This is a genomic window from Gimesia sp. (genome assembly GCF_048262075.1).
GTDB lineage: Bacteria > Planctomycetota > Planctomycetia > Planctomycetales > Planctomycetaceae > Gimesia.
Genome location: NZ_JBLXFK010000002.1, coordinates 230,686 through 346,028, shown reverse-complemented (window position 1 = coordinate 346,028; position 115,343 = coordinate 230,686). Strand labels below are relative to the sequence as shown.

Annotated in this window: 89 protein-coding genes and 2 tRNA genes (1 of these 91 running past the window's edge); 52 read left to right on the top strand and 39 right to left on the bottom strand. The window is 49.8% G+C overall.

Translation table 11 applies throughout. The annotated features are described in order from the left end of the window. The 15 genes from ACN0YH_RS05065 to ACN0YH_RS04995 all read left to right on the top strand — a co-directional run. Positions 1 to 1,235: the 3' portion of a putative sugar nucleotidyl transferase gene (locus ACN0YH_RS05065; protein ID WP_417378473.1), read on the top strand. Its footprint begins 88 nt before the window's first position; the window shows 1,235 of its 1,323 coding nt (coding positions 89–1,323); its start codon lies off the left edge, out of view; its stop codon occupies positions 1,233 to 1,235. 444 nt (positions 1,236 to 1,679) lie between these two features. Further along, positions 1,680 to 1,907, top strand: coding sequence for a hypothetical protein (locus ACN0YH_RS05060; RefSeq protein ID WP_417378472.1), 228 nt, complete (start codon positions 1,680 to 1,682; stop codon positions 1,905 to 1,907). 192 nt (positions 1,908 to 2,099) lie between these two features. Continuing rightward, on the top strand, positions 2,100 to 2,378 hold the full coding sequence (locus ACN0YH_RS05055) for a ribosomal protein L7/L12 (protein WP_417378471.1): 279 nt from the start codon (positions 2,100 to 2,102) through the stop codon (positions 2,376 to 2,378). Between the two features lie 444 nt (positions 2,379 to 2,822). Next, a complete protein-coding gene (locus ACN0YH_RS05050) occupies positions 2,823 to 4,070 on the top strand; it encodes a hypothetical protein (RefSeq protein WP_417378470.1) in 1,248 nt (415 codons plus the stop codon). Positions 4,071 to 4,124: 54 nt separating this feature from the next. Next, a complete protein-coding gene (locus ACN0YH_RS05045) occupies positions 4,125 to 5,405 on the top strand; it encodes an ABC transporter permease (protein WP_417378469.1) in 1,281 nt (426 codons plus the stop codon). A 10-nt stretch (positions 5,406 to 5,415) separates the two neighbouring features. Continuing rightward, the gene (locus tag ACN0YH_RS05040) at positions 5,416 to 6,105 is read left to right on the top strand and encodes an ABC transporter ATP-binding protein (protein ID WP_417378468.1); all 690 of its coding nucleotides are present in this window, start codon (positions 5,416 to 5,418) and stop codon (positions 6,103 to 6,105) included. A gap of 34 nt (positions 6,106 to 6,139) precedes the next feature. Then, the gene (modA, locus tag ACN0YH_RS05035) at positions 6,140 to 7,771 is read left to right on the top strand and encodes a molybdate ABC transporter substrate-binding protein (RefSeq protein WP_417378467.1); all 1,632 of its coding nucleotides are present in this window, start codon (positions 6,140 to 6,142) and stop codon (positions 7,769 to 7,771) included. Further along, positions 7,768 to 8,715: an ABC transporter permease gene (locus ACN0YH_RS05030; protein WP_417378466.1), complete on the top strand. Its 948-nt coding sequence runs from the start codon at positions 7,768 to 7,770 to the stop codon at positions 8,713 to 8,715. The genes modA and ACN0YH_RS05030 overlap by 4 nt, the downstream gene beginning before the upstream one ends. 56 nt (positions 8,716 to 8,771) lie before the next feature. Further along, complete coding sequence (locus tag ACN0YH_RS05025; protein WP_417378465.1) at positions 8,772 to 9,503, top strand: ATP-binding cassette domain-containing protein; 732 nt, start codon at positions 8,772 to 8,774, stop codon at positions 9,501 to 9,503. Between the two features lies 1 nt (position 9,504). Beyond that, entirely contained in the window at positions 9,505 to 9,783 is a 279-nt protein-coding gene (locus ACN0YH_RS05020) for a MoaD/ThiS family protein (protein ID WP_417378464.1), read from the top strand. A 55-nt stretch (positions 9,784 to 9,838) separates the two neighbouring features. Further along, positions 9,839 to 10,591, top strand: a complete 753-nt coding sequence (locus ACN0YH_RS05015; protein ID WP_417378463.1) for a HesA/MoeB/ThiF family protein — start codon at positions 9,839 to 9,841, stop codon at positions 10,589 to 10,591. A gap of 39 nt (positions 10,592 to 10,630) precedes the next feature. Continuing rightward, complete coding sequence (locus ACN0YH_RS05010; protein ID WP_417378462.1) at positions 10,631 to 12,064, top strand: neutral/alkaline non-lysosomal ceramidase N-terminal domain-containing protein; 1,434 nt, start codon at positions 10,631 to 10,633, stop codon at positions 12,062 to 12,064. A gap of 161 nt (positions 12,065 to 12,225) precedes the next feature. After that, on the top strand, positions 12,226 to 14,436 hold the full coding sequence (locus ACN0YH_RS05005; protein WP_417378461.1) for a prenyltransferase/squalene oxidase repeat-containing protein: 2,211 nt from the start codon (positions 12,226 to 12,228) through the stop codon (positions 14,434 to 14,436). A 138-nt stretch (positions 14,437 to 14,574) separates the two neighbouring features. Continuing rightward, the gene (locus tag ACN0YH_RS05000) at positions 14,575 to 15,678 is read left to right on the top strand and encodes an HD domain-containing protein (protein ID WP_417378460.1); all 1,104 of its coding nucleotides are present in this window, start codon (positions 14,575 to 14,577) and stop codon (positions 15,676 to 15,678) included. 57 nt (positions 15,679 to 15,735) lie between these two features. Then, positions 15,736 to 16,107: a response regulator gene (locus ACN0YH_RS04995; RefSeq protein WP_417378459.1), complete on the top strand. Its 372-nt coding sequence runs from the start codon at positions 15,736 to 15,738 to the stop codon at positions 16,105 to 16,107. Here ACN0YH_RS04995 and ACN0YH_RS04990 read toward each other — a convergent pair. Next, positions 16,095 to 17,699 (bottom strand): N-acyl-D-amino-acid deacylase family protein, encoded by a 1,605-nt coding sequence (locus ACN0YH_RS04990; RefSeq protein ID WP_417378458.1) that lies wholly within the window; start codon positions 17,697 to 17,699, stop codon positions 16,095 to 16,097. The two genes, ACN0YH_RS04995 and ACN0YH_RS04990, sit on opposite strands and share 13 nt — an antisense overlap. 321 nt (positions 17,700 to 18,020) lie before the next feature. Between ACN0YH_RS04990 and ACN0YH_RS04985 the strand changes: the two genes are divergently transcribed. Continuing rightward, positions 18,021 to 19,346 carry a Gfo/Idh/MocA family protein gene (locus tag ACN0YH_RS04985; protein WP_417378457.1) on the top strand — a complete coding sequence of 442 codons (1,326 nt, stop codon included), beginning with the start codon at positions 18,021 to 18,023 and terminating at the stop codon, positions 19,344 to 19,346. A gap of 76 nt (positions 19,347 to 19,422) precedes the next feature. Here ACN0YH_RS04985 and ACN0YH_RS04980 read toward each other — a convergent pair whose 3' ends face one another. Continuing rightward, the gene (locus ACN0YH_RS04980) at positions 19,423 to 19,701 is read right to left on the bottom strand and encodes a hypothetical protein (protein ID WP_417378456.1); all 279 of its coding nucleotides are present in this window, start codon (positions 19,699 to 19,701) and stop codon (positions 19,423 to 19,425) included. Between the two features lie 347 nt (positions 19,702 to 20,048). On the opposite strand from ACN0YH_RS04980, the gene ACN0YH_RS04975 reads away from it, so the two are divergent. Further along, on the top strand, positions 20,049 to 21,221 hold the full coding sequence (locus ACN0YH_RS04975) for a hypothetical protein (RefSeq protein ID WP_417378455.1): 1,173 nt from the start codon (positions 20,049 to 20,051) through the stop codon (positions 21,219 to 21,221). A gap of 15 nt (positions 21,222 to 21,236) precedes the next feature. On the opposite strand, the gene ACN0YH_RS04970 is transcribed toward ACN0YH_RS04975, so the two are convergent. Beyond that, a complete protein-coding gene (locus tag ACN0YH_RS04970; protein ID WP_417378454.1) occupies positions 21,237 to 22,364 on the bottom strand; it encodes a M20 family metallopeptidase in 1,128 nt (375 codons plus the stop codon). A gap of 24 nt (positions 22,365 to 22,388) precedes the next feature. Then, the gene (locus ACN0YH_RS04965) at positions 22,389 to 23,324 is read right to left on the bottom strand and encodes a dienelactone hydrolase family protein (RefSeq protein WP_417378453.1); all 936 of its coding nucleotides are present in this window, start codon (positions 23,322 to 23,324) and stop codon (positions 22,389 to 22,391) included. 242 nt (positions 23,325 to 23,566) lie between these two features. Between ACN0YH_RS04965 and ACN0YH_RS04960 the strand changes: the two genes are divergently transcribed. Continuing rightward, entirely contained in the window at positions 23,567 to 24,634 is a 1,068-nt protein-coding gene (locus ACN0YH_RS04960; RefSeq protein ID WP_417378452.1) for a WD40 repeat domain-containing protein, read from the top strand. Positions 24,635 to 24,642: 8 nt separating this feature from the next. Here the strand turns inward: ACN0YH_RS04960 and ACN0YH_RS04955 are convergent, their stop codons facing one another. Continuing rightward, complete coding sequence (locus tag ACN0YH_RS04955; RefSeq protein WP_417378451.1) at positions 24,643 to 24,933, bottom strand: hypothetical protein; 291 nt, start codon at positions 24,931 to 24,933, stop codon at positions 24,643 to 24,645. A gap of 99 nt (positions 24,934 to 25,032) precedes the next feature. Beyond that, complete coding sequence (locus ACN0YH_RS04950) at positions 25,033 to 25,920, bottom strand: DUF1559 domain-containing protein (RefSeq protein WP_232103620.1); 888 nt, start codon at positions 25,918 to 25,920, stop codon at positions 25,033 to 25,035. Positions 25,921 to 26,365: 445 nt separating this feature from the next. Between ACN0YH_RS04950 and ACN0YH_RS04945 the strand changes: the two genes are divergently transcribed. Continuing rightward, positions 26,366 to 27,385: a hypothetical protein gene (locus ACN0YH_RS04945; RefSeq protein WP_417378450.1), complete on the top strand. Its 1,020-nt coding sequence runs from the start codon at positions 26,366 to 26,368 to the stop codon at positions 27,383 to 27,385. A gap of 17 nt (positions 27,386 to 27,402) precedes the next feature. Here ACN0YH_RS04945 and ACN0YH_RS04940 read toward each other — a convergent pair whose 3' ends face one another. Then, complete coding sequence (locus ACN0YH_RS04940) at positions 27,403 to 28,347, bottom strand: hypothetical protein (protein WP_417378449.1); 945 nt, start codon at positions 28,345 to 28,347, stop codon at positions 27,403 to 27,405. Positions 28,348 to 28,780: 433 nt separating this feature from the next. On the opposite strand from ACN0YH_RS04940, the gene ACN0YH_RS04935 reads away from it, so the two are divergent. The 4 genes from ACN0YH_RS04935 (at position 28,781) to ACN0YH_RS04920 (ending at position 37,739) form a co-directional block, all read left to right on the top strand. Next, complete coding sequence (locus ACN0YH_RS04935) at positions 28,781 to 30,175, top strand: neutral/alkaline non-lysosomal ceramidase N-terminal domain-containing protein (protein ID WP_417378448.1); 1,395 nt, start codon at positions 28,781 to 28,783, stop codon at positions 30,173 to 30,175. A 236-nt stretch (positions 30,176 to 30,411) separates the two neighbouring features. After that, positions 30,412 to 30,485: transfer RNA gene (locus ACN0YH_RS04930), tRNA-Arg, on the top strand. 585 nt (positions 30,486 to 31,070) lie between these two features. Next, positions 31,071 to 32,393 (top strand): DUF1501 domain-containing protein, encoded by a 1,323-nt coding sequence (locus ACN0YH_RS04925; RefSeq protein WP_417378447.1) that lies wholly within the window; start codon positions 31,071 to 31,073, stop codon positions 32,391 to 32,393. 213 nt (positions 32,394 to 32,606) lie between these two features. Continuing rightward, positions 32,607 to 37,739: a PVC-type heme-binding CxxCH protein gene (locus tag ACN0YH_RS04920; RefSeq protein ID WP_417378446.1), complete on the top strand. Its 5,133-nt coding sequence runs from the start codon at positions 32,607 to 32,609 to the stop codon at positions 37,737 to 37,739. 93 nt (positions 37,740 to 37,832) lie between these two features. Here the strand turns inward: ACN0YH_RS04920 and ACN0YH_RS04915 are convergent, their stop codons facing one another. The 5 genes from ACN0YH_RS04915 to ACN0YH_RS04895 all read right to left on the bottom strand — a co-directional run bounded on the left by ACN0YH_RS04915 (position 37,833) and on the right by ACN0YH_RS04895 (position 44,010). Then, positions 37,833 to 40,223 (bottom strand): ATP-binding protein, encoded by a 2,391-nt coding sequence (locus ACN0YH_RS04915; protein ID WP_417378445.1) that lies wholly within the window; start codon positions 40,221 to 40,223, stop codon positions 37,833 to 37,835. 251 nt (positions 40,224 to 40,474) lie between these two features. After that, a complete protein-coding gene (locus tag ACN0YH_RS04910; protein ID WP_417378444.1) occupies positions 40,475 to 41,710 on the bottom strand; it encodes a carbohydrate porin in 1,236 nt (411 codons plus the stop codon). A gap of 211 nt (positions 41,711 to 41,921) precedes the next feature. After that, positions 41,922 to 42,803 (bottom strand): alpha/beta hydrolase fold domain-containing protein, encoded by an 882-nt coding sequence (locus tag ACN0YH_RS04905; protein WP_417378443.1) that lies wholly within the window; start codon positions 42,801 to 42,803, stop codon positions 41,922 to 41,924. Positions 42,804 to 42,909: 106 nt separating this feature from the next. Then, positions 42,910 to 43,350, bottom strand: a complete 441-nt coding sequence (locus ACN0YH_RS04900) for a hypothetical protein (protein WP_417378442.1) — start codon at positions 43,348 to 43,350, stop codon at positions 42,910 to 42,912. A gap of 51 nt (positions 43,351 to 43,401) precedes the next feature. Next, positions 43,402 to 44,010, bottom strand: a complete 609-nt coding sequence (locus tag ACN0YH_RS04895; RefSeq protein ID WP_417378441.1) for an SOUL family heme-binding protein — start codon at positions 44,008 to 44,010, stop codon at positions 43,402 to 43,404. A 182-nt stretch (positions 44,011 to 44,192) separates the two neighbouring features. Here ACN0YH_RS04895 and ACN0YH_RS04890 point away from each other — a divergent pair, with 182 nt between their 5' ends. The 3 genes from ACN0YH_RS04890 (at position 44,193) to ACN0YH_RS04880 (ending at position 48,029) form a co-directional block, all read left to right on the top strand. Next, positions 44,193 to 44,591: a DUF1353 domain-containing protein gene (locus ACN0YH_RS04890; RefSeq protein WP_417378440.1), complete on the top strand. Its 399-nt coding sequence runs from the start codon at positions 44,193 to 44,195 to the stop codon at positions 44,589 to 44,591. A 440-nt stretch (positions 44,592 to 45,031) separates the two neighbouring features. Beyond that, positions 45,032 to 46,462, top strand: a complete 1,431-nt coding sequence (locus ACN0YH_RS04885; RefSeq protein WP_417378439.1) for an MFS transporter — start codon at positions 45,032 to 45,034, stop codon at positions 46,460 to 46,462. Between the two features lie 190 nt (positions 46,463 to 46,652). Continuing rightward, positions 46,653 to 48,029: an alkaline phosphatase family protein gene (locus ACN0YH_RS04880; protein ID WP_417378438.1), complete on the top strand. Its 1,377-nt coding sequence runs from the start codon at positions 46,653 to 46,655 to the stop codon at positions 48,027 to 48,029. A 13-nt stretch (positions 48,030 to 48,042) separates the two neighbouring features. Here the strand turns inward: ACN0YH_RS04880 and treZ are convergent, their stop codons facing one another. Genes treZ through ACN0YH_RS04865 form a run of 3 tightly spaced genes read right to left on the bottom strand, consistent with a single transcriptional unit; the run spans position 48,043 to position 54,883 of the window. Then, positions 48,043 to 50,673, bottom strand: a complete 2,631-nt coding sequence (treZ, locus tag ACN0YH_RS04875) for a malto-oligosyltrehalose trehalohydrolase (protein ID WP_417378437.1) — start codon at positions 50,671 to 50,673, stop codon at positions 48,043 to 48,045. 17 nt (positions 50,674 to 50,690) lie between these two features. Continuing rightward, positions 50,691 to 52,658: an alpha-amylase family glycosyl hydrolase gene (locus ACN0YH_RS04870; protein WP_417378436.1), complete on the bottom strand. Its 1,968-nt coding sequence runs from the start codon at positions 52,656 to 52,658 to the stop codon at positions 50,691 to 50,693. After that, positions 52,655 to 54,883, bottom strand: a complete 2,229-nt coding sequence (locus ACN0YH_RS04865; RefSeq protein ID WP_417378435.1) for an HAD-IIB family hydrolase — start codon at positions 54,881 to 54,883, stop codon at positions 52,655 to 52,657. The genes ACN0YH_RS04870 and ACN0YH_RS04865 overlap by 4 nt, the downstream gene beginning before the upstream one ends. A gap of 538 nt (positions 54,884 to 55,421) precedes the next feature. On the opposite strand from ACN0YH_RS04865, the gene ACN0YH_RS04860 reads away from it, so the two are divergent. Beyond that, positions 55,422 to 56,834, top strand: coding sequence for a sigma-54 interaction domain-containing protein (locus ACN0YH_RS04860; RefSeq protein ID WP_417378434.1), 1,413 nt, complete (start codon positions 55,422 to 55,424; stop codon positions 56,832 to 56,834). 27 nt (positions 56,835 to 56,861) lie between these two features. Here ACN0YH_RS04860 and ACN0YH_RS04855 read toward each other — a convergent pair whose 3' ends face one another. Beyond that, positions 56,862 to 57,587 (bottom strand): SGNH/GDSL hydrolase family protein, encoded by a 726-nt coding sequence (locus ACN0YH_RS04855; RefSeq protein WP_417378433.1) that lies wholly within the window; start codon positions 57,585 to 57,587, stop codon positions 56,862 to 56,864. A 167-nt stretch (positions 57,588 to 57,754) separates the two neighbouring features. Between ACN0YH_RS04855 and ACN0YH_RS04850 the strand changes: the two genes are divergently transcribed. The 3 genes from ACN0YH_RS04850 to ACN0YH_RS04840 all read left to right on the top strand — a co-directional run bounded on the left by ACN0YH_RS04850 (position 57,755) and on the right by ACN0YH_RS04840 (position 60,711). Continuing rightward, positions 57,755 to 58,201, top strand: coding sequence for an SRPBCC family protein (locus ACN0YH_RS04850; protein WP_417378432.1), 447 nt, complete (start codon positions 57,755 to 57,757; stop codon positions 58,199 to 58,201). Positions 58,202 to 58,485: 284 nt separating this feature from the next. Next, positions 58,486 to 59,235, top strand: a complete 750-nt coding sequence (locus ACN0YH_RS04845) for a 3-keto-disaccharide hydrolase (RefSeq protein WP_417378431.1) — start codon at positions 58,486 to 58,488, stop codon at positions 59,233 to 59,235. A gap of 78 nt (positions 59,236 to 59,313) precedes the next feature. Further along, positions 59,314 to 60,711 (top strand): PQQ-binding-like beta-propeller repeat protein, encoded by a 1,398-nt coding sequence (locus ACN0YH_RS04840; protein WP_417378430.1) that lies wholly within the window; start codon positions 59,314 to 59,316, stop codon positions 60,709 to 60,711. Positions 60,712 to 61,250: 539 nt separating this feature from the next. Here the strand turns inward: ACN0YH_RS04840 and ACN0YH_RS04835 are convergent. From ACN0YH_RS04835 to ACN0YH_RS04825, 3 genes are all read right to left on the bottom strand, one after another. After that, on the bottom strand, positions 61,251 to 61,490 hold the full coding sequence (locus ACN0YH_RS04835; RefSeq protein WP_417378429.1) for a hypothetical protein: 240 nt from the start codon (positions 61,488 to 61,490) through the stop codon (positions 61,251 to 61,253). 94 nt (positions 61,491 to 61,584) lie between these two features. Next, complete coding sequence (rimK, locus tag ACN0YH_RS04830) at positions 61,585 to 62,988, bottom strand: 30S ribosomal protein S6--L-glutamate ligase (protein ID WP_417378428.1); 1,404 nt, start codon at positions 62,986 to 62,988, stop codon at positions 61,585 to 61,587. 99 nt (positions 62,989 to 63,087) lie between these two features. After that, positions 63,088 to 63,537: a GNAT family N-acetyltransferase gene (locus tag ACN0YH_RS04825; RefSeq protein WP_417378427.1), complete on the bottom strand. Its 450-nt coding sequence runs from the start codon at positions 63,535 to 63,537 to the stop codon at positions 63,088 to 63,090. Positions 63,538 to 63,901: 364 nt separating this feature from the next. Here ACN0YH_RS04825 and ACN0YH_RS04820 point away from each other — a divergent pair, with 364 nt between their 5' ends. From ACN0YH_RS04820 to ACN0YH_RS04810, 3 genes are all read left to right on the top strand, one after another. Next, a complete protein-coding gene (locus ACN0YH_RS04820) occupies positions 63,902 to 64,870 on the top strand; it encodes a DUF1559 domain-containing protein (protein ID WP_417378426.1) in 969 nt (322 codons plus the stop codon). Positions 64,871 to 65,025: 155 nt separating this feature from the next. Next, complete coding sequence (locus tag ACN0YH_RS04815) at positions 65,026 to 65,430, top strand: hypothetical protein (protein WP_417378425.1); 405 nt, start codon at positions 65,026 to 65,028, stop codon at positions 65,428 to 65,430. A gap of 58 nt (positions 65,431 to 65,488) precedes the next feature. Next, positions 65,489 to 66,934 (top strand): hypothetical protein, encoded by a 1,446-nt coding sequence (locus tag ACN0YH_RS04810; protein ID WP_417378424.1) that lies wholly within the window; start codon positions 65,489 to 65,491, stop codon positions 66,932 to 66,934. 548 nt (positions 66,935 to 67,482) lie between these two features. Here ACN0YH_RS04810 and ACN0YH_RS04805 read toward each other — a convergent pair. From ACN0YH_RS04805 to ACN0YH_RS04765, 9 genes are all read right to left on the bottom strand, one after another. Continuing rightward, on the bottom strand, positions 67,483 to 68,829 hold the full coding sequence (locus ACN0YH_RS04805; RefSeq protein ID WP_417378423.1) for a PQQ-binding-like beta-propeller repeat protein: 1,347 nt from the start codon (positions 68,827 to 68,829) through the stop codon (positions 67,483 to 67,485). Further along, positions 68,822 to 69,247: an RrF2 family transcriptional regulator gene (locus ACN0YH_RS04800; RefSeq protein WP_417378422.1), complete on the bottom strand. Its 426-nt coding sequence runs from the start codon at positions 69,245 to 69,247 to the stop codon at positions 68,822 to 68,824. The genes ACN0YH_RS04805 and ACN0YH_RS04800 overlap by 8 nt, the downstream gene beginning before the upstream one ends. Before the next feature lie 71 nt (positions 69,248 to 69,318). Beyond that, entirely contained in the window at positions 69,319 to 70,119 is an 801-nt protein-coding gene (locus ACN0YH_RS04795; RefSeq protein WP_417378421.1) for a hypothetical protein, read from the bottom strand. Positions 70,120 to 70,232: 113 nt separating this feature from the next. Beyond that, on the bottom strand, positions 70,233 to 71,891 hold the full coding sequence (locus ACN0YH_RS04790) for a DUF4198 domain-containing protein (RefSeq protein WP_417378420.1): 1,659 nt from the start codon (positions 71,889 to 71,891) through the stop codon (positions 70,233 to 70,235). 42 nt (positions 71,892 to 71,933) lie between these two features. Further along, the gene (locus ACN0YH_RS04785) at positions 71,934 to 72,716 is read right to left on the bottom strand and encodes a DUF3386 family protein (protein WP_417378419.1); all 783 of its coding nucleotides are present in this window, start codon (positions 72,714 to 72,716) and stop codon (positions 71,934 to 71,936) included. A gap of 120 nt (positions 72,717 to 72,836) precedes the next feature. Then, the gene (locus ACN0YH_RS04780) at positions 72,837 to 73,298 is read right to left on the bottom strand and encodes a hypothetical protein (protein ID WP_417378418.1); all 462 of its coding nucleotides are present in this window, start codon (positions 73,296 to 73,298) and stop codon (positions 72,837 to 72,839) included. Beyond that, positions 73,288 to 74,217, bottom strand: coding sequence for a DUF1559 domain-containing protein (locus ACN0YH_RS04775; RefSeq protein ID WP_417378417.1), 930 nt, complete (start codon positions 74,215 to 74,217; stop codon positions 73,288 to 73,290). Before ACN0YH_RS04775 ends, ACN0YH_RS04780 begins: the two co-directional genes overlap by 11 nt. Positions 74,218 to 74,578: 361 nt before the next feature. Continuing rightward, positions 74,579 to 76,408 carry a DNA helicase RecQ gene (recQ, locus tag ACN0YH_RS04770; RefSeq protein WP_417378416.1) on the bottom strand — a complete coding sequence of 610 codons (1,830 nt, stop codon included), beginning with the start codon at positions 76,406 to 76,408 and terminating at the stop codon, positions 74,579 to 74,581. A 113-nt stretch (positions 76,409 to 76,521) separates the two neighbouring features. Next, positions 76,522 to 77,862, bottom strand: a complete 1,341-nt coding sequence (locus ACN0YH_RS04765) for a DUF1501 domain-containing protein (protein ID WP_417378415.1) — start codon at positions 77,860 to 77,862, stop codon at positions 76,522 to 76,524. 507 nt (positions 77,863 to 78,369) lie between these two features. Here ACN0YH_RS04765 and ACN0YH_RS04760 point away from each other — a divergent pair. After that, positions 78,370 to 79,725, top strand: coding sequence for a class I SAM-dependent methyltransferase (locus ACN0YH_RS04760; RefSeq protein WP_417378414.1), 1,356 nt, complete (start codon positions 78,370 to 78,372; stop codon positions 79,723 to 79,725). 9 nt (positions 79,726 to 79,734) lie between these two features. Next, the gene (locus ACN0YH_RS04755) at positions 79,735 to 80,862 is read left to right on the top strand and encodes an NAD(P)/FAD-dependent oxidoreductase (protein WP_417378413.1); all 1,128 of its coding nucleotides are present in this window, start codon (positions 79,735 to 79,737) and stop codon (positions 80,860 to 80,862) included. Positions 80,863 to 80,903: 41 nt separating this feature from the next. Here ACN0YH_RS04755 and ACN0YH_RS04750 read toward each other — a convergent pair whose 3' ends face one another. After that, positions 80,904 to 82,628: an FAD-dependent oxidoreductase gene (locus ACN0YH_RS04750; RefSeq protein WP_417378412.1), complete on the bottom strand. Its 1,725-nt coding sequence runs from the start codon at positions 82,626 to 82,628 to the stop codon at positions 80,904 to 80,906. 193 nt (positions 82,629 to 82,821) lie between these two features. Between ACN0YH_RS04750 and ACN0YH_RS04745 the strand changes: the two genes are divergently transcribed. After that, positions 82,822 to 84,342, top strand: a complete 1,521-nt coding sequence (locus ACN0YH_RS04745; RefSeq protein WP_417378411.1) for a hypothetical protein — start codon at positions 82,822 to 82,824, stop codon at positions 84,340 to 84,342. Positions 84,343 to 84,423: 81 nt separating this feature from the next. Here ACN0YH_RS04745 and ACN0YH_RS04740 read toward each other — a convergent pair whose 3' ends face one another. Further along, complete coding sequence (locus tag ACN0YH_RS04740; protein ID WP_417378410.1) at positions 84,424 to 85,338, bottom strand: alpha/beta hydrolase; 915 nt, start codon at positions 85,336 to 85,338, stop codon at positions 84,424 to 84,426. Between the two features lie 185 nt (positions 85,339 to 85,523). On the opposite strand from ACN0YH_RS04740, the gene ACN0YH_RS04735 reads away from it, so the two are divergent. The 5 genes from ACN0YH_RS04735 (at position 85,524) to ACN0YH_RS04715 (ending at position 89,655) form a co-directional block, all read left to right on the top strand. Next, entirely contained in the window at positions 85,524 to 85,898 is a 375-nt protein-coding gene (locus ACN0YH_RS04735) for a hypothetical protein (protein WP_417378409.1), read from the top strand. Between the two features lie 30 nt (positions 85,899 to 85,928). Next, positions 85,929 to 86,342, top strand: a complete 414-nt coding sequence (locus ACN0YH_RS04730) for a hypothetical protein (protein ID WP_417378408.1) — start codon at positions 85,929 to 85,931, stop codon at positions 86,340 to 86,342. A 154-nt stretch (positions 86,343 to 86,496) separates the two neighbouring features. Continuing rightward, positions 86,497 to 87,627, top strand: a complete 1,131-nt coding sequence (locus tag ACN0YH_RS04725) for a prolyl oligopeptidase family serine peptidase (RefSeq protein ID WP_417378407.1) — start codon at positions 86,497 to 86,499, stop codon at positions 87,625 to 87,627. 616 nt (positions 87,628 to 88,243) lie between these two features. Next, positions 88,244 to 89,200 carry a DUF1559 domain-containing protein gene (locus ACN0YH_RS04720; RefSeq protein WP_417378406.1) on the top strand — a complete coding sequence of 319 codons (957 nt, stop codon included), beginning with the start codon at positions 88,244 to 88,246 and terminating at the stop codon, positions 89,198 to 89,200. 2 nt (positions 89,201 to 89,202) lie between these two features. After that, the gene (locus ACN0YH_RS04715) at positions 89,203 to 89,655 is read left to right on the top strand and encodes a carboxypeptidase regulatory-like domain-containing protein (RefSeq protein ID WP_417378405.1); all 453 of its coding nucleotides are present in this window, start codon (positions 89,203 to 89,205) and stop codon (positions 89,653 to 89,655) included. Between the two features lie 101 nt (positions 89,656 to 89,756). On the opposite strand, the gene ACN0YH_RS04710 is transcribed toward ACN0YH_RS04715, so the two are convergent. Next, positions 89,757 to 90,197 carry a carboxypeptidase-like regulatory domain-containing protein gene (locus ACN0YH_RS04710; RefSeq protein WP_417378404.1) on the bottom strand — a complete coding sequence of 147 codons (441 nt, stop codon included), beginning with the start codon at positions 90,195 to 90,197 and terminating at the stop codon, positions 89,757 to 89,759. A 98-nt stretch (positions 90,198 to 90,295) separates the two neighbouring features. Beyond that, a complete protein-coding gene (locus ACN0YH_RS04705) occupies positions 90,296 to 91,267 on the bottom strand; it encodes a DUF1559 domain-containing protein (protein WP_417378403.1) in 972 nt (323 codons plus the stop codon). A 406-nt stretch (positions 91,268 to 91,673) separates the two neighbouring features. Here ACN0YH_RS04705 and ACN0YH_RS04700 point away from each other — a divergent pair, with 406 nt between their 5' ends. After that, complete coding sequence (locus tag ACN0YH_RS04700; RefSeq protein WP_417378402.1) at positions 91,674 to 92,231, top strand: HdeD family acid-resistance protein; 558 nt, start codon at positions 91,674 to 91,676, stop codon at positions 92,229 to 92,231. Between the two features lie 52 nt (positions 92,232 to 92,283). On the opposite strand, the gene ACN0YH_RS04695 is transcribed toward ACN0YH_RS04700, so the two are convergent. Continuing rightward, a complete protein-coding gene (locus tag ACN0YH_RS04695) occupies positions 92,284 to 93,474 on the bottom strand; it encodes a hypothetical protein (RefSeq protein ID WP_417378401.1) in 1,191 nt (396 codons plus the stop codon). Positions 93,475 to 93,924: 450 nt separating this feature from the next. Then, a tRNA-Met gene (locus tag ACN0YH_RS04690) sits at positions 93,925 to 93,998 on the bottom strand. Between the two features lie 291 nt (positions 93,999 to 94,289). Between ACN0YH_RS04690 and ACN0YH_RS04685 the strand changes: the two genes are divergently transcribed. The 5 genes from ACN0YH_RS04685 (at position 94,290) to ACN0YH_RS04665 (ending at position 104,305) form a co-directional block, all read left to right on the top strand. Then, positions 94,290 to 95,444, top strand: a complete 1,155-nt coding sequence (locus tag ACN0YH_RS04685) for a sialidase family protein (protein ID WP_417378400.1) — start codon at positions 94,290 to 94,292, stop codon at positions 95,442 to 95,444. A gap of 41 nt (positions 95,445 to 95,485) precedes the next feature. Next, on the top strand, positions 95,486 to 96,718 hold the full coding sequence (gene pepT / locus ACN0YH_RS04680; protein WP_417378399.1) for a peptidase T: 1,233 nt from the start codon (positions 95,486 to 95,488) through the stop codon (positions 96,716 to 96,718). 436 nt (positions 96,719 to 97,154) lie between these two features. After that, positions 97,155 to 98,825, top strand: coding sequence for a S41 family peptidase (locus ACN0YH_RS04675; protein WP_417378398.1), 1,671 nt, complete (start codon positions 97,155 to 97,157; stop codon positions 98,823 to 98,825). Further along, positions 98,822 to 99,721 (top strand): hypothetical protein, encoded by a 900-nt coding sequence (locus ACN0YH_RS04670; protein ID WP_417378397.1) that lies wholly within the window; start codon positions 98,822 to 98,824, stop codon positions 99,719 to 99,721. The genes ACN0YH_RS04675 and ACN0YH_RS04670 overlap by 4 nt, the downstream gene beginning before the upstream one ends. Before the next feature lie 204 nt (positions 99,722 to 99,925). Next, positions 99,926 to 104,305, top strand: coding sequence for a serine/threonine protein kinase (locus ACN0YH_RS04665; protein ID WP_417378396.1), 4,380 nt, complete (start codon positions 99,926 to 99,928; stop codon positions 104,303 to 104,305). 22 nt (positions 104,306 to 104,327) lie between these two features. Here ACN0YH_RS04665 and ACN0YH_RS04660 read toward each other — a convergent pair whose 3' ends face one another. From ACN0YH_RS04660 to ACN0YH_RS04645, 4 genes are all read right to left on the bottom strand, one after another. Next, a complete protein-coding gene (locus tag ACN0YH_RS04660; protein ID WP_417378395.1) occupies positions 104,328 to 106,043 on the bottom strand; it encodes an ATP-binding protein in 1,716 nt (571 codons plus the stop codon). A gap of 384 nt (positions 106,044 to 106,427) precedes the next feature. Further along, positions 106,428 to 106,787, bottom strand: a complete 360-nt coding sequence (locus ACN0YH_RS04655) for a hypothetical protein (protein ID WP_417378394.1) — start codon at positions 106,785 to 106,787, stop codon at positions 106,428 to 106,430. A gap of 191 nt (positions 106,788 to 106,978) precedes the next feature. After that, a complete protein-coding gene (locus tag ACN0YH_RS04650) occupies positions 106,979 to 107,365 on the bottom strand; it encodes a hypothetical protein (RefSeq protein WP_417378393.1) in 387 nt (128 codons plus the stop codon). A gap of 116 nt (positions 107,366 to 107,481) precedes the next feature. Then, positions 107,482 to 108,093: a superoxide dismutase gene (locus ACN0YH_RS04645; protein ID WP_417378392.1), complete on the bottom strand. Its 612-nt coding sequence runs from the start codon at positions 108,091 to 108,093 to the stop codon at positions 107,482 to 107,484. Between the two features lie 300 nt (positions 108,094 to 108,393). On the opposite strand from ACN0YH_RS04645, the gene ACN0YH_RS04640 reads away from it, so the two are divergent. Both ACN0YH_RS04640 and ACN0YH_RS04635 read left to right on the top strand, forming a co-directional pair. Continuing rightward, complete coding sequence (locus tag ACN0YH_RS04640) at positions 108,394 to 109,170, top strand: glycosyltransferase family 2 protein (RefSeq protein ID WP_417378391.1); 777 nt, start codon at positions 108,394 to 108,396, stop codon at positions 109,168 to 109,170. A gap of 382 nt (positions 109,171 to 109,552) precedes the next feature. Next, positions 109,553 to 111,175 (top strand): hypothetical protein, encoded by a 1,623-nt coding sequence (locus ACN0YH_RS04635; protein WP_417378390.1) that lies wholly within the window; start codon positions 109,553 to 109,555, stop codon positions 111,173 to 111,175. Between the two features lie 32 nt (positions 111,176 to 111,207). On the opposite strand, the gene ACN0YH_RS04630 is transcribed toward ACN0YH_RS04635, so the two are convergent. Then, on the bottom strand, positions 111,208 to 112,005 hold the full coding sequence (locus ACN0YH_RS04630) for an ABC transporter permease (RefSeq protein WP_417378389.1): 798 nt from the start codon (positions 112,003 to 112,005) through the stop codon (positions 111,208 to 111,210). A gap of 307 nt (positions 112,006 to 112,312) precedes the next feature. Between ACN0YH_RS04630 and ACN0YH_RS04625 the strand changes: the two genes are divergently transcribed. From ACN0YH_RS04625 to ACN0YH_RS04615, 3 genes are read left to right on the top strand one after another with little or no spacing between them, the layout of a single operon-like run. After that, positions 112,313 to 113,215: a UDP-2,3-diacylglucosamine diphosphatase gene (locus ACN0YH_RS04625; protein ID WP_417378388.1), complete on the top strand. Its 903-nt coding sequence runs from the start codon at positions 112,313 to 112,315 to the stop codon at positions 113,213 to 113,215. A gap of 33 nt (positions 113,216 to 113,248) precedes the next feature. Then, entirely contained in the window at positions 113,249 to 114,445 is a 1,197-nt protein-coding gene (locus tag ACN0YH_RS04620; RefSeq protein ID WP_417378387.1) for a DUF3419 family protein, read from the top strand. Positions 114,446 to 114,496: 51 nt separating this feature from the next. Beyond that, a complete protein-coding gene (locus ACN0YH_RS04615) occupies positions 114,497 to 115,240 on the top strand; it encodes a class I SAM-dependent methyltransferase (protein ID WP_417378386.1) in 744 nt (247 codons plus the stop codon). Positions 115,241 to 115,343 lie beyond the last annotated feature (103 nt).

The window sequence follows — 115,343 nt, the reverse complement described above, 5'->3', positions numbered from 1 at the left end:
GGCAGTTTACTGCGCGAGAACGGATGTTGAAATCATTGTCTGTGGAAGAATGGGGCGTTTTGATTCGCCCTGCTCTGACAGAAGTTTATGCAGAGGAGTTTCCTCAATCAAGAATCAATGATGCCATCTGGCTCAGCGAAGCACCCACACTGTTAATCAATGGTCGCTGGCTACCTGCAGCCCATGAAATTCCTCGCCTTGCGGATGTCACCGCAGAGACTGTCGGGATGATCGGTGAGACCGTTGCTTACCTGCTGCTGGAACCGGAAGAAGCGACGCTGTTGACCACTGATGCCTGGGATGATGCGATTATGAAAATTGCATCGACCAGAAAACCGGTTGCAGTCGCAGGAACAGAACTGAATTATCCATGGGATCTGGTCAATCATAACCGACAACAGCTTCTAGACGACTTCGCATTATCTACTTCCACAAGCCCGTTAACAGTCGATTCCCGAGATCTTACTATTGTGGGGCCCGCGGAGTTAATCAGAGTCGATGAAAGCGCCGAGATTGATCCCTTCGTGGTGCTAGACACCCGGCAGGGACCGATTGTGATTGACCGGGATGTCAAGGTTCAGGCGTTTACACGCATCGAAGGGCCTGCCTATATTGGACCGGGCACACAGCTGTTTCGGGCAAATGTGAAAGCGGGTACGACCGCAGGCCCACACTGTCGGCTGGGCGGAGAAATTGAGGAATCAATACTTCACGGCTATGCGAACAAATATCACGACGGGTTTCTGGGGCACTCATATATCTGTCCCTGGGTCAATCTTGGGGCACAGACCAGTAACAGCGATTTGAAAAACGATTATTCTCATGTCAAAGTGCCTCTGGCGGGAATGCCCATTGATACGCATGCCGTCAAGATCGGGTGTTTTATCGGCGATCATACCAAGACTGCTCTCAACAGCCTGTTCAATACTGGTTCGTCAGTCGGTGTGATGTCGATGGTTCTCCCGGTAGGTGAGTTGCTGCCAAAGCATATTCCTTCTTTTTCGCGTTTCTGGCTGGGGCGGATTGACAGTCAGGTCGACATTGCTGATCTGTTTGATCTGGCTGATACTTCCATGCGTCGTCGAGGCCTTTCATTGACTGCCGCCCAGCGTCTGTTACTGGTTTCACTGCTGGAAGAAACCGTCGAGGAACGTGAATCTGCGATTCACTGGTGGGATCAGAAACGAGGAACCTCACCTGCCGCCAGCCCTCAACTATCAATCGAGAGTCGTTGAGTCTCAAGGCTGTAAATTCGAATGATGAAGCTGGAACAGGCGAACTCACAGCTGATTTGTGTTGTCATAATGGCGGGGAATACTCGTGCGAAAGCTTCGCGGGAAACTTGAGGAAAATCCTGGCCGGGAAGGCGATTTCGTAAGAATTATCATCTTGATGTAAGATTGTCGCAAATTGATGACAGTTTTTTACCGGTCAAAACAGTGATTGTGAATTTTACCATCGCTGGTGATGTGCAAGCTTCAATCACAGCAGGCATTTAAGCAGGTTTGTCTGGTCAGACGGATTTTTCGGGCAGTTTGGTACAGTCCTTGCGATTCTCTTAACTCGTCAGGCTTTTCCAGGGGTGAAAAGCTCCAGCTTCTTGAGCCGCCGGGTTTGAGACTGAGAATTCGAGTTTTTTAAGACAAAGTGTTGTAATGATAAATCAGGAGAACAGGGTCATGTCAGAACAGGTCATGGAAGAGTTGTGGAATGGGTTATCACCTGTAGCAGATCGTACTGATCTTGCGAATGCAGTGATTGATCGTCTACTCGAATTGAATGTTGATCTGCAGGAAGTCTCACTTACAGAGATGAAAATTCTGCTGACGCGTGCTTACAGCCACCAGGCGCGAGTGGATTCACAGAAACGCAGCCGCCGGATTTCTGATTGCGTCGTTGCATCTTAACATTTCCCGTTCCCTGAATTATTCTGAGTAATTCAGGGAACGGAATGGAATTTGTACTTGAACCACGAATCATCGAGGTGGTAGAACAGTGCTGCATTCTGCTGATTTTTAAATCAGGTTTGCGAAAAAGCAGGTGGAGATCTGTTGTTAGTCTCCCTGTTGACTGTAATCCTACTCAGAGGACATACCGCCGTGAATGATGAGAACCAGCCCAGTTCATCAGACCAGGATGATGCAGCAGACGGTCAGTCGGAGGTCGCTCAACACATTCTGGAGTCACTCCGGCAAGGCAATAAAATTCAAGCAATCAAAGCTTACCGTGAATCAACCGGTGAGGGGCTGAAAGAATCAAAAGAGGCCATTGACGCACTGATTGAGAAGTATGACATTCAGATGAAGTCCGGGTGCGCTTCTATGCTGCTGTTTGCTACTTCCTTCTTACTGTTGCTGATATTCGTCTGGATTCAGTAATTCTCCGGATGGTTTGCTCTCTGAGATCTATTTGGCGCGCTTGACTTCTTTGGAATGACGTCAAGCCTCGCATTCAGTCAGACTGAGCTTCGAGCAATATGTGCTTAATTCTAGTAGACTGGAATGTTGTTCCGGCTACCTTCCTTTTCGAAAATGTATGACATATCTGATTGAGGCGACGAGCACGACCCGATCGCAGGAAACTGAAAATACTGAAAAAGTGTGAATCGCCTGACAAACCCACCGATTTCCCTGCAAAACAGCCTCACCAAAACAGTTCTGATAAAAGTTTCGTGTTGAAATCATCTTTTCTTCACATTTACCTCATACTTTGTCATCATAGTATGCATTGAATTCGGTTTATGAGATCTGAAGTAAGAGAGACTGCCGATTTCAATACCCACAGCGACCCGCCCGACCTGACCCTCCGCGAAAGGTGAATACATGAGACGGTGTTTAACATCTCTGGCTGTTCTTGGAATCCTGTTAACAACTACGGTGATCTGGGCCTGTTCGGTTCCAGTGTTTCGATATGCATTGGAACGCTGGCCCGCCGACAAGTACAGCGCGGTCGTGTTCCACCGCGGAGACTTAACGCCGGACCAGCAGAAGCTGATTTCCCACTTTGATCAGGAAGGGGCAATCATTCAAAAGTCGGCCAATGTCGAACTGAAGCTGGTTGATCTGGACGCTGAGCCTGCTCCGGTAGATCTGGAACTCTGGAAGGCGCAAAAATCAGAAACGCTGCCTTTACTGGTGATGCGGACTCCCCTGCCCGCCCCGGTTCCCGCTGGTTTCTGGTCAGGTGAACTGACCGAAGAAAACATTACCCGTCTGATGGATTCTCCCCTGCGTCAGAATATTGCCAAACAGCTGGTAAATGGTCAAACTGCCGTCTGGGTCTTTCTGGAAAGTGGCGATGCTGAAAAAGACAAGGCTGCTCGTGAACTGCTGGAGAAAGAGCTCAAGCGGATGGAAAAGGTTCTCAAACTGCCTGAGATCGAACAGGCTGATATTGAACAGGGGCTGGTTAGTGTCTCGCCGGACAGTTTAAAGTTGAAATTCAGTGTTGTGACCTGCTCACGCGATGATTCTGCCGAACAGTATCTGACACAGATGCTGTTGGCGACGGAGAGTGATCTGAAAGACTTTGATTCAGAACCGATGGCGTTACCCGTCTTTGGACGGGGGCGGGCTCTATATGCTCTGATTGGAAAAGGGATTAACCCTGGTACGATCGAGCAGGCCTGTCGCGATCTGACCGGCCCGTGCACCTGTCAGGTGAAAGATCAGAATCCGGGAACCGATCTGTTAATGTCTGTTCCCTGGGAAAAACTGGTTTCGCCTGCCACACAGGATGAAAAGGAACTACCACCACTCACAGGATTGACCAGTTTTTCGAATAGTGAATCCGGGAAAAATGATCCTGCTTCCATGGCACAGTTATTAAACGAACAGGCTAACCCTGGCAACTCGGATTCAGAGAATTCAACTGCAAAAGATGCAAGTGAGAATGATACTGTTACAGAGACTGTTTCCACCGAACCGAGTGAGGGAACCTCGTTGACAGAAGAAAAGTCCGGATCTCCTCCTCTGCAATTCAAAACAGATTTTGCATTTATTACTTTTGCAGCATTCGTAATATTGATCGTTATGGCAGCAAGTTTTTTCCTGTTGATCCTAAAACGGTAATTTGAATTTAAAATAGAGTCCTATCAGCGGCTTGTTCAGAAGGACGTAAAATCAATGTCGTTATTTCATTTGATTATTCAGGAAATGCAACATCGCAAGATGAATTTTCTGCTGGGCCTGTTGTCGGTTGTGGTGGCAGTGGCCTGCCTGGTGGCGGCTTTGACCTTATTGCAGGCTGATGAAATCCAGACAGCACTGATTCTGGAGAAAAAATCAGAGGAAGTGAAACAGGCGGGCGCGCAACTGGAAGACGCGATGCGGAAAATCACGAAAGGCCTGGGCTTCAATATTTTGATTTTACCGGCGGATGAGGATCTGAGCGAATTTCATTTGACGGGAATCGTTGCGAAAACCATGCCTGAAGAAAATGTGAGAAAACTGGCTGAATCAAAAATCGTGACAGTTAATCACCTGTTACCCATGGTGGCTAAAAGAGTTACCTGGCCGGAAAAAGAATGCGAAGTCATTCTGACCGGAACACGGGGAGAAGTTCCGCAGTTACATCGTGCTCTGAAAAAACCGCTCCAGCAGCAGGTACCGGAAGGCACGATGGTGCTTGGGTATCAGATTCAGAAAAAACTGGGATTAAAAGCCGGGGATGAGGTCGAACTGATGGGCAAACCATTTAAGGTGACTTTGACCTATCCCGAACGGGGGAATGCAGATGACAGCACGGTCTGGATTAATTTGAAACAGGCTCAGGAATTGTTGGGGATGCAGAATCTGGTTAATGCGATTCTGGCGCTCGAATGTAATTGTGCAACTGAAGACCGTGTGGCTGAGATCCGCAATGATGTCGGTGAAATTCTGCCCGGTACTCAGATCATAGAACGTGGCCCCCCTGCTCTGGCACGAGCAGAGGCCCGCAATAAAGCGCATGCAACTGCTGTCGCTTCACTGGAACAGGAGAAGGCCAACCGGATTCAACTGATCGAGCGACACGCTGATTTTGCGGCCGTTCTGGTTCCTCTCGTCGTACTGGGATGTGGTGCCTGGATTGGTTTTCTCTCGCTCGAAAATGTACGACGCCGCGCAACTGAAATCGGGATCCTCAGGGCGATTGGATTGAGATCCTCACAGGTTTTTGGAATCTTTATCATCAAGGCAGTGCTGATTGGATTGATCGGTGCCCTGCTCGGTTATTTTCTGGGATACGGAATTGGTGTGAGCTGGGGTAAGTTACCTGAATCGATTCATCCCCAGGAAGTGCTTTTCTCAGGTCGCTGGTTACTGTTAAGTCTGGTGTTTGCCCCACTTCTGGCCAGTTTAGCCAGCTGGGTTCCCGCTTTGATGGCAGCACGCCAGGATCCTGCCACGATACTTCAGGAAGGATGATTAACCGGATATGTTACTGGAACTGAAAGCGCTGTCTAAATCATTTAAATCAGGTTCCCGCCGTGTTCAGGCTGTGGATGGGGTCAGTCTGTCGGTCGATGCCTGCGAGTTTGTCGCGATCCAGGGGCCCAGTGGTTGTGGGAAATCAACACTGCTGTTAATGGTAGGAGGGCTGTTGAGTCCGGATAGCGGTCAGGTATTAATCGAAAATACCGATCCTTACGCATTATCGAATGACCAGCGAGCCCGCTTCCGTTCCACGCATCTGGGATTTGTGTTTCAGCAGTTCCACCTCGTGCCCTACCTGAATGTGCTGGATAATATACTCGCTCCTGCTCTGGCAACCCGTTTACCCGAGGCGCGTCAGCGGGCCGAAGAACTGATTCAGAAATTTGGACTGGAACAGCGTCTGCATCACACACCGGCGGAGCTCAGTACCGGCGAAAAACAACGCGTGGCCTTAGCTCGCGCCTTATTTCATCAACCAAAAGTTTTGCTGGCAGATGAGCCCACCGGTAATCTGGATGCGGAAAACTCGGAAATTGTTTTGAATGTTCTGAATGAGTTTGCACAAAACGGGGGTTGTGTATTAATGGTCTCGCATGATGATCAGGCAGTGCAGTCGGCTCAACGTGTATTGGGTATCAATGCGGGGCGCCTGCTGCCACATAGTGAAAAAGAAGCGTTAATCAACTCTTGAAATGACAAGTAAAATCTCAAAATCAGGTAAACTAATGAAATATCTCCATGGTCAGAATGGGAAGCAGTCGGTTCAAACTCCCTGTCGGACAGGAAGAATTAACAGTGGATTGGCTATCGGCGGAGGTTCACTTCTGTTTCTGGTCCTGATGCTGATCTTGCTGGTTTACTCTCCCCCGAAGGATAGCGAGAAAACTGAAACGACGGCTACAGGTGAAAAATCTTCAGAGTCGGTGTCAGAAGGAAATGAGGATGATGCCCTGGTGATGTACTGTGCAGCAGGAATCAAGCCTCCCGTCGCCGCCGCTGCTGCGCAATTTGCTGAAGAAGAATTTGGTGTGCCCGTGCATTTGCAGTATGGCGGTTCGGGGACTCTGCTCAGTAACCTGCAGGTGGCGAAGAAAGGTGATCTGTATCTGGCAGCCGATACCAGCTATATCGAAATTGCTCGTGAGAAAGGTCTGGTTGATGAGGCGATCTCCGTCGCCCGGATGCATCCGGTGATCATGGTTAAAGAAGGGAATCCGAAGCAGATTCAATCAATCGATGATTTGTTGAAAGCAGATGTAACCTTTGCTCTGGCCAATCCCGATGCGGCTTCGATTGGAAAGTTGACAAAAAAGAAATTGACGGAAGCCGGCAAGTGGGATGCGGTTTCCAGGTCGGCGCGCGTCTTTAAACCGACAGTATCCGAGATTGCTTCTGATGTCCTGCTGGGAGCCGTCGATGCTGCGATTGTCTGGGATGCCACCGTGAATCAACATCCAGATAAAGCAGATGTAGTTGATGTGCCGGAGTTTTCAGAGACAATCAAAAATGTGACCGTTAGCGTTTTGAATTCATCTGATAAACCTCAGCAGGCGCTGATGTTTGCCCGTTATCTGCAGGCACCTGAAAAGGGGCAGAAACAGTTTGCCGAGATGGGGTATGAAGCAGTCGAAGGTGACGCGTGGGATCCCCATCCGACGATTCTACTCTTCAGTGGCGGAGTGAATCGACTGGCGATTCAGGATACATTGAAAGATTTCGAACAACGCGAAGGAGTCACGGTTAACACGGTGTATAACGGGTGTGGGATTCTGGTCGGCCAGATCAACAGTGGACAGCGACCTGATGCCTACTTCGCCTGTGATACTTCCTATATGGTGCAAGTCCAGCCAAAGTTTACCTTACCTCTGACAGTGGCCGAGACAGATATGGTCATCATTGTAGAGAAAGGCAATCCAAAACAGATCAAAACGGTGTTTGATCTTGCCGGGAAAGACATCAAGGTTGGGCTGGCGCATCATGAACAGAGTGCCCTGGGAGCGTTGACTAAAAGATTACTGGGGCCGCTCGTGCAAAACGATCAAAGTCTGTACGACGCCGTGCAGCCGAATATCAAAACCAATACGCCAACAGCAGATCTGCTGGTCAATCAGTTGAGGACCGGTTCACTCGATGCGGCAATTGTATATCGTGCCAATATTTCAAAGGTGGCGGACAAGCTGGATGTGGTTGAAATCAAAGAAGGGCGCCCCCTGGCGGAACAGCCCATCGCGATCCTGAAATCGACAAAGTACCCCCATCTGATGCAGCGACTGGTTGATAAGCTCACAGCGGCTCCTTCGCGGGCGATCTTTGAGTCCAGTGGATTTCGCTGGCGTATTGCTTCGGGGTCGCTATGACTGAGCCAGCTGCGAACGAGCAGAAAACCCGGGACTTCAAGCCACGCTCTGATCTGCCATTCTACACAATCTTTATTTCCATCAGTGCGATTTATGTGTTCCTGATTGTGGCGATGTTGTCCGCCGAGACAACTTATACCACGCCCGACCACATCTGGAATGCATTTACTAAACCGGAAATTCGATATGCGATCTGGCTGAGTCTGATTTCCTGCGCAATCACAACCGTACTGTCTCTCTGGGTTTCCGTGCCGATTGGCTACCTGATGTCGCGTCATGAATTTCCAGGGAAGACGCTGATTGACGCCATTCTCGACATTCCCATCGTTTTGCCTCCTTTGGTAATAGGCCTGTGTCTGTTGATCCTGTTTCAGGTCGAAATTCCACAGATTGAATGGCTCAACAGGATGGTTGCCGAAAAGTCAGGGATGGAATATGTGCCAGACGCATCGGCGGCGCAGACCGAATCAGTAGATGACGTCATTCGCAAAGTAACAAAAGTGATTTTCGGGAAATCGATTGGCGTGACTTATGAAATACCGAGCGTAATTCTGGCTCAATTCATGGTGGCTTGTGCTTTCGCGGTGCGGACGATGCGTGTTACTTTTGACCAGATCGGCCCACGGTATGAGCAGGTGGCGTTAACGCTGGGCTGCAGTCGGGGGCAGGCTTTCTGGCGTGTGGTCTTTCCCCAGGCTTATCGTGGATTGCTGGCTGCGGGTACGCTTGCCTGGGCGCGCTCGCTGGGTGAGTTTGGTCCGATTCTGGTGTTTTCGGGGGCCACTCGAATGAAAACGGAAGTGTTGCCGACAACGGTGTTTCTGGAGCTGACGGTAGGGAATATTGAAGGTGCAGTTGCTGCCTCATTGATTATGGTTGTATCTGCCTTGATTGTACTGGTCGTTGCCCGTATGTTCGGGTTGACGCGTGGCACAGCAATATAAGCAGACCTCATTACATTCAGCTACACCAGATATCTCATATTTCTGATTTGACAGTTATGATTTCAGTAAAAAAACTTTGTGTCCAGGTTGGCGAATTCAAATTGAATGACGTTAACTTTGAAGTACCTGGGGGACACTATGCCGTCCTGATGGGTAAGACCGGCAGCGGGAAAACGACCATTCTGGAAACCATCTGTGGCCTGAAGAAAGTCCAGTCGGGTACCGTTTCGCTGAACGGCAAGACAATGACGAATGCCAGCCCGGCTGAGCGTGAAATCGGTTATGTTCCCCAGGATGGTGTGCTGTTCCATACGATGACGGTGCGAGATAATCTGTCGTTTGCTTTAGAACTGAGAAAATGGAGTCAGCAGGAAATCAACGTACGTGTCGAAGAACTGGCGGAACTGCTGGGGATCAGTTACCTGCTGAATCGAACTCCCTTTGGTTTGAGTGGGGGGGAAACACAACGGGTTGCACTGGGGCGCGCCCTGGCTGCAAAACCATCAATTCTCTGCCTGGATGAACCTTTAAGTGCCTTAGACGAAGATACGCGCGGCGATATGTGCACCTTGTTAAGTGAAGTACAGCGCGTGACCGGCGTGACAACTTTGCATATTACACACAATGCTTCCGAGTCAGAGCGGCTGGGGGATATTAAATTAGCAATTGTAGATGGAGTGGTATGCAGTCTGTCATCAAAGGCAGCAGAGTTCGCGGAAGATACTTCTGCCACTAGTCAGGAATCCGAATCGAAGACCGGTCCTTCAGCAAGAATGAAAGCGCAATAGTATGAAAATTAAGGTGGAATATACGGCCCAGGTTAAAAAGGCGGCCGGTACAGGTTCTGAAGAATACGATGTTTCACCAGGAAGCACTTTGCAGGATCTGGTGAAGCAGATTGCGGAAACGCATGCGACAGCTCTGAAGCCTCTGCTGTTTCCGGATTCGGAGACACTGCACCCTTCCATCCTGTTGTTTGTTTCGAACGAACAGGTATTATGGGAAGAACCACTGACGCTGGAACCTCACCAGATCGTGACAATTCTCTCTCCCATTTCCGGGGGATGAGGAGCACACCTTAAGCCATTAAAAAACAGAAATCCCGCCTCAACATACAGGAGTTATGATGTCCGGTTTTGCGCCCCTGACGGATGAAGAACGAGCAGTTTACGAGTGGCAGATCTGGGTACCCGAATTTGGGGAAGCTGGTCAGGAGCAACTGAAAAACGCATCTGTTCTGATCTCGCGTTGTGGCGGTCTGGGGAGTGTGGTGGCATACGAACTGGCGGCAGCAGGTGTCGGGAAAATGGTGATTGCACATGCCGGGAATGTCAAACCGAGTGACCTGAACCGTCAATTACTAATGACACATGACTGGCTGGGGAAACCGCGTGTCGAATCTGCGGAGCGACGTTTGAAAGAGTTGAATCCCCGATTGGAAATTGTGGCTGTTCCTGAAAATATCAGTGAGAAGAATGCAGAGCAGCTTGTGAATCAGGTCGATCTGATTGTCGACTGTGCCCCGCTCTTCCCGGAACGCTATGCGATGAATCGTCAGTCCGTTTTGCAGAATAAGCCACTCGTGGAATGTGCCATGTATGATCTGGAAGCCCAACTGACTACGTTCATTCCCGGACAGACCGGCTGCCTGGCTTGTCTCTATCCCCATGATCCACCCGCGTGGAAGCGGGAGTTCCCCGTATTTGGTGCAGTTTCCGGTACGGTTGGCTGTATGGCGGCAATGGAAGCGATCAAGGTGCTCAGTGGATTGGGAGAGACGCTGGCTAATCAACTGCTGATGTTTGATTTGCGGGATATGACATTTCAAAGAAACCGGATTCTGCGTCGAAAAGACTGCGCTGTTTGTGGAGCCTGATCGTTGATATTATTTTAAATAAGCCTTTGAGGTGCTTCAATGAAGTTTTATTTCCGTCAATTCTTGATTCTGACCGTTCTGATCATCGGGATGGTGTCTGTCACAGAAACACACGTCTCGGCAGCGGAAAATGATTCAAAGCCAGAATGGCGCGGTGCTGCTACCTCTGTCGTGATCACGCCCGACGAACCCATGTGGATGTCCGGCTATGCCGCCCGCACGAAACCCTCTGAGGGAAAGGTGCATGATCTTTATGCCAAACTGTTGATTCTGGAAGATACGCGCGGTCAAAAAGTCGTGATCATCACGACCGACCTGATTGGAATTACGCGTGCTTTGCGCGATCCGATTGCCGCACGTCTGGAATCCGAGTTTAATATTCCCTCAGCCGCCTTATTGATGAATGCATCGCATACGCATTGTGGACCCGAGTTACGCGAAGACAAAGCGACCCGCCGCGGACTGGGGGGAGATCGAGGCGCAGAAGCCCGGCAGTACACGAAAATGCTGGTTGAGAAACTTCTCAAAGCGATCGAAGCAACACTGCCTCGACTGGAACCGGTTGAGTTGAAGTATGCTTCCGCGCGGGCTGGCTTTGCGATGAACCGTCGTCTGCCCACTCCCAAGGGAGTGATTAATAGTCCCTACCCGGAAGGCCCTGTAGATCAGCGGGTACCGGTTTTGATTGTAGAGCGGCCTGATCGTTCTCTGGTGGCAGCTTTGTTTGGCTATGCCTGTCACAATACGACGCTCAGCTTTTACCAGTTTTGTGGTGACTATGCCGGGTATGCCCAGGAATATCTGGAAGACGCTCATCCGGGGATGGTGGCGCTGTTTATGATGGGCTGTGGTGGAGATCAGAATCCCTATCCGCGCCGGTCTCTGGATCTGGCGAAACAGCATGGTCGTGCACTCTCCAACGCCGTTGAAGTAGCTTTGTCGGTCAAGCAGCCACGTGAAATTCATGGTCCCCTGGGAGTCGCCATGGAAGAGGTCGAACTGGAATTTGCTACTCCCCCTTCGCGCGAAGAACTGCTCGAACGCAGGGAAACAGGCAATAAATATGAACAGAGCCACGCGGTCCGTCTGCTGGATCAGCTTGAAGAACGCGGGGGCATTCAGACCAGCTATGCTTTTCCCCTGCAGGTCATCCAATTTGGGAATGACCTGACTTTAGCCGCCATTTGTGGTGAAACGGTGGTCGATTACTCTCTCCGACTGCAGCAGGAACTGAAAACAAGTACCGGAAATTCCAGTGATCAGAAACCTGTCGTCTGGGTCGCTGGCTATTCGAATCATGTATTCGGCTATCTTCCCAGTTTGCGTGTCCTGAAAGAGGGAGGCTACGAAGGCAACAGGGCCATGATATATACCTCGTACCCTGGACCATTTGCCGATTCGGTCGAACAACGGGTAGTTTCCAAAATTCATGAACTGACGAATCAGGCCAGAAAAACGACTCAACAGAAGTAGGCATGAATCTGGTCGCTGCTTTGTGTTACTTTTGCCTGAAGTGCCTGGTTTTTCAATTTTCCGGTTCGCTTTTCCAGTCGTCTGATTTAGAATAGATGAAAGTTTGTTAAAGATATTATTATCTTTAAGGTGCTATTCTTTCCCGCCTGGAGTAGACAGTGATGCGCCGTCAGCTGTTCAAGAATGTGTGTTTTGTAATTAGCTTCATTTTATTCTCACCTGTCGTGTCTTCGACTTTGCAGGCACAGACCGAGCAGGAAGTAACCGCTTCCCGGCTCAAGGGGGTTGAGTTTCTCAAGTCCCAGCAGCAGGACGATGGCAGCTGGGAATTCGAAGGTCACCCAGTGGGGATCACAGCGCTCTGTACAATGGCGCTCTTGGAAAATGGAATCCCCGTTAATGATCCTCTGATCCAGAAAGGCAGACAGTTTGTCCTGAAAGAATCAGAGAAACTGAAATCGACTTACGATCTGTCTTTGGCCATACTGCTGTTATCCCGTATTGGTGATCGTGAAGACAAAGCCGATATCCGCCGGTTTGCCGCACGTTTAATCGCCGGTCAGACCACGACGGGTGGCTGGAGTTACACTTGCCCGCTGGCGTCTGCAAGTAGCTTAAATAACCCACGTTCCCGTCCCAAACTGGGAACCTCTCCCGGCGATAACAGTTGTACTCAGTTTGCGGTACTCGGGTTGTGGACAGCCTCCCGGTCGAACATCAATATTGATGAATCGATGAGTGGCGTGGCGCGTCGGTTTGTCGAAACGCAGAACGAAGACGGGGGCTGGAGTTACAAGCTGCCAACAGAAGAGATGAAAGAACCTTCACGGAATTCAATGACGCTGGCAGGCCTGTTCTGTCTGACGGTGGCCCGCGCGACAAAGATCCGTTCTCTAAATCAGGACGTTCTTAAAGAAGCAGGCACCCGGACTGAATCGCAGAAGGAGGGCGATACTCTGGTTTCTGATCCGATTTTTGCCAAGGGGCTGGAGATGGCGGGAACCTATGCTGCAGGAATCAGCGCATCTTCTGCCCGTTATTTTCTCTGGTCGACTGAGCGGGTGGGCGTCTTGCTGGGGCTGGAAACCCTCGGGAAAACGGACTGGTTTTCCAAAGGAGCTTCTGCTTTGATTCAGACTCAGAAAGAGGATGGCAGCTGGGAAGACTCTCGCGGGAAACTGGCAGAGACTGCCTTTGCGATCCTGTTCCTGCGTAAAGCGAATTTGGGGAGTGACATCTCGCGCATGCTGAACGGGGAACCTGAAAAGAAGTTTCAGATCTATTCTCAACAGAAAAAACCGGAATTCGAAACCCTGCAGGCCGCAGTCTCTGCTGCCAAATCGGGAGATTTGATCCGCGTTAATGGCGATGGACCATTTGGAGTACCGCATCTGGAAATTGATAAAGACCTGAGAATCGAAGCCGGTTTTGGCTATGTCCCGATCTTTCAGTACAAACGGGGGAAGAACAGTCTGGGCTTACGTTCCAGGCCAGAGCGTGACCCGAATGTACGCCATATACTGCGGGTCTCAAAAGGAACCCTGGCGCTGGAAGGGATTGGGTTTGAGTTCGATCCCCCTGAAGTCGGTAAAGATGTGCCCTGGGCAGCGATTGTGGTGAATGGCGGAAATTTAGAGATGCTGAACTGTTCAATTTCAGAGCAGAACGATAAAGGCATGGCTGCAATTCAATTTTTAAAGCCGACCGATTCTAAAATTACCAACTGCTTTTTCGTGGGAGGACGTGCCACCTTTGAAATCGAAGGGACCGGTCAGCAGACCATTTCTGTAGATGATTCGATTGTCTTCTCTCGAAAAATATTCTCTGTTCTGAAAAGTTCCGGTACGTCCGCGGGAGGTGATATCAATCTGAATCTGTCCCATTGCACGGTTCAGGGGTCAGAGGGCTTTGTGTTTGAACGTTTCGTGAAAAATATCCATGTGAAGAGTGACCATTGTGCTTTCAAAGTAGAAAACCTGGGTCTTTCGATGTTGTCTGCAAAAGGTTCAAATGCGAATCGATCATTTGCAGGAGATGCAAATGTCTATGACGTGGATGACTGGCTGGGATTGAGTGGCAAAGCTGAATCCAGCGTGACCGATGTCAAAAGCTGGAGCCAGTTCTGGGGGAAGACCGATGAAACATCTGTGGGGGATACACTTGCCTTTGCGTTTCGTCGGCCTAATAATTCGTTCAATCATCGCTACAAACCGGAAGACTGGGAAGTCTCAGACAGTTCACCGTTGCTGGCGCGCGGACTTGAGTTTGGAGCCCAGCCAGCCAGTGTCGGAGCCGGCCCGGGATTCAGCCGCTTTCGCAGCAGTATTCTGTACAATGAATGGAAGCAGAAGCAACTGGCAGAAGCGAAGTAAACGAAATACGAGCCGGAAGCGATTTGCTTTTTCTTGATGAAACGTTAGAATTCCCTGCTGACTGATATTGATGGCTGTTCATGAATGTCATTCCACCCTGGCAACGATTCGACGGTGAGAACGTTCACCGATTTATGAATGAACCCGAGTAAACTGCGCCGCCAGATTATTTTTGAAGCGGCACGACTGATGTATTCGCGACAAGAGACAGAGTATTATCGGGCCAAAATGAAAGCTGCTCGTAAAGTCTGTCAGGGCTGGGTTAAACCCGCCGATCTCCCCAGTAACCGCGAAATTCGAGACGAAATCCAGCGTTTTGCCTGCACTTTCGAAGGCGAGTCCCGTACAGAAAATCTGCTGGGGATGCGACTGCAGGCGTTACGATTTCTACGAATGTTCAAGCCGTTTCATCCAAAACTGATCGGCAGTACCCTGACCGGGCATATTCGACAGGGGTCGGACATCGATATTCATGTCTTTTCACACAGTTGTGAAGCGGTAACCGCACAACTGGATGAGGAAGGGATTTCCTATCGTGTCGAACACAAAACCGTAAAAAAACATGGTGAAGAACGAATTTTCACGCACATACATATTCAGGATGAATTTCCGGTAGAACTTACTTTATATCCCACCGAACGCTCAAGCTATGGATTCAAGTGTTCGATTACCGGCAAACGGATCGAGCGGGCGACACTGCCTGAATTTGAACAACTGCTGGAAAAAGAATATCCGGGCATCGATCTGGATCAGCGACTGGCGGAGGTCGAAGAAAACATCGATCGGTTTCAGATGTACCGGCTGTTGCTGCTGCCTCTGGCAGGAGTCAAGCAGTCTAAAAAATATCATCCCGAAGGAGATGCGTTGTACCACAGTCTGCAGGTATATGATCTGGTGTGCGACGAACTTCCCTATGACGAAGAGTTTCAACTGGCAGCTTTGTTACATGATGTAGGAAAAGCCATCGCCCCACACGATCATGTTGAAGCAGGCTTGCAGGCGCTGGAAGGATTGATTACAGAAAGGACTGCCTGGCTGATTCAGCATCATATGGATGCGCATGCGATCCGGGCAGGTACTTTGGGAGCCCGCGCACGGAGGCGGTTGATGGCGAACGAAAGCTATGAAGATCTGCTGTTATTGGAAGAGTGCGATCATAATGGTCGCGAACCAGGTGTTGAGGTGCCTGATGTAGAAGATGCTTTAGAGGCGATTCAGGAACTGTCTCGCTTGTGCGGTTAAACTCAGCCAACGTAAAAATATTAATACTAAAAAATAGATTTGAGAGGATTTACATCAATGACAAAACGTGTCTTAAGTGTCGGACAATGTGTGCCAGATACCAGTTCATTAACACGCTTTCTAACCAGCCACTTCGATGTGGAGATTGATCAGTCGGACGTGGAGCGTGATACACTGGAGAAGTTAAAATCGGGCGAGTATGATCTGGTGCTGATCAACCGTAAACTGGATGCCGACTATAGTGATGGCATCGAACTCATCGAGAAGATCAAACGTTCTTCTGATGTCAAACCCAGCCCGCTGATGCTGGTCTCTAATTACCCGGAGTACCAGGAACAGGCAGTAGAGGTGGGAGCCGTGTATGGCATAGGCAAAGATCAATATCGGGACCCCCAGACCGCAGCCCGTCTGCAGCCTTATTTGGGTTGATAGCGGAGATAACGACCGGGTAGTGTTTGCGAAGTGATCTCCAGTGGCTGATTATTATGTACGATGGGGATTCCATTGGTGAAGACATAGTCGATGCCGCTGGAGAACTGCTGCGGATTTTCATAGGTGGCATGATCCTGCACGGTCTCCGGATCAAAAATCACCAGGTCTGCGAAATGCTGTTCTTTCACAAAACCACGGTTCGCCATCCCAAACCGTCGGGCTGCGGAGCCTGACAATTTATAGACGGCGTCTTCCAGTGAAAAGAGTTTGTGGTCCCGCACGCACGGTCCGAGCAGACGGGCTGCCGAACCGAACTGTCGGGGGTGGATCATGCCCCCTTCCATATAAATGCCGTCTGTACCCATCATGAACAGGTCATGCTTCAGGACCGGATCAACGAGGCGGTCATCTCCCATATTGAAGACCAGCAGGACAGCCATCTCTTCTTCAATCAACAGGTTGATCAATGCTTCTTCTTTGGGAAGCCCTGATTCTTCCACATACTGGCCCAGTGATTTGCCTTGATGTTGTTTATTCTTTTCAGTGAGCACCCAGGCAATCTGAATCGCCGAGATATCCAGCAGGTAATTCTCCAGTCCGTATTTGAAACGCTGTTGCATTTCGGGCAGCTTTAACTTTTCGATTGCTTTTTGGGGTCCGTCTTCAAACACTTCGTAAGGCAGCAGAAAATGCAACATGGTGGAACCGGGCTGATACGGATACACGTCGAACGAGATGTCGACTTCGTGGCGGGCGACTTTATCGATATATTCGAGAGCCTCTTCCGCCTGACCCGGGTGTTGTCCTTTCATATGGGAGATATGAACTTTGACCCCTGCTCTTTTTCCAATTTCCACGAGTTCTTCGATGGCCGGCATCAGCGTTTTTTTATAACGGATATGCGAGACATATAGTCCGTCGTACTCGGCCATTGCCTGACAGGCTTCTACCAGTTCATCGGTGGTTGAGAAACATTGCGCGACATAATCGAGACCGGTCGACAGGCCGACTGCGCCTGCTTCCATTCCTTTGCGGACGTCGGCGCAGATCTGTTTCATCTGAAAGTCATCTACGCGCTGACGACCGAAGCCACACGCCATTGATCGCAGGTTCGCATAGGGAATGTGCGTCATCACGTTTTGCACGTTCTTGCCATCGATCAGGTTCATATATTCCTGGAGAGACTCCCAGCCGGTGTATTCATGAGGGTAGAGCCCGTCCAGCGACTGCAGGTAGTAGACCCAGTCCATAGCAGTGCAGCGATCCACGGGGGCATACGAGATCCCGTCTGCCATGATGACTTCTGTTGTGAAACCCTGGGAGGTTTTGGAGATGAAATTGGGTGTATTGAGCAGCCAGCTGTCAGAGTGGTTATGTACATCCACAAAACCAGGGGCGACGACCTTGTTCGTGGCGTCGATGACGGTGGCTCCGGAACTTTCAGGCAGATCGCCAATTGCGGCGATGGTATCCCCTTTGATGCCGACATTTGCCTGATAGCGTGGTGCGCCGCTACCATCGATGACAGTACCACCTGAGATTAAGACATCAAATACCGGGTTCACGCCTGAGGATTCATGGGTGTTCATAGACTACGTCAATTTCATCTTGTGGGGTGATCTGGGGGGGAACGCTGAATCTTCAGTTTACTTTGACATGATTCCGGTTCGGAGAAAAGTCTCGCTGGAAAATATTTCAAAATTATCAGGAGCTCTCAAGTCTCAACTCGGGAACTGCTGTTTGAGGATCCTGCCTGATTTCACCGTAATTGTGTTTTCTTTCGTTCATCCAATAACTACAATAAATAGAACTTTTCCGATACGAGATTCCTAAAAGTTCAGAAACGTTTTAACCGACTAAAGTAAAATGGCGTAATACGATTACATTAGAAATTCAAACAGGAGCACTTCATGAGTCAACGTACTACTCGCCGCGAGTTCATTAAACAGTCATCGGCGTTAGGCGCCGCGTTCTGGGTTGGCGGACAAAATCTGCTGGCAGTGGAAAAGTCGCCACTTGAGAAATTGAATTTCGCTTCCATTGGTGTCGGCGGTAAAGGTTCCAGCGATTCTAAATCTGCTGCTGACAACGGGAATCTGATCGCCATTTGTGATATCGATGACAAACGTCTCCTCAAAGCAGCAGCCCGCTATCCTAAAGCGAAAAAATTTAATGATTACCGGGAAATGCTGACCGAGATGGAAGGCCAGATTGATGCGGTCACCGTCAGTACTCCGGATCATTCGCATGCTCCTGCCAGTGTAATGGCGATGAAAAAAGGCAAGCACTGTTTCACCCAGAAACCGTTAACCTGGTCGGTTCACGAAGCACGCGTGATGCGGGAAACCGCTCAAGAGCATGGTGTGGCGACCCAGATGGGGAACCAGGGAACTGCCAAGGACGGGTTCCGGGAAGCCGTCGAAGTCATTCGTTCGGGCGTACTGGGGAACGTACGGGAAGCACATGTCTGGACTAACCGTCCTGTGTGGGGTAAAGGCGTTGATCGTCCACCCGTAGGCGAAACAGCTCCCAAACACATTCACTGGGATCTGTTCCTCGGACCTGCTCCCTACCGTGAATTCAGCACATTGTACCATCCGTTTGAATGGCGTGGCTGGCTGGATTTCGGCACCGGGGCTCTGGGCGATATGGCCTGTCACACGATGAATATGCATGTGATGGCGCTGGATCTGTACGATCCACAGTCGATTGTTGCAGAAGAGGAAGGGATGATTGAAAATGAAACCTATCCCAAATCGACAAAAATTACCTATCAGTTTGGTGAGCGTGGTGAAGGTAAGAAACTTTGCCCGCTGAAGCTGACCTGGTACGATGGTGGTAATTTACCACCAGAAGAACTGCTGATGGGTGAAAAACTGAAATCCAGTGGCGTGGTTCTGGTAGGCGATGAAGGTAATTTTTATACGCCCGATGACTACGGTGCAGAATATGTTCTGCTACCCAAAGACAAATTCAAAGACTTCAAAAAACCAGAACAGAGCCTGCCGCGTTCACCTGGTCACTTTGAAGAATTTGTCGTGGCCTGTAAAGGTGGCGATCCAGCGATGTCTAACTTCAACTATGCCAGCCGTCTGACTGAGACGACTCTGCTGGGGAATGCTGCGATTCGTGCCGGCAAAAAACTGGATTGGGACGCGAAGAAAATGGAATTCACAAATGCTCCGGAAGCCAATAAATTCCTGAGTCGTGACTACCGTGATGGCTGGTCTCTCTAAACTGAGATGATCTGTTTGTAAAATACAACCCCGCGGGATTTCGGTTCCGCGGGGTTTTTATTTTAAAGTCTCCAGGTCAGTGAATAATATCTTCCAGCGTTGATAGCGAGACCACTTCCCGACGCGATACCAGCGCCCGTTCTCGATTTGCTGCCACCCCATGCAAACCGATTTTATGGACGTACGTTTCCCGAGTGGTGGCAGTGTCGCGCAGATCATGCACGTCTGCATTTTCCAGGTACAGGTAGTGCTGGTCCTGGCCGATCAGAGTTCCGGCGATCACATACAGACTGGAGAGGTCAACCACGACCGTTTTCCCAATTAGCTGTTGAATAAACTGAGAATCCTCACTCATTTTATTATCTGTCCTTATCAAGTAGTTGAGCTGACCTCATCGGGCTATGCTTCTATCTGGGTCTCCATTCTGACTGGTTCTCCGCTGAAATCAACCAGCGAAGTACAGGCGGCAATAAAGATTTCAGGCGTGGAACGTTCCACGAAGTCGTTACCGGGAAAGCCGGGTTGACCAGATTGACAAAATACAATATGAGAGAAAACACAGAATCCTCTCTCTACCTTCCGACAACTGTCCCCCCAAATTATAAATAATTCCAAGTCTTAATATATCAAATGCTTAGACTGTATTCAGTTAAGTCGTTGATGCTTGATCTTTTCTGTCTCACATTCGTGAAACGGTTCATTATGAAAAATTTCAGTACTCAATTAATGCCTGCGAAATTGCTCTATACGTGTCTGGTTTGCCTCGGTCTGTCAAATGCAGATTTGTCATTCGCCCAGGAACCTCTTCCGGCAACCGTTCGCTCTAAAACTTCACTACTGCTGATGAGAACTGGCCGCATGGTATCCGGTGAAATCAGTGAAAGTGCGGGCGGATATCTCGTCAAAAATCCGACCGGCAGCATGGTCGTTCCGTTTGACAGTGTGTTGTTCGAAGCGAAAGATCTGCATGAAATCTATTTGAAGCAGCGGGCGGCGATGAAATATCCGACAGCGAATTCGCATCTGGATCTGGCTCGCTGGTGCATTACCAATGAGCTTTATGAAGAGGCCAAAAGTGAATTGAGGGATGCGATTCGACTGGAACCGAAACGCTCGGAGCCACAATTGATGCTGCGTCGGCTGATGGGGGTCTCCGCGGAGAACCAGCCTACGGTCCAGGAAAAGATTCAGGAAACATTAATCAAGAAACAACTGGAAAGTTCCGATGAAGCGACATCGCTGACCGGAATCTCGCGCGAGCAGTCAGCATTATTTGTACGAAAGATTCAACCAATCATGCTGAATAAGTGCGGGAATGCCAATTGTCACGGGAATGCTGCGAAATCAGAGTTTCGTCTGACCCAGGTTACACGTCGTTATGGAAACCATCGTTTTTACGCCGAGAAAAATCTGGCAGAAGTACTCCAGTGGATCGACTTGGAAGACCCGCTACGAAGCCAGTTACTGGTTAAGTCCGATCAGGAACATCCGCAGCAGGGAATCGTTGTCTATACAGGTTATGCAGGACGAAAACAACAGCAGGTTATTCAGAAGTGGGTCGCTGATGTGGTTGCGGATCGTATCGAGCAGGACCAGATGCGTGCAGATCGTCTCACAAAGCGGGCGCAACGTCGAAGCGGACAGGCACGGGAAAATCTGCTGATTCAGGCTGCCGGAACAGCGCCGACAAACGAAATCCAGCAGGCTGACATGAAATTGGAACCGGCGGGGTTAAAAGGGGATATCTCACTGATCACCGGTTTCGAACCGAAAAAGCTCTCTGATCAGGAAATCAATGAACTGGTTCAAGAGAAACCTGCCGATCCGTTTGATCCGGAGTTGTTCAACAACGCCGCTGGTACAGAACAACCTTAATCTTGTCGCTGGGTATCATAAGCACCAGTTTTCAATAAGCTGTGCAAACTTTTGTGTTCCCAACTCCAGTTGTTCCAGTTCGATGAATTCGTCGTGCGTATGTGCCTGGCCAATGTCCCCTGGCCCGAAGACAACCATATTCTTCATCTCGGGAAACAGACTGCCATCCGTGCCGTACGAAACGGTCTTTGCCTTGTCTTTGCCCGCAATTTGCAGGACTTCATTGACAAAGGGTGAATTCGGGTCTGTATATACAGGGGTGCCACCACATTTGAACTGAAATTCGAGGCCACATTTTTCGGCTGCATTGCGCGCCCGCTCTACCAGTTCGTCGGGTTCCTGTCCTGGCATGGGCCGGAAGTAAACCGTACAGATACTTTGGGGTGGTGTGATATTGACGGCGGCCGTTTTGTCGTTGATACCGATGTTCCAGCCGTTGGTAGGGGGATCGAACTCCTCATTCTGCCAACGGGGGTCGGTCATGCATTCGTCATACAGTTTTTTCATCTCGACGAGAAACGGAATCATCGCGAGATTGGCATTCACGCCAGTACTCAGGCTGGAGTGAGCAGCACGACCATGTGAGATCGCTTGGAAGCCGTATGTTCCTTTATGGGCGTAAACCACTTCCAGGCGTGTCGGTTCTCCGATAATCCCATGTGTTTCACCAGCCACCATTTCCTGGTACATGGTAGATTTTTCTGCAACGTTCCGGGCACCGTGGTAGCCGACTTCTTCATCGGCGGTACAGGTAATGTAAAGCGGATGTTTCAAATCGCGCTCGACATACTGCTTCGCGGCGGCGAGCATACAGGCAATGGACCCTTTCATGTCACAACTGCCACGACCGTAGAGTTTGTCATCAATCTGTGTGGGAGTGAAGGGGCTGAACTCATCCGTGAACCAGGGATCAGCGGGAACAACGTCAGTATGCGCAAAATAGGCCATGCCCCCCTGCCCCGATCCGCGGCGGCCAATAATATTGGCTTTACGAATTCCCTTGGCGTCGTTGTATTCCAGTCGCTCAATCGCGAACCCCAGATTTTTTAAGACCGCTTCAACGTAATCGCTGACAGCCAGGTTCGACAAACAACTGGTGGACTCAAAAGCTACGAGCTCTCTGGTATAGTTCAATGCATCCATGGATATTTCCGTGCTATTATATTGTTATGACTTCAGGTGCCGCTGGAACTGGGACAGGCTCTTCTCCCACATGGTGGGGGAGAGCACATGTCCGGATCCCTCTTCAATATAATAAGTAAAGTTTGTTTCTGCATTCATGGCAGCATAGTTGTTTGCAATTATTTTGACACCGCAGCGAACTTCGTCGATCGGGCTGCCTCCGTCGAGTTCGCCAAAATTCAGATGCAACGGCCGAGGTGCGATCAGAGCGGCGATGTCAGGCGTGTCCCCGTATTCGTAGATGCCCGGAATAAAATTGGGGAAACAGTGCAACATGTGTTCTCGATGAATGCCTTTGTAAGTAGGCAGACAGCAGTTGCCGACCAGGCATTTGATGCGCGATTCCCAGGGGCCAACCAGCCAGGTATGTGTGGATCCCATGGAGTGTCCGTAGCAGCCGATTTTCTCGTCGATGACTTCGGCACGGCTCTGCAGAAAGTCGATAGCCCGTTTCATGTCCAGAATATTTTTCCAGGCCATACATTTGCCGGCAACGATATACTGCAGGAATTCGAAGCGTTCGTAGCGACCGTCTTTGAGTTTGCCTGTTGGATCCTGTCGTTCTTCAAAACAGAGGGCATCGGGACAGAGGACGACGAAACCCTCTTTCGCCAGGGCGGCTCCGGTATGATGCATCGGGTTGCCGGCCAGGCCCGCCGGTTCGCTTTTTCCCAGATGGTACTGCCCGGCATGCTGGTGCCAGACCGCGACAGCGGGGGCCGGATGCGCGGGCGAGACCATATCGGGAATCAGCAACATGGCGGGAATCGAATCTCCGGGCTCGGCTTCGTAGGTCAGCGATTCAATCCGGTAACCATCCTTCTGGATTGTATCGCGGTGTTTGACATTCAAGTCCGGCGGCGCAGGCCATTCACCGCCCAGGCCTGCTAACAGTTTCTGTTGAAATTCGGCGGGAGGCATGGGATGTGCTCCTGGTAAAAGAGAATAATAATTTCTATTGGTATGCTTTTATTTATACCTTTTCTGGTAACCGGGATAAAGCATATAGCCAGCAATCAAGGTGGGATCTCGATTTCATGTTACTTTTCGTTCTACTGTGAAATCCATTTGGAGGTCCAGCCGCGTTTTTACTACAATAGAGCGTCTTCTGTTGGAATTCGTATGAGCAAACGGGAGAACCATAGTGACAGGAAGACTCAACAATGCTACGTAATCTTATGACGGGAGCTTTGTGGCTGACGCTGGGCTTTTCGCATCTGTCGGCTGAAGAGCAGGCTGTGGTTCAGGAATCACCAAACAATCATGCGCTGAGTCTGGAGACTCCCGAGAATCCGAATGGTAATACCAATGTCATCAGTGATCTGGAATTCTCGCCTGACAGCAAAATGTTAGCGGTGGCCTATGGCAGGTTTCAAGCATTACTGCAGAAACCCGATCCGGGTCTGGTGATTGTTTGGGATGTCGCCAGCGGAAAACGGTTGGCAACGTTAAACAACTATAAAGATGGTGTCAGTAGTATTTCTTTTTCTGCTAACGGTAAACTTCTGGCCACAGGCAGTTATGATGGCACTGTGCAACTCTGGCGCGTCTCTGATTGGTCACGTCAAGCACTGATTAAAGTGGTTTCGGGGCCAGTTACGGTACTCGCTTTCTCTCCTGACAGCACAAGTATTGCAGTCGGAACCACGGTGCGGGAAGAAGATCCCATGAAACCAAATCTTCATCTATATCAGGTTGCTACGGGAGGGGAAATGAAAAGTCTGCGGTGTCCTGCTAATGATGTGGCCGGTGTGCAGTTTTCTCCCGATGGAAAGTCCTTGGTTTGTGCAGGGATGAGTGGAGTCGTTCAAGTCTGGAACGTTCAGGCTGGCAGCAGTCGCACGATTCTCCAGACAGATGACCTGATGTTGTTCGCTATGACACTCTCGCACGATGGTCGACAGATTGCAGCGGGGGGAAGTCCATTTCAATATAAACACAAAAAATGGCAGATTCAGATCTGGGATACAGACTCAGGGAAATTGAAGCAAAAGAAAACTGAGGCAGGAGGTATGCTCAGTTCTGTCCGCTTTTCTCCAGATGACCGCTGGTTGATAATCGCTTCACTCGAAAGTCGAGTGAAGCTGTGGAATCTATCGACCGGTCAATTCATTGATCTTTCCCAGCCTGGGGGTGATGTAGCTGTTTCCCCTGATGGAAAGTTGCTCGCCCTGGCTGTCAAAAACAAGGTGACATTACTGGAATTCGAGAAGCTGATCGAGAAGAAGTAAAAGGTATATTACTTTTTCAACGATTCCACCACTTTCGCAGCGAGCTTCTTTACGTCTTCAGGTTCAGAAAGATCGTTAAAGCTCTGTACGGTGACAGCCTGTTCCATGTGGCCGGCGTTTTCCAGACCGACGGTCAGGTCCTGCAGGACATCGGAATACTCGCCTGTCTCTGCGATTTTCTGGAGAGTGGGGATTAGCTGGTTCTGGGTCAGGCCGGGGCTGACTTCGGGAGCAGCAGTCGAACTGCTTTCACAACCAACCAGGGTGAGAGTCAAAAATAGGATTACGAAATATTTCATTGTGCCTGCAGTCTGTATTGATAAAAAGGTTGAAGCAGATGGTGCGCCGTCTCTGCTGGACGACGCACTCTGACCAATAGTGGAAGTGTAGTGGTAAACCTAAGGCAGTTCGACTACGTTGCCGTCTGCGATATATCCAAGATTCCCATACGTGGCGAGGTCCATATTTTCGCTGAGAAAGCGAACCGCTCCATCGCCGAGCAGGAAGTGGCAGCCTCCGGTGTGTGAACTGGTGAAGTTCCAGGAACCGGCTGCGCCGTTAATGCCATAGTAGGCACTCGTGGGAGAAGTGATGGCGTTCTGTGTGTAATAAGCGCCATCTGAGTAATTACCAATCCAGATCGTACCGTTCTTGGTGCCTTCGGTCCCCCGCTCTCCAATGATGATTGTGTTACTCAATCCATCCCGATAATCACGGAACATGACATTGGAGTTATCATAAAAAGAACCGGTCGGTTTTGCGCTGGCGGTACTGCGGTATGTGTTGCCAGCGACTCCCGTGTAGTTAGATTTCCCATAGCCTCCCACATCGGTATTGATACCGCCCATGGGATCAGAGGGACAGATGTAGGCACTTAGTTTCACCTTGGAATAAGGAACCGGAACGCTGGCAGTACCTGTGGTGATTTCCGGGATGGTTGTCCAGTTGTTGTTAAAACCACCCACAGAGCCAATGGAATCGTAGAGTGCTGACTGCTCTACATAAGGCAAAATGAATGTGCCCCACCCCAGAAGATTACGATTGCTGGAATTGGCCAGGGGATCGTCGTCCAGATAACCGGGAGGCAGTGTGTTATGCACGTCATTGTAGTTGTGCATGGCGATACCAATCTGTTTCAAATTGTTCTTACAGGAGCTGCGGCGGGCGGCTTCCCGTGCCTGTTGTACTGCCGGTAGCAGTAACGCGATCAAAATGGCGATGATGGCGATAACCACCAGCAGTTCAATCAGGGTAAATCCTTTAGTTCTTCGTTGACGTTGCAGCACGTGAAAATCTCCTTAGAGAAAAAACAGCGGTCGGGTGAAACTGTGTGTATGTTTTCGTGGCGTGTATGGCTTCAAATGCCATTCAGCTAGCCGGAGGTAGGGAAATCCATTTCTGATGATCAATTTGATCAGGAAGGTAAAACAGTAGTGATTTAGTTGAGAGAGTATTTATCATGCTTGTTTAAAAATTAGATGGTCGATGTGTGAAGAGTTCGAGAAGAGCCTGCTACAGACAAAATTAGTGTCTTAAATCACAGTCAGAAAAGTTTTGATGAACTTTGCAGAAATCAAATGTAAGATGCTGCAGGTCGTCACCCGAACAGGTAGGATGCGGATTAAGTCAGGTGGACAGAATTATAAAAAAGGATTTGATCCAGTTGACTCCAAGCTGCGTTATGAAAATACAGCCGACGAACTCTTGTGCTTCTACTGATGAGATACCAGGATGACGATAAAAATCAGCTGCGGAATTTGCGGAAGGAACTACAGGGTTCAAGATGCAGCAGCCGGAAAAAAACTCCGCTGTAAAGAGTGCGGAGAAACCATCCGAATTCCCGAACCGGAAGAAGATTTCGGTGATGGCGATGATTTTTCAAAACTGCTCGATGACGCCGTCGAAGAGGAGGCGCAAGCGAAATCAATTCGACGCCACGTACGCAAGCCGATGGTTAAGGCGGAAAAGTATGACGGCGATGAAGATGGACCGGTCACCACTAAAAAGGAAAATAACTACACGCAGGATCTGGTTCAGACTTTTCTGTTTCTGCTTGACCCCGGCAACCTGTTTACCTTCGTCCTCATCAGCATGCTGCTCTTTGCCAAAGATATCATTTTGCCCTTCGCCGCAATATTGGGCTTGATTGGTCGACTGATCATCCTGGGCTGGTACAGCAATTATCGCTTCAGCGTCATCTACGAATCGGCGACGGGACGCAAGGAGCTTCCCGAATTAAGTCCCGAAGAAGGCTTCTTCTTTCCGATGCTGCAATGGATTGCCACCTGGTTCATGGTGCATTTACCAGCGATGCTTTTTCTGGCATATGCCGTCAACTTCGAAGGATTTCTGCTGATGAAAATCTTGATGGTCGGCGTCGATCACGAAGCACTGGCTGATTTACTGACGGGAGGACAGATAGCGATTCTGATTTCTCTGTATAGTGCGGGACTGTTTTTCTGGCCGATTCTGGCGCTCTGTGTGGCGGTAGGCGGCTTTGAAACAGTGCTCCGGATCGATCTGATGCTGCTCACGATTCTTAAATCATTCGCCGCTTATTTCTTTACCGCCGGCGCGATGTTCGTTACTGCGGTCGTCTATTTCTTTACTGCTTATATAGCTGGCGAGCACGGTATTGTAGTCGTCATTTTCATGATACCGGTCTTGCTTTACCTGGAAATTGTCGCGCTGCGAATGATTGGCCTGTATTACCATCACTTCAAAACACGCTTCGCCTGGCATTGGGGTTAATGACCTGATGCCGCAAATTATTTTTCGTGCACCGTGTTGACGACATGATCGAAGGCGGGACGCATTTGATCGAAGATCCCCGGATCACACAGGCAGACCAGGTTGAACTGTACGCGGCCCGTCAGCAGTGTCACGCGGTAGCCTTTCTGTTTCCCACCCAGCAGACTTTTCGTGGTAAAGATCGACTGGCAGGCATCACCCATTTTGGTTTTGAGTAATGTGTAGTTCCCCTGCTCTTCATAGTTGGAATAATCATCCTCAAATTTCCGTTTCATCAATCGGTGAATGTCAACCACAGGGGGTTCGATGTCTTCAGCATCACCCCCCTGGTTCATCGCTAATCCAGCGCTTCCCAGAGCAGAGCCGGCCATGTTGCCGCGAATCGAAATCGTGACCCCTTCATCCGGAGAAATGAATTTCGCCCAGCTCTGTACCCCTCCCTGGCCGCCTCCGTTTTCCACTTTCCAGCCTGCGGGGTACTCAGCACCAATATCGCCAACTTCAGGTGAGAATTTTGCGAATTTTTGCGGCACATCTACATTTTTGGCGGCTGCCTGTCCGGCACTGAGCGAACTGCTCTTTGTAATCACAAAGTACCCCAGCCCACCTGTGATCAACAGACCCAGCACACAGCCACCAATTAAAAGTGGCAATGGTAAATTTGCTTCCGATTTCTTTTTTGCTTTTTCAGGATTTTCACTCGCTGATTGAGTGCTTTTTTTAGACCCTGATTTTCCTTTGCGTTTGCGAGCACGACGGGCGCGTTCCATGGCTGAATTATCGAAGTCACCAAAGTCGTCTTCAAATTCATCAGAAGTGGGCTTCGGCTTTTTTTTGCTGTCGGCCTTTAATACAAACGGTGTCTCACACGATTTGCATCTCACTTTTCTACCGAGCAGATCAGGACTTTTGAGTTTTAATTTATTCTGGCAATGTGGACAGGTTACTGTTACTCCGGGCATCACCTACGTCTCCTTTTAGCGAACGCAGTCTGTTTTCTGAAGAATCGTTTGGATTGCAAATTTAGTCTGAGCTTAAAATACACCGTTTTGCTAAATGTATATCCACTACAAAGCTGACGAATACTATAAATAGAAATTCGAAGCCTGAAATGCAAGATCCGTCTGAAAACTCTCACAGGAAATTCATAGAGGAAACAGCAAAATAAACGAACAAACCCGGACCAGCCTGCGCTCTTACTTACAACAAAGCCCGTTGATGTGAGTGCCTGTTTCTGGCGCGACGACACTCAATCAGGGGGCTTTGTTGTTAGTTGATGCATCTCAACTCAATCTCAAAATCTGCAATGGCACTGGTTCACATGAGAACGATTTCTGGTCATAATCGAATGCATGCCGCCATCTGAGAATTGTGACTGGTTTTGAGTAGATACAGATGATTGAGAGATTCCCCCAATGGCTGCTATGCCTGCTGCTTTTGATGGTAGCTGGTCTGTTTAATACGAATGAGGTCTCTGCTGCTGAGCCTACTTTTAGCTTCGGGTTTGCCAGAATGGAGATCACTCCGGAGACCCCGCTTCGACTTTCCGGTTATGGAAATCGCGCTGTCGTGTATGCAGGTGTTGACGAGCCCCTGTTCGTTCGCGCGATCGCCATCAAAACACCAGGGCAGAAAATCTGCTCACTGGTTTCGCTGGACTCGATTGGTTTTGACGCTGGTTTTACAGACCGCATTACTCAAGAGGTCAAGCAGAAGTATGGTCTGAATCGCGATCAACTGGTTATCTGCAGCACACATTCGCATACTGCCCCGCAACCCGTCGAAGGACTTTCCAATATATTTGCCACACTCATGACCGAGGCGCAACGCGGCGACTCACAAAAATACTGGAACAGCGTGGAGCAACGAATTGTTCAGACGATTGGGCGGGCGATTGAAGATTTGCAGCCGGGAACCATGTCAATGACGACGGGTAAAGTCGGTTTTGCACAGAACCGACGTGTATTGAAAAATGGAAAATGGACCGGGTTCGGCGTGAATCCGGATGGTCCAGTGGATCACAGTTTACCGGTGCTTACCGTGACCGACTCAACGGGCAAACTACGTGGCTTGCTCTTCAACTATGCCTGTCACTGCACGACATTTGGTAGTGATTACAATCGACTGAATGGAGACTGGGCCGGCTACGCTGCGACATACATTGAGGAACAACAGGGAGACATCGTCGCGATCTGCACGATCGGTTGTGGAGCCGACCAGAATCCCGTGCGCGGCAAAAAAGATGTTGCGAAAGATCTGGCAATCGGTCACGGTCGGGCGATCGCAGTCGAAGTCGCACGTCTTCTTAAACAACCAATGCAACCGATCACTGCGGAGATGAAAACGGCGTATGGCGTCGCAAATTTGCCATTTGATGCGCCTTCGGAACTGGAATTGAAACAGGCTTTGAAGAGTGCACGCCCACAGGTCCAACGACATGCCGAACAAATGCTGGCTGTTTACCAACAGCAGGGAGAGCTTCCGCAATCGTACCCTGCTCCGGTTCAAGTCTGGAAATTCGGTCGGCAACTCACAATGATCTTTCTGGGAGGGGAAGTAGTCGTTGACTATGCATTGCGGCTCAAGAAAGAACTCAACAGTGAAGCGGTCTGGGTGACTGCGTATGCCAACGATATTTTTGGCTATGTGGCTTCCGAGCGGATGCGGGCTGAGGGTGGTTATGAATACGACTTCTCAATGATATATTACAATCAGCCGGGCCCTTGGGACAAAGGCACTGAAGAAATTCTGATCCGCCGGATTCATGAATTGGTAAAGCAGGCGGAATAAGATTCCTCCCCCTTGTTTGCTGAAGTTACTTGCGTTCGGCCTGCACACAACCTGAACTGAATAGGCTGTTTTTGATCGATCTCGGCGCGGATGTGAATATTTTTTCAATTCCAGTACCGCATTCAGTGTTGTAAGTATTGAGAATGAAAGCACTTTCCCGTTAAAATCCAGCACCTTTCCACAGGCCCATAACTGCGAACATGATTCACACGAATGGGGTCTATCAGGAAACTTAAGCGCCCGTAGCTCAGCTGGATAGAGCAACGGACTTCTAATCCGTAGGTCGCTGGTTCGAATCCAGCCGGGCGTATTTTTTCTACTATCTTCGCTATAGAGAGTACCATCTCTGATCGCCTGATGGTTGGATGTTTCTGGTCAGTGTCACCGGAAACGTCATTAGGCTTCGCCACGGTGTCCCAGACCGCTTCATCTACCTTTTCCGCATCATGCCCTGATGGTCTCTTCTAAGGCGGAGACATTCAATATCTCGAACATATACACGGCTGCGTCTCCAGCGGCATTTGGATCAGGCAGAATCTTGTCAGAGACGCTGTGCTCAACCGCATCACATTTAATCATAGTGTCTCTCAATCTATTATATTCGTTCCACATGGCCTTGGAGACGCTACAGTAAAACTGGATCCAGTCTAAAATGTGAGACACGCAAATTGGAAGGGACGATATTGAGGATGACGAGCGATTTCGCACTGCTATAGATATCAAGGTACACCCTGATTGGAAATTATGAGAATTCTGCCTAGATATATTAACAAGTGTTGATGCGAAGTGCCGGTTCAGATATATTAGTGATTGTAGATGTGTTGTTGTCCCCTTACCGGCAATGATTGCTGACTCCGCATCTATCCCACCACAATCACCAGGGAAAGGATCAGGAATGTCTCGACAAATTGCAGAATTTTGCGATGGCATCTCACGACGGTCTTTTGTGAAAGCTGGTTTGACCGGCTTCATCGGTCTCTCTCTCCCCGAGATACTTCGCCTCAAAGCGCATGCTGCTGAACGAGGAAGTTCAAAGCAGGATACGGCCATCATTTTTCTGGAACTGGCTGGTGGGCCGGCTCAGCATGAAACTTATGACCCCAAACCGACTGCCCCTTCCGACTATCGTGGTCCACTCAATCCTGTCAGCACAGCAGTCCCTGGTGTGCAGTTCAGCGAGTTCATGAAAGAACAGGCGCGGGTGCTCGACAAAATGGCCATTATCCGTTCGATTCATCACGATTCAGGCAGCCATGGCACGAGCAGTCATCTGACCCAAACTGGTTATTACCTGCGGGATCGTCAGAATAGGGAAAACGAAATGCCGAGTATCGGATGTATTACATCCAGAGTGCGCGGCAGTAATACAGACGGAATTCCGGCGTATGTCTCTTTGCCACGCGATATGCGTTTTGGTCGTGCCGCCTGGTTGGGTAAGGGGTACAACCCCTTCATCACCGCGCGCGATGCGGATGCTAAAAATTTCGAAGTTCCCAATCTCACCTTGTTAGGCGGATTGACTGCAGCGCGGATGCGGGATCGTAAGGCTTTGCTGGCCAACTTTGATGCCACACGCAAAATTATTGATAATAACGGTGTCGGAGATGCGCTCGATCAATATACTCAAGAAGCCTTCGAGATGGTAGCGGGTGACACGGCACGTAATGCGTTCGATCTCTCCCAGGAAGATCAGAAAACACGTGATCGCTACGGAAGAAATGCTTTTGGCCAGAACATTTTGCTCGCGCGCCGATTAGTGGAGCATGGGGTGACCGTGGCTTCCGTACGCGTGACCGGTCCGAGTTGGGACGATCATCGCGATCTGGTCAAACGCATGAGGGAAAAGGGGGTTCCTTATGACCGTGCGTTTGCTGCTCTCGTGGAAGACCTGCATGAACGAGGGCTCTATAAAAAAGTAATGGTGGTAGCCATGGGCGAATTTGGCCGCACTCCGAAATTCAATCGGAACGCCGGTCGCGACCATTGGGGACGCGTGATGAGCGTTGCTTTGGCGGGAGGCGGAATCAAAACCGGCCAGGTGATTGGCGCTTCTGATGATCAGGGTGGTGCACCGGTAGATGCCCCCTATCGTCCCGAAAACGTGCTGGCGATGCTGTATCGCCATCTGGGCATCGATTCTGCTGCAACGTTTCTGGATCATAGCGGCAGGCCCCGGTATATTCTTGAGCGTCGAGAATTGATTTCCGAATTGATCTGAAACGTGGTTTTATCAGGTCCGTTCGGTTTCTGAGACATCAAGCGTTTCCTCGCGCAAACTTTCTTTCTTGCCCGCTTTTCTGAATGGTCTGCTTTTTCTGGCGGAGGGGAAGCGAAAGGCTAGCTTCTGCTTCTGTTCGTAACTAAACTGGGAGTATCAGTAAATTATTCACACCGATGCTCTTCGCTCTTTTTTACGGATTACGCTCGAACAATGAAACATATTTTGCTCACCTTTGCAGACTCTTCCCTGAAATCCGCTTGCTGGACTGTTGCTCTGTGTCTTTCGCTCTTTGTTACCAGTTTTGCCAGTGCGGCGCCGCTGGTTTATGAAGGGACTGAAGGGCCAGGTAAAGGAACGCATATCGTTTTTCTCGCAGGCGATCATGAATATCGCTCCGAGGAATCGCTGCCGGAACTGGCCCGCATCCTGGCAAAGCATCACGGTTTTAAATGCACTGTATTGTTTAATATCGATCCGAAAACCGGCGAAATTGTGGCGGGCAACTCAAATATGCCGGGCATGGAGGCGCTTAAAACGGCTGATCTCGCGGTCGTGTTTCTGCGATTCCAGAATTTCCCCAAAGAACAGATGCAGCATTTTGTTGATTACCTCGAACGGGGTGGTCCGGTGGTGGGGCTACGGACTTCGACGCATGCATTCAATATGCCTGCGACTGCTCCCTTTTCGGAATATTCCTACAACAGCAAAGACAAGGACTACGAGCTGGGGTTTGGTCATCAAGTACTGGGGCAGACATGGGTGGGGCATTACGGAACTAATCATAAGCAGAGCACTCGCATCAAAGTCATTGACGATAAGAAGAATCACCCCATTTTGCGGGGTGTAAAAAATATCTGGGTACAGGCGGGCGGCTATGTGGGCAAGCCGACGGATGGTGAAGTGCTGACGATGGCGCAACCTTTGAACGGTATGAAGCAGGATTCTCCTGCCGACGAGACAAAGCCGCCTATGCCTTCGGAATGGACGCGGACTTATACATCTCCTTCGGGAAAGAAGGGACGCGTTTTTACGACGCTTTATGGGACGCCTGAAGATCTGTTGAATGAAGGCTACCGCCGGATGCTGGTCAACGCGTGTTTCTGGGCACTGGGAATGGAAGACGCAATTAAAGCGGACGCCAATGTTGCCTTCGTCGGGCCGTTCAAACCGAACACATTTGGCAATGGAACTTACGCGCGAGGGATCAAACCGGAAATGTATGCCGGCTTCAAAAGTCCGATTCCTGCCAACAGCAATACAAAAAAGCCAGAAGCAAAACACAAGGGGCATCATCAATCCCCTAAGAAAAATGGTAAGGCTGGGAAAAAGCAGTCAAAGAAACCAACGGCGGGACTAGTGACTGGAAAGCCTGCGCGGTTTGTGCGCATCGAACTTCCGGGCGACAAACGCATCCTCACGCTGGCGGAAATCGAAGTAATCAGCGGTGGAAAAAATATTGCGAAAGACGGCAAGGCTTCGCAATCGAGTACCATGGGGTCCGCAGTTGCCGCCAAGGCGCTGGATGGCAATAAAAGTTCGGACTGGGGTAAAGGGGGGCAGACACATACTGCCAATGCCGGCACAAAAAATCCCTGGTGGGAAGTCGATCTCGGTCGGGCCGTCGACGTTGAAAAAGTTGGTATCTGGAACCGAAATGGATTCGAAGGCCGCCTGGAGGATTTTACACTGACGTTGCTGGATGAGAATCGAAAAGAGGTATTCCGCATCACGAAGGTATCTGCTCCTTTTGCCATGGAGATCGATGTCAAGAAACGTGGAAAGCTGGAATATCTGACCTTCAATGGAAAGCCCGGTGTCCCTTATAAGTCAACTTCCAAGTCAGTCGGTTCGGAATCACCCAGCCAGGCTGAGGATCCTACACTGGTTGATGTGCCGGCCGGTTATCGTGATCCCCTGCCCTTTGCTTTTCATCAGGGGGATGTCGTTGCCATTCTGGGAAATGGGCTGCCTGATCGGATGCAGCATGATGGATGGCTGGAAACGCTTTTGCAGAGTGAACTGCAGGGGAAGGAAGTTCGTTTTCGTAATATGAGTGCAAGCGGCGATCGTGTCGATTCATTCCCGCGCAGCAAAGGTGCCGCCACGATCACGGAAAATCTGCGGCATGTGAAAGCGGACGTCGTGTTTGCGTTCTTCGGCTTTAATGAATCTTTCGAAGGCGTAAAGCAGGCTGACGCGTATCAGAGAAAACTCGTGGACTTTGTCAAAAAGACCCGTGGTTCCAAGGCGAACGGGAAATCATTTCCCCGAATTGTATTATTCAGTCCCATTGCGCATGAAAACACTGGAAGCAAAAATGTGCCTGATGGCAAGGCACACAACGTTCAACTTGCCGCCTACACCAAGGCAACCGCAGCGGCTGCCAGAGAGGCGGGAGTGGCGTACGTAGACCTGTTCCACCCCAGTCTGCAGATGTTCAAAGAGTCAAGCACGCCTTTGACGATCAACGGTGTGCATCTGACTGCGGAAGGTAACAGACAGCTGGCTGAAATTATTTCATCGGCACTGTCCGGGCACCAGGTGACCGCATCACAAACGATGGAGCCATTGCGGTCGGCTGTACTGGATAAGGCATACAAGTGGAATAACCGCTATCGCGCTCGCGATGGTAACGATGTATGGGGTGGCCGCTCCATTCTCAAATTTACTAACGATCAGACTAATGCCGTTGTCCTGCAGCACGAACTTTCGATGCTGGATGTGATGACGATGAATCGTGATGCCCAAATCTGGGCGGTTGCGAAAGGTGAGGATTTCAAAGTTGACGACAGCAACGTTCCGAAACCGGTAGAGGTGATTTCGAATGTAGGTGGAGGCAGCAAGAGTTCCAGTGCGGTGAAAGAAGGGAACCTGAATTACATCAGTGGTGAGGAAGGCATCAAACATATGGCACTCGCTGACGGGTTTGAGGTCAGCCTGTTCGCCGATGAAAAGCAATTCCCCGAACTGGTCAACCCGGTGCAAATGCAGTTCGACACTAAAGGTCGCTTGTGGGCGGCAGTCTGGCCAACGTATCCCAAGTGGGAACCGTTGAAAGAGATGGACGATGCGTTGATCATTTTGCATGATGATAACAATGATGGCAAAGCGGATCGTGTGACCGAGTTTGCTCGTATTCAAAATCCGCTGGGTTTTGAGTTCTGGAATGGCGGCGTTCTGGTCGCTTCCGCGCCGGAAATTGTATTTCTTAAAGATACTGATGGCGACGACGTGGCTGATGTCCGCACTGTTTTGTTGCAGGGGCTCGATTCTTCCGATACTCATCACGCCGCGAACAACCTGATCTATGGACCTGATGGTGCCATTTACTGGCAGAGCGGTGTATTCATGGTGCATAACCACGAGCATCCATGGGGACCTTCTCTTCAGGCTAGTGAATCGGCCATGTATCGATTCGATCCTCGGCGGTTTACTATTTCGATGCATGCGGTCAATTCACCGAACCCGCATGGCATCTCATTTGACTACTGGGGGTATCATTACGCAACGGATGGTACTGGTGGCCGTGCCTATCAGGTTCGCCCGGATAAAGCCGGGTTCAAAATGCACGAATTGCTCAAGAAAGAAGTGCGACCTGTGACAGCCAGCGAAGTGGTCAGCAGTGCCCACTTCCCGGAGTCCATGCAAGGCGACTTCCTGATCTGTAACGTGATCGGCTTTCTGGGCATCAAGCATTATGACCTGGCGCGTGACGGCGAAAAGGGTACCGTGTGGGGCGAGCCTGCGGGTGACGATTTGACTGTCACTAGGCTCAATGCCGACGGCTCTGAAACGGAGGACAAATCAAAAGGTCTGATGATGAGCGGAGACAAGAATTTCCGTCCTGCCGATGCGATATTTGCTCCTGATGGCTCACTGTATTTCTGTGACTGGCACAACGTGATTATCGGCCATATGCAGCATAATGTTCGCGATCCTAACCGAGACCATCAACACGGCCGCATTTACAGAATGATTGCCACGGGGCGTCCCCTGCAGGAACCGGTCGCCATTGATGGCCAGCCGATTGCTGCGTTGCTGGACAATCTGAAGTCGCCCATCGATGGCATACGCCACCGGACCCGCGTCGAATTGAGTGAACGCGATTCAGATGCGGTGATCGCTGCTGCGAAAGAATGGGTCAAACAATTTGATCCGAATAAAAAAGAAGATGCACATCACCTGCTCGAGGCACTCTGGCTGCACCAGCAACATAACGATCGAAATCTGGAATTACTGGGGGTACTTTTAAAGTCACCCGAGCCACACGCCCGGATTGCTGCGAATACGGTGAAGCATTTATGGTTCAACGTTGAAAGCACGATGCGTGGCGGTGTGATTGCGGAAACTGAGGAAGCGGCGACACAGAAATCAGGTATTCTCAGCGATACGCCTGAACTCACAACCATTCGCGTCGGTACTGTTCGCGAGCGGATGCGATATGATGTCACGAAACTTACTGTGAAACCGGGTAAGAAAGTGAAACTCACCTTTGCCAATCCGGATTATATGCCTCACAACATCATGCTGGTCAATCCTGGTAAAGCCGATGAAGTGGGCCTGGCAGCGATTGCCCTGGGGGCCAGCGGGTTTTCGGTTGGTTTTGTTCCGGAGAGTGAAGAAATTCTCTGGGCCAGCAATCTCGTTGATCATGGTCAGGAGCAGGTAATTGAGTTCGTTGCTCCGACTAAAGAAGGTGCATATCCTTACATTTGCTCTTTTCCCGGCCACCATCTACTGATGCGTGGAACGATGTACGTGACCAACGATCTGAATGAATTTCTTGCTAAAAATCCGGAACAGGTCACTAAGATTACTGAGTGGAAATTAGCCGATCTGGAATCGGACCTGAAGCGAGTGGGACAACATCGAAACTTTACGAGGGGACAGCAGATATTTACCAAACTTGCTTGTGCCCAGTGTCACAAATTGACTAAGGACAGCGTCACTCTCGGCAAAAATCTTTCCATCGGTCCCAATCTTGATGAAGTGGTCAAGAAGCATAAGAACGACTCCAAAGCAATTCTGGCGGAGATTCTGGAGCCCTCCCGTAAGATTGAGGATAAGTACAAAACGGTACTGCTCCTGCTGGAAGACGGACGAAGTCTTAATGGGAATATTGTCTCTGAAGATAAGACTTCAATGACCATTGTAACAGGGCCGCCCCAGGTGAAGGAGCAGAAGGTCATGAAGAGTTCTATCGAATTTCAACGTAACTCCCCCGTCTCCATCATGCCGGCTGCCTTGCTCAATACGTTGGACAAAGAAGAAATTCTCGATCTGCTTGCATACGTGCTCTCAGGGGGGAATGCTAAAGACGCTGCCTTCCATCATCATCATTAAACACAAACAGTGTTTCAGTATGAAATTGATTACAAGTGGCGTCGTGAATATGAGGGCTACTGATAGATAAGTTATCAGTAGCCCGTTATTCAATCACTTCGTCCCACTTGATCCGTTAATCGTCATCAATTTCGGGTGAGTCGCCAACTCCTGCAGGACCTGCATATCGATAGGTTTCACGAAGTACTCATCACAGCCGTGTTCTCGTGCCTGGTTACGGTGTTGATCATCACTGTGCCCGGTTAATGCTACGATGAGCGTTGAGTTCTTTTGATCAAGTCTGCGGAGTTCTTGAGCCACCTCCAGGCCACTCATGTCTGGCAGCATCAGATCCAATACGACAATTTCCGGGGTGGTTTCCTGAAACATTCTGATCGCAGTCGCACCATTGGGGGCCACCTGTGGCTCGTGGCCCAGTTTTTCAAACAGGAGTGATATCATACGGGCTATGCCAGCCGTATCTTCAATGATTAGCACTCGACGGGAGGGAATGTTCTGGGAAGACAACGCCATCGAGTCGGATTCCGCAAAAGTGTAGTTCTCCTCTGGTTCCAGTGCGGGCAGTCTGACGGAGAATACTGAGCCCCGATCTGCACCTTCACTGTCGGCCGAGACACTTCCCTGGTGGAGTTCGACCAATTGTTTCACCAGACTGAGTCCTAAGCCGAGTCCCCCTTTTGAATGCAGCTTCGAGCGTTGCTCCTGGGTGAAAGTGGTAAATACATCCTGCAGTAATTCGGGATCGATTCCAAATCCATTGTCGCAGACCTCGATCACGGCGGCATCCCTGTCCTGTTTTGTGTTAAGCCAGATCGTGCCTTTATTGTCTGTATATTTTGAGGCATTTGTTAACAGATTCGCGAAAACCTGTGTCAGCCGAATTTCATCACCTTCAAGGAAGATCGGTGTATCAGGCAGTTCCAGCTTCAAGTCTTGCTGCTTCTCCCGAATGAATGGATTGACGGTTTCGATGGCTCGATTCAGAACGTCCGCCAAGTCGAGTATTTCTTTCTTCAGTTCAATTTTCCCATGCGCTATCCGGGATGCATCCAGCAAATCATTGATCAGGTGTTTCATTTGATGAAGTTGACGCTGCATGGTCTCGCGAGACTCTCGAATGAGAGCCGGGCTCAGGTCATCCATCTGCAGCAGTCCCACAGCCAGTTCCATCGGTGCCAGCGGGCCTCTTAATTCATGGGCCAGCATGGCAAGGAATTCATCCTTGCGACGGTCGGCCAGCTGTAAGGCTTGAGCCTTCTCCTCGTTTGCTTTGTTTAACGCAGCCAGTTCGACATTTGCTTTGTTAAGCTTGCGCTGCAAAGTGATCAGGCTGTTGTTCAACCTGCTGAGATCATCGTCCGACTGATGGAGTCCTGTGGGAACCCGGGCATCCAGTTGAGGAGTCGCTGGCGAGGCAGACTGGCTCTCTGCCTGACTTCGGGACTGGATCAGCCGATTGGCCACGCGGATTGCGGCTTTTCCGTCCAGGGCATTGGCGTCGGCCCCGACACGTTTCCAGAGATAAGGATCAATATTAAAAGGGTAGCCTCCTGCAAGAATCTTCACCTGTTCGCATCCCGGGTGGGACCGCACAATGTCGATGACATCAGCCAAAGCGAATAAATGCTGCGTCATCGTACAGGAAATGGCGAGAATTTGTGACCCGCTGGAAGCGAGTGTCTCTGCAATGCTTTCTGGTGGTACGTTCGCTCCCAGATAAATGGTATTCCAACCGTTCACTTCGAAGAGGTCAGCGACGATCCGCAGACCGACTTCATGCAATTCATCGCCGACGCAGGTTGCAACGAGTGTCTGGTTAGCGGAGGTGGTTGTCAGAAACCAGGGCTGAAGCTGTGACATTACAAACTGTGTTGCGGCGGTACAATAATGTTCCTGTGCCACGGAGATTTGTCCCGTTTGCCATAATCGCCCCAGTTCGTGTTGCGCAGGCTGAATGACATCCAGATAGATCGACTCAATTTCCACCCCTGCTTCGATGGATTTCAGCACCATGTTTAAAGCATCGTTGCGACGAGTATCGAGCAGCGCTACCAGATAATTACGCTGGAGTTGTGCCTGGGGAAGACTGGCATGCACGGAGGGCTCAACCCGACTCTCGGCCAGAAGTGAATCCCTGGCTGTGTCTATGTAATGTTGTACGACCCCTGCAACTTCCTGAGGAAACTCTGCTTCAACGATGCAGACCAGTTCATCCAGAAAATGAGAGATCTCACAAAAATAGGGGGAGACAGATTCGGGAAGCCGGGTTACCCATTGTACATAATCATTCAGCAGAACCGGGCTTTGGAATTCAATACAGGCAGCGAGAATATGAATGTGGGTCTCAGACTGTTCAAGTCTGGTAACAGGAGCGATCTCCTTATTCAAAGAAGACGAGGATTCCAAATGCGAGCAAATGGTTTCCGCGATATTTCGTCGCCCCTCTCTGAGCATGTGAGCAGAGATACGGGCTGTGTCAGTCACGCACAGATCTCCGTCTAAAAACAGTTGAAAATCACATCTCAGTACTTTGTACAGTTTATGGGGTTTTATTGCAGAATTCAATAAGCCATTCGAAAATAAGACTTATGATGTGTATGAGAGGGACTCTTTCAGGATGATTTCATCAGATGAGAAGACCCCGGTAAATGAAACATGCCCAGCGTATAACACCTGTTTTTTTCTATGCGGGGGAGCATCTGGAAACCAACCGCGGCAATTTGTCAGCCGATGATTTACAGATCCAGCTGAAAGCGAACACCGGCGACGAAAGCGTCGGGGTAGATGCCTGAGGGGCTGTTGAAGTATTGGAGATCGGGCTGGATGGTCAGATTGTCATTCACGATTGCTTTGTAGAAGACTTCCACCATCAGTTCCTCATTCGTGCCTGAGTTCTGTAATTCGACCCAGCCGAGGCCTGCTCCGGCGATGTCTTTGTCGCGACCGTTGATCAGACCTGTATATGTGAGACCCGCCAGGACATCTTTGGGTATCTGGGGGAAAGGTGAGTTGCCGTTGCTCTCGGTCGGAAAGTGCTGGGCGAAGACGGTCAGTCCCTGGGGGTTTTCATCATTGCTGCCCGGTTCCCGAAACAACATTTGCTCGATCTGAAAGTAATAGCCGAAGGCGCTGGGGATGGCACCTGCAGGGATTGCGCCGGGTGTTTCATAGGTGACACCTGCGGTGAAGATGCCGGGGAGTTGCCTGAACGGGGTTGAGTATCGGTATTCGAATTCGCCAATAAAGAGTGCGGAACCATTATTTGAAAAGATGCCGGCTTCATTACTGCGGTAAGCATCCCAGATCCCCCCCCTGATGCTGAGGTCGTTCGAGAGGTCTGTCATCATGATTACCGCCGGGCTGGGAGCGGGAAACGAGGGGAGCCCGGCTGAGGGAGACAAGCCAAATGCCGAGTTTATAAAATCGCTGGCGGTATCCATGGTGACAAATTCAGAACTGAGATCCTGCCTGCCGACGCGCATGGTGATCCCGGTTTCGTAGAGATCGACTTCCCACCAGAGTTCGCTGAACTGGGTGATGTTATCGAGCGAGTCAATGTTACTGATGATCTGCGTCGCGCCGACATTCTGTTCCAGCCCCCGGCCATGGGTATTCTGAAAGAGTAAATTAACGCGTCCCGGGAGAGCGGCTTGCATTTTCTCAAGATCGAATGAGAAGGCAAGGTCGAGCAGTCCTTCATAGTGGGTTGAGTTCTTTGTAGTGATTCCTCCGTGTGCGTTGGTGAAGACTTCACCGTAGTAGACGGGTTTAAAGGAGATGCCGTTATCAGCATCCAGTACAGAATCGAGGAAACTCTGATCTGGTATACCTGCTGATTCACTTGCGGGGACGCAACCCATTGACGCGGCCTCTGCTACCACAGTATCAACCGCGCATTCCTGCCCGACTGACTGGTAGGCAGGGAGCGCCACCAGCAGGAAATTGAATAAAATAAAGATCTTAAGCCGCACAGTCACGCTCCCCGATCGCGCAACACCTTCGATGTCAGAATAAAATTACAGAGTTATGTATTCTCTTATATTCGGCATATTTGGCAGTCTTTATCCAGATTGGTTGTCTGGCTGGACTGGGTTGAGTTTTCCGGTGCCCTTTGGGGAGTCTCGTAATCGGTGTGAACCGATATGATGTGGTCGCGCGGATCAACACATAAGGCGCTGCTCCCTACTTGGTAAGGTGTTTTCGCAGAAATTTTTCGACGAGCTGCATGCGTTCGGCGTCGAAGAACTCCGGGCCGCCGTGTGCGCCGTCATGAATGACTTTGAAGGTGACGTCGCGCTGGTGTTGTACGTATTTGGCTTGCAGTTCGTGTGACTGGTTGATGGGGACTTGCGGGTCCTGGTCGCCGTGAATCATGAGCAGTGGCGGGGCTTTGTCATCAACGTGAAAGACCGGGCTGGCCAGACGGGCGAGGTCGGGTTTTTTCTCCGGTCGATCGCCGAGCAAGAGTTTCAGTGCAGGAATACGGACGCTTAAGCCGTGCGGTGTGGACTGGGGGAGAATCGTCAGAAAGTTGGTTGGGCCGAAATAATCGACAATGGCCTGTACGCTGGATGATTCATTGTCGAAGTCGCCGAGATCTCCTTCTAGCTGCTGGTTTCCATTGGTGACACCCATTAAGGCAACGAGATGGCCGCCTGCGGAAGAACCGAGGATACCGATCTTGTCTGCATTGTATCCATATTTCTCGGCAGAGCCCCGCAGGAAGCGGATTGCGGCTTTGATATCGTGTATCTGGGCAGGGAACTTCGCGACGGGTGAGAGGCGGTAATCGACGCTGGCGACGGCGAAGCCGTGTTGAACCAGTTCGCTGAGTGGCATATTGTTTTTGGAGCCAGCCCGCCAGGCACCGCCATGAATCCAGACCAGAAGAGGTGGTTGCTCTTTTGTTTTTGGCAGATAGAGATCGAGCAGGAGCCGATGATTGTCGGCAGTCGCGTACTCTATGTCATTGATCTGCTGATAGGGTTCCACAGCAAAACTCCTTTCCGGGAAAGACAGCAGTGACAGCAGCAGAAACAGTTTCAGCGAGTAGTGATATCTCATTGAAGTCTCTTTCGGTTCGCAGACGAGAACGGGATAAATAGTCTATTAATTGTAGCCCCCTGCTCTTGCAAATGACACCGGACCGCCAATGGGACGCGCCGAATATTTACTGAACTGGGAAAACCTGAAAGAGATAAATCAGCAGCAACACGCCGCGCGCGGTCCAGGCGATGGTGCGGACCCAGTTGGAGATCACAAGTCCCCGGAGATGGCGCGGTGAAAAGCGGGCGCCGAGCACATGATGCCGGGGAACCTGCAGGAGGGCTGTGGAGAGCCAGACGACAAACAGCAGTCCGACGCCGGTCCAGGTGAAAGCGGGACCCATGCCGGGGGGAGGCCAGTAGACGATGGCGACGGTGGTGGCGGCTTCCGTCAGCATCATTGGTCCGACAGCGAAAGAAGTGCGCCATTGATGAGCCTGCTGGTAGCGGGTGAAGCGGGCACGGCCGACCAATGCGAATAACGGGTAATGGACGATCTGAACAAACCAGATCAGGCCTACCATGTAGAAGGTGGAAACCAGTTGCAGCAGGAACAGGGTTTTCACGATAGCAGATGCCCCGGTTAAGGATCTAGAATTTACGCACTGGATGGATCATTAATTATCTGGATTAGTGTCTTCTGACTGTTCCATTCGAATTAGAACTTCATTCCGACGAAACGGACCTGGTGTCCAGGGGGGATCATAGCCGGCGGATTCGAGGTTGCCTGACTGGTTGAATCCTTTTTGTTTCATCCAGTCACGTAATTTCTGTTCGGCTTTGGCGGTGGTGTCCTGGTTCATCCGCCCGCTGAAGCGATAGACGGCAAACCGCCCCCCCTCGCGTTGCTGGATGCGGACATTCTCCCCCGTGGGTACCGGTATTCCCTGAGCTGCGGTCTGTTGGGGGATCACAAATGACATCTGTCTGTCAGAGGGTTTATTCTCGGGATCCATGAATACGGGGGTGGTCATGGAGACTTTCTGTTCCTGCTGATTCGCGCCATCGATGTACCGGAACAATCGCATGAAGCGGCCATCCTGGTTTGTGGGCTGTGCTTTGCTGTCTGTGGATACGAGCATCAGATCGGGGTATTCGCGTATTTCGAATGGTCCGGCTGCTTCAACGACCGTGTACCGGGCTGACTCGTATGCGTTTCGGGCTGTGAACTTCCAGGCAAAGTATAGAAGTATGCACAGTACCGTAGCGGTGCCAAGGTAGATCATCTTCTTTCCATTTACCCCAGGTTTTTGGTGCGATTCATGATTCATTTATGCGCAGCCGTTTTTGAACTACAAGAATTAAAAAATCTGTCTATAAAGACTTTAGTCAAAAGGCAGTGATTGGCAAATGTTATTTTTAATTGAAACCTCGTTTGCCGGATGATTTATTTAGGGAGCGGATTTCGATGAATGAGACAGACCAGAAGGTATTGCTGGTGAGTGGTCCCCTCCTGGCAGAGCGTCTTCCCGATGGCAGCCGCAGGTTATTACGTTTTCTCGAGGTAAAAGTGCGTGATGCAGAGATTGTGGTCCCCGCCGGTTTTGTTTCCGACTTTCGTTCTCTGCCCCGTGTGATCCAGATTCTGATTGACCCTGCCCGGGTTGATCTGGCGGGGGTAATTCATGACCGATTGTATGCGACAGGTCAATTCACGAGGTGTGAAACAGATACGATCTGGCGGTTGACCGCACGGGCTGGTGCAAGTCGTGCCAATCTGTTTCAGTCGTGGCTGGGTTGGTTGCTGATTCGGCTGGGGTCTCGATTTGCCTGGGATCGGGCACGGAAAAAGAGCCGCTTGGTGTGAACTCGCTAAGGATACCAACTGTCGGGTTCCATGCTGGCTGGGATGGTCAATTTGTCATACCCGGTCGATCAATGGTGATCCCGTTGCCAGGATCAAAGGGGGCCCTGTCTGGCAGGTCATACAGGCTTTCGGAACACTGGTGAAAACTCAATATTGTGGCATGTTGTTTGCGTGAAATTTCCTGTAAAAATCACGGTCGCAATAGAATGGGATGAATGATATGATGCGCGGTAATGGCCATCTGCTGACAAACGTGGATGAATCGCGCCCAACGATAATTAGATCTTGGCCACACCTATTGCTCCCCATATTTTAGCCCTTCATTCAGCACCAGGCCCGCCGTGAATGAACGCGCAGAATTCCCGCGAGAGTTCGACTGGAGTGTGGATCACGACAGGGTCGTCTCAAACTGCAAACCTTAACTCAAGGATAGATTTTACGTGTGGTCTCTGAAAACAGCACAACGGGCATTAATCGCCGCCGGTTGTATGGCGATGATTTATACTCAGTTCACGATGTCACCTGCGACGATTGAGTTCGCCCGTTCCCTGGGAGCGACAGGCTGGCATATCGGAATTCTGGGTGCATTGCCGACGATGATGCTGTTTTTCCAGTTTCTGGCAGCGGTAGTGGCGAATCATCTGGAATACCGCCGCTGGCTCTGGTTTCCGATTTCCATACTGCAACGATTGATTCTGATTCCCATTGCATTGATGGCCTGGCTGATGCCGGACATGTCAAATTCAGCAGAACTATGGTGGCTGATCGCGTTGACGGCAGTGAACCATGCCTTGATCCACTTTACGACGCCACTCTGGCTGTCGTGGCTGGGGGATTATCTGCCTCACAAGGGGCTCAATCATTACTGGGGTTATCGCCAGGTGTGGATGTACTGGACCGGGGCGATTTCGCTATTGGGCGGTGCGATCTTTCTGGCGAAGAGTGGTCTGGAGATCGGGGATGGATTTGCCTGGCTGGTTGGCATCGGCGGGATCTTCGGCGTGTTTGATATCCTGTTCTATCTGAAGATTGAAGAACCGCCGGTCACCAAGGTGAAAGAACCGAAGCTGAAAAAAGTGCTGCTGACGCCATTTCAGGACCCGAATTTCCGGTCGTTTATTTCATTTACCTGTTTCTGGCATTTTGCAGCGATGCTGGGGGCTCCCTTCATCAGCTATTACCTGCTGGATTACATCGGGATGGATGTGTTCCGTCTGCTGCTGTTGTGGACATGTGCCTGGCTGGGGGGGGCTGTCTTTTCAAAGCATCTGGGCTCACTGGCTGATCATTACGGGAACCGACCTGTATTGATTTTGTGTACGGCCTTCAAGTCGACGAACATGATTGGCCTGCTCTTTCTGCCGCGGGATCCGACGTTGGCATTCTGGATTATGGTACCAGTCTTTATTGTCGATTCCCTGCTCAACGCGGGCATTGCCATTGCCAACAACGGGTTCATGCTGAAGAATTCCCCTTCCGAAAACCGGACGATGTATATTGCTGCGGGGACCGCTTTTGCGGGACTGGTAGGAGGCGTGACTTCGATTCTGGCAGGCGGGTTTCTAGTACTCGCTTCCGGCTGGAGTGTGACGATCTTTGGTTCTGAGTACAATAACTTTCACATGATCTTTGCGATCAGTCTGCTGATGCGGCTGGTAGCTGCCGTTTATGCCCGGACGATTCGCGAGCCTGACTCACACTGGACGGCTCAAGTGGTGATGAAGCTGGTTGGTGTCACACCGTTTCGCATGCTGCGTTTCCCGGTCGGGCTGTATCGCTCCTTCCGTGCCGATGAACTACGGGGCAAGTCCCGTAAAGGCAAGCGTGAACTCAAACAGCCGGAAGTTGCTGCCAAAACCGAGCCGACCTGACTGCAGTCGTCGGTTTAGCCAGGCGACCATGAATTAGAGATATGGCGGCTCGACACGAGGCGCCCCTGCGTGGATGTATGGCTTTGCGAGGTTGCATTGTTGCAGAGGGTCATTCAGAATGGATGGAATACCGGGTTGCGTTGTAGCTCGGTGATTACTTTTCTTTCAATACCATCTGGAGACCTCTTCCATGCGCGGGATGATTGCTGTTACTGTATTGGCTGTGATGTGGCTGTTTCACCCGGGTGACATTGCCCGGGCTGAAGAACCACATGAGGACCGGTGTGTGATTCTGGTCAGTGTGGACGGGCTGGCCAATTTTTATCTGGATGATCCCCTGGCGGATATGCCGACGTTGAGAAAGCTGGCAAAGACCGGGGCCCGGGCTGACGGGATGGTCTGTTCATTTCCGACAGTGACCTGGCCGAACCACACCACGCTAGTGACTGGTGCGACGCCTGCTAAGCATGGAGTGATCGGGAATAACTACCTGGATCGTAAAAGTGCTACATCGGTCGCCTTCATACCTGATCCCCTGTTCGATAAAGACCAGATCGTCAAAGTGCCGACGATCTATGATGCCGCCCATAACGCGGGGCTGGTGACTGCAGGGATTGTATGGCCGGCAACACGAAATGCGCGAACGCTGGACTGGACCGTACCCGACATGTTCGGAAAAGAAGCATGGCCGAAATATGCTACGCCGATCTGGTTGGAAGAACTGCGGGCTGCGGGGCTGCCAGTGGATCTCCATGGTGACTGGACGGGAGAGAGTGGTGGCGGTGTAAAGCGGGACTGGTTATATACGCGAATGGCCCGGCATCTGTTCGAGAAACATCCGCCTAATCTGTTGTTGATCCACCTCGTCGAGGTTGATCATGTGGAACATAAATATGGTCCGCGGAGCCCGGAAGCGTACTGGGCCGTCAGCTATGCCGATGACCGTTTGCGGGATATTGTAGATGCGATTGAGCGTTCGCCCCATCGTGACAAGACCACTCTGGTCGTGGCCAGCGATCATGGGTTCTTCCCGATATCAAAAGACATCCGTCCAAATGTGCTGCTGAAACAGGCAGGCCTGCTTTCTAAAGAAAAGAAGCAGGCCTACTGTCTGTCCCAAGGGGGCGGGTGTATGGTCTATCTGCTGGATGACGCAAAGCGGGACGAAATGAAGGAAGAGTTGAAGAAAAAGTTTTCAGCGGTCGAAGGGATTCAGGCTGTGCTGGGTAAGGATGAATATACCAGGCTGGGACTGCCGACCCCAGCGGAGGATTCGCATGCGCCCGATTTCTGGCTGTCGGCAAAGTCGGGGTATTCGTTCACGAACAGTGAAACGGGGGACGATCTCGTTGTGCCGCGGAAGACACCGGGTGGCACGCATGGCTATCTGCCTGATCAACCGGATATGCTGGCAACGCTGGTGATCAACGGATTTGGTATTAAACCGGGAACGAAGTTGGGCAAGGTGCAAAGCATCGATGTGGCTCCTACCATGGCCCGTTTGCTGGGAGTTGAATTGCCAACTGCTCAAGGAAAACCGTTAATGCCGGCCTTGCAGGACGATTGAAACTGACTTCGTATTATGTACGGGTGATGACAGCGTGATTAGCAGCGAGGTGAATCTGGTTGTTCTCAATGACAGGCTCTGGTTCTGATGTCAGGACCAGAGTGCCTGTGAAGGGGACAGGCAGCGGCTGTGTTTCAGTTTCTGCATGAGGTGTCAAGCGGGCCTGGATTGTGGTGTGCTGGTATTGCAGCGTAAAGATGCTGGACTGACTGTCATAAGCTGTCTGCAGGTGGGCTGGTAAAAGCCAGCCATCGTCGAGGCCCTGTTTCCGCAATTGGAGCAGCCGTTGATACCAGTGAAACATGTTCGGGTCCCGGAGTGGTGCCTCATTCCATTTGGCGTTGAAGAAGGCTTCGGCCTGTGAGGGAAGCAGCGCGTCCTGCCAGATGTGAGGTGGATAATCGCCTCGGCGGCCGACATCGACGGCGTCGCGGAGATGACGGTCTTCGAAATCGACAAAGAATGGAAATGGAGCAGAGGTTGCGAATTCTTCGCCCATGAAGATCAGTGGAATGCCCGGATAGAGCAGGACGAGTGCAGCAGCTGCTTTCTGAAAGGATTTGGACGTCAACTGGTGAAGCCGCTTGCCATGCGGATGATTGCCAACACTGTCGTGAGTCTGGAGAGCGATCACCAGTGATGCCAGATGCTGGTTGGTTTTATCGGTGATTCGCTGCGATTCGGTGACGCGCATGTTTTCGTGACCGGCATAGATGTAGCCATGTTGCAGCGTTTCTGCAAGATCCGGGGCGCCCTGGTAGTCGCGATGGGTGATATGCACGTCAGGGAGTGCATGAGAATAGAGGGAATACATGAGGCAATCACACCAGATGCCTGTGTAGGCTGCCCTGCTCTTCTCAGCCGTGATGAGGTCGTGGTTATAGACGTTGGTTTCGGCGAAGAGGTGTATCGGCCAGTTCGCTGTTTCGGCATGCTCTGAGACGGCCTGCTCGATTTCTTCGAGGATATGGAAATGGCTGTCGTCATACATGCAGTGTACGGCATCAAGGCGCAGTCCATCCAGGTGGTATTCTTCCAGCCAGAAGACCGCATTTTCTGTAATGAAACGACGGACGTGCTCGGAGTCGGGGCCATCGTAATTTAACGCTTCTCCCCAGGGAGTGTGGTGCCTGTCTGAAAAATAAGGGCCGAATTCAGAAAGATAATTACCTTCGGGACCCAGATGGTTGTAAACCACATCCAGAAAGACAGCGAGACCAGAGCGATGGCATTCATCCACGAATGACTTGAAATCGTCAGGTGAGCCATAACTGTTACGAACGGCGAACAGGTCAACGCCATCATAGCCCCAGTTCCAGCGCCCCGGTGTCTGAGAGACCGGCATGAGTTCCACCGCAGTGATGCCAAGTTCAATCAGTTCGGGAATACGTTCGATAGCAGCTTGAAACGTACCTGCTCTCGTGAAGGTGCCGACGTGTAATTCGTAGATGACCAGGTCCTGTTTTGCAATTCCCTGCCAGTCCTGGTCGGACCAGGGAAAACCGAGTGGATCACAGATTTGAGTAGCAGCGTGTACTCCCCCGGGTTGATAGTGTGAAGCTGGATCGGGGCGCGAGACAAGATCATCGAGGTGATACAGATACTGATCTCCGGGGCGGACGTGGGGGAGTATACCTTCAAAGTAACCATGCTGACTGCGAGTCAGAGTGTGACGAGTATGGTCAGTATCCTCTCCTGTCAGTAATTGGACAGCAACCTGTTTTCGTTGCGGAGCCCAGACTCGAAAGAACGTGGAATCGACGGTGAATGGAGTCGCTCCCAGTCGAGTGCTGCTTGTTTGAATCTGTTCTGCGAGCCCAAACCAGCGGCAGCCTTCCAGCACTCCTGATGTAGCCGTCCCTTGAGCGAGGTAAAGCCGGTTTTTCCAGGCCGATGTCTGGTGAAGGTTGTAAACGCGTTGTGCCAGGCGGCGGTCTGCATTGCCTACCAGGATAGTACGGTAACCGGCGGTCAGTGCCGCCAGATCATTCCCGGAATCGCCGGAGAAGACAATGTTTGCGGGATCGTATCCATTATATTCGGTCCACCATTCCAGTGCGAGTGCTTTGGAGACGGTGGCCGGTAGAAGATCAATCAGACCATCACCGTTAAAAGGGTCAACGCTGTGAATGATCGAATACGGAGCATTGGTCTGAGTCAGGATTTCCTGAATTTGGTCAACCAGCGTTTCCAGTTGTTCCGCGTCTGCATAAAAGCTGAGTTTGAAACGGCCTTGTTTGAAGGGTTCCTGGAGTCGGAGCCCATCGATTGTCTCTAACTGATCGCGCAATGTCTCAACAGGCATGGATTCAATGATTTGATCCTGGTAGTCCTGGTAGGCTGTGACCAGGGTGAATTCTCCGGATTCCTGTCGCTGAAAAATAGAAGTGCCGACATCGCAGATGATCCATTCCGGCAGTGGTAGTTGAAAATCTTCTCTTGCCTGTGAGACGGACTGGAAATGTCTGCCGGTAACAAAGATCAGGGAATTGCCACGGGCCTGGAACTGATCAGCCAGCAGACGCAGGTCTGACTGATTTTTCGGATCCTGATTTAAAGGGATCAGAGTCCCATCCAAATCCGTGGCAAGGACCTGTTGTGTGAGTTGCGCAGCAGTATTTCCCGCAGGTTTCTGCGTGGACATTCTAAACGCTCCTTCAATTAAACGCGGTTCAGCCAGAGAATCTGGTACGGTTCCAGAACCAGTTGCTCTGACGTGGCGTAAGTGTTATCGTCGATAACGTTCTGGAAAAACCGACCGAGTCCTGCGGTACGGAGTTTGTTGCCTTCGATGACCTGCGTTTCATCAGAGAAGTTCGCGAGGACGATCAGGCGATTACCTTCATAGAGTCGGACATAACCGAGAATATGATCATTGGCGGTGGCGATGAGTTCCATATCCTGGCCGGCGAGCGCAGGCAGTGATTTTCGCAGGGCGATGAGTTTCTGTGTGGATCGAAATATCGTAGTGCGAATGGAACCGTTCCCGACTTTGATATGGTCGTCCAGTTCTTCGAGGAACTCCCATTGCATTTTGGGACGATGGATCCAGCGTGAGTCGCCGGCTTTCGCGGGATCTTTTACAAAGTCGTAATCGTTAAGCATGCCCCACTCTTCTCCCAGGTACAGGAGCGGGATTCCCCCGATACTGAGAGAAACACCATGCAGGAGCAGCATGCGGCGCAAGGCCAGTTCTTTTTTCTCTTCGTTCTCTTCTTCGATTGCCTGTTCGAGCCCGGCGAGTGACGCCATCGTCCCGGAAATTCGCATGTCCCCGGTTTCATGGTTTTCCTGAAAAGGGACACCGCGCGCGAAGGATCCGGGAAATTGACCCGTATAGAATTCGTTGAGAAATTTGCGGTGGTCATAGGCGTTGATGCCGATGGCCTGGGCATCGGCGTCATCGAACGTCCAGCCGATATCATCATGACAACGCAGGTAATTCACCCAGGCGGTATTTTTGGGGAGCTTATAGCGATGTCTTAAAGTCTGGACCAGCAGTGAGACGTTTCTTGTCGCCAGCGATTCCCAGAGCAGCGCCATGAGTGTGGGATTGTAAGAAATCTGGCACTCGTGTTCGCTGATGTATTTTACTACATCGTCGGGGTGCACGATGGCTTCGGACTTGAACAGCAGACCAGGGGTCGCGATGCGGGCCAGGCGGTTGAAGGCCTGAATCAATGTATGAGCTTCAGGCAGGTTTTCGCAGTTGGTGCCCATCTTTTTCCAGATGAAGGCGACTGCATCAAGCCTCAGGATATCGATGCCTGTATTCGCGATAAAAAACATTTCTTCAAGCATGGCGCGAAAGACGGCAGGGTTGGTGTAGTTCAGGTCCCACTGGAAACTGTTGAATGAAGTCCAGACCCACTGCTGCATCCCATCGTGCCAGGTGAAATTTCCCCGGCGGACGGTAGGAAAAATTTCCCGCAATGTGCGCTCGTATTGTTCGGGTTTTTCCCTGTCGGGGAAAATATAATAGTATTCCTGGAATTCGCGATTTCCCGATTGAGCCAGTTGAGCCCACTCGTGGTCGTCGGAAGTATGGTTAAACACAAAGTCGAGGACCAGTGAGATTCCAGCTTCGCGGAGGTCTGCTGCCAACAGTCGGAGGTCATCAATGGTTCCCAGTCGCGGGTCGACAGAGCGATAGGTGCTGATGGCATAGCCACCGTCGTTGTTCCCGGGGCGGACCGCAAACAGAGGCATTAAGTGCAGGTAGGTGAGGCCCAGGTTTTTGAAGTAGCCAACCTGTTCGCGGAGTTTACTCAGGTTTTCGCCGAAGAGATCCACATACAAAGCACCACCGCTGATGCGTTCTGACTGAAACCAGTTGGGTTCATTAATGCGGTGACGGTCGAGTGCGCAGAGCTCTTCCGGTCGCTCGGCCCAGCCTCGGGCGGCGGTCAACAAAACCTGTTCGATATGATAAAAGAAATCGTAGCGGGAGCTGTAGAGCTGATAAAGCAACGCAAACAAGGGACGCCAGTGCTCACTCAGCCTCAATTCAAATTCATGTTTTTTGACATCATCAATCTGGCTGATTTGCCAGACTTCCTGCAACTGAGTCTGCAGGCGCTGCAGTGTCAGATCCGCTTTGAAGTCAATCTCATCCTGCGCGGTGCTCATTCGATCCGATCGTTGGGAATAGTAATCTTGTCTAGGAAGTTGTAATACCTGATGCCTTCGAGAATACCCGCCGCGTGAGAGGCCTCTGCGAAATAGACGCGTGGCCGGTTGCGGAGACGTTCGAGCTCTTCACTGTGATTTCCGACGACCACACCCAAAGTACGACCCAGCAGCATGCCGGCGTCGTTGCCGGAATCACCGGAAACAAGGACGTGTTCCGGGGCGAATCCCCATTTCCAGAGCACGTGTCTCATGGAAAGGTCGCTGCCACCACGCACCGGGATGACATCGAGATACATGCCGAGTGACATAATAACCTTAGCACGTAATCCGGCCTCCCGAAGAATTTTTTTGATGGTGGTAATACTGGGGCAGACATTGGTGTCAATTTCATAACTGATTTTAAATTCAGACTGATGTTCTTCAATTTGCGGATAAAGACCAGGCTGCAGATCGAGTACATCTCGAATCTGCTGTGGCTTCCAGGCGTAATCGATTGATTTTCGCCAACTGAGGTCCGGAGTGAGGTTTTCGCCGTAGTGTAACTGTGTTCCCGCATCTGTGTCGATCAGGTCTGGTTGGGGGAGTCCCAGTTCCTTGATCAGTTCCATAGCCGAATCGAGTCGACGACCAGTGGCGATCCCGAAACCGATGTGATCATTCTCGCGAATCAGCTCGATAAATTCTTTGAGAGCTTCATCATCACCGGTCAGTGTATTGTCCAGATCGGTGATTATCAACCGGTCAAATTCCGGAAGGCGCCGCGTGCTGGATTTCTCAGCCAGATCGACCAGAACGGGGGCGGGTGAATGTTCCAGAATATCATCCAGGTCGCGTAGATAACGCTCTGCATGATGATTCCATGAATAATGCTCGCGAGTTCCTTTGATGCCGTTGTCCGACCATTCGGTCCACTGCTCGGGCTCTGTGAGTGTGCGGAGCAAAGCGTGTTCGATTTCTGATTTATCCAGTGGGTCAACAAGCAGTCCGTTTTTGCAGTTGGCAATGATATCGCGGGGACCGCCATCGTTGGTGGCGACGATCGGTAATCCGGTGGCTCCCGCCTCGAGCAGCGTCAGCCCGAATGGTTCGGTTAATGCCGGATTAATGAAAACCCCTTTCAGCGATGTTGCCAGCCGATAGAGCTCAGGGACATCGTCGGGTTTGTGTGTTTTCGGATAGGCGACTTTACCGTACAGGTTATAACGGTCAATCAGGTAAAGTACGTGATTGATGATTCTGCGCTGTGCCTTGGGGAGGTCGCGCATGTCGTCGCGTGTTCCCATGATCAGAACAAGATTTGCCATCTCCTGCAGTTGTTCGCTTTCACCATACACGCGGACCAGCATTTCGAGGTTTTTACGCTCATCCGGGCGGGCCATGGTAAGGATCATGGGTTTGTCCGGTTCCTTTAAAAAACAGTTCAGATCCGCGGCGATTTTGGGAGTGGTCCAGTCTTTCTTCGCAGGCGAAAAATTCGTAAGGTCAACACCCGGCGGGATGACTTCCATGCGGGCGGGCTGGTAATGATCGTAGAGTTCGTACTGCTGCTGGACTTCCTGGTTGGTGCTGGTAACTACCATCGATGCGGTTTCCAGTGCCAGCTCTTCGGCCTCAATACGGGTTGTGAATTTATATTTACTTTCCAGTCGTTCGATGGCCTGGTTCTCTTCTTTTCCCAGCGAGAGACGCTGGCGTTTGACGCGTCCCAGTGAGTGTCCGGTAAAGACATAGGGAATATGCAGCAGTCGCGCCAGTTGCGCACCGGCGGCTCCTGCATCGGCATAGTGGCCGTGGATGATGTCAGGCAGACCCGTGCGTCGGAAATGCTGCAGGGTCTGGTCGATAAAGAGTTCGAGGTAAGGCCAGAGCGACTCTTTGCGCAGGTAGCGTTTGGGGCCAAAAGGTATGCGGACGATCTTGGCATTTTCAGAAATCTGTTCCTCAACCCGGGCATAATCGTCATCTACTTTGGGGTCTATGATTTGCCTGGTGAGCAGTTCGACTTCTCGGACGTGTTCGTGTGCCGCCAATTCTCGGGCCAGTTCGAGTACGTATTTGACCTGACCGCCGGTATCGGCATCGCGCCCCAGTTCGCAATCATGTCCACGAATTAATCCGTGAAGACTGATTAAAGTGATTTTGAGATCGCCGTGTTTAGTTCTGGTCAGCCTGGTGGCGCTGGTCTCTTTTTGTGACGAGTTCTTTAACACATTTCGGGCCATTTGATGAGTCCTGTTTGTTCAATATCAGAGAATGAATATTTGGGTGGATGAATACACCTGATTTCAGTTGACGTGTATCCATGAGGACGGGGCGAGACGTTATCCCGTAGTAATTAGTTTGTTCTTGAATATTTTTCTGGATGGTTTCAAATCTGATTCGCGGTGATACCAACAGCAATCTCACATTGTACGCTGAACGATCGCATTGGTTACTCAACGACCAGGAACGTAAATTTGTGATTTTTGTACGGGAGTTACAACAAGTCTTGTTAATTGTATATCTCCTGACTGGTTCATGCTCGCGCTGCTGTGATACCTGTTAAAGGTAGCAAAGGTCATGCCGAAACTGGGGTCAGCGGGAATCAGGGAATGAGACATATATAGCTCAAAATATGTGACAGGCTTGTCTCATATCGGATCATGTTGATAGAATGGGAAGCTGGTGTCGCATTCGGAGATTCCTGGTTTGAGCTGTTTTTTAATGGTTCACATCCTATGCGTTCAGAGAATTTCTATTGATGCCGTTTCGGGAGGTGGGATGCAAAAACCGTTGATTGTCTGTAGTCTACAGAGCCGCTATTCCAAAGGGGCGGTGCAGTCGCTTGATTGTGAACTGCTCCGGTTGCCTGCGGTTGATCAATTACTGACAACAGAATATTCCCGACCGCCACGACTGTTTGTGATTCAGTCGGTTCCCCACGATCATGACGCGACGCGGGCAGTGATTCTATCTCTGCGCAGTCAATGGCCTCTGACAGACGTGCTGGTGTGGGCACCTCAGGCTGAGGGAGACACCGTGCGGACTTATTTTCAAGCGGGCGCTCATGATGTGGTATTGCATCGGCAGGAGACGAAGCTGGCGGAAGTAATCGAAGTAACACTGCAGAATCAGAAGTTCCTGCCACGCATGCATGATCTAGGGCGTCAACGCAGTAAAGGGGCGCGATTTGAATCGATGTTGAGCCGCAGTTCCGAGATGTGGGACCTGTTTGAACTCTGTACGCGAGTGGCACCGACCGATGCAACGGTATTAATTGTGGGAGAGACCGGAACTGGGAAGGAACTACTGGCACGGGCCGTGCATTGTCGTTCCGGGCGCGAGGGGCGATTTGTAGCGGCAAATTGTGCGAGCATCCCCCCTGACCTGATCAATTCCGAACTCTTTGGTCATGAAAAAGGTGCATTTACCGGAGCGGACCGGGCCAAGAAAGGATTGGTGATGCATGCGAATAAGGGGACGCTGTTCCTGGATGAGATTGGCGACATGCCTCCCGAAGCGCAGCAGTGTCTGTTGCGTATGCTGCAGGAAAAACGGATTCGACCGGTGGGCAGCCAGGTAGAGACGGAGATTGATGTCCGGATTGTGGCGGCAACGAATGTGCTGCTGGATGAAGCCGTGCGAGACGGTCATTTTCGCGAGGATCTGTTTTACCGGTTGGATGTGATCCGCGTCAATGTACCTCCATTGCGTCAACGTCCGGAAGATGTGTTTCTGCTGTTCGGTCATTTCACAAAACGACTGGCGAAACATTATGGGCTCGAACCCCCAATCTTTACGGACAGTTTTTTAGACGCGTTGCTGGAATACGAATGGCCGGGCAATGTACGCCAGTTGGAAAACTTCAGCGAACGACTGGTGCTGGAACGCTCGCAGTCTGCTTTGACGGCCCGCGATTTCGACAAGTTACGGAATACGAACCTGGTGGAGACACCTGCAACACGAGAGCATAAGCAGCAGGCAGTGTGGCGGAACAGTGTGGACCCTGCCCGTTCCCTGCAGGAAAACCTGGATCCAGTGATCGAAGAACTGGAGCGGGAGTACCTGCAGGCAAAGCTCAAACAGAATTCAGGTCGAGTGGCTGAGACCGCCGAGGATGCAGGTATCAGCCGACGCACCCTGTTGCGGAAGATGAAACAGTACGGAATTGATAAGCAGAAGTTTAAGTTGTGAGAGAACCGCTTTTTAACTTTCCGGTCATCAGGGTTGAACTGCTTTCAGAATCGCGTCAGCGATTGCCTGCATACCCTGGTCGCCTGGATGGGCGGCAACACCAGCATGTTGGAAGTCGCGTTCCGAGCGAGCGTAGTGTTTTTCGTCTTTACTGAGGCTGCTGATGTCAACATACGTCCCGCCTGCTTTCTGACAGGCCTTCCGCAACGCCTCGTCTTTCATCTGATTGGCCCAAAAGCTGCTTCGCACGATGATGGTCGGTTGGTTGTCAGTCTGCAGCTGTTTGAGCAATTTCCCGACACTGGCCTGAAACTGTGCCTGCTCCTCTGCCGTTTTGAGTGAGGGGACGTTTTCTCCGATTGCGAGAATCACCAGGTCAGGTTGAAACGCGAAGGCGTCTTTCAGTTTGTTTTTGAGGTCGAATGTGGCGTACTGCCTTTCAAACGTGGCGATGTTTTTTGCCAGCATTTTGGGTGTGTCTCCAGTCGATTTCGCAAGCGAACGCGTGACGAGATGGACATAGTCATTATCCTGTCTGCTGGCTGCCATTCCCCAGTTACCGTCCCAGCCAATCTTTTTTGAAGGTCCATGCAGAGTGATGCTGTTACCCAGGAATAAAATTCTTTGAAAGGTGGGTGTTGTTTTGGGCTCTTCGGCCTGGGCAGTTGTATTGAGAGTGCTGAGACCAATCGTGAAAAAAAACGCAAAACCTGGTAACCACAAAGATCGTATTTCAGTGAATCTGGATTTCATAGTTAGCAGGCTTTCTCTTGCGAATTGCTTTCCTTCAGGAAAGGTTATGTGTTGTGATGAAATATTTATAGATCATTGTCGAAATAGACGACCCTTGTGCGACGATATGATGTCGCCACCAGGCAGTATACCGTTTATTACATCAATTAAAGAGGGGATATCCAATCATGTCAAACAATACGGTCCAACTACACCGTGTTTTGCGAACAACGCCGAAAAAAATCTATCGTGCCTTTCTGGAAGAAGACGCCATGGCTCGCTGGCTGCCACCAGATGGATTTACCGCCAGGGTTGATGAAATGGATGCCCGGATCGGAGGGACATATCAAATGTCGTTTGCGAATTTTAGCACAGGTCATCGTCATTCTTTTGGAGGAACTTATCTTGAACTCGTGCCGCATACCCGGATTTGCTATACGTCCAAATTTGATGATCCGAATCTACCTGGTGAAATGAAGACAATCGTCGATTTAAAACAGGTCTCCTGTGGGACAGAGATCAAAATTGAGCAGTCAGGCATTCCAGAGGTGATCCCTGCGGAGGCGTGTTATCTGGGCTGGCAGGATTCGCTGGTGCATCTGGCCAGGCTGGTCGAACCCGAAATGACAGATTAGCCAGTATCCAGGTTTACCCTGGCATCTCCAGGACGATCAGGAGCGAGACTCTTTGATGGGAGACGCTATATTTAAGTGGGATCGATTCTGAACAGTGTTCACTGAGAAGCTGAAAGGGGGACCGTTTCAGAGGGGAGATTTTGAAAAATAGCGCTGTTTTTGACAGACACATTGTAATTCCTCTCGGGCCGAATTAGAGTAATTACTTAGGAAGGTTGCTGAATCTTCGGCTGGTCTGAGTTTATGCGCTGTTAAGCAACAGCGGGCATCAAGAGGAACAAATAATGAATCCATCGTCGTTTATCAAACAGAGTCTGTATTCCCTGCTGGTATTATCCCTGCTGGGGAGTTCCACTGGTTTTGCCGGGGAAAAACAGAAAGCGGAAAAACTGAATCAGCCTCCGGAAGGTTTTATCGCTCTGTTCAACGGGAAAGATCTCTCCGGTTGGATCGGTATGAACTATCACAAAGTCAAAGGTAAAAGTCCGGTCGCTGTCAAAAATATGCCTGCCGCTGAGCGGGAAGAACTGTTGAAAAAGAACTGGGAAGATGTGCTGGAACACTGGTCGGTGGAAGATGGCGAACTGGTGAATGATGGACATGGTGTTTACCTGACGACAGCCGATGATTATGGCGATTTCGAACTGCTGCTTGATTACAAAACGGTCGCGAAAGCGGACAGTGGGATCTATTTGCGTGGTGTGCCTCAGGTACAGATCTGGGACACTACAAAAGAAGGTGGTAAATGGGATCGCAAAGCGAATCTGGGGTCAGGAGGATTATTTAATAATAAAGGCGAAGGAAAATATCCCCTGGTCCACGCCGACAAACCTTTTGGAGAATGGAATCATTTCCGGATCATCATGAAGGGGGACAAGGTTACCGTTTACATGAATGGTAAACTGGTGGTAGACAACAAAAAGATGGATAATTATTATGAGAAAGACGATCCGATTTATGAAACGGGTCCGATTCAGTTACAGACACATGGCGGCGAAATTCGCTTCAAAAATGTCTTTCTGAAAAAACTATAAACAGACAGAAAACGGATTCTGGATAACCACTCATTCTGTCACTCCGGCAGAATGAGTGCCTACCGGATGGGATGCAGGTTGAGTGTTCCGGAATTCGATTTCAATATTACTCAACTCGATCAGGGAGGGTTACGTATGGTTCGCATGTCACATAGATGGTTTCTGTTCGGAATTATTCTGTTAGCCGGCTGCACAAAGACGACCCCGGTCGAAGAAATCTCAGTGAAAGCGAGTGGCGTCTCTTTAAAAGATGCCGATCTGTCTGATCTGTCCCCTGTCTGGCCTGGCTGGCGGGGACCTGAGCGGAATGGTCACGTGCCAGATCAGCCTCTGCCGACTGAATGGAACGCGACAAAAAATGTCAAATGGCGAACAGATATTCCCGGACGCGGTCATAGTTCCCCTGTCGTAACGGAAGAAATGGTGGTGCTGGCTACCGCTGACGATCAGGAACAGGAACAGATGGTGGTCGCTTATAATCGCGCTGACGGCGTGGTGCGCTGGGAAACCGTAGTGCATGCAGGAGGCTTCCCCGGACCAGGTGAACTTCATAAAAAGGGGACCAATGCGAATGGGACCGTGCTGTATGATGGGGAACAGATTTACGCAGTTTTTCTGAACTCAGGAAAAATCATCGCGACGGCCCTCGATCTGGCAGGTAAGAAAGTCTGGCAGAAAGAACTGGGAGCCTTTAATTCCAAATTCGGTTATGCCCCCTCTCCCCTGCTCTATAAATCGTTTGTAATTATCGCAGCGGATAATCGTGGCGGCGGTTACCTGGCGGCGCTGGATCGCAAAACGGGAGAGATTGCCTGGCGTGTAACGCGACCGGCGGTCAGTACGTATTCCAGTCCCATCGTGGCGCATGTGGGGGGACGTGACCAGTTGCTGATCAGTGGCTGTGATAAAGTGGCCAGTTATGATCCGGCGACCGGCAAAGAAATCTGGAGCACCCCCTGTCTGGCCGAAGCGACGTGTGGCACGATTGTCACCAGTGACGATAAAATTTTTGCCAGTGGTGGCTATCCCAAACGGGAGACGGTTTGTCTGTCTGCAGACGGAAAACTGTTGTGGTCGGATAATACCAAGATTTATGAACCCTCGATGCTGGTCGCTGACGGACAGTTGTATGGTATAACCGATGATGGCATCGCCTATTGCTGGTCGATCGAATCGGGAGATGTGTTGTGGCGGAATCGTCTGCGGGGTTCCTTTAGTGGCTCGCCGATTCTATGTAATGGACTGATTTATGTCTCGAACCTGTCAGGTGAAACATTCGTGTTTGAAGCGAACCCCGATAGCTACAAAGAGGTCGCGTTCAACAAGCTCGGCGATGACAACTACGCCAGCCCGGCTGTGGTTGATGGTGAGATTTTTCTCCGTGTCGGAAAACAGGTTGGCGACAAACGTCAGGAACAACTGGTGTGTATCGCAGCCGAAACAACGGAAAATTCAACCGAAAAATCAACCGAGTAAGCGGTCAGGGCTTTTTCGCTGTGAGTGGTTTATCCGCATTCAGATGTTTCAGCCACTGAGGTTCGAGAAACCTCTGAATCGATTCCTGACTGGTTATGGTTCGACCTCGATTATTCCTGTCAGTCCAGTATTCAAAAAGAATGGTACGGAGCTGGGGGTCGCTGATTTGGAATTTCCCCAGTTTCTCTTGAGCTTCCAGCCATTTGAATCGCGCATCAAAGGCTTCTTCTCCGAGCATCAATAAACGAACTCGACCGCCGCCTTGAGTGAGATAGAGGTGGTTTTCGAATTTCCAGCATCATGAGCAGCATCTCTTTGAGAGCGCCCTGCTTTAATTCCCTTTACAGTTGTTGCTGTTTTTGTTCGAGTCGCTTTCGTTCTGCTGATTTGAGGTGTGAACGCTTCAGTTGATTTTCGAGTGATTCGAGTTCACTTTGAGTTAATTTATCGATTTCCTGACAATCTTCAATAATCGATTCGTCTCTGGAGTAGAAGACAATTGCGGTGGCGATTTCTTTTTCAGTCGGTTTGGATTTCGCCTAGTGCTCCTGTTGATACTGTCTGAAAACAGGATCGCCAAAAAGAATTTGCAGTTCTTCACTCAATTTCAGACTTGTCCCGATCTGGTCGCGGTAGACTGGTTTGCCCAGGCAAGTACCGATCTGTTCGGGCGGGGGTGTGTCTTTTTTTTGTGCTGTGATTGAAGTGGTCTGTAGCAGAAACAAAAGAATAAGTAACAGCAGTGATTTGTACCAACGCGGGATCGCTGTCTTTTGCATGGAATCAGCTCCAGGGAAACTGAATACTCCTGCCATATCAGAGGAACGCTATTCTATTTTAGCTGAGGAAAGACGATCCGCCGAGGGCAGATTGTTATTTATGGCGTTTGCCGCTGAGTTCCCGCTTCCATTCCAGCTTTTTCTCGATGGCAGCGATCATCATGCCGGCGATGTCTTTGCCGGTGGCAGCTTCGATGCCTTCCAGACCGGGAGATGAATTGACTTCGAGCAGGAGTGGACCGTTTTTAGAGCGGATGATGTCGACACCAGCAATCATCAGCCCCAGCGCTTTAGTGGCTTTGACGGCCAGGCGGCGTTCGGTGGGGGTGATTTTGACTACCGAAGCGGTCCCCCCCTGATGGATATTGGCGCGGAATTCCCCGGGGGCAGCTTCGCGCTGGATGGACGCAACGACTTTTCCATCGATGACGAAGCAGCGCAGGTCCTTGCCGTCGGCTTCTTTGATGAACTCCTGGACGAGTAGATTGGCGCGAAGGGCCTTGAAGGCGTTGATGACGGACTCGGCCGCTTTGCGAGTCTCCGCGAGTACAACCCCTCGCCCCTGAGAGCCTTCCAGCAGTTTGACAATCAGCGGTGCTCCCCCGACCATTTCAATCAGGTCGTTGGTATCGATGGGGGAATTCGCAAAACCGGTGGTGGGGATGTTAATGCCGCTCTTGAGCATCAACTGCAGTGAATAGAGTTTATCGCGCGACTGAGTAATGGCCGTGGATGTATTGACGGTGAGGACGTTCATGCTCTCGAATTGACGCGCGAGTGCACAGCCGTAGTAGGTGATGCTGGGGCGAATACGCGTAATAACCGCGTCGAGATCATCCAGAATGGAGCCACCCCGATAGTGGGCTTCGGGTTCGACGGCATCGAGTTTCATATAGCACTGTTTGATATCCAGAAATTCCATGACATGGCCCCGCTCCTCACCTGCTTCCAGAATGCGCTGATTGCTGTATAGTTCCTGGTTACTGGCGAGCAGCGCAATTTTCATCCCACTGCGGGCCTGCTCGCGTTTGCCGTAGTGCTGGTTGAGTGTATCTCCCGTCACCTGGCCCATACAGAAACTGATGGCAGGATCCACGAGCATGCGGCCACTCATGGCTTCACGACCGAGCAGCATGCGATAACCCATGGAATCGCGGTTGGCCAGGGTCAATTCAATTTCCCAGGCTTGATCGCCGATTTTGAGTGTGGCCAGAATGACGTAGCGGGTTTCCGAGATGCCACTGGAACTTTTAACGACCCGTTTATCGACGATTGGCCGTTCACAGCGAACAACTATCCGGCGGTTGTTCTGCAGAGGATGGACCTCGAAACTGACCCAGGTCTCCCCCTGTCTACGGAATTTCTGCACGTTGAATGCGTGAATGGATGAGGTCTTCGCTCCTGAATCGACTCGGGCCTTGATGGCAGGCAGGCCGAGGTCGGGAAAGGCACACCATTCTTCACTGCCAATGATCTGCTTGGATGTATTCTCTTTCATGGAACAATTTATTCTATCTGGGATTATCCAGGTTGAGTGGGTCGTGATTGACGGAGTTTCGCTTAAGACGGGCAGAATCCGGATTATAAGGATATGGCATCAGAGCGTCAGATGATAGACCAGGAACTGTTCCTCCTGCTTCCAGCCGGCGGACAGATAGAGGGCTTGCGCAGTTTCATTGGTAATCTCAGTGGAGAGAGAAAGACGAATGGCATTGACACTGTGCGCGTAGTCTACTGCTGCTGCGAGGAGTTGAGTTGCGATGCCCTGCCGCCGCCCTTCCGGAGTCACGTATAGATCGTTCAGGATGAAGGTGCGGGCGAGCGAGACCGAGGAAAACGAGGGATAAAGTTGAGTGAAGCCCACCGGTGTATCGGCTTGAAACGCGAGGAACAGGACTGATTCCCCGTGCTGAAATCGATCCAGAAGGAACTCCCGGGCTGCTATGACATCACTGGGACGTCCATAAAACTGTCGGTAAGCATCGAACAGAGATACGAGTACATCGAGATCGGCAAGAACAGCCTGTCGGATGAAGATCGGTTTCATAGGACGCTCGCAGTCTATTTCAAGCGGAATGAATAAACGGTCGTTGATGAAATCTGCTAATCCACGGTGGCAGGTTTAACACCTCAGACTGTCAAACGGTCATTTTTTGTCTTTCGAAAAGCAGCAGTTGTCTGCTTTTACTGCAAACCAGTGAGCAGTGACAACCTTCAAGATCTGCATTCGTCAGAAATTCAAGGAGAAGAGAATATATGATTAATGTATGTAAAAGCAATTGATTTGTATTTACAATGTGTTGTTGGTTGTTAGGATGAATCCGGTTTTGAGAAGAGGACGGAAACAGAACAACCTGATTCGTTTTCTGTGGTTCTGTCTGTAAATTGTTTGACCGAAAACGGGAGGGGAAATGAAACGTTTACGAAGAGGTTTTACGTTAATTGAATTACTGGTGGTGATTGCCATTATTGCGATTCTCATTGCGTTATTGTTGCCGGCAGTGCAAATGGCGCGGGAAGCAGCGCGGCGGACTCAATGCAAAAATCATCTGAAGCAGTTGGGACTGGCACTGCACAATTATCATGAAACACACTCGCGGCTTCCGTTAATGGCTGCTGATTCGCTGTATGGATATTCTCCTTCGGCACAACTGCTGCCTTATCTTGATCAGGGAAATCTGCATGATCTGATTGATTTCCGGGAACCGCTGTTAACGGGGCCTGCCTGGGCAGCGACGATCAATCCGGCACTGGAGCTTGTGGCACAGCAGGCTTTGCCGGTCTTTCTGTGTTCCAGCGATGCGGGTTCGGCTTATCACATCGATGATAATGGAACGGTCTGGGCCGGGTCGAATTATATGGTGAATGGCGGCTCGGGGCAGAACATTTCGTATTGCTCTTCCGAGAATGACGGTCTGTTCTGGCGGGGCTCTTCCACGCGTTTTCGTGACATCACCGACGGGACTTCGAATACGATTTTCATGGCTGAAACGCTGTTTGGGGATCGCGGTCCTGATACGGCCACTTTACTGAATGCCGACCGTCAGATGAAACGTGTCAGTGGAGGTGGACCCTGCACTGTGAGCTCGGATGATCTCGCAGGACGTGCCGCTACCAGATATGAGGGGAGACGCGCGGCAAGCTGGATTCGCAATCTTGGCTATACCACACTGGTGCACGGCTATTATCCGCCCAATTCCCCGAACCCGGATGTGACACATCATGGTGAGGTGATTTCGGGGGCACGCAGTCTGCATATTGGTGGTGCCAATGTTCTGCTCTGTGATGGAAGTGTGCGGTTTGTGAGTGAGAACGTACATCTGCAGACGCTGCGTGATCTGTTCGGTCGTGCGGATGGGAATGTGCTCGGCGAGTTCTAGACTGTGTCCCGTTTTATTGTAGCGTCGCGCGTACTTAATATGCTCGGTCCCACTGACTCTGGAGATGTTACAGAAACGGGGGCACAGTTTAGTGGACTCGTATCAATTTCTTTCAGCTTTTCAAAGAGACAATGCGAAAGTGGTGAGAGTGAACCATGATTTCGATGCAAGAACCGTTCATCCGGTTTTACCTGTTCATGACCTGTTGGCTATTTTTAGCAGGCGGTTGTACTGAAGAGAGGACGACTTTGCCAGCTATCCCCCAGTTCGCGGCACCAGACAAATTTAAGCAAGGGGGTGTGAACTGGCAGCGGGAAGAGAGGCTCAGCGGTTCCGATGCCGCGGTGTTAAGTCGTTTTTTTGAAATACAGCCTGGCATGGCGGGGAGCCCTGCTGTAGCAGGAACTCCGGTTATTTATCACGGGGTTCAGAATCGAAAGCGGTTTTACTGGATGCAGGGAACCGTTGACGGGCCACTCTGGTCATACGTGGAGTTTTCGCGGGGGCATTATCAGTTCAGGGAAGGGACGGGAAACCCGTATCGTTCGGACGCGCAGTGATTGTGGTGGTTTCCTCGGAAAATTAATTACCATTAGAAATGTAGAGTAGAGGTGCAAAATGAATTCAGGATTTCGGAAGCGATGTTCTATTGTGTTACTGATGGCATTGCTGATCTCAGGATGCGGAGCCGCCGACGCCGGTTCTGAAGCTCAGCAGACTGAGACAAAGAAAGAGGTTGATGTTGCCAGGTCTAAGAAAGCAGAGCCTGTCTGTCGTCTGTTTATTCAGGATCATGCAGGGAAAACAGTACGCTGGGCTGACATTCTAAAGGGAAAGGGAGAGATACTGGAAATGTCAACTCCTAATGTGGTTTCGGGATTTCCCAAACTGGATGCGGAACAACAGAATCTGGTCCAGATGGAAAGTTCGCTGCAAACGATGCTGGTAGGAGTACGTGATCGAGAAGATGGTACCAACCAGAGTGGCTGGGTTTTTCTGGAGACCGGGGTGGAGGAAGAAACGCATGGAGATCACGCGCACTGGAAATTCAATCAGGAGCCTCGCGTGGTGCAGTCTCAGTTAGATGATCTGCAGGGGAATCCGGCCCACCTGTATTGTTACCAGGGAGTCTATTACCTGGCCAACGATCGAAATTCAGGCTACACGCGGATAGATCCTCAGAGTTATCGGGATCAACCGGAAAAGCCGATTTCAGCGGGATTTCAGCAGGGGGGTGGCCAGCACATTACCCTGGCTGTCGTGGATGGGACTACTGGTTACGCGTCCTGGATTGCCGGTGGGGGACCAAAGAAAGGGCTGATTGATGTCACCCGGGTTCTGCCTGAAGGGAATTCGGAAATCTGTTATTCGTTTTCACTGCCCACGGGGGCCATTCATGGCGTGACGACCTGTGCCGGGAAAGTTTTCTTTGCACCCGCGGATGGGATCTGCTGGTGTGAAGCAGATCGGAATCCCCTGCCCTCTGAGCAGCAGCAGGTAAATGTGCAGTATATTTCATTGGGTGTTGATCAGGAAACTCAGAAGCCCCATCGTACGGGGGCTTTCAAAACGCATCGAAATTATGTCCTGTTTGTATCCGGAAAAGGACCAGAAGCACGCTTGTGTCTGCTGGATGCCAAGCCTGATACGCCGGAGCTGATTTCCGTGCCATTGCCGATGTGGACAGGGAACTCTCCGGTTTCTTTAGAGATCTGCCAGACAGCATGGGGGAAACGGCTGGCGTTCGTATTTCACAATCATCCGCAGGAACTGGAACAGGATGAATTACTCAGTGTGATCGAACTGGACCCGGATGGAGACCTGGAATTTCAGGATGCCAGACTACTCAAAACAATGAAGGTAGGTGCCAGCAAAGTGGAGGGGCATTATGGTCACCACTCGATCGCATTCGATCAGGCGGGCCGCTATGGGTTCTGGTCAGAACCGGGGACGGGAAAGGTGAAAGCACTGTCACTGGAAACATTGGAGCCAATGGGCGAATTTTCTGTGCCTGGAGTGCCCACGAAGGTGATTGCGGTCGGACAACAGGATCAGGGAGACTGACGGTTGTTGATCGGCAAGTGCCGAATTTTCATCTACTGATGAGGAAGAAACATCGGGTAGAATCTGTGTGGATCTTTTTCGATCCAGCGCCGCGCGAAGGGTATGTTCCGGGGGGCTGTTTCGATGTCAGAATCAGTTGTCAGGGGAGGTCAAGATGTGGATGTTATTTTTGTTAAGGACAACAACAGGTCAAGAGCAGTCCTGTGGCGATAGGAAGCGATATAGTGGTGATTTGTGCCGATACAGGAACGATATCAGCACGATCCAGGCGGATGTGTGTTGATCCGCAGATAAATTCACTGATCATTGATCAGAGAGGCGAATGAAAACAATGGATGCCCAGTGGAATAAAAGACATATCGGTTCAGGTATTCCCAAAAAGCAGTTCTCGCGAAAGTGGACACGCGCGCGACGCAGTTTGCGGAGTATCGCGAGATGCAGGAAGCTGTCAACTGAAATATTGTCTGGTGAAAACCGGGCAGTTGCAAAAAAATCCACTCTGAACAGTTCAGAGTGGATTTGTATTTCTCATCTCTATTTGCAGGGGGTTATTTACTCTGTGCTTCGATGCAGTAGAGTTCTGTGCCCGTCCGAATCAACAGTGCCTGGTCAACGGCTGCGGCGCCGTAGATGGTTGATCCCAACTGTGGATAACCGCCTCCTGAGCCACGCCCAGCTCTTTCTTTAGAGCTGACTTCCGGTTTGGGCTTTTCCGGCTCGTCTGCGAAGAGTTCGTTGGAGGCCAGCAGTTTGAATGTGGGGCCAGGCTGGATGATGTCAGTGACTCCTTTTTTGGTGAAGAAGTAGATCTTGTCACCTGCGGCGAGCGGCGAGCTCCAGCAGGGACCGGACAGACGTTCTGCATAGAGCTGCTTGCCGGTTTTGAGGTCCAGGCAGTAGACGACACCGACTTTATTCACAAAGTAGGCACAACTTTCGTAGGCGAGTGGAGTGCAGTAATAGGAGACCGCTTTTTCCGCTTTCCAGAGGATTTTATAAGTCGGTTTTCCATCTTTTGTAACCAGCTTCAGGCAGCAGTTGGATTCACTGGCCTTGGCGGCATTCGGGTTGCGGCGATCGGTGGCGGCACCAATTAAGACATAGTCTTCGAAAACGGATGCAGAGGGAATGGTATTGCCACTGATGCCGGACAAAGTCCAGAGCATTTCGCCGGTCAGTCCCTGGTAACCGATGACCGTTCCTTTGGCACTGACGATGATTTCGGGTGTGCCAGAACGATCGGCGATGACGGGGGAAGTCCAGGCGACGCCTGCTTCGCGATCTGTTTTCCAGAGATTCTTCCCCGTCTTTTTATCGAGTGACAGCAGATAGGAAGGACCATCATGGGCGGTTAATACAATCAACTGGTCCTGCGTCTGTGCAAGTGAATTTCCGATGCCATGATTACTGACAAAGGGACCGTAATCCTTGACCAGTGAACGCTGCCAGAGTATTTCACCGGTATGCGAACAGGCGATGACATCGCCGCTTTCAAAGAAGGTATAGATGCCCTGCTCGTCAACAGCGGGTGTCGGGGCAGCCCGCGAAACCATAGAGGAAGTCTTTTTAGTCTGGCTGGCTGGGAATTCTTTGCTCCAGAGCAGATTTCCCTCTGCCAGCCCGTAGGCATGAATGAAGCATTTTTCCTGTTGTGGTCCTTCGATAGAGGTCACAAAAATCCTGTCTTTCCAGATGACGGGAGAAGACTGTCCATAGCCGGGTACCGTTTGCTTCCAGCGGATTCCCTGAGTAGGAGACCAGTTTAAAGGCAGGTTTGTGGCGGTGGAAATGTTGGAGCCCGTGCCACGAAATCCGGTCCAGGTGTCTGCAGCCTGCGTAGCCGCAGCGTTCAGCAGGACGACAATGGATAAGAACAGGGATGATTTATTAAACACAGTCAGTTACCTCAGTAGATGGTCGGTTTGATTTGTTGAAGATGTCTGCCAGGGATGTCTGTTCGAGACTGGTCTCCAGCATGGAAAAAGTATGATTCAGGTGTTGATCGAGTTGTCGGACTTCATTCGAAGTTTCCGAGTTCCACTGATACAATTCGCGCTGAGAGCCCGCTTTGATTGATTTGATCACATCGAGCAGGGAGATTTCCTGCGGAGTCGGAATCAAAGCATAGCCGCCATTCTGTCCCCGCTGCGAGCGAATCAGACCGGTTCGATTCAGTTCCAGCATGATTTTAGGGAGATAGGCATGGGGGACGTCTGCCGCATGGGACAGTTGATCTCGAGTCATGTAATCGGGAAAACGAAATGCCAGACAGGTCATGGCTCGCAGAGCATATGCTTCGGTTTGAGAAATCATGTTACTGACTCGTTGCTGGTTCATATTGAATACGGATCGAATTCGAACAGCCGCTACAGGTTGCGCAAGATTCACCGATTCAGAAAGTTATAGGGGCTGGAGATCCTGTCGGGCGGTGGACTGCTGGTAGATGAAGTGTCTGTTGAAGGCCATTGCGATAGAAGGCTCAGGCAGTAGTCACGTCGACTGTGGTCTTCCGCTTCCGTAAATATGTGAATCAGTTTCTTCAGGCAATTGGAACATTGAATTTGCTGAAGTTGATTTTGGCTGATTTCTCTGACTGTTTTCCATGCTTCATTGAGCTGCCCTGCCTGCATCAGCACGTTACTTAACGCGATTCGATAGTGTCGATTATCCGGATCAAGTGAGACGGCTTTGCGAAGTATGCCTGCGATCTGCTGATACGGGTACCTCAGTTTCTCCATGAAGTAAGCCATGCTCAACAGGGAGTCCCCAGATTCCGGATTCTGTTCGACAGCTTTTCGACTGGCAGATAAAGCCAGATAGGTAAGATTCGGGAATCGACTGAGAAAAGCCGCGATGGCTGGTAGCAGGCGGTCCGGGATATCGTTGCGTTCCAGTAGAATTGCGAACACAGAACTTCCCAGAGCCGTTTTGTCAGTCTCCAGGTAGTTTTTTGCCAGGACGTACTGCCCCGAGGCAGAAAGCGGAATCAGGGTGGTAGCAGTTTCAAGCGAGTGGATGGAAGCATGCTGCCAGCTCAGAGAATCTTCAATCAATCCTTTGAGTTCCCATGCTTTACCGGAATCGGGCTGTGTCTCCAAGAGTTTTGCGAGCCATTCGAGAGCCTGAAATTGCAGCCCTTGTCGAAACAGACCAATTGCTTTCTGCAGTATATTTTGAGGATCCATCTCGCACTCTCCGGAAAAGAGACAGGTTCGTATATAAAGAAGAGAGACAAGAGCTCCCGGAAATGGGGCGTATCCAGAGCAGAGCTCTTGTCTCTTCATACAGTAGACGATTGCTAATTCAGTTTGACCTGCTCAATCGTTTTGAGGTGTCCTTTACGGGAAGCACCGCCGATGGCGAGCAGACCACCATTGCCATCCGGCAGGAGACGATGGAAAAAACGTGGTGTGGCCAGGGTGCCTGCTTTTTTCCAGCTGTTGTTTTTCTGGTCCAACTGGTAGACGCCACCATCCATACCACTGAAATACAGTTTGCCGTCAATACTCCAGGCGGTGGTGCCGAAGCCATTCATGGTGCTGCCTGGCAGCTCTGGTCCCTTGGTCCATTTTCCGGTTTCAGGAGAAAAGACATCGACTTCATGGCTGATGTCTCCGTCAGCGTCGATGCCACCCATTGCATAAATTTGACCCTGGTGTGCAGCGGCGGAGAGTGCTCTGCGCTGGAAGGGTTGTTTAATGGTTTTCCACTGTGGTTTCTCCTGAGAGGCGTCGAGGACCAGCATGTCTTCCTGCCAGATCGATTCGTCCTCTTTTCGCATGGTCCAGCCACCGACGACGTATAAATTATCGCCGAGAAAGACGGAGTCGTGAGAAGAGCGACCGGTGGGCATGGCTGTGACAGCTTCCCAGGCTTTCTTATCAGGAGAAAACCGTTCGACAGTCGGTAGAGATTCCATCAGGGAGTCTTCGTCTTTCTTATTGTAAGCGGAGAGTCCGCCGACGCGGTAGACGCTTTCTCCGTGCGGAGCCATTGCTAAACCCTGCAGTGGGGTTTTGATGGGCAATGATTCCCATTTGGAAGGCTGTTTGAGGTTCAGACGCTGAAAATTCTTCGAGAGGTTATCAGCACTGTGAGCGTGAGCACGACCGATGTGACCACTATAAACATAGAGATAATCTCCACTGACGGCAGCACCGAAGCTGGAAATTCCTTCGGGCAGCTGAGGGTATTTGCTGTCAGTAGCTGCTTCAGAAGTGGCAGCTGTTTTATTGTTTTCAGCAACAGCGACAAAGGGCAGAGTCAAAGTGGAGTAATGACGCACGCTGTCATACTTATCCCCTTTATGTTCGCCTTTTTTCTCCTGGACGAATTTTGCCCGAATTGAGTAAACACCTTCTACCAGTTTGAACTGGTGCTGACCTTTGGCGTTGGTGGCAGCGGTGACTGAGGCATCACTGGTTTTAGGACCGATGATTTTGAGTTCGACATCTGCCTGTGCTTTGCCCTGCCAGTTGACCTGCAGAGTGACTTCGTCCCCTTTGAGGGTAGGGACAATATCCAGAGGCAGCTGTTCTGTGCAGGAGATTTTACTCCAGACACGCTGGCTTTTCTGGGGATAGGTTTTTGCATAATACTGGAGCAGGAACTGGCTCTCTCCACGGGTGATGACGCCATAGGTGTGGCTCAGACCGTAAGCGGCGCGACCTGCTCCCTGGGGTTCCGGTGTGATGAACAATGAGTCATCACCGGCTGTAAGCGAGTACGTTTCCAGCTTGCCTTTGGCATTTTTCTCCCAGATTTTAATACCGGTCAGTGGCTTGAGCAGATCCGGATCATCGGGTTCTGCTGCTTCCCCAAAATAGAGTTGAACCTTGGCGGCATTATTTTTTCCTTCTGCTTGAGGCAGGAGCCAGAGGAAATGCGCGAACGCCTGGTTGGTAATTGAAGCAGCCAGCAGGCAGACGACAGCTGCGGTCCATTGAAACGTCTTCATGAGGTTACTCTTCTTAAACGGGTGAAAGTAGTAGTGGGAACTTTATCTGGATTGAGCCTGAGACAATGCTTCAGGCGAAGCTAAACGATGGTTGGAGAGTGTGATCGAGCCGACATTTCGTTCAAAATTCTCACCGGTTTCGATAGTCAGCATATTGGATGGCAGATCGAAGTTTCCAATGCGGGTGAATGCAAACGTATTGCTGCGATTTCCAGTAATGGCCCCTGACTTGGGATCTCTGTAGATCACTGAAGTATCACGCGGCAGTACCTCGTTTTCTTTCGTACGCCAGACGTCCAGCGTGGAAATTGTGAACCAGGATTTGTCCGAACGACGATGGACTTCAGTCATGACATCACCCTGTAGTCGAAACGATACGCTTTTGCCATCAATGTTGACCAGTCGGCCCAGGGGGTGATTTACTTCATCATCGGCGAACGTGGCGGGGATCGGCTCCTGCTTGCGATATTTACGATGCCCGATTACCGAGTTCAATTTGGGCAGGCTCCACTCAGAAAGCGAATTGTCTTCCAGGGAGAGATTCACTTTGAAATCTTTGTCAGCCGTCAGTTTGCCTGTGGTACTCTTTCCATTGTATTGGACACGGACATCGGCCGTGAAACCAGGGAAATCACGCCAGGTTGCGCGGGCTTCCCTGACTTTCTGATACAATTGAGTGGCAGCCTCTTTATTGGGATTGGAAACCAGCTTGGGTTGGTCCCGGGCAGGCGACCACTGAATCGTTGCGGAAAGTGAGAGCAGGACGATTAAGCCGGCCAGCCCCCATTGTTTCAGTTCACGTTTTATGTTTTCACGGAGTAGCATTTGATTCTCCACAGGAGTTTTTTGAACAGGGTTTCTGGGGTTTTATCAGCCAGTGCAATTCATACGATTCTGATATCAATTGGTATCAGCAGGCTGGCCATTCATTTGATCGCGCTTGATTCAGTTACTCTTTTTAGCAGGGGTTGAAGTGAGTTCGAAAACTAAATCATTTTTTCCCTCGGCTGTGATGGATTTCGTAAGCGTGCTGCGTCGATTGTATTGCGGAGGAACTTTCAAGACTTTGATTCGCTTGATTCCCGCTGCTTTCATTTTTTCGATTGCCTGTTCATCATCGGGTGCAAAACCGCCATCATCCGTCGAGATGATCTCAATGCGGTTGGTGCCCACGACAGGTCCAAAATCTTCACCAATCGAGAATATTCCATGGTGGATGGTAACGGATGCCTGGGGGCCTTTGTTGTCATCTGTGGGAATAAATCTGATTACTCCCTCGGGAAGGGGATCGCCATCTAGTTTGACGATCCCGCGAACGGCGGCCCGGGAAAACTCCTGATTTGAAGCACCACAACCGGAAAAGAGGAGGGACAAACAGAGTAGAAGAGTCAGTGTTTTAAAAGTCACCGATCACCTCCCCACCGTTGCGGGTTGCCAGTGCATCCAGCAGCGTAGCATCGATATTTTCAGAGATGAAACGCACGGAACCATCAACCAAAACAAATTGCACGCCACCGACATGGTCACTGCGAAATGATTTTCTCCAGTTGCTGTCAAAAACGGAATCATCGGCTACATCGTGTGGGTTGAAATCTGCAGCGGTGAAACAGACAGTCGAGCCGGGATAAGGGTTAGCCCAGTAAGTGTATCCATATCGTGACTGACCATTACAGCTAGAACTGGAACTGGTAAATTTATAATCGGGCAGGTTATAAGCGGTTTCCCCAATTAGCAGTGTATTTGTGGTGCCATCAGTAATGTCTCTAAACCGGATTTTTCCAGCGGTACTTCCAGTATAGACAATCGCACCATTCTGCTCAGGAACCGGATCCCCATAGTGGGACCAGTAAATATTGTAGTCTTCCGTACCTCCACAAACGGCATAATGTCCGGGAGCTCGGCCATTATCATCCGAACAACTGGGCACAGCACGTCTCATGGGAGAGGTGGGGCACAGGTAGAACGGCAGCATCTGTGAAGTGACCTCTACATTGTAGGGGTCTGAATTATTTAAACTAAAATTATAGAGGTTGTAGGCATTTGACTGATCTATGAAGGGGAGGATTGAAACAAAGAGGCTGCCTCCACTTGTAATTGAATCCTCATTGCCACAGTTGGCATTAGGCAGACAGGTGTAAACGTCGGCGTAATTGTGGACAGCCAGGCCAATTTGCTTGAGATTGTTTTTACATTGAGTCCGGCGGGCTGCTTCGCGTGCCTGTTGAACAGCGGGGAGCAGTAAAGCGATCAGAATAGCGATGATTGCAATGACGACGAGTAGCTCAATCAGTGTGAAGGCGCGTTTCTTGCGATAGCGGGATAGCATGATTTCTCCTGAATTGTAGAAAATACCAGTGTGATGAATTTGAAAGATTGTGAGATCTTTCAATGCCCGTTTGATCTGGCTGGCTGGCTACAAATGGAGAAACGCCATCTTTGCTTGCTGGCTGATTGAAATTGAAACTCAATCTCAATAAGGGGATCGTATAAAGAGCTTCCCTGTCCTGCAAGTTTTTCTATCAGCATTTTGTGGAAAAACAGGAAATTCTCTGTCGCGAGTGGGGCTGAGAATGGGCTCTCACTATCTGAATGATTTCAATCAGAAAATAAAGTCAGTCGAAAATCATGAGATAATCGTCGTTGATAACTATGACGTAAAGCCTGTAAATGAATCAGGATAGGATGTGTCAATTTTCTGGTTGCGCGGCGATGCAATCCAGAAACTGCTGCCCGAAGTCATCACACTTTTTCTGTCCTACCCCCCAGGTCTCCAGGAATTGCGGTAGTGTCTGTGGTTTGTGACGCGCCAGTTCTCTGAGGGTCGCATCTCCAAAGACCATATATGGTTGAATCCCTTTTTCCCCTGCGATCTCCTTACGTAGTATGCGTAAACTTTCGAAGAGATCCTGGTCGACACCTTTCCAGTTCAAATGGGACAAATCGTTCTTTGAGCTACGATTTGTCTCGGATTTGCCGGTTTCCGTCGTTCGCATCAACTGGGGAGTGAGTTCCCCTTTCAGGAGTTGCCTGCCGGTTTTAGTAATGCGGAGTTGTTGATACTCGGCTGTTTTGGTTAGATATCCCTGAGATACCAGTTGGTTGATCCAGTTTCGGATCGTCGCAAGACTTTCTGTTTTGAGCAGGCCGTATGTACTTAAATTATCGTGCCCGTTCGCCAGGACTTTTTTATCTTTTGAACCTTTCAGTACTGCAGCCGTGTAGGAAGATCCAAAGTTCTGATCCTGTCTGAAAATGGAGGACAGGATTTTCTGCCCGATGACCTGGGCATCTTCTACTTTCTGAAAATCACCGCGACAGAGATCGCAGCCTGTTTCGCAATCCTGTTCCAGATCCTGTCCGAAATGCTGCATCAGATAACGGTGTCGACAGTCAAATGCATGGCAGTAGTTCTGCATGGCCCGCAGCGACTGCAATGCGCTCGCCTTCGATTCATCGGGCTGATCATCCAGAATTCGCTTCCAGATCATCGCATCCTGTTCTGAATAGAGCAAAACGCACTCTGCTTCCAGACCATCCCGCCCTGCCCGTCCGCTCTCCTGCTGATAATTTTCCAGCGACTTGGGTAAGCCGGCGTGAATGACATAACGCACATTCGGTTTATCGATTCCCATGCCGAACGCGATCGTCGCGACAATGACGTCGACCCGGTCCTGAATAAAGTCTTCCTGATTCGCTGCCCGTTCTCCATCCGGCAATCCTGCATGGTAAGGACGTGTTTCATAACCGGAATCGTTAAGCGATTCGCTCAACGATTCAACATCGGCACGGGAAATACAGTAGATTACGCCGGGTTCTCCGGGATGTCGATCCAATACCGTACAGACCTGATTAAATCGATCGGCCCGTCGCGCGACGGAGTAAGTCAGGTTGGGACGATCGAAGGAACCGATTAGGATTTCAGGGGTTTTTAACCCCAGTTGTACGGCGATATCTGAGCGAACATCTTCCGTAGCAGTCGCTGTGTAAGCATGAATTCCACACTGGGGAAAGATGTTTTTCAATTCCGACAGTTCACGATAATGGGGGCGGAAATCGTGTCCCCACATACTGACGCAATGTGCTTCGTCAATGACAATATAAGACAGGTTGATCTCTGCCAGCAGGCAGAGCATGTTTTCGAGCATCAGTCGTTCCGGGGCGACATACAAGAGTTTGATCTTGCCGGCCCGGACATCGCGCAGGACCTGACGTGATTCTTCCTGATCCAGAGAACTGTTGAGGCAGGCTGCAGAAATACCACAGACACGGAGTGCATCGACCTGGTCTTTCATGAGTGAGATCAGGGGGCTGACTACGACGGCTGTCCCTTCCCTGCAGAGTGCAGGAGCCTGATAGCAGAGCGATTTACCTCCGCCTGTCGGCAGTACGACCAGCGAGTCCCGGTCATCCAGTACGGCTGTCATCGCTTCCTGCTGCAGGGGACGGAACTCCGCATAGCCCCAGTATTCGTGCAGCACATCCAGTAAAGCGTCATCCATTCCAGCGCGGGTCATCATTTATTCCGTTGTATCAGTATCGTCTGAGAAAAACATTCAGCAATGTCGATACCTATCGTAACGGGTCGCGTAGAAAAGCTAAAGGATGGATTTCTGGAGCTCAGTTAAGAGGCTTAAAATACTTCCGGAAGTGGGTCATAGCCATCTACCAGATAGTGCGGACGACCGGAGAGATCCTGAATGGGAGCAGTTTGATAATCGATTCCCAGATGGCGGTAGAGTGTGGCGAAAACTTCGCCGAAGTGAATCGGACGATCAGCGACCTGGGCTCCCAGTCGATCAGTACTCCCTATGACCTGACCGGTTTTGAAACCACCACCTGCCAAAAGTCCACCACCGACGGCGGGCCAGTGATCGCGTCCGCCATCTTTATTGATTTTGGGAGTCCGACCAAATTCGCCCCAGGCAACGACAGCGACGTCATCTGCCATCCCCCGTTCATGCAGATCTTCGATCAATGTTGCTAATCCCTGATCAAACTGTGGGAGATGTGTCTTTTTCAAACCGCCAAAATTGTTACTGTGAAAATCCCAGCGACCGAAATTGAGAGTCACAATTCTGGCACCAGCTTCCACCAGCCGTCGTGCCATCAGGAAATGCTCCAGGTTTCTGGGGGCACCATCGCCGTAGTTTTTCGGATCCCCTTTGCCATAACGCTCACGGATTGCAGGATCTTCCTGCGAGAGGTCGAGTGCATTGACCAGGCGATTGGATGTCAGAATATTGAACACCTGCTGATTCATGTCGTCCATGCCCTGCATGGAACCGCTGGCATCAGCTTCTCGTTTAAACTGGTCAAAGGAGGCCAGCAGTTGTTTACGGTCATTCAGTCGAGATTCGTCAATCCCATTCAGAACCATGTTTTTACGAGAGGGACCAGAAGGACGAAACGCGGAATTGCTGACTCCTAGAAATCCCGGCAGCCCCGGAGAGCCATAAGGGGGATGACCCGTATCAGGAGAAAGTCCGACGAAAGGAGGGACTGCGGGATTCGCAGGTCCCTGAAGTTTTGAAACGACCGAACCAATCGAAGGCCAGCCACCAGCCGGCTGATTTCGGGTCGTGCGACCGGTATAGCAGATAAAGGAGTCATGGGCACCGTTGGGAGAGCCATGCACGGAACGCAGGGGAATGATTTTATCGGCGATATTACCCAGGCGTGGCAGGTGTTCGCAGATCTGGAATCCGGGGACGCGGGTCTCGATTGGCCGGAACTCACCTCGGATTTCGGCAGGGGCATCCATCTTCAGGTCATACATATCCTGGTGCGAGGGGGCACCACACATGTAAATCATGATAACTGCTTTTTGACGTTTGCTGCTACCTGATTGTGACTCTGCCTGCAGCAGCTGAGGCAGGCTCATACCACCTAAACCCAGTGCGCCAATTTTCAGAATTTCCCGACGTGAAACACGATCACAGAGCTTCTTCTCTGGTCCCCAGATTGACAGCATCGGTATTCCTTTCTCAAGGACAGGCAGGAGTTTAGTGTAGATATTGTGGTGAGCGATTTTGGTGTGGATCAATGATCAGGATTCATTGATGTATTGGATTGTAGCACTTCCGATCAGTGATTTCCAAGCCCAAATACTGAAAGTGTTCCTCGAAGTGAGAAAAATAGTTCTTAGTAGAATCTTTATATTTTATCGACCGTTGTTGCGAAATCAGTACTGCGAAACTGAATATCACCGAAAAGAGCGGATTGCTGAAAGAGTTTATCCAGTCGTTAATATCGAATGATTACCGGCATTTCAGATCAAAAATAGGAAGTGAAAAATGTATCAAGCGATTAAAAATGTAGGATTCCTGCAGAGATTATTAAAAATAATTTGAAATTTTGATTCGGACTGCGAGAATATGAAACAGGGTAAAGTTTAAAGCCGTGTTGAAGTGTCAGGTCGAGGGAATCGTAAGCACTTTTTACAGAGAAATTCTGATCGTTGCAGTTCGGGAGATCCAAAGTGAATCCAGCCAAATCTGAATCGACACCCAGGCTTGCATCCTCAGGGAACCAGTCTGGAGACCAGCCGCCGGGCAGAGAAAGCCAGGACATGCTGCCTGGACTTTCTGTGAGTTCGCCCCCCCCTTCCCCTCACGGTAAATCGACAGCCTTGGATCGCTGGTTGATGCGAACTATGCTCAAGCAGGCCGGGAATCCTGAAATTGAAGTGGTATTGTGGGACGAGAGTGTGATCACTACATCACCAGTCCCTCCCACGGTCCGTGCCCATATTCACAATCGTAGTACGCTCTATAAATTGTTGATCGACCCCAGCCTGTATTTTGGAGATGGCTACACTCAGGGATTGATCGAGGTGGAAGGTGGTCTGGTTGCCTTCAATGAGGCGATTGATTGTTGCACACATGTTGTTGATACAAAACACTTTTATCGAGATCGGTTGCGTAGTAGCCTGGCTTGGTTAAAACGCAATACGATTGATGCCGCCCGAAGTAACATTCATCATCATTACGATATCGGCAATGATTTTTATCAGCTCTGGCTTGATGAACAACTGGCTTACACCTGTGCTTATTTTGCGGATCCGGAGATGTCTCTGGAAGAGGCTCAAATTGCAAAGATGGACCACGTTTGTCGCAAGGCGGGGCTGAAATCCGGTGATACGGTTGTGGAAGCGGGATGTGGCTGGGGAGCACTGGCGCTGCATATGGCCAGGAATTATGGTGTGAAAGTCAGAGCCTATAATATTTCACGAGAGCAGCTTGCTTATGCCCGCGATCGAGCTCAGAGGGAAGGCCTGTCGCAGCAGGTGGAATTTGTTGAAGATGACTGGCGCAATATTACCGGGACTTATGATGCCTTTGTTTCCGTCGGAATGCTGGAACATGTCGGCCTGAAAAATTATGAGCAACTTGGCGAAGTGATATCACGGTGTTTGAATCCGCAGGGGCGTGGGCTGATTCACTCCATCGGCTGTAATTCACCGCGCACTCTGGATAGCTGGACGACACATCGAATATTTCCTGGTGCTCATGTTCCCAGCTTGAGCGAAATGATGCAGATTTTTGAACCGCAGAAATTCTCCGTTCTGGATGTGGAAAATCTACGATTGCATTACGCTGTTACGCTGGAACACTGGCTGCAACGCTATGAGCAGCATCTGGATCAGGTGAGTGAGATGTTCGACGAGAAATTTATTCGCACCTGGCGTCTGTATCTGTCTGCTTCCGTTGCGGCATTCCGTTCCGGTTCATTACAGTTGTTTCAAGTCGTTTTTACGAATGGTGACAATAACGAGATCCCCTGGACACGAGCGAATTTGTATGCGGATGAACGAGAACAAGTCCAGGCAAAGTGAGCAAACGTAATGCAACCTGAAAGCTGTGATGTACTGATTGTGGGAGGTGGACCGGCAGGCTCTTCCTGCGCGTGGGGTCTGCGAGAGTCAGGTCTGGATGTTCTGATCCTCGATCAGGCGACCTTTCCGCGAGACAAAGTCTGTGCCGGCTGGATCACACCGGCAGTCGTTGACCTGCTGAGTCTGGATTTGGCAGACTATCAAAAGTCGCATGTCCTGCAACCCATCACCCGCTTTCGGACCGGGATCATCGGAGGGGCTGCAGTTCAAACGGAATATATGCAGACCGTCAGTTATGGGATTCGGCGTCGTGAGTTTGATGATTATCTTTTAAACCGTTGTGGGGCAAGAACGCGACTGGGAGAGAAATTTCATTCATTGGAACGAACGGAAACTGGCTGGCTGGTGAACGGAACTCTGCAGGCAAAGGTCATTGTGGGGGCTGGGGGACATTTTTGTCCTGTGGCCCGCTGGTTAAACCCTGAGAAACAATCCGAACATACGGTCGTGCTGGCACAAGAGACTGAGTTTCAACTGACTTCGGAACAGTTAAAAGTTTGTCGTGTGCAACCGGAACGGCCTGAATTGTATTTCAGTCCCGATTTAAGGGGTTATGCCTGGTGCTTTTTAAAAGGCGAATTTCTCAACGTGGGCATTGGTCGAGAGGGAGAAAAGCAGCTTTCTGCTGCACGGGACGAGTTCATTCAATTTCTGGATTTGGAAGGACGCGTCCCCCGAGAGATCCTGGGGAAATTCAAAGGGCACGCTTATCGACTGTATGGGCTGCAGAAACGCACGATTGTAGATGAGGGAGTCATATTGATTGGAGATGCTGCCGGTCTGGCCTCGCCGCAAAGCGGAGAAGGAATTCGGCCAGCCATTGAGTCCGGGCTGATGGCAGCTGATGTACTTCAGCATTGTCAGGGGCTGTATGAAAAAAATCAGTTACAGGATTATCAACAGAAACTGCTGGATCGGTTTGGTCCCTGGCCTGATAAACCTGCTGGCAGTATCATCCCCGCTCCTGTTCGTCAGTTCCTGGGCAGACATCTCATCTCCACACACTGGTTTACTCGTAATGTTTTGCTGGGACGCTGGTTTTTACAACAGCATCTGCCACCACTGGTACGCAGTTGATTCAGAATCCCTTCGGATTGCGGATTCAGCGAATCTTTATATTAACTGAGGCGAGACCATTCGAGCTCGATTCCCTGCTTCGTTAGTGATGACTGAAACTCCTGGAGCTTTTGTGGTGTATTGCGGATCTGACGTGGCGTCGTTTGACTGGTTATGGCGTGTGAGCAGAGGGCACCGGCTGCTTCGCCAATCGACCATTCCACCGGATGCAGTCGATAACAACCATTAGAGATATGAGTGGTGCCTATGTTTTTGCAGCCTGGGATCAGGTTTTCCACCCGTTCTGGTATCATGGCCCCCAGGGGGATCTGGAAAGGGACACTCCCCATATCAATATAATTATCACCGCCAGAACTGGGATGCAGATCCAAGTGATAGTAACCGATTCCCACGGTGTCGGAAAACGGTTTTGCCAGCAGTGGTTTGTGATCTTTCCCCAGAACTTTAAGTCGTTCTGAGTAAGTCAGGTCCTGTTCTTTGATTGTTGTTTCTGCACGGATACGACGCGATTCTCGGATGTAAGGATATTTAGCCAGACCGTCCTCTGTGCCGGTGATGTCATTTCGCAGTCGCAGTCCAGGCCAGCCTTGGCCTCCATCTGGACGAGGAGCTTCGGTTTGCAGCCAATATAACAAAGACAGGCTGAGTTGTTTGGCGGCTGTGAGATGCTTTTCTCTTTCTGCAGGAGAGACATCGGTGATATTGCCCAGCATGTAATCGTTTTGAGGCCAGTTGATGACGGTAATATCACTTTGATAGGACCCAGGTGTAAAATTATTACGATCAATCATCCGGCGGTACAGCCAGAGGTTCAGAGACCGGGTCTTCGGAGCAGGAGTTTCTTTTCCACAAGGAACAAACGCGAGTGCTTTTGGTTTTAAAGTTCGCGGAGAGGAATAAGCGAGTGAGAGTATCTTCCCTGACCAGGCGGGTGTCAAAGGTGGGGTATGAGCTTTCCAGAAGTCGTACATTGCCGGCCGCTCAATGATGTGATCTTCCCCTGCCAGGTGGTCGATAGCGAAGCAATGTGTGAACGACTGGATATTCTGAGGATTTGCTTTCTCTGGAGCATGTGGCTCACCGGTTTCTGTCTGGGATTCTGCACCGAGGACGTATTCTGTTTTTGTTAATGGCAGCAGGTCCCCTTCTTCGCTGGCGTCGATGAAGTACGCTCCATGGAGGGTGACGGGATGTCCTGTTCCCTGTGTCTGACACGTAACAGCAGTGATTCTATCACCAGACAGTTCGGCTGACAGCGGTTGTGTATTGAGTAAGAGGGTCAGTTGGCCGCTGCTGATGGCGGGAGCCAGCATGGATTGCAGTGCTGCAATCCCGACTTTCGGTTCATGGCAGATGCGTGAAACAGAACCATTGCCCGGATTCAGATTGGTCGTCTTTTGGGCCTTGCTGGTCAATGGATAATATTGTTTATAATAGTCACGAATCAGCGTTCGCAGTTTTGCATACGATTCGGTGCGGCCAAACGATTCAATCCACTTGTGTTCATCGGGGGGAACCGCCTGTTGAGAGATCTGTCCGCCGATCCAGTCTGTGGGCTCGGTGAGAATCACACGAGCGCCATTACGGCAGGCTGCCAGAGCAGCAGCACAGCCTCCCAGCCCGGCTCCGATGATGACAATATCTGCAGCTTGCTCACGTGGGTTCGCTGCGGAACAGGACCGTGATTCTAATGCATGGAGAAAGTCGAGGCTGAAGATTCCGGAGCCGTAGATACCACATTGCTGTAAAAAACGTCGTCGTTGCATATTCATGTTGTTCAAAGCGATCAAGAAAGAGATGGCGATCAGGTAAGCGTTACATGGGGGTAGCCTCAGTCATAGTACTGTTTCGTAATTATCTTAAGTATATCGTGGCTAATCTACCAGTGGAAAGTGATAAATGAAACGATGTGATTGTTTAAAACTGGAATTGATTGAAGTGCAACGGTCAGGAATTGTTATGAAAAATCTTCGATGTCTGTTCTACCTCCTGCTATTGGGAGTGCCTCGACTTATTCTGGCAGCAGAATATTTTCAGATTACGGTCATAGATTCCGAGTCGAAACGGGGGATACCGCTGGTTGAACTGGAGACGGTTAATCAGATCCTGTATGTCACTGACAGTAATGGTATCGCCGCGATCAATGAGCCCGGGTTGATGAATCAGGAAGTCTACTTTTTTATTCGCAGTCATGGGTATGAATATCCTGTGGATGGGTTTGGATTTAAGGGTAAAAAAATCAAAGTCACTCACGGAGGAAAAGTCACCTTGGAAATGAAGCGGGTCAATATCGCAGAGCGATTGTACCGTGTGACGGGAGGTGGGATTTATCGAGACAGTCTACTGACGGGGGCTGCTGTCCCGACTCTGCAGCCTGTGTTGAATGGTCGCGTGCTCGGTTCCGATAGCGTAGTGAATGCGCAGTACAAAAACCGGATGTACTGGTTCTGGGGAGATACGAATCAGCCTGGCTATCCTCTGGGGAATTTTTCCGTGCCAGGCGCTGTTTCTGAGCTGCCAGATCAGGGAGGGCTGCCGATTCAGGAGGGCGTCAATCTGAATTATTTTCTGGATCAGAATGGCTTTGCCAAAAAGACATGTGATATGCCGGGGCCGGGACCCACCTGGATTGATGGTCTGGTTACGTTACGCGATCACCAGGGAAACGAACGACTGTTCGCGAAATACGTCAAGATTAAGGACCTTCTGACCGTTTATGAACGGGGGCTGGTCGAATTTAATGATGAGCTCAAAGAATTTGAAAAGCGGCAGGTCTTTGATTTCGATGCCCCGCTCTACCCGGTCGGACATCCGGTAGAATATCAAATGGAAGGCCAGGACTTCATTTTGTTCGGACTGGCTGCCCCGTTGATTCGTGTTCCGGCGACATCTGGTGATCTGGCTGACTTGAAACAGTATGAAACCTATTCCTACATCAAGCCCGGGACAGAAGCCGCAAAGTGGATCGTAGACCGAGATAAAGAGGGGCAGTTACGCTACGAGTGGCGGAAGCAGATACCCCCTTTAACCAGTGAATTGGAGAAAAGACTGATCCAGCAGGGACAGCTAAAAAAGGATGAGCAATACTTTCAACTGCGTGATCTCGAAACGAAAAAACGGGTCGAAATCCAAAACAGTTCTGTGGCCTGGAATGAGTATCGCGGTAAGTGGACGATGATCGGGTTACAGAAATTCGGTACTTCTGTTCTGGGCGAAATCTGGTATTCCGAAGCGGCAAGTCCGTTGGGCCCGTGGAAATGGGGACGAAAGATTGTCACGCATGATCAATACAGTTTTTACAACCCAAAACAGCATCCCCTGTTTGCCCGGGAGAAAGGTCGGCTGATTTACTTCGAAGGAACATATACGACCCTGTTTTCAGGAAACGAGGTCAAGACACCCCGCTATGATTACAATCAGATCATGTATCAGCTTGATCTGTCCGATCCCCGTCTGGCGTCAGACTTATTTGAGAAATGAGTCCGCTGGAGAGCAATAAAAAAACACAGAGACGAAATCGGTGGAGCCGTCTCTGTGTTCTGATTGTTCTGAAGTTTGTGTTCAGGAATCTTTGTTTAAAAGTTTGTCCATCAGGAATTCATCGGAAGTCGCGTATTTTTTTGATTTTGAGACGCCGGGAATCAACAGGTGACACTCGGTTCCGGCTTTGTCCGCTTTCTCTTTCATTTTAACGCCATACACGGGGTGATGGATGCCATGACCTGCATTTTCAGAAGGCAGTTTCATGTTATTATTGTACCTCATTAACAATGGAGGATCATCGGCGGTCAGATGATTGTAAGGTGAGAATTCCTTGTACAGCGCCTCGTGCTGTTTGTAGTTTTCCATCACTTCATCCATGCTTTTTCCGCCGACCGATTTATAGATCATCGCATGTTTGAGCACATTAGGACCGAGCCAGGGTTCGATCACTTTGGGATCGATTGATGTCTGCCCCCCTGCAACGGCGGCAGCGATAACACGCGTGGATTCCCTCAGCACTGGATCTTTGGCTTTGGGGTCTGCCAGATCATCGTGCAGTAGGAGCCACATTGAAGTGCAGGCCCCGGCACTGCCGCCGGTTAAGGCGACGCGCTCTTTGTCAATGTTCCAATCATCAGCCTTAGAGCGAATAAACTGTATGGCGCGGGCGGCATCGTGAACGGGAGCGGGAAGAGGCGCTTCACCTGTTAAGCGATAGTTGATCGAAGCAAAGGAGATTCCCTTTTCAAGAAAAGGTTGGATGTTACGGATCTTGTCCTTATCGCCACCGATCCAGCCGCCACCATGAATGTAAACCAAAAGCGGGCGAGGACCGTCACCTTCTGCCTGCCAGAAATCGAGCTTGTTCATTTTAGACGGACCGTAAGACACGTCAGCCTGGGTGGGCGGAGGGTTCTTTGGTTTGTCGGCTGCAAATATCGCAGAAGAGGCAAATGAGACCGTAAGCAGTAAGGAAAACAGGAGTCGCAGCATGTCATCGTATCCTTTTCATATAGTGGAAAGATATAAAATGATTCGAATTTGTTTCTCATGAAACCAATCGAACTCTATTATATCGGAATCAAAGTCAATGTGTATGCTGACCGGATTAATTTGCGAACAGCATGGCTTCAATTAGACTGTGTCCTGTTTCATCAGTTTTAAAAAAGTACGCTGGAATGAGTTCACTCGATGAACGTGAGTTATTGAATCGGTATTTTGAAAAGAAGATCTCTCGACAGACAGGTGCGGGGATTAATTTTTCGAAAGCAGAACGCGTTTTTGGTGATTTGAAGATCGAGTCCATCAGTGATTTAATCGAACAATTCGATCAGCTCGATCCCCTGAGCCAGAGAGTTGCGGTACTCATTTTTGGAGAATTTGAAGTTTTGGACTCCCTACCGATTCTATTTCAGGGATTATTCTCAAAAGATACTTCATTACCGGGACTTTGTGGTCATTCATTGGGACTAATAGGAGGAGATAAGGTCCTCAAAAAGTTACTGCAGTTGCTTTCGAAACATTCTGAGATCAGGATTCACTATCATGTTTAATATGCACTCAAGTGGATTGATAAACTGAGTGTGGATGCTGCCAGATTACTTACGAAACAATTATGTGAGATAGCCCAGAACGGGTCCTCGGCTGAAATTGTAACGGACCGGGATCGAGAGGACGCGGATAGTGGTCGGGGTATGGCTGCGGAAGGCCTGAGTCATTCTCTGGATTACCTTGATCGACGCACTAAAGATTATCGGCGCGGCGTGAATGTCTTACTCAGTTTGCTCACTGACGATTCTGCAGGAGTGCGAGGCGATGCTGCTTATTCTCTAGGATATCTCAACGAAAAACGGGCGTTGGAGCAGTTGGAGTTTCTGGTTGAGAGTGATTTTGAAATCTGTCCCGGAATCGGTACCGTTTCCTCAATTGCCGCCGAATCAATCGAATGGATTCGTTATCATCGCAAACTTCAGGATGATGATGCTGACACTTTTTAATTGCGGTCCAGTTCGCGTTGGGAGTAGTTTCTTTTCTTGTTTTATCAGGTTATGATATGTCAGTAAGTTATTGTCCTGAAATAGAGCACCCATTAGACATGCTTCAGTGGAGTATCGAGAGATGAAACCTGTGAGTTACTGTGGAATCGTATGCATGCTTTTGTTGGTTTGTGTCCCCTGCTCTGACGCGGGGGAGAAATCAAAGAGCCCCGATTCGGAAAAAGCACAGCAACTCTGGAAGCAGATTGCACCTTACTTCAAACCCGCAGATGAATTCAAAGGTGATCTGGGCAATTATCAAAGCCCGTTGAAATTTTATGATGGTCGTCCCGTGAAGACAACGGAAGACTGGCAGGCACGCCGACAGGAAATTCTGAAGACCTGGCATCAGAAAATGGGCGTTTGGCCTCCGGTCAATGAACATCCCCAAGTGGAGTACTTGAAGCAGGAAGAACGGGAAGGGATTACTCAATACACGGTCCGTTTTGACATTGCTCCTGGCCACCCTAATACCGGCTATCTGTTAATTCCCCCAGGGGCTAAACCCGATCACAGCAAGCCCGCAGTGCTGGTTGTTTATTATGAACCGGAGACCGGCGTCGGTTTGAAAGGAGAGAATCGGGACTTCGCGTTACAACTCGCGAAACGGGGTTTTGTCACTTTTTCTGTCGGTCATGATTACTCATTGTATTATCCCAATCGGAAACAGGCGGAAATTCAGCCCCTGTCTGCGCTGGCTTATGGAGCCGCGAATGCCTTTCATGTGCTGGCAAATCGAAAAGAAGTCGATCCTGACCGGATTGGAATTGTCGGCCATTCGTATGGTGGTAAATGGGCAATGTTTGCTTCCTGTCTGTATGATAAATTTGCGTGTGCCGCCTGGTCAGACGGAGGTATTGTGTTTGATGAAACCCGCCCCAGTGTCAATTACTGGGAACCCTGGTACCTGGGATATGCAGGGCCTGATTTTCGTAAACGAGGTCTGCCGACAAAGGACAACCCCCGTACTGGCTTGTACAAGGAACTTATCAAAGAGGGACATGATCTGCATGAACTGCATGCATTGATGGCGCCTCGTCCGTTTCTGGTTTCCGGGGGAGCTGAAGATCGGCCAAAACAGTGGCGGGCCTTGAATCACACAATCGCCGTGAATCGCTTTCTGGGCTACGAAAACCGCGTGGCAATGACCAACCGCGAAAAACATGCTCCTAATCCACAGTCGAACGAGCAGATGTATCAGTTCTTTGAGTTCTGGCTCAAGCACAGTCCAATAAAATCGAACTAATTGGTTTGGTACATGCAGGCAAACATGAGCATTCGCACCTGGGCGGCTCTGGTGACGATTTCGGAAGGTGAAATTATCGGCAAATTCTAATATTCGCCATCGAACACTACAAACATCATTAAGCCCATTAACCTGACAGTGGTCAACGGGCTTTTTTTATGCGCCGGTATTCTGCTTCTGGACTAAATCTTAAGTCTGCCACATCAAATCCGCGGTAACAGCTTTGTTTTATTTGTTTAAAAAATAGTGCGTCTTTATTAGAGGCTCTTTCGAGAAATTATGGAAAAACAGGAGAAATAATTAAGATATTGACGCACATTTCCTGGCTGAGGGGGTCTTTACTAAAGGGCGGTTTTCTGAAGGGATTTAATTTATCTCGTAACCGTTGCTCCAGAATCGTGTTTGATATCTATACCGAGTTCAGATTTGCTTTTGCATCTGACAACTTTTATCATGCGGAATAGAATTAACCTTCCATCCCGACTCCTGAATCGTGCTTACCCTCACTCACGCCATTTTCTGATTCTTACCAGCCTTGTTGTCAGAGTTGTTCTGCGCGATGCATGCAACCTGACTTTAATACTTTTACGATGTGATTAACTTGGAGATTATTTAGATGATAGACTGTGCTCGGTCTCATCGGCGGGGTTTCACGCTGATAGAATTATTAGTCGTTATTGCAATTATCGCGATTTTAATCGCACTTTTGTTACCTGCCGTTCAACAGGCTCGCGAAGCAGCCCGGCGTTCGACGTGTAAAAACAATCTGAAACAGATTGGACTTGCTTTACACAATTACCATGAAACTCATTCCTGCTTTCCTCCCGGGGGAGTCGGCTGGACTTTTACTGCGTCCTCTTCGGACAATCCGCAGTTGAACAGCATGGGGCCGATGGTCATGATTCTGCCTTTCATGGATATGGCCAATATTTATAACCAGTTTGATTTCAGTCTGAGTTATGCGAACCCGACTAATGTTGGACTGGCAGCGAATATTATTCCGACTTACCTCTGTCCTTCCTACTCGGGTGAAACAGTTATCTCAGAACATGGTTACCGGGGCTGGAACTCCAGTACGAAGAAAGCCATCACAAATTATCTGGGAGTGGGCGGTTATGCATCGACTGGAGCCCAGGTGGGAATCAGAAACAGTACCAGTCTGCCAGCAAACCAACGCGGGATCTTCTGGCCAAACAGCAGCACCCGGATGCGGGATATTACTGATGGCTCTTCCAATACCTTCATTTTTGGAGAATTTCGCCCTTCAATTATGTCTGATGTAGGCTGGGGGTCTAACGGTTCCTGTCATGACAACCGCTGCAGCCCGTGGGTGCGCGGGATTACTTTGGAAGGCAGTGGTGCTGTCAAAGTCATGCGCTACGGTCCGAACCAGGTGTTTCCAAAGACTGCTTATGTGAATGACTGGACCGTCGTGCCTTTCAGCTCACAACATGTGGGTGGAGTTCACATGCTGAATGCCGACGGCGGTGTTGTATTTGTCAGTGAAAATATTGATATCAACAACTGGCGCTATCGTGGCAGTATGGCTGATGGCCAAGTGCTGGGAGAGTAATCATGCAGCGTTCAATATCACTAAAACTGATCCCCGTTTTGATACTTTATTTCTCCCTTACCAGTTGTAGTCAAGGTCCGACAGACACACCGCCCTTAGCCCCGGTGAAAGGCGTCGTGACACTGGATGGCAAGCCACTGACTACGGGTACCATCCAGTTCACTCCCGATAAAGATCGGGGAACTACCGGGAGAATGGCTCTGGGTGGGATAAAAGAAGATGGTACATTTGAGTTAATGACAATCAAAAAAGGCGATGGAGCTCAGGTGGGGCATCATCTGGTCTCAATTGAGTGTTATGAATCGTCTGCATTTGATCCGAATCAACCCGTCAACCAGACACCAAAGTCATTAATTCCCAATAGATATACCGACCCGAAAAAAAGTGAGCTGACAGCTCAGGTTCAAGCGGGTGAGGAGAATAACTTTACTTTCCAACTGACGAGCAAACCGTAGCCTTGTCGATGATCAGATTTATTAAAAAACGCCGCATCTCAGTTGCCTGGGAAAGCGGCGTTTTTTATTTCAAGATAGGGCAGTCTCAGTCAGACGATTGGTCATTTTAAATCGAATTCGAGATCCGAAGTTCCCCCCTGGGGGACCTCTGCTTTAAAAGGAGAAGTCCCAAAATTACTGAATTGATGAGGTAACTGATTGATAGCTCCGACGTCGGCTGGAAATTCACTTTCCGGGACTTTTGAACCGTCAGGCATCACAAAATGTTCAAACAGGACTTTGTAGTTTCCCTGCGGAACTCCGTCTCTTCCATCCTGGTATTTGATCATAAACTGCCCGGTATCATCGGTTGTGCCGCGACCGCCCTGACCCTTGGTTTGTCCTTCCGGGAAAAAAATAACAGTGATACCCGCCACTGGTTTTCCTTTCACTGTCACAGTACCCCATGTAGGGGACACTTCAAGTTCATCACGTTGTGCTTCTGCACTTCCACAACCTGCCAGCAATACCAGCAGGCTGAAGCAATATAATCGGTTAAACATTTTATTCGATCCAATGCGGCTGTGGTCTGTAACATCAACCCGTAAGTTTGCCGGAATTGGGTGATGTTACTGAGTGAACCTGGAATAAAGTTCGGCGTTTAGAATTCAGGGAGAACTTTACCATCTGCGATATAGGAGAGATAAACCCGGGTGGTGGCATCAATGTTTTCGCTAACAAATCGCACCGCACCATCTCCCAGAAGGACATGGCAACCTCCGGTGTGCAAGCTTCCTGAATATCCCCAAGAGGCAAGGTAGCCTACTGGTCCGGTTGAATACCAGGTATTAATATTTGCTCCGGCGAAATTTGTTCCGTTACCAACCCATTTGGCAAAACCCCAGGCGGTTCCTTCTCCGTTCGCGACATACCGTGTTGTCTCTACAACAGCGACAGTATTACTCAAGCCATCAGTAACGTCACGAAATTTTGCACAGCCATTGAAACCGAACATGGGTCGAGTCGTGATTCCCAACGCGCCCCAGTTATTACAGGTGGTATATTCGCTATTCGTGCTGAAGTCATAGTTCGTGAACACACCCAGTAAAGTCGAGTTACTTGGAGAGATGGAATAATGTGTACTGGAGGTCGTTGTATATACTTCGGGGGTGGAATCAGAAGGGCAATGAAATGCTTTAACAATGGTAGAGACAACCTCGTCATTTGGATTTCCCGCAGCACCGGGGGCGACAATCGTACCACCTGAGGGATTGTATGAACCGGTTGCGACGCTCGCGTTGAACTTATTGTATAAGTTGGTCTGTTCCAGGTAAGGTAAGAGAAGTAACCAGCCTCGGTGGTTGAGTGTGACTGTGCCGGAAGTACTGGCAGATCCCCCAGAGCAAGAACCGGAATGGGAGACTGAGTAAGGCAGTACCTTGTGTGTCCCATTGTAGTTGTGTAAGGCCAGCCCTAATTGTTTCATGTTGTTTTTACAGGTACTGCGACGGGCTGCTTCGCGGGCCTGTTGAACGGCGGGGAGCAGTAATGCGATCAGGATGGCGATAATCGCAATCACGACCAACAGCTCAATCAGCGTAAAGCCTTTTCTACGGTGATGGGGCACCAGCATGGGGAATCTCCTCCAGTAAATAGGGATTATGACATCGCGACTGCCCATACAGAAGAAATTGTTCAATCAACCGTCCCCGAACTGGAACGGCCTGTACAGGCCAGGTAAAGATAATTAATCTTATTTAGCAAGCGGTGTGCCAATTCCTTAATCAGAAGAGCTCAATTTGGCCGCGTTTTAGGTATTATCAGTTCAAAAAACAACTTTATGAATTTTCTTCAGTCGAGGCGGCTCTGTTTCCGAGTAAGTATCCTGCAGCATCAGCTAACCGTGATACGCATCAAACTGCTTTGTTTTTAAGCAGCTGCAAACAGGAATTTTCTGGCTTGTACAGGAGATTCAGTCAAACATCAGTAATTTTTATACTTCTCAACTTGCCTTTTACTTTACTGGAAGAGAGTTCCTTATGACTCAACCGCCTCTGCCTGCGATCAAAGATTTTAAACTGACAGGAATAATTCTGTGTGTCATTGGTGTCATCTCTCTGCTTACACCACTGATCGCTGGTATAACTGTGGTTTATATGATTGGTGCATTATTACTGTTGGGGGGGATTTTATATGTTTTGCAGGCGATGCAGATGGGAGATGTTGCAGGGAAAACTTTTCATGTGATCCTGGGCGCGCTGATCATGCTCGGCGGGCTCAGCCTGTTGTTTCATCCATTATATGGACTGGAATTACTGACATTGATGATGGCAATGTTTTTTGTTTTTGAGGGAGTCTGGAAAATCATCATGTCGCTGGGAATCCGTCCTGCTAATGGCTGGAGTCGAATTCTCTTCAGTGGCTTGGTCTCGTTACTCTTAGGAGGCCTGATCTGGAGTCAGTGGCCTGTCTCTGGAATGTGGGCAGTGGGAACTCTGGTGGGGGTCGATTTTCTGCTCACCGGTTTTTTCCTGATCAGCCTGGCAAATCAGTCGAGAGGAGGAGGCTCCGGTCCTTCAGAAACGATCGATGTGTAAAGCGAAATAGTTCGTCGATGTGGATGAATATCCCATTTCTTGGAAAACCTCGTTACGGCTTGGGTGGTAAAGCCGGAAGTTCTGGAATCACGGGGGGCACAACTGGTTTGAGCACTTTCACCTCCGACTTGGATTGATCCAGTGTCGGAACGTTTTTGCTTCCCAGTTGTGCTGTGCGGTCGGGAGACATCCGGTTGCGGTAGATCACCAGTCCATCGATGGCATGATACAGGGCTGAGTAATCGACGGGTTCATCTTTGTTATTGATAATATCATTCGCCAGCAAGGAGAGTGCTTTCCGCACCCAGTCTTCATTGAGGCGATCATCCGGAAGTGCCATCATCAGGAATTCCAGAGTATGCCCTGTCGTTTCCAGTCGTTCCTGAAAATTTTCGCTGGCACTTTTCTGGAAGAAGTAGTCGTAAGAAAAAGAGCCGTCCAGGTTCTGCATTGCCTTGGCTTCTTCAATGTGTTTCTGGATTTTCTGATCTGCTTCCAGCCAGTAACTTCGCAGGCGCTGTCCTGAATTCTGGTAGGTATTTCTGGCGTAGGCCAGAGCGAACAAGGCGTGTGTTCCACCACAGGCCGATTCGTTCGAGAGCGTGGCATTCTGCATGTAAACCAGATCATCCATATGCCATTCTTCTCCTTTTTTGTCCTCCCAGACGGCGTCAGGGCCCAGGTAATGCACCAGCGCCCAGAGTGACCAGGTGACTTCTTCGTTCTCCTGTATTTCTTTTTGCGCATTGGCGACGATGTCGGCTACTGTAATGGGGCCATCGGGAGTCTGGAACTGATGATCGAGTGGAACATCGGCCATGGCCAGAATTGCCAGTGATTGATTTTTATGTCCTTCAAATGCATTGGATTTGGTATAGGGGTGTGCGCGGCCGCCGAACTCGGTTTTCTGGAACCAGGGTTCATTGTCAAAGGTGGGACCAGAGGAAATCCACTCCAGCGCGTTGACAACTTTTCCATCCTTTTTGAGCTGATAGTCTTTCCGGAATGCCAGCATCCCATGATAAATTTCCCAGGGGGAATGCTCCTCTGATGCCAGATAATGCTGACGGGCAATCTCAATGGCCTGTTCCACTTTGGGGAGAAGTTCTTCGGGAGACTCCAGATTTTCGGTGCCTGTGATATCGGGAGCCGGACTGGTGGCTCTCTCGGAATTGCAACCGGCGAACATAATACTGCTGGAAAACAGAAGAACCAGTAGGGGGAGACGGACGATAAAGCTCATGGTTGTATGGATTCCAGGGATAATGCAATTTTATAGGGATGTAACACGGATAGACGCTGTTTTCCAAGGGGCCTTTAGTGCCAGCTATCTGTAGTGAATGTACCACGTAAAATTACAGAAGTAAATCATATATGTTGTGTAAAATCGCCATGTTACTAATTCAGAGAGATCTTCCTGGCTAATTGAATCTCTAGAGCGCATCACATTTAACCATAGCATCTGTCAATCTAATATACTGGCTCCAATTGGACCTGGAGACGCTACAGTAAAACTGGACACAGTCAAAATGAGAACGGGTGGGAATCGAGCTTATATCTCTGATCGAGCACTCTTAAATAAAAATCCATTCGAACTTTCCATAGCAGTAAAACTAAACGAAAAACGGCTGAGCCTTTTGAGAAAGACTCAGCCGTTTTTCGTTTGTCTTGATGTGTCTTCTTATGACACGAGTAGCGGTGGAGGGATTCGAACCCCCGACACGCGGATTATGATTCCGCTGCTCTAACCGACTGAGCTACACCGCCAGTTTGGGTTACCCCCCACGGTTTTGCCGCATGGGGCTATCCTACAGAAATTTGTGCTGCAGGAAAAGTCATCCTCAGTGCTAACTTGCTTAGGTATCTCACTTTATAGGTAAAATATCCGCTGAGAAGTCGAAAGCTTAACAAAATCCTGTTTGATCGCAAGTCAACCGCCGCTCTCATCCAAAAATGCCCCCGAATTTCGTTGATTGTGATGCATTTACAGGGGCGATATACTCATTTTCTGGTCTTAACCAATATCAGAAGTTCCTGGACCTGGAGCAGTGACATACGATGGGATATCAGAATCAGCTTCTACTGTTAGTGATCGTCTTGTCTTTTAATCTCCCCTGTTCTGGTGAAGAGAACCCCCAGAGTCCTCATCCACTCGATCCGGTGACGCGTTTACCCGTTTATGAGCGAGGGGAAGCTGGCTATCACTCATTCCGAATCCCTGCCTTACTTTCCACTCCCCAGGGGACACTGCTCGCCTTTGCAGAAGCCCGCAAGAATAATTTAAATGACAGTGGCGACATCGATCTGGTTCTCAAAAGGAGTCAGGATCGGGGAAAAACCTGGTCTGATTTATCAGTGATCTGGGATGATGGTGAAAATACCTGCGGTAACCCTTGCCCTGTAGTGGATCGGACAACGGGCCGCATCTGGTTGCCATTAACCTGGAATCACGGTGAAGACCATGCAAAACAGATCAAAGACCAGTCAGGCAGAGATACGCGTCGCGTTTATATGAGTTATTCCGATGATGACGGACTGACATGGAAGCGACCTTATGAAGTGACTGAATCGACAAAGAAACCGGAATGGACGTGGTATGCGACAGGCCCCGGGAATGGTATTCAGTTGACTCGGGGGAAATTGAAAGGGCGTCTGGTCATTCCCTGCGATCATAATGCGTCACTCGAGGGAAAGGTTGTACGTCGATCGCATGCCATTTTCTCAGACGATCATGGGAAGACCTGGGAGATGAGTGAGCCGATCGGGGAAAAAACCAATGAGTGTGCTGTCGTTGAACTGGTTGATGGTCGGTTATTGATGAATATGCGGAGCTATCACGGTAAAAATCGCCGCGCAATTGCCTATTCCAGTGATAGTGGTAATTCCTGGTCTGATGTGACCCTGGATCAAACTTTGATCGAACCCGTCTGTCAGGCCAGTCTGATTCGAGTCCGGTTTCCCACTGCGGATAAATCGGGGCTGATACTTTTCAGTAATCCAGCCAGCACAAAACGAAAGAAGATGGTGGTGCGACTGAGTGAGGACGACGGAAAAACCTGGACAGCATCACTGCTGGTGACACCAGATTCTGCGGCGTATTCCAGTCTCGCTGAAATGGGAGATGGGGAAATCGGCCTGCTCTATGAGCGGGATGGATATCGGACCATTGAATTTGTCTCCTTTAACCTTACTTCTGTTCAGACCGGTTCATAGGTGAAACGGATAACTCTTTTAATATTAGAAAACGGATTCTTATGGATACTTTACTTGATCGTTTTTTACGATATGTCAGAATTGATACCCAGTCAGATGAGACCAGTCCGACCTTTCCGAGTACAAAAAAACAACTGGTTCTGAGTCGGATGCTGTTTGAAGAGTGTGAGCAGATGGGACTGGAAGATGTCACCATCAACGAGTACGGGATTGTGATGGCCACGATTCCCTCCACGATTGAAGCAGATGTTCCTGCGATTGGCTGGGTGGCACATGTGGATACTTCGCCCGAGTTTTCAGGTACGGACGTCAAACCGATTGTGCATGAAAATTATAATGGCGAAGATCTGGTACTGCCTGGAGATCCTGCACGCGTTTTAAGGGTGAGCGAAGAACCTCGTCTGCAGCAGATGCAGGGTAAAACGGTGATTACCACTGATGGTACGACTCTTCTGGGGGCGGATGACAAATCGGGGGTAGCAGTCATGATGGCCGCAGCGGCGCAACTGGTGCAGGATCCGTCAATCGCTCACGGCCCGATTCGACTCTGTTTTACCTGCGATGAAGAAATCGGTCGCGGCATTGAAAAACTGGATCTGGCTACATTCGGAGTCTGTTGCGCATACACCCTGGACAGTGATGGTAGTGGCCGTATTGATTCCGAAACGTTTTCCGCAGATCAGGCTGTGATTGTTGTCAAAGGCATCAATACACATCCTTCTGTCGGGAAGGATGTGATGGTGAATGCCAATCGCATTTTGTGTGAGTTAATTGCTCGCTTGCCGACAGAAACGTTAAGCCCGGAAACCACTGAGGGACGCGAAGGGTTTATCCACCCCTACCATATAGAAGGCAGTGTTTCTGAGGCGTCAGCCCGACTGATTCTACGCGATTTTGAAACAGAAAAACTTGCGGAATATGCCGAACTGCTGGAATCTCTGGCAGAACCGCTCCGCCAGAAATACACTAAAGCAGAGATCACGATCAGCATACATAAACAGTATCGTAATATGCGTGATGGATTATCCAAAGAGCCCCGCGCTCTGGAAAAGGCAATCGCAGCAACTCGCGCCGCCGGTCTCGAGCCCAATCTGAATGTGATTCGGGGAGGAACTGATGGCAGTCTATTGACTGAAAAAGGATTACCCACCCCCAATCTTTCCAGTGGACAGCACAATCCTCATTCACCGCTGGAATGGACCACTGTGGAAGAAATGCAGCAGGCAGTGGATGTTCTCCTGCAGTTGGCTCGACTCTGGGGTGAAGAACGTTGAGTATCCAACTGACGAGTTGAATGAATCTGTGGCACTCTCCGCTTTTTTTCTGAAGTTGCTCATTCTGGTTCGGGTTGTCCGGGTTGCCGGGGTTGGCGAAAATAGGGAAGCGTTTCGGTTCCAGCTGCGCGTGTTGTACTAACGAGTTAAGACAACACCCCCTCCATGAGCAGTATTCTGCCTGATTCGGTTTTCAAATGGTCATTTAAAAATGAATCGATTATACAGGTCGTAGTGCATCTTCGTGAAAACGATTGTTTGACCATCGAAAAATTGTGGCTTATGTTAAACATATCGGCAAGATACTTGTTTAAATAATCGTTGTGCATTCTTTGTGCAGCGCGAACCGGCGACTTTTTACCTGTCTGCTTTTGATGAGCCCTGCTTGTGGCGGCCTTCAGCAACAGGATAAAACGTCGGTTATAGAGGGGGAACCATGTTTTCTACAACCAAGATGCGTCTTCTGAAGAGATTCCATTCGAGTCATTTGTGGGTTTATTTACTGGGATGTTTACTGGCAGCCAGCACGAATCATGTCGTTGCAGATCCCGGTGAACTTCCGATTGTCATTCCCGTTTCGCAAAGTCAGACAATTGCCAAGGGAGAAGAGTATGAGCGAAATCGACAATGGATCAAGGCAATTGAACATTATGAAGAGGCTCTGAAAGAGTGGCCTGAAAACGACAATATCAAATATGGTCTGCGTCGTGCCAAAATTCATTTTGGTATCGACCGCCGTTATATGGATGACAGCTTTTCTAAGGTGCTCCTGTCTCAGTCACGCCGGGAAGCTTTTATTCTCTTCGACGAAATATTATCCAAAATTCAATCGCACTTCGTCGATCCGCTCAGTACGACCTCCTTTGTGGCCCATGGTACGGAAAGTCTGTATCTGGCTTTAGCCAATGATCAGTTTATCAAGGCTCATCTCAAGGGAGTGCCACCCGAGAAGATTCGTATGGTCCGTCGAATTCTGAGAGAAAAATACTGGAATAAATCTGTCTCAAGTCATCACGGGGCACATCAGTTGATTATTGAAGTCTGCACTATGTCTTATCAGAATCTGGGGCTGCGTGATACTGCTGTGATTTCCGAATACATGTTCGGTGGCTGTAATGCCCTGGATGATTACAGCAGCTTTCTGACTCCGGAACGTCTGGGTGATCTGTACGATAACATTGAAGGCGAATTTGTCGGTATCGGTATTGAAATGAAAGCCGAGATCGGAGAAGGCATGCTGCTGATGAACGTACTCCCAGACAGCCCTGCCGAAGCGGCCGGGGTACTGTCGGGGGATCATATTGTAGGTATCGATCAGAAAGATTGCCGAAATATGACAACTGATCAGGCTGCGAATCTACTGCGGGGAAATTCCGGCAGCCAAGTAGTGTTGGAACTGGAAAGTCCCGGTAGTGAGCGGACCCGTACCGCACGGGTGACCCGTAAAGCAGTCCAGGTGAAAAGTTTTCCCGTCGTTAAAATGCTCGACAAGGAAAATGGAATTGCTTACATCAAAATGACCGGTTTTCAAAAAACATCTGCTGCAGAACTGGATGCTGCCCTGCATAAACTTCACGGCGAAGGTATGCGGTCACTGATCTGGGATGTACGTGGTAATCCGGGGGGGTTACTGTCTGCTGCAGTGGAAGTGCTGGATCGTTTCCTGGAAGAAGGAAAACTCGTTTCTACTAAAGGACGTGTTTCCGACCAGAACTGGAGTTACACAGCACATCGTCCAGGTACCTGGAAAATTCCGCTGGTATTACTGATCGATGAAAACAGTGCCAGTGCCAGCGAAATTGTGGCGGGAGCATTAACCGATCATCGTCGAGCGACAGTCGTAGGACGCAAATCCTATGGGAAATGGTCTGTTCAGAGTATTTTCCCGATCCGTGGTTCGACCGGTTTACGCCTGACAACTGCCAAATTCTATTCGCCTCAAGGTCATACATATGGTAAGATCGGAATCAAACCGACGATCACGGTTGAGAAAGATGAACTGCAGACAGCCATGTATGGTGCTTCGAGAGAACAGAAACTCGCTGCAGATTCTGATATCAAACGTGGTTTACTAATACTGCAAAGGCAATATGCTGTAACACCATGATGGATGAACGTGCCGCCTGGCTCACACAGGGAAAAGGAACAACCCCCGAATTACGGTGGTCATTCTCAACAGAAGCTCCTTTACTTGCGCTGGACCTGGCACGGGAAACCGGAGAAATACTGGCCGCCGATGTTTCGGGCGGCCTTTATTTATTGGATCGGCAGGGGCAGTTTCTGCATTTGAATCGTGGTATCAAGGATGTGCAACTGGTCCACTGGAGTGATCGTGGGAAATTAGGTGCTGCGATCTATTCAGACAATAATATCTGCTGCTTTGATCGTGATCTGAACGTCTTGTGGGCGATCTCTTTTTCGGTCGAATGTCTGGCTATCACGATGGATGCCTACGGAGACTATCTGGCGGTCAGCCTGGCCAGTGGCAAGACCATTCTGATTGACTCACAGAAAAAGAAAGTTGCCAGCTTTGAAACAATGCGTCCTTTGAGTTATCTCGAATTTCAGGTTACAGAACCCCGATTGATGGGGGCAGCAGAAAACGGGTTTCTCTGCTGCTATGACCTCGAGGGAAATTGTATCTGGACTGAAAAGCACTGGTCTAATTGTGGGGGGATTTCAATTTCGGGAGATGGCCAGCGACTCTATCTGGCAGGATTCAATTATGGAATCTTAATTTTTGATCACGATGGTGAATCAGCAGGTACTCTCATTTTTGAAGGTACTCCCAAAGTCCTCGCCTGTGATTTTTCAGGGAATCGTATCGTTGCCGCTACGATTGAGCAGGAATTGTATTGGTTAAATCAGGAAGGGAAGCTGATTTGGGGAGGAGTCATTCCTGATGAAGCAATTGAAGTTGCCTGCGATCCGTTTGGCCTCTGGTGTGTCTGTGGTTTGAAATCTGGACTCGTACAGTGTCTGGACTGGAGTGATTCGATTTAAACGGATCGCTGTATTCAAAGGCCATGCTGTTGTGATGTGCAGTCCTTTTTTTCTTATTGAGGAAGCTTGAAAACAATGAGGGTCTATTTTGACTCTCCCCTGTCAACAGCTTATGATATATGTTCTTCTGTCATTCGGGTTTAGGTGGTTCCAAATCAATTCTTAACAATTTCTGAAAGCGTTCGAACTCAAGTAAGGCGTTTTTTGAATCTGTCGATTCAGACAATTCTGGGGCAGGCGATGGCCAAGCGGAATGAAAATACTCCTGAGAAAAAAAAACGCCAGTCCGCGCGCGTACCCAAACTGGAAACACTGGGCAAATATAAAATCGAGAAAGAGATCGGTGCGGGCGGGATGGGAGCCGTCTTTCTGGCTCGCGATACCAGATTGAATCGTCTGGCTGCATTAAAAATTCTACCGCGTGATAAGGCTGAAAATCCCGTTCTGGTGAAACGGTTCAAAGCGGAAGGTCAGGCTGCTGCCCATCTCCGTCATGAGAATATTGTTTCGGTTTATGATGCCGGCGAAGAAGATGGATATCTCTACATCGCATTGGAGTATGTCGAGGGCACAGATCTTCATAATCTCATCAATAAGCGAAACCGAATCCCGGTTCGTCGGTCACTGGAAATCATCACACAGGTGACAGAGGCCCTGGCGCATGCATACCAACAGGGAATCGTGCATCGTGACATCAAGCCTGCCAATATTCTCATTCGTCTGGATGGCGTTGTTAAGTTGACTGATCTGGGACTGGCACGTTCCATTGATGACAATACTGAAACCAGCATTACACGGGCCGGGACGACTGTTGGGACCGTTGATTACATGGCTCCCGAGCAGGCTCGTGACAGTAAGGCTGCTGATATTCGCAGTGATATCTATTCGCTCGGGTGTACCTGGTACCACATGCTGACAGGCCGGGCTCCCTTCTCTGAGGGAAGTCTGACCAATAAACTCGCGGCCCATGCTACTTCCCCTCCCCCCGATCCCCGGGAGCTCAATGATCGAGTGCCGGAAGGGATTGTCGCCATCATTCATCGGATGATGGCCAAACCACAGGCAGATCGTTACCAGACCCCGTCTGAACTTCTGGAAGATTTAAAGAATTCAAATTTGAAACGCTCGAATGTCGGGAACGATGTGCTGGAAGCATTGGCAAACGATGAATCGGATGGAGAGCAACCCGCTTTTGAGTCCGATCAACTTCCCGCGGCAGACAGCAGTGATTTCCTGATTAATCAGTTCATGCCCGATTACAGTAATCCGGCTGATGATCATGAAGATGAAGATAGTGAGACGCAAAATCGACTCAGTACCAGTTTTGACCTGCAGCAACTGGCGGGAGAAGTCGATTTCGAATCAGATGTGACAGTACCAGGGCTCAAGCAACCAGCCAAACCAGCAAAAGGCAAAAAAAAAGGTGAACGCAGGCGATCTTCTGCGAAACGTCAGGAACCACAGGATGAAGGGGAAGGTTCTGTTATTTCTGACTCGGCAATGAAAACGCGCCAGGCTGCGCGTTCTCCGAAACAGGATTCATCCTCTACCTCAACACCAGGTAAAGGAACAAGGCCCGTAGCCCGGGAAAAGCAAACTCCGGAAAAACCGCGATCTCGGAAGGGACAGGGAAATTCTGCACGTCCACCGAAGAAGTCATTGAAAACAACAAATGTGCCCGCGTTAGATGAGCCGGCGGCAGGAGATCAGATTGCCGTTGATTACAAACAGATTGCCATGCTGGCGGGGGCAGTCCTGCTATTGATTCTCCTGATCTGGTGGGGGATCAATGCCCTGGGGATTTCAGGGGACGGACCGCAACAGGGGCCTGCCAGTAATCCTTTTGCCACTGCAGAACAGAATCAGCAGGGCAATTCGCAGAATGATGAAGATCAGCCCGAGAGTGCAGAAACTGGCGAACAACCGGTTGAGGATTCTTCTCAATCAGAGGTTGCTGTTACAGATGTGAAATCTGAAGTAGAGAAATCAAAACAAAAAAGAGAGATCAGCGAGTCCTGGAAAAACATGTCGGTTCGAGGGCAGGAAAAAAAACATCTGCCGGACTGGGGGGCAGCGTTTTCTGCACTCTCTGGACCGAATGCAGTCAAGCTGGATCCTCGCTTACCTGTTTTAAAAGTGGCGGAAGGGAAAAATGAGCCCGGAGTCTGGGACAGTTTAAATAAAGCTCTGGATGAAGTGACTTCCAGGGGGGCTGTAATCCGTCTCTATGGAACAGGGCCATTTTTGCTTAAGCCACATCGGTTAAAAGATATTTCTCAATTAATCATCATGGCGGATGCAGATCAGAGGCCGACGATTCTGATGCAGCCAAACAAGGAAAAAGAGAAACAGTCTGAAGTGAACCTGTTTTCGTTTTCCTCCGGCTTATTACGTTTTCAGGGAGTCGATCTGCTGTGTGATGCGTCCACGCTTTCAGGCTCTGGGGTTTGCAATATCCTGGAGTTAAATCAGAGTGATCTCACATTCCAGGACAGCTCTTTCACGCTGACCGGGACGACTGATCGAGCACTGCGTCTGGTTCACTCCACGGGAGGACCACGTACAACCACAACACGACCTGAAGGTGAGTCGCGCATTTTTCTGGAAAACTCCGTGATCATGGGGCAGAAGCTGGAAGCAGTTCGCGTGGATCAGATTTATGCGGATGTTCTGATCTCTAACTGTTTCCTCTCTTCCATAGGAGCACCCTGTCTGGAAATGGACAGTCTGGACCTGGCGCTGACCCCCGGTTTGCTTTTGCAGGAGCGTCAGGTTCCCCGCACCGCCAGGATATTTTCCAGTACCCTGCTCTCCGATCAGACGATCTTCGCATTAGCTGGTCCTCGGGAAAAGAAAAAACCGGTAAAGTCTGATCAAGAGGCACTTGCCAGCGGTCAAACTGATATTGTTGTAATCAATTCTGTGTTGATTGGGAGTCCGAAAAATAAACAGGCTGCAATGCTGACTCTCGATAACTGGCCTCAGGATAAGCTGAGAAGTCAGAGTGCAAGTCGATTTGATGAGATCCAGTTGCAATTGGAGAACTCTCTCTTGTGGGGCTGGCCTGCTTATCTTCGCTCTACAGAACAGGGAAATACACAAAATGTATTTCAAATCGATTCACATCGAACCTGGCAGCAGAGTTGGGGAACCCATGTTGCTGCTGACATGTTCCAGTCGGATCTGCCTGCAGAACTGGATGAGTTAATGACTCCCGCATTCATAAAACCTTTACTGGAATTTTCAAAACAGAAAAATGTATACGCCATTTCAGCAGATGGCGTCACCGCTGGATGTGATCCTGCGAGACTTAACTCCCTGACAGAGAGTCAACAAAGGCGGATTAAAGCCGTACTGGGGAAGCCTGACATTGAACGGGAAATGCAGGGGCTGTTTGCGAAAGCAAAAGCTGTGACGTTCGATATGACAAAAGGGAACCTTAGCGACTTCCTCAACAGCCCAGCGATTTCCGGACCCACACGAGTGAATCTCAGTGGCCAGGGAATCTGTTACATGTCACCAGTGGCTCTGGAGAATAAACAGATCCAGCTTGTTTTTCAGCACAAGGGGGCTGAGAGTCCACAGGTTGTTGAATTAAAATTGCTCCCCACAACTGTTAAAACTCGCTCGAAATCTGGGATTGAAGCGTTCTTCAGCTTAAAAAATTCAACCCTGGATATCTCAGGGGGAGCATTTCGGATATCGCCGGAACGAAAAGGTGTTGTGCCAAAGCATTTTGTGGTATGTCAGAATAGTCGCCTGGGACTGGATCAATGTGCTCTGGCTGCTCTGTTGGTGAACGATAACCGGTTTGAGTCTGCAGTTCATATTGAACCAGGTACCAAAGGCAAGTCGAATCAGATTCAGATTGAGAATTCATTCATAACTGTTTCAGGTACAATTATTCAATCCGAATCCAGTCAACTGGATCTGGAGGTCAGCAACAGTCTGTTTCTCAGCCAACAGGATATTTTTGCTTTCCCGCTTAAACCGGGCGATTCCCCCGGAATTCATGTCGCATTAAATCAAAGTACTTTTGCCCCTCGTGGTTCAGTTTTTGCTATCAAAGAAGAATCGGGAGGAAGTAGCTCCGAACAGTCTGCCATTCAGGTTATTGCGGAAGAGTCATTGTTCCTGCCTGCTCCGGCAAGCTCAGCGTCACGTTCTGATTTCTCAAAAACGGCATCACTGATCTCAGCTCGTCAATCTTCCTCGAGCCCTGAGGGAATCGAGTGGTGGGGAAATTCAAACGGGTATATGGTAGAGAGATTTAATGCGATCGATCGGGCAACCGGTAATTCTCCAGGGGCAGGAAATGATTTTTCAGCGGGTATGAAAAGTCTCTTTGGTACAGATGCGGAACAACATGAATTGTCGATGCGCGGAGGGATCATATTGCAGGATCAAAAACTGCCTCCCCTGGTCAAATTACAGCCCGTTCATTTTCAATTGCTACCCACATGCAAGGCGGCAACCTGGTCTGCATTGAAACAACCCCTGGGGGCTGATCCTGCTGTATTACAAAAGATCATCGAAGGCAAACAGGGGCAGGATAAATCGGGACGACTTAAGCGGGCATTCTGAGAACTGTCTGGATTATTGCTTGTCAATTTGCAGCAGGCGGGTGATCTTCATCCAGTCGCGGAACAGACAGCGTGAAACGTGAGCCTTTACCTGCTTCGCTTTCAATGCTGATCTCTCCCCCGTGCTCTCGGATAATTTTCTGGCTGACTGCCAGGCCAATTCCGGTCCCTCTGGCGCCCTTGGTTGATTCGAACAGATTGAATATTTTATTGATCTGATCCTGGGGAATTCCCGGACCGTTGTCCGAAACCATGATCAGGATCTGGTCAGCTTTGCGCAGGTAGGTAGTTTCGAGCAGGACCATGCCATTTTCAGAGCCTTCTACGGCATCAATCGCATTGATCACAATATTTAAAATCGCACGATGAATCCCTTCGTGATCATAAACGGATTCTGGTAGATCTTCATCCGGTTCGCATTTGAGCTGCACACCGCATTCCTCAGCACGCGCCTGCATCAATTCGAAAATGTCATTGACGGGGGTGTTGATCGAACCAGGTTCGAGAGCCGGTTTGCGCTCAGTGCTGAAAGTGAGCATATCCATCACCAGGTGATAGATTTTGTTTTGATTCTTCTCAACAATGTTCCAGCCTTTGCGAACCAGGTCCTCTTCGGATTTTTTGAGCCCCATGTCGATCAGATAGCTGCCGCCGCGTACTCCCTGTAGAATGTTTTTGATGTGATGACTCAGGGTGGCGATGGTCTGTCCCATCGCTGCAAAACGTTCTGCCTTCAACATGGCATTCTGGAAACGATAGTTTTCGATCGCCAGTGCAGACTGTCTTCCGATGGCCACCAGGAGTCGCAGGTGCTCCTCGCTGAATTTTTCGACGGCACCATTTTTTAACAGCATTTCGGGATGGGAAGTCGTCGTATCAACATAAATAACCCCCATCAGTTCATGCCGACCCTGCATCGGTACGCACATTGCCTCACGAATACCAGCTTGAAGAATACTGCGCCCCCCTTCAAACCTCTGGTCGCGTTGCGCATCGGAAGTGCGAACCCCCTGTTTTTTATTAAGGACATAATCCACGATACTATGCGACACAGGCATTCGCGGGCCTGTTTTTTTTTCTTCACGGCTACTGTAGATCTGGGGCAGAATTTCACCGGAATGCGGGTCGGTGATCAACATACAGCCTCGGTCTGCTCCCACTGTGTCGATGGTAAGATCAAGAATTCGTTTCAGCAGTTCTTCCTGAGAAATGGTCGGGCTGACGGATGCCTCGGCGACACGGTATAGAGCCTGCAGATCGTTTTGAATTTCGTGTTGCTGTATGACTCCTGAAACATCGGCTGTGTCAAGAACAACTGAATCAAACCGGTGGTTCACTTCATGGGTGATGCTGGACGGGTTCGAATCTTCATTGCTGATCAGGTCGATTTGTTCCGCCATATAACGGGAATCTTCATCCAGTGACTGGCTGGAGAAAAGCAGCAGGCTCCGACCAATCTGGATATGGTCGCCATTATTCAGTTTTGAAGACTTGACTTGAGTACCATTGACCATCGTCCCGTTCGAACTGTTCTGATCAGTAATGGAATAAGCGCCATTTTTAAAAGAAATCAGGGCATGCTGACGCGAGGCTTCGGTATCCAGAATGCGGATTTCATTACGGACTCCCCGCCCTACTCCAGCCGGTTCAGTGCCAAGTTTAAAGCGTGTCCCCAGATCAACGCCCTGGATGACCAGCAACGTCGCTTGGGTAACATCATTTTCTATTAACCGTTTCATGGTATTGTTTCCCAGTCAAAGACTGGATTCCCGCGGAGATGAGGGATTCTCTGTCTGCTAAAATCTGTTGTGCCCGCTGAAGCTGACTCTCTTTTATACTGATTACCGGACTGTTTTGCTTCTGAGTTCATACGAAAAACATGGGGTTTAACGTGAATTATGAATTCATGACGTGCTGGTGGGGAGCAACATCAGAAAGCGATCAGATGTCGTTTCCCGAACAACTGGTGATAGTCTGCTATTGAGACCACGCAATGGTGCACTTGAGGCGAGCAATACATCTGTGATGCTTAAACCCTGCATAGAATCATACCGCAGGCAGGAGTCCTGTTCAAATCCCATCTGCGGAATCAGGGGTGAACCGGCTTGAGAAATTCCCGGGCATCAGTCATTGACAGGAGATTGCTGCAGCAGACTTTCGATGGAGTCAATCAGTTCTGCGTACTGGAAAGGTTGCATCAGGAAACGGGTCGATTGACCAGCACTGGTGATTTTAGGCTTATTGACTGAACCTATGACAACTTTCGGGACCTCGTTCCAACCCGGTTGCGTTGTCGTGGACTCGTTTAGTTCATCATCATGGACAACAACGATGCTGGGGATTTCACGGTTTGATTTCAGGTCGTTTGAATTACGCTGACGTACTCGATTAACACTGCATCCCCGGGGTTCTAGAATTGCCTTCAGGACCTCTTCTGTTTCATTTAAACCGTCAAAAACGACAACACGCTGTCCATTTACCACTGTTTGGGTTCCTTCCCATGTGCACTGTATCCTATGAAGATTTGCACGCAGCCAATTCTTCATTTCAGCAGACTGGAAAGATAGCTCGTTCTAATACTTATGTCAAAATCAGAAACTGGGGCTGCATTTCAGTTTTTTGAAATATGTAAACATTACAATGCGACGCTCAAGGCACGGTCGGTAGTTGGGATTTACCAGTTACCAGGGGCAGGGAAATTCTGATTGAAGATGGGTTCCTGATTAATGTAGTCATCGGCCCGTTTCAGGCTATCCAGTTGCAGTTGTCTTCGTTCGTTACTCAGATCTTCGTCTGTAATACGTTCTCTGATTTCAGCAAGTGGGGCAACATATTTTGGCTGCTTGACCTTCACATCGGTAGGGTAAAAGACACCAGGATCCTTGATCTTATCGCGGGATGAAGCATCCGCGAGCGAAGCATATGCGGTTTCAGGGTAGATTCGCTGATGGTAAGTGCTACTGAAACCAGCGGGTTGATGATAATCGGGGATGGTCCGGCAGCCAGCCTGTGTACAGGCTATAAGAGCCAGGACAGCAAAAAAGCAGTTGCGGTTCGACATCAAATCTTCTCCCGATATGAAAAGCGGCCTTCAAAATATGAAGGCCGCTTTTATTATATCGGTAGTTTAGCGGTAGGATGTCGAACCAAAATTCAGCAAAAACCGCTTTCGACTACTTAACCTTTTGCTGCCGCATAACGCTTGGCAACTTCATCCCAGTTGATGACGTTAAAAAACGCGGAGATGTAATCAGGTCGCTTGTTCTGGTAGTTTAGGTAGTATGCGTGTTCCCAAACGTCGAGACCCAGAATCGGTGTGCGGCCTTCAGACAGCGGAGTGTCCTGGTTGGGAGTGCTTTCTACAACCAACTTTCCACCATCGACAGACAGCCAGGCCCAGCCACTTCCAAATCGGGTGGCAGCTGCATTGGAAAACTGTTCTTTGAAGGCATCAAGGCTGCCGAAGGTTGAGTCGATGTCAGCAGCGAGTTCCCCACTGGGGGCACCGCCACCGCTGGGGGACATTACAGTCCAGAACAGGCTGTGGTTGGCATGTCCGCCGCCATTATTGCGGATGGCACCACGAATATCTTCAGGGACAGCGCTCAGGTCGCTCATCAGGTCTTCGATTGACTTGGCAGCCAGATCGCTATGCCCTTCCAGAGCAGCATTGGCTTTTGAAATATATGCCTGATGATGTTTGGTATGATGAATTTCCATCGTCTTCGCATCAATGTGTGGTTCCAGCGCGTCATAAGCATAGGGTAGATCGGGAAGCGAATAAGACATTCGAGAACTCCTTTTGTTTCCGTGTAAATAGTCTGAGATGTTGGTGACTTTACGTATATTGCCGGGTGTGTCGAACTCATTGAAATGAGGACAATCTAAGCCTGTGCAAATACATCCTCTTTGACCATTGTAGAAGATTAAACCATTCTCACAACCAACAGGCCATGAAGTTTTCATATAGTTATCAGCGGTCACGGGGCTTCCTTCGGGCAGAATAGTTGACCTTAGAGGGCTACGGTCTACAATAAAACCGTGCTGTCAAATTCGATAGAAAACTCCTGATTTTCAAGGATCTGCGATATGGACCGGAAGGCGCTGATTGCTTTACCCGTTTTCAATGAAGAACGCCATGTAGTCGAAGTACTGACCGAAGTGAAAAAGTACGCAGAAGCGATTCTGGTCGTGAATGACGGCTCATCGGATGGAACTGCTGAGATACTGAAGACTGTCCCTGGAATTACTATCATCACCCATCAGGAGAACCGGGGATATGGAGCCGCTTTGAAGAGTGCCTTCGATTACGCGGTGGAGCACCAGGACGAATATGATGTACTGGTGACGATTGACTGTGATGGCCAGCATGAACCCGGCTTGCTTCCCGATTTGGTTCAGCAGATGCGCGATCGATTTGAAAACGATCCCATTGATATCCTCTCCGGGAGTCGCTACCTGAAGTCCTTTAATGGTGACAGTATTCCCCCGGAAGATCGTCGTCAGATCAATGTTGCGGTGACCCGTCGAATTAACGAGCAGCTTGGTTTCGATATTACGGATGCTTTTTGTGGATTGAAAGCATATCGCATAGAGACCTTGTCGCTGTTTAACGTGACAGATCTGGGATACGCAATGCCCCTCCAACTCTGGGTACAGGCTGCAGCCCATACGATGAAGATTGTTGAATTCGCTGTTCCACTGGTTTACCTGGAAGAGGAACGCAGTTTTGGCGGATCACTGGATGATGCGATCAGGCGAAAAGCATACTACGATGAGATACTCGATCGTGAAATGCAGGCAGCAGGCATGACTTGTTGTGCGTCAGAGAATTGTAACGATCATACCGATTCTTATAGTGAGTAAAAGAGAAGACGCGGTTTGTGAGGTGGGGAGAAGAGCACATCAGCCATTTTCCACTTGAAATCAAATCAAAAGGACTCGACATTCAGCTAGAGACTAGTCAAAATAAATCATTCTCATCAGCCCTTACAGTATTACCGAATCTGATATGCATTAGACAGAAGGCTGAGAGATGCGACACAAAAAAGAATTTCGAGAGAGCGTCTCCCTCCTTGAACGATCTGGTCGTGTGCCAGACGCGATATGAACTTGATCAAATTCAGCACTCCATTAAAGCATTGAAATGTCTTCAGTGACTCCATTTCCCTGTCAGAATTCTGATTCCCGATTTGATTCCGGTACGAAGTCAGTCCCGGAGCCTGAATGGGTGAGACAGGATCTGCGGGTGCCAAGATATGATGATGTTGTGTTTGCCCGCCCTGATCTGTCACAGGTCATCGATGACGCACAAGCAAACAGGCGAATGTTTGATAGCTGCTCTCGAGATCGCAGTGGAAAGATCATTTCCAGCCTCAGGACCTGGGCACGACGGGCCGTTCTGGAAGAAGCAGCCCGTTATACCGCCGAGCTGACTGGATCTCCGATTGACCTGCCCGCTGATCTTGATGAGCAATTACTGTTTATTACAGGACACCAGCCGGCGCTGTATCATCCCGGTGTCTGGATCAAAAATCTGTTGATCGGAAAAGCGGCACAACAGATGGCAGGTTTAAGTTTGAATCTGATCGTTGATAACGACCTGGTCAGTTCAACTGCTATCAAAGTACCTCAAGGAACCCGGTCCAACCCCTATTTCTCTGAAGTTTCCTTTGACCAATCAATCAAGAAAAAACCGTGGGAAGAGACAACAATTCAAAATGAAGAATTGTTTCGTACCTTTGCAGATCGAGTCGATGAGACATTGCAGGTCTGGCCTGAGCTTCCTGCCCCCCTGCTCCGGAATATCTGGCCGACAGCAGTAGCTCATATGCAGAAATCTGACCGGCTTGCGGATTGTCTGGCAGCAGCTCGACATATGCAGGAGCAGAGTTGGGGAATTGAAAATCTGGAGCTTCCCATTAGTCGCATGTGTCAGACCGGGCCGTTTTTATGGTTTGCCTGTTATCTCTTTAAAAATGCCCGGTCTTTTCGGTCGACGCATAACGAAGTTCTTGATGAGTACCGAAAAATAAACCGCGTGCGGAGTAAAACACATCCCGTCCCGGAATTATCCGAATCAGATAGCTGGATTGAGTCTCCCTTCTGGATCTGGAGAACGGGAGAGACCCGTCGACATCAGTTATTCGTCAAACGTGACCAGGAGCAGGTTCAACTCTCAAATGGAACGGATATTATTGCCTCACTCCCCATGGGGGAAAACTGTGATTTGTCAGCAGCAATTGAAGTTCTCAAGCAACTGCCTGAGCAGGGGATTCGCCTGCGGACCCGCGCATTGACAACGACTCTTTTCGCCCGGCTGTTCCTGGGAGATTTGTTCGTGCATGGCATTGGTGGCGCGAAATATGATGAAATGACAGATCGGATTTTTACCCGTTTCTTTCATTTGACTCCGCCGCGCTACCTGACTTTGTCAGCCACCCGTTTCCTGCCGTTCAGCCAGCCTTTTGATGTCCAGCACTGCGATGAGACCTGTCTGCAGCGGATTTTGCGGGATCTGGATTTTAATTCCGATCGGCATTTGACCACGGAACAACTGCAAGAGGCCGCGCCGTTAGTTGAGCGAAAGCAGGCTTTGATTCACGCTCAGCAGGCAGCTGAAAAACACGATGACTCAGTGGCGCAGACCGAACGCCGTCGACTGAACCGTCTGCGATTTCGCGAACTTCGGGAAGTTGATACAGCACTGTCTGGGCTGACCCTGCCTCTGCGTGAAAAAATTAATGGTGATCTGGAACTGGTTCATCAACAGATGCAGGCCAACGCGGTGATTCAAAGCCGCGAGATTTCGTTCGTGCTCTACCCGGAGCAGACACTCCGGCAACTGTTCGATAAGCTGGATTTCTCTTAAATCAGCCCTGTTTCTCCGGGTAGCTGACCTCTTTATCTTTCGACGCGAATGATTCGTTCGAACAGAAACTGATGTCGGGAGTTAAACAGACGTCGATATCCCAGCTGTACTGAGATGACGGTACCTAAAGCGGTACCCGATGCGATCAGAAACATGATCACTATCTGATACTTCACTGATTCCAGCGGGCTGGCTCCTGCGAGGATCTGCCCAGTCATCAGGCCAGGCAATGAGACCAGCCCGACGACCATCATCGAATTGATAATGGGGGTCATCCCCGATCTGACTGCATTCTGCAATGCTTCTCTCGCAGCCTCGTTTCGAGTGGCACCCAATGAGAGTCTCAATTCGACTTCAGCTTTACGCATCACAAGTTCTTCACTCAACCGATCCAGACCCAGTGATATTCCATTTAAAGTGTTCCCCAGGATCATTCCCAGGAGGGGGATCAGGTACTGTGCCGGATTTTCTGACCAGCTGTGAGGAGGGATGATGACCGTTAAGGCAAAACCACTCACCAGCCAGGAGCTGACAAAAACAGCGATAATACTGTTAAGCCAGATACCGGGGAAACGTCTTTGCGAACGTTGAACTGCGGTCACGCTGGCAATGAGCGTCATGCTGAACATCAGCAAAAGAATGACGGGCCACCACGACAGTTCAAAAATCCATTCCAGGATCATACCAATGAGCAGCAGTTGAATTACGGTGCGGATCGAAGCCAGCAATAGTCGTTTTTCCAGATCCAAACTCAACCAGAAAGAGATGAATCCATTGACCAACACCAGCAGTGTAGCCAGAAAGATATTGAGAGGGGTCAAGTCATACATCTGCGCTTCCTGATCAGAATGCTTTGGGATGGACAGGACAACACAGTCCCTGGTTAGCCGGAATTCGTTTGGAACCGGTTTCATCTTTTAAAGCGGAAACCTTAACATAATCTGCATTTACCATCAATTTGAGTGAACAATGAATTCTCAAGACCTTAACTTTGTATTCATCACCAGCGAATAAAAGCTTGGTAAGATCCGCCTCAACAATGAAAGAAGATCAAAACAGAAAACACCACAGTCAGAGCTGTGACAGCCAGGAAGCGAACCGCCAATATCGCGGAGTAATGTCATTAAGGAGGATGATATGATCGTGTCCCAGAATCAGCCCGCTGCAACAGTATCTCGAAAGATTCGAACGATTTTTGTCAGCGATGTGCATCTGGGATGTATGCATTCGAGAGCAGATGAGTTTCTGGAATTTCTGAATTCCCACCACCCTGAGTCTCTCTATCTGGTAGGCGATCTGATTGATGGCTGGAAATTGCGCAAGAAATGGCGCTGGCCACAAATCTACAATGAAATCTTTGACCGGGTGGAAGAGCTCAGTCGCAAAGGGACCGAGGTTTTCTATACGCCTGGAAATCACGATAATTTTTTACGTGATTTCGGCAAGCGATTTGGTTTCGTATCACTCTCTGATGAATTCGTGCATCAGACTGCAGATGGAAGGCGTTTCCTGATTACGCACGGCGACCAGTTCGATAAATTTGAAACGGGAGCCCAATGGTTATCCGTGCTGGCATCTTTTGCCTATGACGTCTTATTGACCGCGAACACCTTATTCAATCGGCTCATGAATCGTCAGGGACAGACTAAGTTTGCCCTTTCTTCGGCTGTTAAATCTCAGGTGAAGCACCTGATGCGGTTTATCAGCGATTATGAAAGAAAGCTGGCTGATCACGCTCGGTTGAAACGGTGCGAGGGAATCATCTGTGGTCATATTCATGCCCCCAACATTCTCGATATTGACGGTGTTAACTACTGCAATACAGGTGACTGGGTGGAACATTGCAGCGCCTTGATCGAGTACAGTGACGGCGAACTGGAAATCGTGTTTTTTGATCAGGAGATTGAACCTGTCCAGAAACCTGTTCCTCAAGTCCGTCCCGAAAGAATCAGGCAAGACGCTTTTGTGGAAGCTGAGGTGCCTGGCCTCATCAGTCGTTTCTGGAAAAAATGTCATCCTCTGAAACTGATCCGTCGCTGATCAGTTTTTTTATAATTTCACCGGAGCAAGTTTATGATTTCTGAACGAATCAGCAGCAAGAGCTTTCAAATCGTGCATCAGGGCAATCTGGTTTATAATACCTGCTGGGAAGATCCTCGTCTCGATCGCGCAGCCCTGAAGCTGGGGCCCAATGATGAAGTTCTGGTAATTACGTCTGCTGGCTGTAACGCGTTAGATTATTTATTGGACGAACCTCGACGGGTGCACGCCGTGGATGTGAATTCTAAGCAGAATGCACTTCTGGAATTGAAGCTGGCAGCGATTCGTAACCTTGATTATGAAGAGTTTTTTGATCTGTTTGGTCGTGGGTACTCGAACGACTGGCAGAAGTTATACTCACAGAATCTACGTGCGGACTTATCACTGACCGCACAAAAGTACTGGGACCGACATGGGAAGTTTTTTACCGGCGAGGGGAAACGGTCCAGTTTCTATTTTCGCGGTTCCTCCGGGTTGTTCGCCTGGTTTGTGAACTGCTACATCGACCGCGTCGCCAAAATTCGTGATGATATTAATTCGCTGCTGGCAGCTCGCGATGTCTCAGAACAAAGCTCGATTTATCAGTCCCGGAATCTGAACGAACTGCTCTGGACCAGGATGATCAAATGGTGGATGCGGCGGGATCTGACATTGTCCATGCTGGGAGTGCCCCGCCCGCAACGTACGCAGATCGATCAATGTTACGCAGGCGGAATTGTTCAGTTTGTCATTGATCGCATCGAAACTGTTTTTACCAGTCGTTCACTGCAGGATAACTATTTCTGGCGCGTTTATTTAACGGGAAGTTATGACCATGATTGCTGTCCCGAATATCTTAAGCCACATAATTTCGAACGACTCAAAGCGGGACTGATTGATCGATTGACCGTGAATACTAATACGGTGGAAGGGTTTCTGCAGCAGCACCCCGGGACAATATCCCGCTATATCCTGTTAGACCATATGGATTGGATGGCCGGTGCGCAACCTCAATTATTGCAAAGTGAGTGGCAGGCGATCCTCGATAAGGCGGCTCCAGACAGCAGGGTACTCTGGCGGAGTGCAGGTATGCAGGTCGAATTTGTTGATCCCATTTCAGTGCAGCATCAGGGACAACAACGGGAAGTCGGCGAGTTGCTGAAGTACCAGAATCAGCTTGCATCTGAACTGCATGGTCAGGACCGGGTGAATACTTATGGCAGTTTCTATATTGCAGATTTATTGGTCTGATTCGCTTGGACTCTAAGGAACCATCGTCATTTTTCAGGGAAATAACAATTGATGAGTTATTTGAGTGCGCGATTGAAAGATGTCAAAACTGTGTGGCAACTGCTGGCCTCCCGCATTGATGGACAGACTCACGCTGAGAGACTCAATTCATTTTACCAGGGGCAGGCAGCCGGATACGACCAGTTTCGTAAACGCCTGCTGCATGGACGCTGTGAGCTGTTTGAAAGTCTGCCTGTAACTGAAGGAGGAGTCTGGATCGATCTGGGGACTGGGACTGGCGAAAATGCAGAATTATGGGGGCAGCGAATTCATCAGTTTCAAAGTGCCTATCTCGTTGACCTCTGCCAGCCTTTGCTGGATGTCTGTGCGCAACGCATTTCTGATCGGGGCTGGTCGAATGTGACAGCGGTCTGTCATGATGCGACGACCTTTACTCCTCCGGAATCGCATGTAGATCTAGTGACCTTTTCCTATTCACTAACCATGATTCCAGACTGGTTTCAGGCTGTGAACCATGCCTGGGATCTTCTACGACCAGGCGGTATGCTGGGGATTGTCGATTTCTACGTCGCCAGAAAATTTCCTCAGGCCAACCTGCAGTTCCATGGCTGGTTTCAACGAAATTTCTGGCCGGTCTGGTTCGCAGGAGACAATGTGTTTCTGAATTCCGATCACCTGCCCTATCTGCTGGATCGCTTTGATTCGATTTCTCTCAAGGAATCTCAGGGAAGCCTGCCTTTTCTTCCGCTGATAAAAGTCCCATTTTATTCGTTGATTGCGAAAAAACCGCTCTAAGCAACTCATGCTCTGGTTGTGTCTTTTGTAAATTCAATTCTGCTATTCGCTCCCGCTACTGACTTCTGGTCCTCTGCCCTAATCTGTTATGATTAATTGATCC

Coding starts and splice junctions, on each gene's coding strand:
- ACN0YH_RS05060 (WP_417378472.1), top strand. CDS start 1,680: ATGTCAGAACAGGTCATGGAAGAGTTGTGGAATGGGTTATCACCTGTA.
- ACN0YH_RS05050 (WP_417378470.1), top strand. CDS start 2,823: ATGAGACGGTGTTTAACATCTCTGGCTGTTCTTGGAATCCTGTTAACA.
- ACN0YH_RS05045 (WP_417378469.1), top strand. CDS start 4,125: ATGTCGTTATTTCATTTGATTATTCAGGAAATGCAACATCGCAAGATG.
- ACN0YH_RS05040 (WP_417378468.1), top strand. CDS start 5,416: ATGTTACTGGAACTGAAAGCGCTGTCTAAATCATTTAAATCAGGTTCC.
- modA (WP_417378467.1), top strand. CDS start 6,140: ATGAAATATCTCCATGGTCAGAATGGGAAGCAGTCGGTTCAAACTCCC.
- ACN0YH_RS05030 (WP_417378466.1), top strand. CDS start 7,768: ATGACTGAGCCAGCTGCGAACGAGCAGAAAACCCGGGACTTCAAGCCA.
- ACN0YH_RS05025 (WP_417378465.1), top strand. CDS start 8,772: ATGATTTCAGTAAAAAAACTTTGTGTCCAGGTTGGCGAATTCAAATTG.
- ACN0YH_RS05020 (WP_417378464.1), top strand. CDS start 9,505: ATGAAAATTAAGGTGGAATATACGGCCCAGGTTAAAAAGGCGGCCGGT.
- ACN0YH_RS05015 (WP_417378463.1), top strand. CDS start 9,839: ATGATGTCCGGTTTTGCGCCCCTGACGGATGAAGAACGAGCAGTTTAC.
- ACN0YH_RS05010 (WP_417378462.1), top strand. CDS start 10,631: ATGAAGTTTTATTTCCGTCAATTCTTGATTCTGACCGTTCTGATCATC.
- ACN0YH_RS05005 (WP_417378461.1), top strand. CDS start 12,226: ATGCGCCGTCAGCTGTTCAAGAATGTGTGTTTTGTAATTAGCTTCATT.
- ACN0YH_RS05000 (WP_417378460.1), top strand. CDS start 14,575: ATGAACCCGAGTAAACTGCGCCGCCAGATTATTTTTGAAGCGGCACGA.
- ACN0YH_RS04995 (WP_417378459.1), top strand. CDS start 15,736: ATGACAAAACGTGTCTTAAGTGTCGGACAATGTGTGCCAGATACCAGT.
- ACN0YH_RS04990 (WP_417378458.1), bottom strand. CDS start 17,699: ATGAACACCCATGAATCCTCAGGCGTGAACCCGGTATTTGATGTCTTA.
- ACN0YH_RS04985 (WP_417378457.1), top strand. CDS start 18,021: ATGAGTCAACGTACTACTCGCCGCGAGTTCATTAAACAGTCATCGGCG.
- ACN0YH_RS04980 (WP_417378456.1), bottom strand. CDS start 19,701: ATGAGTGAGGATTCTCAGTTTATTCAACAGCTAATTGGGAAAACGGTC.
- ACN0YH_RS04975 (WP_417378455.1), top strand. CDS start 20,049: ATGAAAAATTTCAGTACTCAATTAATGCCTGCGAAATTGCTCTATACG.
- ACN0YH_RS04970 (WP_417378454.1), bottom strand. CDS start 22,364: ATGGATGCATTGAACTATACCAGAGAGCTCGTAGCTTTTGAGTCCACC.
- ACN0YH_RS04965 (WP_417378453.1), bottom strand. CDS start 23,324: ATGCCTCCCGCCGAATTTCAACAGAAACTGTTAGCAGGCCTGGGCGGT.
- ACN0YH_RS04960 (WP_417378452.1), top strand. CDS start 23,567: ATGCTACGTAATCTTATGACGGGAGCTTTGTGGCTGACGCTGGGCTTT.
- ACN0YH_RS04955 (WP_417378451.1), bottom strand. CDS start 24,933: ATGAAATATTTCGTAATCCTATTTTTGACTCTCACCCTGGTTGGTTGT.
- ACN0YH_RS04945 (WP_417378450.1), top strand. CDS start 26,366: ATGACGATAAAAATCAGCTGCGGAATTTGCGGAAGGAACTACAGGGTT.
- ACN0YH_RS04940 (WP_417378449.1), bottom strand. CDS start 28,347: ATGCCCGGAGTAACAGTAACCTGTCCACATTGCCAGAATAAATTAAAA.
- ACN0YH_RS04935 (WP_417378448.1), top strand. CDS start 28,781: ATGATTGAGAGATTCCCCCAATGGCTGCTATGCCTGCTGCTTTTGATG.
- ACN0YH_RS04925 (WP_417378447.1), top strand. CDS start 31,071: ATGTCTCGACAAATTGCAGAATTTTGCGATGGCATCTCACGACGGTCT.
- ACN0YH_RS04920 (WP_417378446.1), top strand. CDS start 32,607: ATGAAACATATTTTGCTCACCTTTGCAGACTCTTCCCTGAAATCCGCT.
- ACN0YH_RS04905 (WP_417378443.1), bottom strand. CDS start 42,803: ATGAGATATCACTACTCGCTGAAACTGTTTCTGCTGCTGTCACTGCTG.
- ACN0YH_RS04895 (WP_417378441.1), bottom strand. CDS start 44,010: ATGATCTACCTTGGCACCGCTACGGTACTGTGCATACTTCTATACTTT.
- ACN0YH_RS04890 (WP_417378440.1), top strand. CDS start 44,193: ATGAATGAGACAGACCAGAAGGTATTGCTGGTGAGTGGTCCCCTCCTG.
- ACN0YH_RS04880 (WP_417378438.1), top strand. CDS start 46,653: ATGCGCGGGATGATTGCTGTTACTGTATTGGCTGTGATGTGGCTGTTT.
- treZ (WP_417378437.1), bottom strand. CDS start 50,673: ATGTCCACGCAGAAACCTGCGGGAAATACTGCTGCGCAACTCACACAA.
- ACN0YH_RS04870 (WP_417378436.1), bottom strand. CDS start 52,658: ATGAGCACCGCGCAGGATGAGATTGACTTCAAAGCGGATCTGACACTG.
- ACN0YH_RS04865 (WP_417378435.1), bottom strand. CDS start 54,883: ATGGCCCGAAATGTGTTAAAGAACTCGTCACAAAAAGAGACCAGCGCC.
- ACN0YH_RS04860 (WP_417378434.1), top strand. CDS start 55,422: ATGCAAAAACCGTTGATTGTCTGTAGTCTACAGAGCCGCTATTCCAAA.
- ACN0YH_RS04855 (WP_417378433.1), bottom strand. CDS start 57,587: ATGAAATCCAGATTCACTGAAATACGATCTTTGTGGTTACCAGGTTTT.
- ACN0YH_RS04850 (WP_417378432.1), top strand. CDS start 57,755: ATGTCAAACAATACGGTCCAACTACACCGTGTTTTGCGAACAACGCCG.
- ACN0YH_RS04845 (WP_417378431.1), top strand. CDS start 58,486: ATGAATCCATCGTCGTTTATCAAACAGAGTCTGTATTCCCTGCTGGTA.
- ACN0YH_RS04835 (WP_417378429.1), bottom strand. CDS start 61,490: ATGCAAAAGACAGCGATCCCGCGTTGGTACAAATCACTGCTGTTACTT.
- rimK (WP_417378428.1), bottom strand. CDS start 62,988: ATGAAAGAGAATACATCCAAGCAGATCATTGGCAGTGAAGAATGGTGT.
- ACN0YH_RS04825 (WP_417378427.1), bottom strand. CDS start 63,537: ATGAAACCGATCTTCATCCGACAGGCTGTTCTTGCCGATCTCGATGTA.
- ACN0YH_RS04820 (WP_417378426.1), top strand. CDS start 63,902: ATGAAACGTTTACGAAGAGGTTTTACGTTAATTGAATTACTGGTGGTG.
- ACN0YH_RS04815 (WP_417378425.1), top strand. CDS start 65,026: ATGATTTCGATGCAAGAACCGTTCATCCGGTTTTACCTGTTCATGACC.
- ACN0YH_RS04810 (WP_417378424.1), top strand. CDS start 65,489: ATGAATTCAGGATTTCGGAAGCGATGTTCTATTGTGTTACTGATGGCA.
- ACN0YH_RS04800 (WP_417378422.1), bottom strand. CDS start 69,247: ATGATTTCTCAAACCGAAGCATATGCTCTGCGAGCCATGACCTGTCTG.
- ACN0YH_RS04795 (WP_417378421.1), bottom strand. CDS start 70,119: ATGGATCCTCAAAATATACTGCAGAAAGCAATTGGTCTGTTTCGACAA.
- ACN0YH_RS04790 (WP_417378420.1), bottom strand. CDS start 71,891: ATGAAGACGTTTCAATGGACCGCAGCTGTCGTCTGCCTGCTGGCTGCT.
- ACN0YH_RS04785 (WP_417378419.1), bottom strand. CDS start 72,716: ATGCTACTCCGTGAAAACATAAAACGTGAACTGAAACAATGGGGGCTG.
- ACN0YH_RS04775 (WP_417378417.1), bottom strand. CDS start 74,217: ATGCTATCCCGCTATCGCAAGAAACGCGCCTTCACACTGATTGAGCTA.
- recQ (WP_417378416.1), bottom strand. CDS start 76,408: ATGATGACCCGCGCTGGAATGGATGACGCTTTACTGGATGTGCTGCAC.
- ACN0YH_RS04765 (WP_417378415.1), bottom strand. CDS start 77,862: ATGCTGTCAATCTGGGGACCAGAGAAGAAGCTCTGTGATCGTGTTTCA.
- ACN0YH_RS04755 (WP_417378413.1), top strand. CDS start 79,735: ATGCAACCTGAAAGCTGTGATGTACTGATTGTGGGAGGTGGACCGGCA.
- ACN0YH_RS04750 (WP_417378412.1), bottom strand. CDS start 82,628: ATGCAACGACGACGTTTTTTACAGCAATGTGGTATCTACGGCTCCGGA.
- ACN0YH_RS04745 (WP_417378411.1), top strand. CDS start 82,822: ATGAAAAATCTTCGATGTCTGTTCTACCTCCTGCTATTGGGAGTGCCT.
- ACN0YH_RS04740 (WP_417378410.1), bottom strand. CDS start 85,338: ATGCTGCGACTCCTGTTTTCCTTACTGCTTACGGTCTCATTTGCCTCT.
- ACN0YH_RS04735 (WP_417378409.1), top strand. CDS start 85,524: ATGAGTTCACTCGATGAACGTGAGTTATTGAATCGGTATTTTGAAAAG.
- ACN0YH_RS04725 (WP_417378407.1), top strand. CDS start 86,497: ATGCTTTTGTTGGTTTGTGTCCCCTGCTCTGACGCGGGGGAGAAATCA.
- ACN0YH_RS04720 (WP_417378406.1), top strand. CDS start 88,244: ATGATAGACTGTGCTCGGTCTCATCGGCGGGGTTTCACGCTGATAGAA.
- ACN0YH_RS04715 (WP_417378405.1), top strand. CDS start 89,203: ATGCAGCGTTCAATATCACTAAAACTGATCCCCGTTTTGATACTTTAT.
- ACN0YH_RS04710 (WP_417378404.1), bottom strand. CDS start 90,197: ATGTTTAACCGATTATATTGCTTCAGCCTGCTGGTATTGCTGGCAGGT.
- ACN0YH_RS04705 (WP_417378403.1), bottom strand. CDS start 91,267: ATGCTGGTGCCCCATCACCGTAGAAAAGGCTTTACGCTGATTGAGCTG.
- ACN0YH_RS04700 (WP_417378402.1), top strand. CDS start 91,674: ATGACTCAACCGCCTCTGCCTGCGATCAAAGATTTTAAACTGACAGGA.
- ACN0YH_RS04695 (WP_417378401.1), bottom strand. CDS start 93,474: ATGAGCTTTATCGTCCGTCTCCCCCTACTGGTTCTTCTGTTTTCCAGC.
- ACN0YH_RS04685 (WP_417378400.1), top strand. CDS start 94,290: ATGGGATATCAGAATCAGCTTCTACTGTTAGTGATCGTCTTGTCTTTT.
- pepT (WP_417378399.1), top strand. CDS start 95,486: ATGGATACTTTACTTGATCGTTTTTTACGATATGTCAGAATTGATACC.
- ACN0YH_RS04675 (WP_417378398.1), top strand. CDS start 97,155: ATGTTTTCTACAACCAAGATGCGTCTTCTGAAGAGATTCCATTCGAGT.
- ACN0YH_RS04670 (WP_417378397.1), top strand. CDS start 98,822: ATGATGGATGAACGTGCCGCCTGGCTCACACAGGGAAAAGGAACAACC.
- ACN0YH_RS04660 (WP_417378395.1), bottom strand. CDS start 106,043: ATGAAACGGTTAATAGAAAATGATGTTACCCAAGCGACGTTGCTGGTC.
- ACN0YH_RS04650 (WP_417378393.1), bottom strand. CDS start 107,365: ATGTCGAACCGCAACTGCTTTTTTGCTGTCCTGGCTCTTATAGCCTGT.
- ACN0YH_RS04645 (WP_417378392.1), bottom strand. CDS start 108,093: ATGTCTTATTCGCTTCCCGATCTACCCTATGCTTATGACGCGCTGGAA.
- ACN0YH_RS04640 (WP_417378391.1), top strand. CDS start 108,394: ATGGACCGGAAGGCGCTGATTGCTTTACCCGTTTTCAATGAAGAACGC.
- ACN0YH_RS04630 (WP_417378389.1), bottom strand. CDS start 112,005: ATGTATGACTTGACCCCTCTCAATATCTTTCTGGCTACACTGCTGGTG.
- ACN0YH_RS04625 (WP_417378388.1), top strand. CDS start 112,313: ATGATCGTGTCCCAGAATCAGCCCGCTGCAACAGTATCTCGAAAGATT.
- ACN0YH_RS04620 (WP_417378387.1), top strand. CDS start 113,249: ATGATTTCTGAACGAATCAGCAGCAAGAGCTTTCAAATCGTGCATCAG.
- ACN0YH_RS04615 (WP_417378386.1), top strand. CDS start 114,497: ATGAGTTATTTGAGTGCGCGATTGAAAGATGTCAAAACTGTGTGGCAA.